Below are 112,998 nucleotides of genomic sequence, written 5' to 3'. Positions count from 1 at the left end.
ACCTGGCCGGCGTGGCGAAAGCCGAAGTAGAGAAGAAGGTCAGCGAAGCGGCGCGCATCCTCGAACTGGGGCCGATGCTGGAGCGCAAACCCAAGCAACTGTCCGGCGGCCAGCGCCAGCGCGTGGCGATTGGCCGGGCCATCGTGCGTAACCCGAAAATCTTCCTGTTCGACGAACCGTTGTCCAACCTCGATGCCGCCCTGCGGGTGCAGATGCGCCTGGAACTGTTGCGCCTGCACAAAGAACTGCAAGCCACGATGATCTACGTGACTCACGATCAGGTCGAAGCGATGACCATGGCCGACAAAGTGGTCGTACTCAATGGCGGCAAGATCGAGCAGGTCGGCTCGCCGCTGGATCTCTATCACCAGCCAGCCAATCTGTTCGTCGCCGGTTTCCTCGGCACACCGAAAATGGGCTTGCTCAAGGGCAAGATCACCCGCGTCGACAGCCAGGGCTGTGAAGTGCAACTCGACGCCGGAACCCGCGTCAGCCTGCCCTTGGGCGGCAGGCATCTGAGCGTCGGGAGTGCGGTGACGCTGGGTATTCGCCCAGAGCACCTGGAACTGGCCAAACCCGGCGACTGCGCCTTGCAGGTCACCGCCGATGTCAGCGAGCGCCTGGGCAGCGACACCTTCTGCCACGTCCGGACGGCATCCGGCGAAGCCCTGACCATGCGCGTTCGCGGCGATCTGGCCAGCCGCTACGGTGAAACCCTGAGCCTGCATCTGGATGCGCAACACTGCCATTTATTCGATGCCGACGGCGTGGCGTTGACCCGCCCGTTGCGCGTCGCTGCCTGATTTCAGAGAGCCTGCGATGAAATTGAACCAACTCAACCTCAACCGCCTCGCCCCTGAAGTGGTCCTGCCCGCCTACGCTCTGGGCGAGACCCGCCAAGGTATCGCGCACATCGGGGTCGGCGGTTTCCACCGTGCCCATCAGGCGTACTACACCGACGCCTTGATGAATACCGGCGAAGGCCTGGACTGGGCCATCTGCGGTGTCGGCCTGCGCGCTGAAGACCGTCGCGCCCGTGACGATCTCAAGGATCAGGATTATCTGTTCACCCTGTTCGAACTCGGCGATAGCGACGACACCGAAGTGCGGGTGATCGGCGCCCTTCGTGACATGCTGCTGGCCGAGGACAGTGCCCAGGCATTGATCGACAAACTGGCCAGCCCCGAGATCCGCATCGTCTCGCTGACCATCACCGAAGGCGGATACTGCATCGACGACAGCACCGGCGAGTTCATGGCGCACTTGCCGCAGATCCAGCATGACCTGGCGCACCCTGGCGCACCGAAAACCGTGTTCGGCTTCCTGTGTGCCGCACTGGCCAAGCGCCGCGCAGCTGGCACAGCGGCCTTCACCCTGATGTCCTGCGATAACCTGCCGCACAACGGCGCCGTCACCCGCAAGGCCCTGCTGGCCTTTGCCGCCTTGCACGACAGCCAGTTGCGCGACTGGATCGACGCCAACGTCAGTTTCCCCAACGCCATGGTCGACCGCATTACACCGATGACCAGCACCCTCCATCGCCTGCAACTGGCGGACCGGCATGGCGTGGACGATGCCTGGCCGGTGGTCTGCGAACCCTTCGCGCAATGGGTGCTGGAAGACAGGTTCGTCAACGGTCGCCCGGCCTGGGAAAAAGTCGGCGTGCAATTCACCGACGACGTCACGCCCTACGAAGAAATGAAGATCAAGCTGCTCAACGGCAGTCATCTGGCGCTGACGTACCTGGGATTCCTGAAGGGTTACCGCTTCGTCCACGAAACCATGAACGACCCGCTGTTCGTGCGCTACATGCGCGCCTACATGGACCTGGACGTGACGCCACAGCTGCCGGCGGTGCCGGGAATCGACCTGGCCGAGTACAAGAACACCCTGGTGGCGCGGTTCTCCAATCAGGCGATTGCCGATCAGCTTGAACGGGTGTGTTCGGACGGTTCGTCGAAGTTTCCGAAATTCACCGTACCGACCATCAACCGTTTGATCGCCGATGGCTGCGATACCCGGCGCGCGGCGTTGGTGGTGGCGGCGTGGGCGCTGTATCTCAAAGGCGTGGATGAACAGGGCGAGACCTACACGATTGCGGATCCACGGGCGGCGTTCTGCCAGGCGCTGGTGGCCGATGATGTGCTGATTACCCAGCGCTTGCTGGCGGTCGAGGAGATTTTTGGTACGGCCATTGCGCGCTCACCGGAGTTTGTCGCGGCGTTTGAGTGGTGCTGCAACAGTTTGCGCGAGGTTGGGGTGTCTCGGACGTTGGAACGGGTGCTGGCGTAAGTCCTGCGGTGGACCTGCTGCCGCCTTCGCGAGCAAGCCCGCTCCCACAAGGAATTTTGTGAGCAACACCAAACCCTGTGGGAGCGAGCTTGCTCGCGAAGGCGGCCTGACAGGCACCGGGAATGGGGAATCCAGACTTGTATCTAGCTGACGACCAGGAATACTGCATGACAACCCGACAACTCTTCCTCGGCATCGACTGCGGAACCCAAGGCACCAAAGCCATCATCCTCGACACGGCCAATGGTGAAGTGCTCGGCCAGGGAACCGCCAGCCACAGCCTGATCAGCGGCCCCAATGGCCGCCGCGAACAGGACACCCAGCAGTGGCTGGAAGCCTTCGCCACCGCCACTCGCCGCGCATTGCTCGCGGCCAAAGCCGATGGCCAGTCGATCCTCGGCATTGGCGTGTCCGGCCAGCAACACGGCCTGGTGCTGCTCGACGATCAGGGCAAGGTGTTGCGTGCGGCTAAACTCTGGTGCGACACCGAAACCACCCCGGAGAATGACCGACTGCTGGCCCACCTGGGTGGCGAAAAGGGTTCGCTGAAACGCCTTGGCGTCGTCATCGCGCCGGGCTACACCCTGTCCAAGCTGTTATGGACCAAAGAGCAGCATCCCGACGTGTTCTCCCGGATCGCCCGCATCTTGCTGCCCCACGACTACCTCAACCATTGGCTCACTGGCCGCAGTTGCAGCGAATACGGCGATGCCTCGGGCACCGGGTATTTCAATGTGCGTACGCGCCAGTGGGATTCGCAATTGTTGCGTGACATCGACCCCAGCGGGCGCCTGCAAGCGGCGCTGCCGGAGCTGATCGCCCCCCATCAGGCGGTCGGCACGATTCTGCCAGCCATCGCCGAACACCTGGGCATCAACCCTAAGGCCCTGGTCTCCAGTGGCGGTGGCGACAACATGATGGGCGCCATCGGCACCGGCAACATCCAGCCTGGTGCAATCACCATGAGCCTCGGCTCGTCAGGCACGGTGTACGCCTACGCCGATCAGCCGAACGTCGCCACGGATGCCGCGGTTGCCACGTTCTGTTCCTCCAGTGGCGGCTGGCTGCCTTTGATCTGCACCATGAACCTGACCAATGCCACCAGCCTGATTCGCGAGCTGCTGGACCTCGACATCGATCAATTCAACGACCTCGTTGCCCAGGCGCCAATCGGTGCCGACGGTGTGTGCATGCTGCCGTTCTTCAATGGCGAACGTGTGCCCGCCCTGCCCCATGCCAGCGCCAGCCTGTCGGGCCTGACCATGACCAACCTGACCCGGGCCAACCTGTGCCGCGCGGTGGTCGAAGGCACGACGTTCGGTTTGCGTTACGGACTGGACCTGCTACGCCGCAATGGCTTACAAAGCCGCAGCATTCGGCTGATTGGGGGTGGGTCAAAAAGTGCGGTCTGGCGGCAAATCGTCGCCGACACCATGAATACACCGGTGATCTGCACCGAACAAAGCGAGGCCGCAGCCTTGGGTGCGGCGATTCAGGCGGCCTGGTGCGTATCCCGGGCGAACGGGCATGAAGACAGCCTGGCGCAATTGTGCGAGCGCTGCGTAAAACTCGACCCGGCCAGTGAAACCCTGCCGGTCGCCGACAATGTGCAAGCCTGTCAGCAGGCGTATGAACGCTATCAACAGCATGTCGCAACCCTTTGAAGAGTGAACAACTATGTACCTGGTGTGTGGCGAAGCGCTGTTCGATTTTTTCAGTGAAAACGACGCCAGTGGGCTGGCGTCCAAAGTGAACTTCAAGGCCATTGCCGGCGGCTCGCCATTCAACGTGGCGGTGGGTTTGCGCCGCTTGGGCGTGGACGCGGCGCTGTTGGCCGGGTTGTCCACCGACTATTTGGGCCGGCGCCTGCTGCAAGTGCTGCAAGATGAGGGCGTGTGCCTGGACTACCTGCTGGAGTTTGCCGCGCCGACCACCCTGGCAATGGTCGCCGTGGGGGCCAATGGCTCGCCGCAGTACAGCTTCCGTGGCGAAGGTTGCGCGGATCGACAATTGCAACCGGAGCACCTGCCGACACTCGGGCCTGAGGTACGCGGCCTGCATATCGGCTCGTTTTCCCTGGTGGTGCAGCCGATTGCCGACACGCTATTGGCATTGGTTCGCCGGGAAAGCGGCAAGCGCCTGATCAGCCTCGATCCGAACGTGCGCCTGAACCCGGAGCCGGACATCGACCTGTGGCGTAAACGAGTCGCGACACTGGTGGAACTGGCCGACCTGATCAAGGTCAGCGACGAGGACCTGCATCTGCTGTATCCCGACCAGGACCCGGCGCAGGTGATCGAGGGCTGGTTGCAGCACCGCTGTCAGCTGGTATTCCTGACCCGGGGCGGCGAAGGCGCGACCGTGTTCAGTCGGGCACATGGTTCGTGGTCGGCCCCCGCCTGTTCGGTAAAAATCGCCGACACCGTGGGCGCCGGCGATACCTTTCAGGCGGCGCTGATTACCTGGCTGACCGAACAGCAACTGGATTCAGTGGAGGGCTTGAAGCAACTGGGCCGCGAGCAGATCGACCGCATGCTGAAGTTCGCGGTGCGGGCGGCGGCGCTGACGTGCGGCAAGACCGGGCCGGATTTGCCTTATCGCAAGCAACTGGATTTGCGCTGAATTCGAGGGCCTCTTTGCGAGCAGGCTCGCTCCTACAGGGTTGCGGGTCGTTCACAACATTTGTGTCGACGCTCGGGCATTGTGGGAGCTTGCTCGCGATGACTTTCTATCAGGCGCCCGATGGTCTTAACTGATACACAGGATCGCGCATCCGCGACAGGCGGTGTTCAGCCGGGTTAACCCTCGCTTAACCGTGCGATCCAACACTTCACTGGACCGCACGCCCTCAGACTGTTCTGACGCCCAGTGCGGCAAGTTCGACAAGCGACACATCGAACTGACATTCCGTCCGCACCGGAGATCGCTGATGAACACTCGCACCCTGCTGGTTACCGCGGCCCTCACCTGCACCGCGTTTGCCGGCCTGGCTCAGGCCAATGACACCACGACCTCTCAAGCCGTGCCCTATCACTACGGCATGCCATTGCATGTCAGCAAAGTGATTTCACTGACCGAGCCGGACACCCTGGAGTGCAAGGTGGTGAAGGCCGAGATGAAGTACATCGATGACACGGGAAAAACCGCAGAAATTTCCTACCGTAAACTTTCCGACGCTTGCGAGAACCAGGGCTGACCGAAAAATCTGATTTGGTACTTGGCAGTATTCCTTTGAGGGTTGCGGCGCTATGCTCTAGCGCCTCCCTCTCTGCCCGCAAGGATTCGCCATGCAGTTGTCGTTTCGCACGCTGTCGTTGTTTTGCGCCGCCCTATGTCTTTTGCTCAGTCTGGTCTGGGGTCTGACACCGCAATGGTTATTGTCGTTCTGGGATATCGAGTTTTCATTCGCGGTGGGGTTGGTCGCGCGACGCACCGCCGTGCTGTTTGGGGCGTTGAGCGTGTTCTCTTTTCTGGTTCGCAACGCCCCTCCTTGCGCAACCCGCAATGCGCTGAGCCTCGGCTTCGTCGTCGGCTGCTGGGGATTGGCCGTGCTGGGTTTTGCCGAATGGCTCAACGGCCATGTCGGACCGGGCATTTTACTGGCGCTCGGGTTTGAACTGGCGCTGGGCCTGGCGTTCTTCCAGACCCGGCGCGTGTCCCTGGAACCCGAAACAGCAGACTAGAGTGCTTTGCCCAGCATAGAGTGCGGTTCGACTTCGATGTGATGCTGTCTGGAACGCAGTTGGGCAATCAAGTCGTTTATTTCCCGACAACCATTGAGCCCGGAGGCATCGATGCCAGTGACCAATAGATCGAGCTGATCGGTTTGCCCGTCTGCATAGATCTTGACGGTCATCGACAGATCCGGTGACAGCGTGCACTGGCAGCGCTGGGGCAGAAAACTGCTTTCGATGATATTGCGAACTTCCAAGGCAGAAAGAAACATGGCGACTCCCTCCTTTGTGAGACTGCCGGACGATCAATGCTCGCTCATTTGCAATCCCGGCAAGCTTCAAGGGCACCTACAGCATAAAACATACCCTGAATTTCGTAGTGCAGTTCATCGGCACTTCAAGGATTTAGACGAATCACCTTTAAACCTGCCATGCGGTTTGCAATAAGCGCCCCTGGCGACCCTGCAATTTGCACGCGGGGGATCCCGGGTTTGCATTCACTGCACACGACAGTGAAAATGCCGCCCTTCACTTCAAGCAAGGAGGCATCATGAATTCTTTGACTGTTAACGCTTGCACAGCGCTGTTCGCACTGGGGCTTGCCGGCGTTGCTCACGCCGCCAAACTCGAAAACACCGCACCCTATCCGAAGGCCGAAAGCGGATTTACCCGCCAGGTGATTCACCTCGCGCCACAGACCCGGGAAAGCGACTTCCAGGTCGAGATCCTGGCCGGCAAGACGATGACCGTCGACTGCAACAACCCGCGCCTGGGCGGTATTCTCGAGGAGAAGAACCTCGAGGGTTGGGGCTATCCGTTCTATCGCCTGGAAAAAGTCATTGGTCCGATGAGCACGCTAATGGCCTGCCCGGGCGGCACGAGCAAACAGGGTTTTGTACCGGTGGTCGGTGACGGCTTCCTGCTGCGTTACAACAGCAAGCTGCCGCTCGTGCTGTACGTACCCAAGGACATCGAAGTGCGCTATCGGATCTGGTCGGCGTCGACCAAGGTCGAGAAAGCCATTCAGGAATAACCCGGCCATCCGGCGGCCCCTCGCGGCGCCCGTTTGCGGCGTCCGCTGTCGACCTGCCCAGGCATCATGCCGGGGCGCCACTCAACGCGGCGCGCTCGGCCACGTGCCCCAGACTATCGAAATTGATGTTGGCACCCGAGTCGATCGCCACCAGGGTCTGCCCCAATGCACCGGTCTGCGCGACGTACCTCTTGATCCCGGCCACGGCCAGCGCACCGGAAGGTTCGGTGATCGAGCGGGTATCATCGTAGATATTCTTGATTGCGGCGCAAAGTTCATCGTTACTGACCGTCACCACGTCATCGACGCAAAACCGGCAGACCTCAAAACCGTAAGCGCCGATCTGCGCCACCGCCACCCCATCGGCGAAGGTGCCGACGCTCGGCAACACGACCCGTTCGCCGGCATGCATCGCCGCTTGCAGACACGCGGAATGTTCCGACTCGACGCCAATGACGCGAACTTCCGGCCGCAAGTATTTGACGTAGGCGGCGATACCCGCGATCAGCCCCCCGCCACCCACCGGCACGAAGATCGCGTCCAGAGGCCCCTGATGCTGACGCAGGATTTCCATCGCTACCGTGCCTTGCCCAGCGATCACCTCCGGGTCGTCGAAGGGCGAAACAAAGGTGCGACCGGTTTCCCGGGCCAAGTCCAGCGCAAAGGCCAGTGCGAACGGAAAGCTTTCGCCGTGCAACACCGCATCGGCGCCCCGACTGCGCACGCCGATGACCTTCAACTGCGGCGTCGTGCAGGGCATGACGATGGTGGCGTTGATCCCCAACTCCCGCGCCGCCAGTGCCACGCCCTGCGCATGATTGCCCGCAGAAGCCGTGACCACGCCGCGGGCCTTTTGCACCTCGCTCAGTTGTACCAGCTTGTTGTAGGCACCGCGGATCTTGAAAGAAAAGGTCGGCTGCAAGTCTTCGCGCTTGAGCAGGATCTGGTTGCCCGAGGCTTCGGACAAGGCCGGTGCCGGTTGCAAAGGCGTGCGCACGGCCAGCTCATAGACCGGCGCGGCAAGGATTTTTTTCACGTAGCCTTCAAGCAAGGCCTGTTGATCGGTTGTGAAACTCATCGTCGTCTCCTGACATTGATCGGGGCCCGGGAGACAGAAAGTAAAAACCCGCCTCGAGGGCGGGTTGGGTGCTGCAGTCGTGAGCTAGCCCGCCAAATGAGGAATGGCGGTAATAATGCTTGGCTGGCAGCGCAATACGGTGGAAGTCATGGCTCGAAATTAGCCGGACGTTGATGGCAAGTCAATGGCAAGTTTGCGGTGGTCGCTATAGGCTACCGGTTCTATTCATTGCCCAAGGAAGGAAAACATGAAGGCCATTACCCTGCCCCTTATCGCCTTGATCGCTTTTGCCGGCTATACGGTTTCAGTGATGCTCCAGGCCGAACAATCGCTGATCGATTTCGGCATCAGCCTGATGTCACGCCCGGATACTGCGCAAGTGGTGATCGATCTTTACCTGCTGGCGACGCTGGCAGCAATCTGGATGTACCAGGATGCGCGAAAGCGCGGGCAGTCGGCGGTTTCGGTGGTGCCATATCTACTGATTACCGCTGTGTTCGTGTCGATTGGGCCATTGTTGTATCTGGTGGTACGTGGGTTTCAGAATCGAAAGAGTTCAGTTGCCGCGACTCGACAGATCTGACCGACCTCCCGTAATGAGGTTTAAATTGCAATCGCGAGCAGGCTCGCTCCTACACAAGATTTGAAAAACCGATGCCCTGAAACTCAATACCCGTTCTGCAGCCGCTCACTATGGCGGCTGCAGGACAAGCCCACGGCTGGTTACTTCAAACCCACCTTGTACAACCCGCCGTTCTCCTCATCGGTCAAAACATACAAGTATCCGTCCGGCCCCTGCCGTACGTCGCGAATGCGTTTTTTCAGCTCCCCGAGCAAGCGCTCCTCGTGGATCACCTTGTCGCCATCGAACTCCAGGCGGATCAGTTCCTGGCTGATCAGCGCGCCGACAAACACGTTGCGCTGCCAGACCTTGAAACGATCGGCATCGTAGAACGCCATGCCACTCAGGCCCGGGGACTTTTCCCAGACATGATTCGGGACAAGGGTGCCTTCGGCGATTTCACCCTTGGCTTCGGGAATCGGTTGACCGGAGTAGTTGATGCCATGGGTCGCCAGCGGCCAGCCGTAATTCTTGCCGCGCTCGATGATGTTGATTTCATCGCCGCCCTGAGGGCCGTGTTCGTTTTCCCACAGCGTGCCGTTCCACGGGTTGAGCGCGGCGCCTTGCGGGTTACGCTGCCCGTAGGACCAGATCTCCGGGCGCACGTTGGCCTGGCCGACAAAGGGGTTGTCCTTGGGCACAGTGCCATCCGGGTAGATTCGCACCACTTTGCCTTGCAGCTTGTCGAGGTCCTGGGCGGTCGGGCGGTCGTTGTTTTCCCCCAGGGTCACGAACAGATAGCCGTCGCGATCAAACACCAGCCGCGAGCCAAAATGGTTGCCCACCGAGAGCTTGGGTTCCTGACGCAGGATCACCTGGAAATCCTTGAGCGCTGTCATATCGTCGGAGAGCCGGCCGCGGCCCACCGCCGTGCCGGCCTTGCCGCCCTGACCGCCACCTTCGGCATAGGACAGATAGACCATCCGGTCCTGCTTGAAGTCGGGCGACAGCGCCACGTCGAGCAATCCACCCTGCCCCTTGGCCCAGACCGTGGGTACGCCATTGAGCGGTGCGGACAACTTGCCTTCGGCGGTCACCAGTCGCAGGTTGCCGGGCCGTTCGGTCACCAGCATGCCTTTGCTATCCGGCAGGAATGCCAGGGCCCAGGGGTGCTCCAGCCCCGTCACGATGGGGGTGACCTCAAGGGTGCCATCTTCGCTTTTCATCGTCTGGGCCGGTGCGGCAACGGCGCTGATCAATACGCCGGCACAGAGGGTTGCCAACAGGCTTTTACGCAACATGCAGGATTCCTTTTCTGACGGAAATGAGGCTTGGTGAAAAGTAGCGGGTAGACGTCATGCCCGCCACTCAACGGTTGCTGCTACCGGTGTCTCGAGGCGGTGGATTGGGAATAAATTTCGGTGGGCTGGCGGGCGCTGTCCGGTCGGGGTAGCGATTACCAATGCCACCGTTGTCCAGTGTCGGCGGGCGCGGGACCGGCACGGTATTGGGTCCTCGTATGGCCGGGGTGCCGGGTTGGGTGCCTTGCATGCTGTTGGGATTGGCCCGGCGAATCGGACTGTTGTAAGGGTTGTTGTTGGTGCTGCCCGGCAGGTTCTGGGCCAACTGCAACGAAGCAGAGACGTCGGCCTGGACCAAGGAGCCAAGTACGCCACTCAAGGCCAGTGCAATGGCGCCAAACACGTATCGGTTCATGGGGGTGCCTCTCTGCGTCCGCGTGGGTAAGGACTTCGATACCACGCTACGCCCGAGGTTCGGATTTGTTAACCAAAAACTCCCCGGCACGGTCTGGCACCCGGTTGATCCGGCGAGGGAACCGGTGCGCAGACCACAGAAACTTTTGCCCTGGACCGCAGGTCACCTGAACATCACTCGCGAGTAGACGACCATGGCACGGGCAATCTGGAAAGGCGCAATCAGCTTCGGACTGGTGCACATCCCCGTGGCGCTGGTCTCGGCAACGTCCTCCCGAGGCGTCGATTTCGACTGGCTCGACAGCCGCAGCATGGACCCGGTGGGCTACAAGCGTGTCAACAAGGTGACGGGCAAGGAAGTCACCAAGGAGCACATCGTCAAGGGCGTGCAATACGAAAAGGGCCGGTACGTGGTGCTCAGTGAAGAGGAGATCCGTTCCGCTCATCCGCTCTCGACCCAGACCATCGACATTTTCTCCTTTGTCGACGGCAAGCAGATTCCCTTGCAGAACATCGACACGCCTTACTACCTGGCTCCCGACAAACGCGGCGGAAAGGTCTATGCGCTGCTGCGCGAAACCCTGAGCAAAACCGGCAAGGTCGCCCTCGCCCGCGTGGTCTTGCATACCCGCCAGCACCTGGCCGCATTGATGCCGCTGGAATCGGCACTGGTCCTGGTGATGCTGCGCTGGCCGGCCGAGGTGCGAAGTCTCGATGAACTGGCGCTGGGCAGCGAAGTGACCAACCCCGAACTGGCCAAGGGCGAACGGGACATGGCCAAACGCCTGGTGGAGGACATGAGTGCCGAGTGGACGCCGGACGACTATCGGGACGGCTTCGAAGACAAGATCATGGCCCTGGTGGACAAGAAGGCCCGTGAAGGCAAGATCGAAGACGTCGAAACCGCTTCTGGTGAAGAGGAGCGCAAAACGGCGGATGTCATTGACCTGACCGAACTGCTCAAGCGCAGCCTCGGCAGCGGTAAAGCAGCGTCCAGGCCGAAGGCGGGAAGCAAACCGGTTGCCAGGAAGAAAGTCAGTAAGTGATCCGTTGGATGTCCCGGACTGCTCGCGAAGCCTTGGTACGCTACACCGAAAAAATCAGATCAGAATGAAGACCGCCAGCAACCCGGCAAAGATCGACCATTTTTGGAGGTAGTAAAGCTTGCGGTTGCGCTTTTTCAGTTCCTTGGCGCGCAGGCGAACCTTGTAGACCTTGCTGAACAGCCGGTTGATCCCACCGGTGCGGTCTCCGTCCTCGTTCGGTGCACCTGCCGCCGACATGACAGTGCGGCTGAACCAGCGATTGAATGCCGCTGCCCACCGATACTTCATCGGCCGCTCGACGTCGCAGAACAGGATGATGCGGTTGCGTGGCGTGGTGTTCTCTGCGTAATGAATGAAGGTCTCATCGAACATCACCGCTTCGCCATCGCGCCAATGGTAGTTCTGGCCATCGACATTGATGTAGCAACCTTCAGCGTTGGGTGTGTCCAGTCCGAGGTGATAACGGTACGAACCGGCATACGGGTCGCGGTGGCGCACCAGTCTGGAGCCCGGTGGCAACTCGGCGAACATCGCCGCCTTGATCGAGCCAATGCCCTGTACCAGTTCGGTGGTACGCGGGCAGAGCTTCATGGCCGACGGGTGGCTATCGCCATACCACTTGAGATAGAAGCGCTTCCAGCCGGTCTTGAAAAATGAGTTGAAACCGACGTCATCGTATTGGTTCGAACGTTTGATCTCGCCGGCGTGAAGCAAATTCTGGCCTTCGGCACGAATTTCTTCCCAATGCGCCTGCAGCGGGCTCAGGTCGGGAAAATCAGCCGGATCGAGATACGGTTTGTTGGGGATTTTCGAAAACAGATAAAGAAAGCAATTGATCGGCGCCAGGAATGTCGAGTGATCACTCAACTGGCGCCCCAGCTTGTGGCGCACTCGACCACGCAGGTGAACGTACGCAATAGAGACAACGTAGATAACGGCAATGATCAGTTTCACGGAAATCGTCACAGGTTGGAAATAAACAAACTGCGCCCTTTACCGGCATGCCGGCCCCCGGGTCTTGTGCAGCGACTGAATGCGAAACAGCGGCCCCTTGGTGCCATCGAACCACGCCGATGGTCGGCCTTCAGCTGATGGATGGCATTTTAGCCACAGTTTGTAACCAATAGTTAACCCGCAACTGTGAAAATGTGTCCGCAAAAACCGCCAAAGCGTTGCAGAGGCCTCATCGCCCTATCGTTTAAAGAGCCAGACCAGTACAATCGCCGCCAAACTTTACGCGCCCCCAGGTTGAGAGCGGGAAAATCCCCTTTCAGCGCACGTTGTCTCGGGCCAGGCGCGCCACATGCTGCTGTCCACTTGATGCCAGATGGATCTTCCACTGCCGATCGGGATGAATGTCCCGGGGGCCCAACAGTGGAAACAGGTACTGAACCGGTACTGCCGCAACCCTAGCTACTCTGAATGCTTCGCAGGAAAAACCTTTGATTTCTACAGCTAACATCACGATGCGATCTTAACGGCGCTGTGGAGTAGCTTCAAGCGTAGGAAAATCAAGGGGTTGAGCTGCACTGGATCGCATCAAAACACGCAAGAAAACGTCGATTGGTATCAAAATTGGTATCAGAGACACACTCCTCAGAGCCGGTGTGACGACGTCCACTTTTCCTCGGCTGAAAGACTGCTATCAGCTAGTAGGGCACCTTCAACGCAGTGCCCATAGCCAGCCCGAGCTACGCTCAACAGATTGCGCAGCCCTTGACGATTCTAGAGGGGGGCGCTAGGGCCACCAAGTAGCGCCTTGCCTAATGTCCTCCATCAACGCTTGTGTCAAGGAGACCGTTCCGACTTCCGCAAGTGCCGGCGCGACTAGCCGCAGCGCCGTCATTACCGTATCTCTCGACACAGACGGAAAGGCGGTCATGAGATCGAAGGCCCGCCATCTCTCTTCCGTTGTCCTGCATGTCGAGACGATTTGCGCTGCCAGGGGTATTCGCTGGTCAGCCTTTTCAGCAGCACAGGCTGCCAACGCAGCTTCCAGCAGCTCAGCCCTTTCCAACGGAGTCTTGGTCACTAGCGACAGGCGTGCGAGGGATTGACTGGTCTCCAATGCGCTTCCTGCACGTGCTTTAAGCTTCGGCCAAGCGATAGCCTGATCCTTAGGATCTAGCAGTTCGAAGCCGTCTATGAGTGAGCTGATGCATGGCTTTTCTGAGGCCATCGAGAGGAACCAATACTGACGCAGCAGATCTCGGCGCGGATCACCTGATGGCAAGAGCTTTAGACTCCGAACCATGTAGCGCACGCCATTGTTGGGGTCCTCTTGCGCTGCAATTTCCTCAAAGGCCTCGTCAAAGATATCGTACATCCCGAGTTGTATCGCGACCGGTAGCAAGTCGATTAATACGTGCACACGGATATCCCGCGTGACATTTACCAGACTTCTGCGCGCTACTTCGAGCTCCTTGGTTGTCCAGAATTCTGTTGCATACTTGGCGGCCATACCGAAGTGGAAGCAGGACAAACGGTCCGGTCTGTCCAGGATCCTTTGCCAACACTGCTGGAAGACGACCTTTCGTTTGTGCTGTGGAACCCTTGGCATCTCCCGGAGCATGGTGCTCACGCTATTGCCGGTATCCTGCACACATAAGATTGCTTGAAGCCCCTTGTCCGCAAGACCAGCTGTCGCCGGGAGTTGGTTCGATAGCTGCAGCAGCAATTCTCCGAAGTGCAACGCATAGTTAACCTTCTGGATATCGCCTAACAACACGCTAAACTCTCGCTCTTTCTCCGCCAAAGGCAATGTCGAGAAGAGCGAAACGAGCGTCAGGGCGCGCGCATAGTCGTCTTCGATGCAACGCGCATTGAGAAGTGCATCTCCGATTATCGACTGTCGCATAGTCGGTAGCGCTACGCGGGCCACTTCCATCAATGCGTGTGTGCGATTGTTCGCCGACGGTAGGTTCAACGCAAGCTGATGAACTAAGGAAACTAACTGCTGCCGCGCGTCGATCCGCACAATAGGTAGGATGTTCACCAGCGTGTCCACCTTCCAGTAGTCTGGAACGAGTAGAGGGGCCAAAACGGTCATTAGGCTCGTCTTGTAAGACTCTGTCGGCAAGCGGTGAATCGCCAAAATAGCAAGTGTTACCGAGGCTCTAGTGAATTGCTCCTGCCGAAAATGTGCTTCGATGTCCCATGGAGTATCCGTCACGTGATCCGCTTGAATCACCTTGATCTGCTGCGCTAGGCGAGCAATCCGCTCCTCCAGCCGATCCACACCGACCCAGTGGATAAGCAATCCCAAGGCCGTCACCATTTGGTACAAATCAGAGGAGGCGTCGACCAATCGCAGACACTCGTTGATGATGCATTCCGCGAGGCCAGGCTTATCTAATCGATGCAAAGTCTCGATAGTAGAAACCAGCGACATGATCTCGGAAGTCGCATTCTGCCCCCCCAGCGCTTTCGACATCGTTTCTGTTAGCACGGTGTCGAGCTGCACATCATCCAACACCGGGGCGAGCGCCACGATGATGCCTATGCGCGATAGACCATCAGCCTGCGCAAGCAGCCAGCTTAGGACTTTGTCTACGACTTCTCCTCGGCGCGGTTCAGGAAGATGTGGTGCCAGGCAAGCTAACTGATTATTGCGAGATTCGACGTCCACCGTCTGAAGTACATCCGATAGCAGCTGTTCCAAGTGTGTATCGGGCAAGCTTGGCGCGAGGGCCATCAAGTAACCAAATCGGTTCTCAGGTTGCTGGAGTTCGACAACATTAAGCGCCTGGCGCAGGGTAACCAATTGGTCTTGAAGTGCCATGGCGAGCAGTTCGCTCGGGACGTTGATGCCTTGCGATTTCACGCTGCCCACCAACACCGCGATCTTGATCCTCAATCGCAGCGCCCGGGTCGCTTCGTCGCGATAAGTGGCGCAGGGTTGAATGGCTCCAGAAGCGGCAAGCAGCGAGTCCGCATAGCCGGCGTAGTCTTTGTCAATTTGAAACCATGCTTGTCTCCAGCCTTCGGTCAGTAGAAGCTCGACGTCGTCCAGGGAGGCAGCTCCCGCGCGACGCAGGTGATCCACGTGGTGCTGCAGAACGTAAGTCGGCGCAGGCGCATTGGGGTCTGCGCCGAGGCCTTTGGCCACGCCCCGCCCCCATTCCAGGAAGGCATGCTCAACAGACTGCCGTGTGATCGAGTCGAATCGCTCCTCCAGAAGGTACTCGCCAAACTTCGGGTGGTTCAGCACATAGCCATGATCGGCACGTCCATCCCCCGCGATGAACCGCTTGAGCGGTTTGATGAATCGGTCCGAAGCAGTGGGTCGAGATAAGCCGCAAAGCCTACAGGTTAGATCGGTCAAGTGCGGACCTTCAATCGGCCCTAGAGCCATCGCGAGAACGGCCAAAGTCGTGTCCACCGCCTCCTGCCCCCCGTGCTCACCTAAACTCTGGGAATCGAATGCACGCGAAAAGTAGGCCGTGAAACCAGGAGACAGGCCGTCCAGGACATCCACGTAAATTCGCACTCCACTTCTTGCGATGGCGCTTAAATCCTCCGCATACAGTGCAAGTAGTAATGGCTCTCCTGCCGAGAGCACCATCAGTCGATCGATCAATGCATCGCACACCACTTCCTTGGCAATCCCAACACTTTCGAGGATGGGAGCGACCGCCTTCCGGTCGAGGACCGAGAGACCTCCCGAAACAGCCACGTCACCTTGCCAACCCAACCGCTTTAACCAGCCCTCGGGGCCTCGGTCACCAGCTTGTTCGCGGGCGCTGACCAGAATTCTGATGGTCGGTGGCAGCGACGGTGGGAGGAACGTAGGGTTGAAGCCAGCGCCCTGAGCCTCATCCAAACCGTCCACAACGATTAGCAAGTGTCGGGATTCTTTCACCGCCTGGTTCAGCAGTGCGGCCGATTTTCCCTGATAGTAGGTGTCCACGTCGGTAAAGGGCGGTGCCAACTCGATCTGCATCACACGTGCTAGTTGCGTTGCCAACAGAGCATAGAAGACTGACGGCCGATCGGTGCTGAACCGAAGGCTAATCGGCACGAACACAACTGCCCACGTAGCATCCGATACAAGACGTTCAGTCCACTGGACTAACAGAGCACTCTTGCCACGTGCAGTGGGAGCAGATATCAGATTCCGGCTAGGCGCAGCTGTGTTGAAGAGCCATGCGTCTAGTCGCTGGCATTCCGCATCGCGGCCACCGAACGGCTGCGCGGCCATCTGATCTGAAACAAGATAGTGTTGCCGAAAGGTTTGGATGAACCCACGGTATTGAGAAGCCTCGTCCAAATACTCCCACGCCCAGCCGGAGATCGCCGATAGTGGACCCTCGTTAGGCGTGGTTCGTAGTTCAACACAAGCCGTCTTCAAGACACCGGACAACTCATTAGCAGTCCATCGACCTTGACGTTCGATCAGGCCGTGCGCGGAAAGCTCAATTGCTGTCCATGCGATTTCGGCGGCGCGTTCATCAGCGCACAGGCGCAGGAGTTCGGCCTTGGCCGCCAATACCGAAGCGTCATCACGATTAGCACAGTGCACGACGATAATTCGCAACCTGCCGCAAACTGCCTGCACCGGTAACCCTGCGCTCTCCAGGCGATGCTTGAACTGACTCGTAATTTCGTCAAGTAAGTCTGCACGACCTTCGCCTAGCCGCACTATGCCTCGTGCCAACCCTCGGCGGATAGTTGTACTTGCGTCTGTGTCGATGACTAGGACACCGTAGGCAATCGTCCCCATGTGGATTCCATTTGCCAGCGACTCGAGCGCCCTCCACAGATCCTCGCCCCGCTTCAGCCCCTTCTTGGCTTGCGCCTCCACCACCAGATTGTTCGCAAGGACAAACCGCAGATCGTCACCTGGTCCGTTGGTCTCACACCAAATTTCAACCGGGATATCGACCTCCATCTCCTTGAGCCAGCCGAGCCGTCGGTGCCCCAGTAGATGCACCGCAGCAACTGCAGCCACTCGGGCGTGCAGATTCATCCCTCCGGCTGCAGCACTGCCGCCTGAGGCATTCGCGCGCTCTTCCGCACCAGCCGTTTGCTGTTGTGGCAATGGGTGTTCTACTGAGTTGGTCACCGCGGGTTTTGGCATTTTGCATTGGCTTCTTTATAGGCTTACTTCAATCAGTACTGATCGCATAACTGAAGAGACTCGTGAAAAGCAACACTGTCCTCTTCATAGCGTGACAAGTACTCCAATTTCCGGCAGGTTGGCGTGCGATTTGCCCCATTTTTGCCCCATAAAATTTTAGCGAGCTGCGCGGAACAACCCCCATAAAATCCTCGTATCGCGTTGAAGCCACCTCTGTACCACGCTTCAACGAGCCCCCCCCGGAAATTCTTCTCACTTCGATGTTGCGCTTAATTTCAACAACCGGCTTCTTGCAGAACTAGTTTTCAAAACCCACCATAACACCAACCTGGTCAAAGGTTGAGTTACTAAAGGTTAACCCCCCAATGGAAAGCTCCGACATTCCGCCATATACGTTAAACCCGATGGATCTTAGATCTAACTCGGTAACCACAGCTTGATCATCACCAGTCTGCTCAACCTTTAAAACTGTGCCACCATTTATTTTGACTATAAGCTGCCTCCCCATCTCTTCAACTCGAACAAGTGGATGACGAGAAATAGAGGAGTCCACCAGTAATATGTATTTTTTACTTTGGGGGGACTGAAGCGCTTGCAGCCAGATCTGTGGCTTTGACCCCTTACCAATTAACAATGGCAATACATTTTTCACTGCAATAATCTTGGTGCCACCCAACAATTTATTACCGCACAAAGACAATGTTCCATATGGCACATAACCTTTTGGAAGCTTATCAAGCTTGATCATACTAATTCCTTACCGGGTGACGGGTTTTAGGAGCGTTCTTAAAGTGCTCACTCATGGCTTTCATGACTTTTTTCTTGTCACTCGGTAAGCACAAGCCTAATAAGCAAAGCACTAGCACCACAACTACACCGCCCCCAAGAGTAACCCACTCCCCTTTACTTACAACATCATCGCCGCCAATAAAGCTTGAATACATTTTCGGAAAAATACTTAACGCGTATCCAAAAATGGCAAAACCAATATTTAGCGCCCATCCATAAGCAGAAACCCAGCCATTTTTCAACTGCATATAGTCAACCGCACTCAAAGTATAGTCTACCTGAATAGTTGCAAATGCTATTCCACTGTAAATATCATCCGTGACAATCGTTTGAGTTAAAGTCTCATTTTTAAAATTCGTCTTTGCCATCGGTGATCCATCATCCCGAACCGTAAAGGGCAGAAGTATTCGCTGCCTAACCTAAGTGATATCGAAAAGATACCACTAGCACTCACTAATTGCATCTGAAGACCAAGAACCACCAAAAATTGCATCAGAAGTACCTATCCGTCCTGCTTTTTGGACGAGTTAAAAAAGGCCCTCAAGGACCGTGGGCACCCAATTCATGATCACCAACTCACCGCTGATCTCTGCTTTCCCCTGCCGCTGATTCGTCGTGCTGTAACGGATGTCCACCGTCTCAAAATGGAAGCCCTCAAACACCCGCCGTATGTCCGGGTGATCGTTAATGCTGACCATCACCCTCCCTTTGCAGCGGCGCATGAAGTCAGCCATCCGCTCGTAGTTCTCAAACGGGAAGTCGACCCCATAGCCGGCGGTCTGCCAATAAGGCGGGTCCATGTAGTGGAAAGTATGAGCGCGATCGTAGCGCTCGGCGCATTCGAGCCAGGGTAAGTTTTCGACGTAGGTGCCCGACAGACGCTGCCAGGCGGCCGAGAGGTTTTCCTCGATCCGCAGCAGGTTGATGGCCGGGCCTGTGGTCGCCGTGCCAAACGTCTGCCCGGTCACTTTGCCCGCGAAGGCATGGTGCTGCAGATAGAAAAATCGGGCGGCGCGCTGGATGTCGGTGAGGGTTTCGGGGCGGGTCATCTTCTGCCACTCGAAAACCTGGCGCGAGCTCAGAGCCCATTTGAACTGGCGCACGAACTCTTCGAGGTGGTTCTGCACGACGCGGTACAGCGTGACCAGGTCGCCATTGATGTCGTTGAGGACTTCAACGGGCGCTGCCTGGGGTCGCATGAAGTAAAGCGCGGCACCGCCGGCAAAGACTTCGACGTAGCATTCGTGGGGCGGAAAAAGTGGAATGAGGCGATCGGCCAGGCGGCGTTTGCCGCCCATCCAAGGGATGATGGGAGAGGACATAGATAGCAAGACCTTTACTGTATATACAAACAGGTGCTAGGCTCGCCGCGCTTTGTGCACGGAGCAAGAGCCTTGGCTGGACTTGCAGGGACAATCTGCAGGGACGGCGGCCAGGCTGGGTGTTGACGCACCCAGCTCGGTCGCTCTTTTTTAACTTCAGTGTTGAGGCCACGAAGCCGGTATGGCCCAGCAGTTCGTCACCTTGATCTCGCCTAATCGTCACACCTCAACTACTGTATATAAAACCAGCATCTGTAAGGTGTGACCGTGGATCCGTACGAAATCGAAGACACCAGCGACTGGCTTGGCTGCCCGACGCCGCTCGATACCTGCCGGCATCAGCTTCGAATGCTCGAGAACGAAATTCAGGAACTGACTCTGCAACTGCGCCAAGCCCGGGAGAAAATCTTCAAGCTGGTTGAGATGCACGCCGAAGCTGCCAATGAGCGCGATACGCTTCGCTCTCAATTGGCCAACGCCAAAGCTGAAGCGGCAGATGCTCACAGGCTCGCAACTGAGATCGAAACCCGGAGCAACTGGCAGTTAATGGCCAAGGACAAGCACATCAGCGAGCTCACCGCAAAGCTACGTGCCCTCACGTGCAAAGATCAGCCCGTCGGGTTACCGGGCGACAGGTAAATCCGGCATCGGTGATGGCGACAATTCTTTGAGCTCGCGCCAGTCCCTCCTTAGTTACTCAGCTTGGGCTGCAGGATCACCCGAGCCAGCATCACCAGGATGCCCAGCACGCCATAGGCCACAGGCGGCAGTACCGCCTGCAACTGAGGCAGCAGCTGCTCAGCAATACCCAGTGCGGCAATCGCACCGCCAGCCTGAACGCTAGACATCTTCAACGCATCTTTCCAATTACTAATCAGCTGCATATTTTGTTGCCTCGGTTGGTTGGGAAACATTCAGGCCAGCGCTTTCAACGCGACCTGGAAAAACAAAAAACTTCAGTGCCACGGAGCTCACGGCACATCCTTAAAGAAAATGTGACGCCCGAGCTTCAGCGTCTGCTTGGCATCCTTAATCCACACGGGTGGTTTGGGCATGGAGGTCGCGTAGTAATGGGTCGCCCCGCCGGTTGGATCTGAAACCTTGTCCGCCATCACCTGGTCGGCAGCGATCTGCGCTCGAGCAAACTCGCGAAACGGAATCGGCTTGGCGCCACTCAGGTAGGCGTAATTCGGATCGTTCCTGTTCCAGCAGCTGAACTGGTACGGCTTCTGGCACACACCGGCATAGCCCTCGCCCCACCACGACTTGGCCTTGCCGTCGTTCACGCGGTTGCGGATGGTCCACGCCACGGCGATCTGGCCGGCCAGCGATTCGCCGCGAGCCTCCCCCCACAATGTGCGGGCGAGGATGTCGCGGTCTTTTTCGGTTTCAGTCATCACTATTCTCCAGACGAAAAAAAACCCGCCGGAGCGGGTCACAGTTATTGCTGCTGACTAGCAATCCACAGCACCGATGAATCCTGGAAGCGTCTTCAGGTGCGCATAGGCCTGCTCCAGCGGATTGCCGCCATCGATGTCATAGGGCGCTTCCTTGATTTCGCTTTGGAATACTTCGGCCTCAGGACTACTGCGGTACTGAACACCAAAGGTCATCATCCTGTTGCCCATGGCAATGGCTGGCATGACCGCCGTGATGTGGGCGTCTACGACGGTGATGCCTTTGAATTCGATGGTCTTCTTGATAGACATGCTCAATTCCTTAGTTAGGGATCCGGAGTGTTCGATAGCCGACACCTGCGGAGTCAGTAGGACCCAACTCAATGCGATCAAAAGAGGTCACACCGTTCTTGATCAGTTTGAGCGACAGCGCCGTTTTCCCTGAGGAAAGGCTCGAGTCATCAATCGATGCGACTGTCTCCAACGATTTGTTGCGCCAGCGGTATTTTCCGGAATCCCCCAAGTTGAAGGTGGTGTAGAACTGATCCGTTTGCTCGCTCGCGCCATTCGGCAGCACGCGATAAAACTGCTGATCGACAGTAACCACGAACTCTTTCCGCGTGGACACTTCGCTTGAGTAACCCGCCACAAAGTTACTGGAAAGCGTTCCAGCGCCGAACACTACCACCCCGGAGCTCACAAGCGCTTCGGGGTTAACGCCACCGGTGAGCACCCCGTAGTTATTCAGTCCGCCCTCGCCTGTAAATTCGAAAATAGCCTTGACCGTCGAGTAATAATTAACGCCTTCAGCGAAGCAGGCATTCGCCTTGCGGAAGAGATACAACGGATTAAGCACCGCAGCCACTGCGGAGAAATAGGGTCTCGGGTCAATCGATCGGCAATTGAGCGGCAGCAGTTGGCCGCTGGCCGTGCCGCCATGAAAAACAACTCCGGCCCCTTCGACATTCTCGAAGGTGGTGTTGTAATCCCAATTATCGCGCGACCACTCACCATACTGGATGACAGCGTTGAAATTGGCGGCATTGCCAAACTTGACCATGTTCGCACCCGCGCAGGTGTTGAGCTTGACCCCACGGGATTCGGTGTTCCTGCCGACTGCGAAGCCCACAGCGCTGTTCTCAGCCAGCGTGAAACCAAAGGCCTTGCAAAGATTGACCTCGCTTTCAAAGATACCGTCGAGCAAGAACACATCGGTTTTGATGCCATGTTGTGGCAGCGCAATCACCTGCTCGATTTTGACGCCTTGGCACATCTTGCCAGTCGCCACGCCTGTACCACCGCCGGCCTTGTTGGTTTTAAAGGCGGTACCGGAGAAGTTTTTGATATAGACGCGCTTTGCATAGCTCCCATCCCGGGCGCCAAACATGGCGACACCCGGAATATCGCGGCCACCCACATCGATCGTGAGCGCAGAAAGACCCAGATGGGTCGAGACTTCTGCAGCCGCAGTTGAGTCGCCCAACTCAACCACACAGTCACCGATGAACCCGGCACCTGGCCCACCCAGCGGGTCCAGGACAAGGCCGGCAGAGTCGATGCCGTCACCCACGAGCTGCGCGCCAGTCACTTTGGTCGTGATCTTGCGCTTGACCTTGAGGGGGTACGGAATCAGGACTTTCTTGCCCTTTTGCAGCGCCGCGTTGATTGCCGTGTCCCAATACCAGGTGGCCGGTTCGGCGGGGTCAATCTTGTCTGCCAGTGGGATGACATGGACGTGTTCCCAGACATTTAAGGTCTGAGCACTCAACATGCCGGCCACCGTATAAGCGCCCCGGCCGAAGACTCCACGCATGAATGCCACCATTCCTCCCCCTTTCCCCGGGTCAGTGGCATCACCAAGCTCGCTCATAATCATTTGCCCATCGGCATTTGGCGTAAGCCAAACAATGCCGGTGAAGACACGTTCGATGCCCATGGTGGTATTGAAATATCTATCCCCAGCCGACAGAGGCTGCCCCAGCGGATTGGCAGCGGGATCAGCCGCTAGAGGCCCGAAGTTTCGCCCTGCATAGGCTAAAGCGCCCTCAGCAAATGTTCTCGATGCTTCCGAAAATGCCTCTGCCGCATCCGCAGATTGCCGAGCCGAATTTTCCACCCGATCTAACAGATACCGGGTCGGAATTCTCTTTCCGGTATCAACAGCTGCCCCGTTAACATTCTGGTAAATCGCATAGGCGGCTTCATCTTCAGGGGCCACAACCTGAAAGATCTTGCCGTTAACAGTCGCAGCGAGCCCCTGTGCAACTGTGCGATAGACACCGTTGGTCAATGCAAGCACATCGTCGGGGTCCGTTATGACGATGTCTCGGATCAAAGGAGCCGAATACCCACCACGATGGATGTGCACATCGACTCGGTTAGTGCTTGTGTAGAAAAATACGCGGGCATTTTTGTCGGCAAGAAACGGATTACCAAGAGGTGTATTGCCTAATGAGTCCAAAAACAGCGCAGCACGTGCCTGCGTGCCACTCACAAACACATCTACCGTTGCGCCGGGCACCAGAGCGCCGTCCTCAGCCCGGGCGGCGAAGAATTGAATGGGTTGCATAATGGCTCTCTATTAGGTGTTAAAGGTGATCGCCGGAGCGAAGTTGAGCTGACTGCGCGTGCTACTCCAGGTATCGTAAGCAGCGGCACAGAGGAAATAGGTCGTGCCGGCAATCAAGCCGGTGATCTCCCCAGAACGGGACGCCCCCTGATAGCCAATCGTGCCGGCAAAGGTCGGATCGAAACCTGCGACAGTGGAATACACGAACATGTAACCGGCGGCGTCCGCTGCACTGCTGGCATCGCAGCTCACACCAGCCGTAGTGCCGCTGACCGCCGCCGCGGTGCCGGTCACCGCCTCCGGTGCCGTATTGGTGACCAACACTGAAGCCAACGGCGCGCTGCCGGCAGCGTTGCGCTCGATGATCTCCACGCGGTAACTGCGCAGCAGCGCGCCGTCGACCAAGGCGTCAGCCCGCTGGTAGGTGAAGGCCGTGCTGGTAGTCGATACCTGACGCAGCAACGCATTGCTGCCGGCGTTGCGGATCCGCACCAGCCGATCCTCCGCGCGAGCCCCGGCCGTCCAGCTGACGGTGAAGTACGGCGCTTCGAATGAGCCGACCAGCGCCAGGCTCTGCGCCGACGCAGGTACCACCCGCGCGGGCGACAAGGTGACGCTGTACGCCGTGACGTCCGCCAGATCCTCCAACGCCCGACCGTACACGTTGAACGAGCGAAACTTGACCCACACCGTTCTGCCGATCTGATCCCGGGCATAGCTGTATTTCCAGACCGCGTCGTCCAGGCGTACAAACGGTGCTCCGCTGGGATGACTGGCCACCGCCGAGCTCAGCCGCCCGCGTCGCAGGTAGCCCAACTGATAGGCCCCCACGCCAGTCAGCGTGGCATCGCGATAACTGAGCAGTTCTCCGTCCACCCAGCACAGGGTGGCGCCGCTATCCGCCTCGGCGGTCGTCGCGGCCGCCAGTTCGTCCGGTGCCGCCAGTTGCACGGACAGGGTATTGACCGTGTCCGGATCGTTGCCGTCCGCCAGGGCGGCTGAAAGCTGCCCCATACGCGCCCGACCATAGATGGTTTCAACCATCCGAAAGCTGTCACCGTCGGCACTGATCCAGATCTCACAGCCACCCCAGTTGGGGCTCGCACCGGCCACGGCACCCCACACTTGCAACTCACCGGCGAGCAACAGGCTTTCGGGTGGGTTGAACATGATCGGCGCCAGTACCGGACCGGGTGCGGCATTCTGATTACTTTGAAAACCACTTTTGCTTTGCACCGGGTAATTGGGCGCGCTGCCGACACCCAACAACGCGTCCTCGGCGACCACCGCCAACTTGCCCTCTTCGTCCTCCTCGACCGAGATCAAACGGACCAAGCGCTGCTGCAGGTTTAAGCCTGGTTCGGTGATGGTGACCAGATCCATCGGCTCCAGCAGCACATGTTGCCAACCGAGGGAAAACTGGTATTCATTGCGCACGTACAGCTTGCGCTGCACCAGCAACTGCGCGGCATGCGCGCCGATCGCCACCTCGCAGATCTCATAGGCCTTGATCGTCTCCATTGGCCGCGAACCGAACTGCTCGATGGCCGCCTGATCGGTGCCGCGCACCACATCGGTGTTGTACTCGTGAGCGCGATCGAGGATCTCCAGCGAGACTTCGTTGTAGCTGTCCGCCTGGCTCTTAATCTTGAGTGAGACCGGTGGCTCGCCCTCCTCGGCCAGAAAATCATCATCGGTCAGATCTGCCACTGGCGTGACATCCGGGTACCAGGTCACGCCGTTGCCGGTCACGACCTGATCGCCATAGGGAATGACCTTGAGCTGACCGGCCGACCAGACCAACTCGCTGTTGGTCAGTTGCAGCCAGCGAGCGATCGCTTCACTGGCCGGTGACTGCTCATCGAGCACCGGGCTCAACAACAGGTTTTCAGCCAAACAGTAATTGCGATAATTGCTCAGGTCGGCCACCCACCATGGGTTGAATCCAATGCCGTCCAAAGGATCGAGCAGTAAACCCGGCAAGAATTCCCCGGGATTGGCGTCCGGCAACCCCGGCACTTGATAGGGACCGTCCACCTCGAACGTGTGGTTCTGCACCCCGGCGCTATCGTTGAGCAGGTACCGACCGGCATACACATAGGCGGTGTCCGCGTAGGCGATGGCCTCGGCGGGATGCTTGGTTTGAAGAAAACCCCATACCGGTTGGTCCCGATCACCCCGGGCAAAGCTGAAACCCGCCTGAGCCAAGGCCGACTGAGTCACCCCGTTGATGACCTTTTCAGTAAACACTTCCTTGTCACGAAAAATGCGGTGAACCGCACCCAACGTCCCACGACCAATCGCGAGGATCAGCGCCGCGTAGTAGGTGTAGGTGGTGTCTTTTTGGGTCGCCCCGCCGCCGCCCTTGCCGCCCGATTTCTTCTTCGTGGTCTTCGCCACGGCTTCGAAGTCGGTGTAGTAAATCAGGTTGGGGCTGATGCGGTTTCGGCCGGCGATCCAGGCGATCGGCTTGCCGCTGGCACTGCTCTGAACTTGCAGTGCATTGATGCGCGTGGCGCTGGTGGTAATGGTACTACTGCTGCCCCCCATCGCTGACTCCATATAGATTGAGTGTGTAATAACGCACCAGCTGGCTGGCCAGCCGTTCCTCGCGCATGTCTGCGTATTCCACGCCGATATCGCGGTAGGCATGGATGACCCGGTGTTCATCGATCACCACGGCGCCGTGACTGTAGGTGCGGCCGAAACGCCACACCGCCATGTCTCCGAGTTGAGGCGTCTCCACGGGGTGGCCGTACCGATCGAGCCAGTCCAGATAACGTTCCTCACTGCGATGCAGGTGCCAGTCCTGGGCATAAGGTCCGGGGTCGATCAAGGGCATCAGCCCGACCGCGTTATAGACCTCAATCAGCAGCCAGGCGCAGTCGACACCGACACCCAGCAAGTGCTGACGGTGCTGGTACGGTGTGCGCAGCCAGCGTTCTGCCTCGGCCACCACGGCCGCCCGCTGCTGAGCTTCGAACGCGTTCATATCGACGTCTCCGCGACTGGGATGAAGGGCATGCCGCGATAACGCGCGCGGTTACCGAACTTGTTGGTGCAGGCATCCAGCGTGCGCGGGCAGCCCGGATAAATCAGGAACTGGTCGCCCGAGACGGGCACCGCGGGCACGCCGAGGATCATCGTGACCGCGCCGTCACCGGTCTGCCGACGCACCGTGCGGGCCACACCGGCGTTCGCCCCGTTGACGAAGCGAATCACTCCCTGGTCGAACCAGCCCTGCTCCGCCATCACGTTGGAGTTGATGCGCAGGGTGGTATTGCTGCCGGCCTGGACGGTGCCGGCTGTCTGGAACAACGCCCGATTCACCCCGCAATCGGCGCTGTACACCGTGCGCAAACACGACGGCTGATACACGCCCCGAGGGACTTTGGTATCCAGCAACTCCATCGGCGACTTGACTGTCACGGTTGCCTGCTCACGATCGACGGGATCGACCTCGGCCACCCGGCCGATGAAGCGCGTCACCGTTCCAATCACCGGCTTACCCCAGTCCGCCATGAAGGCACGGGCCAGATTTAACGTCGCGCCATCGAAGCCGCCGCCGGCAATGAAGGGCAGCACCGACTCCCCCAGCACCGTGTCGTTCAGGCCGGCGGTGAAGGTGACGTTCAGGGTATCCACCTCGATGCCGCGCACCGCACGAACCCCGGTGCGTTTGATCATTGGGCCGCTGGCCGAGTAATTCTGCCCGGCGTAGTAAATCTGTAGACCGGCATCGGTGTAGCGCAGCACTTGGCCGCTGGCCAAGGCAATCGTGTACAGATCGGCCATCACGAAACTGCGCGCCGTGGCCAGGAACTGCTTTAACTCTGGGCTGGCATCGATCATGGTTTGATACTCGTAAAGGCGACGTTTTTTATTTCCCAGATCGTCCGGAAAGGCTGTGCGCCATCCAGCGAGTCGGCATCGAAGGCACAGCGGAAATAGAAGGCGCCGCCCCACACCAGTGACGCCCCGTTGGGCGGTGGCACGGCAAAGGTGACCATACCCAGTTCATCGACGCTGTAGTCCAACGTCAGAACGCCATCCACCGTCAGTGCATCAATGTTGACAACGCCATACACCGGCTCGACCCAACCGCCGATAGCGCGGGAAAGCTGAAACCTGACGGTGGTACCGTCGCCGGTACCGAACTGTTGAAGTGTCACCAGGTGATCAGAGCGATCGAAGTACAGGAACTCGCCGAACTGCCCTTTGCGACTGTTGAAGAAGTCCACCAACCGCGACCATTCATCCAGCCCCGGCCGCTTGCGCACCGCGTTGTAACTGATCTGGAATGACCACAACGGTGCTGAGTAATACGCGGTGGTGCGACGTCGGCCGCTGGCCGCCTTTTGCACCCCCGTGCTCCACTCCGGTGCCTTTTTCGACAGCAGTGTTTGCCCCGGCATGCGCGGCAACACACCGCCGCTCACCTCACCCACGTCTGGATAACTGGCGATCCAGCGTGGTGGCCAGAACGGACCTAATGGCATGATTTCCCCCCCTATGCCTTGATGGCACCGTTACGCCGCATTTTCTGCATTTCCTCGGCAAATGCCCGGGCGTTGCGCCGGATGTCTGCCGGCGTCATCCGGCCGCTGTAATCGTTGTAGTGGTAGGTGCCACCGCCCCCCAGTTGCCCGTCGCCATTCGCCGCCTGGCGGATGACGTTGGCGTACTGTTTGGGCAGAACCATTTCCTGTTCGTGAAGCTGGGTCATTGGATTGGTACCCGCCGGAATGTCGTAGCCGCCTTCGGCCGACGCCACGTTTTTCACCATGCCAAACACGAAGGCGCCGGCCGCCGCAGCGGCAGCGACACCCAGCACGGGGCCGATGATGGGAATTGCCGACATGGCCGCGAAAGCGCCGGCCATGGCCTGCCAGGCGCTGGCGATAATGTTCTTCATCGTGGCCGCGCCCCAGATCGCCACGGACATCGCCGCACCACCCGCCTCCGCCGCAGTACGCACCCCGACGCCGGCCACGGTCGCTCCAGTCTTGGCGGTTTCCCCGAACATCCAGGCCATTACAGGGGCGGTGACCATGTTCTCGATGAACGCGTTACCGATGCTGCCAAATATCCCGTTGAGCAAACCTTGGGTGGACATAGTGCCGGTCAAAATGCCATTCAGGCCGCCAGTCCAACTGGAGCGAACACTGCCGACCATCCCGGTCCAGTTACTCTGAGACTCCATCGTTTGCTGACGGCCGATGACCGCCATGCTATTGCGGTGGGTCTGTTCCAGCGCAAGGATCTGTTGCTGCACCTGCTGCAGGGCGACCGGATTACGATCAGGATCCTGTTCCAGCAACTTCTTGCGCTGCTCCAGAGCAGCCGCTTCGATTGCGTATCGCTGTTGCTCGAACTCGGCCTGCGATTGCAGCAGCTGCCCCTGAGTGATCAGGTTCGCTTGCAGATCCAGTTGGGCCATCTGCTCGGCATGGGTAATGTCTGCGAGCCGCGCTTGTTGATCAGCCGCCAACTGTTGTTGCTTCATGTTGGTGATTTGCTGCTGCTTCTCACGCTCGATCGCAACCACTTCAGAGGCTGCCTGGCGATACTCTTCGCTGTCCTGTCCGTACAACTGACGGCTGCGATCAAGTACCTGCTGGGCGATCTGCAACCGGGCATCCATGTTGTTACGGTACATCTGAGCCTGCGCCTGCAGGTCTGCAAAAGCAGAACCTTCGTCCTGCTTACGCAAATTGGTCAGGGCGCCCAAATAATTGCGCTGCACGCTCAACCGCTCGGCAGCACTGAGATCGGTGCGCTGCAGAACTGCCTGCCAATAGTCGACTTCCTTCTGCAGGGAGAACTGCTGGAACGTCCCCTGCTCCGCCTGCTGCTGGGTGTGCGCAACCTTCTGCGCGTCCAAGACTTCCGCCCATTGACTGACCCGTGACTTGGAAGCGCCCCCAGCTGTTGGCGTGTCCGGCTTGGCTGGTGGTGGTGGCGTGCTCCCCTTCTCCAGCTCTTTACGGTGCTCAATGGCCGCCGCGTAAGCCGTTTCCAGCTTTGTCAGACGCATCACTTCCAGGCCGTAGGCCGTCGGGCGCTGCTGTGCCTGCTGCTGGGTAGAAAGACGGGTATCGCCCGTGGCCGCCATCTCGGCGACTTTACGTCGCTGCTCTTCGATTCGAGCCAATCGCGCCTTCATGCCGGCATCGACCTGATCGATCTTGTTGGAGGTCAACTGCATGGCTTCCAAGAGCAACCGCTCTTCCTGCAACGAGCCCTCCAACTGCGCTTTACCGCCGCCACCGCGCGCACCTTTGTTACCCAGATTTTCCAGCATGGCCTCAAGGCGCTTGACGTTCCCGGCGACTTCATCAACGGTGACACCGGCCCCTGTCAGCCCCTTCAATACACCGGTGAACCAACTCGCTGTCTCGGCCAAGGTTTTGTTCAGGCTGATAAACGCCGGCTCAAGAATGGTACCGAGGGTGACTTTGAGTTCGTTACTCTTGGTGTCCAGTTCGGCCTGACTGCCTGTCAACCCTTTGGATGCCTTGTCGGCATTACCCACCTGGGCTTCGGTCTCTTGGAGGATTCCGTTTATTTCGCCAAATCGTTTTTGAGCATCCGTTAATTTGTCGCGGGTGGTACCAATGGTTTTGGCGTATTCCTCCCACATTTTTGCAACGTTTTTCGTGACACCGGCATTGTCGACCAAGGCAGAGTTTTCATTCTTGAGACCTTCGGTAGCACCGACTACGGCCTCAGACATGCTGAGGTTCGCCTGCCGGTTAAATGCAGCTGCATCTTTCAGACGGCTGATCACTGCCACCGCCTGATCAATGCTGTAACCACGACTCAGCAGGTTCTGCAGCGACTTTGCCGCATCACTTACGCTGATCAATCCGTCAGCCGACAGCTTTTGCGCTTCGTCCATTGCCCGACCGATACCGACGCCAGCATGGTTGGCCACAGCCTCCAGGCCGCGATAGGCTGACTGCTGTTCGAGCAGCGCCGCCTTGCTGTCACTGACAAAATCCTTGATCGCAACCGCCGAAAACACCGCCGCCATTGAAGCGCCCAAAGCCAGCATGTCATCTTTGATTTTGGCTCCGACAAAGCCAAAGGCATCATTGGCCGCCGAACCCAACCGACTGATCTGGGTCTGGCTGCCCACCATATCGGTGTTGATTGCCCTCAACTCGCGATTGAAGGTACTTCGCGCATCACGCATGTTGCGCTCGATGCTTTCTACCGCACGATCAAAACCCTGAGTACCAGCAGTAAACTGGTACGCGATGTTCCTATCCATACCGGCACCCAAAATGCAGACAATAAAAAACTCCGCCATGGCGGAGTTTGTTGGACCAGCTTTAAATCACTTACTGCAAACTGCCTGATAAACACCTTCAAAGGTTGATGGCGAATCGGCTTTAAACCGAACACTGCTCCCGGTGCTGAAGAATTTTTCAAACCCAGCGTAACCGCCATAACCATTTTTAGAATTCACTTCACCGCAGATTATCGTGGCGCCGTTTTCCAATTTATGCGGTTCAAGTTTCTGAAACTTCGCAGCATCAGGATCCTTCAAGCGTGCACGCACCAGCTCGCGCGCTTTCTCCTTAAGCAAATACACTTCCGTGGTCTCGGCCTGGGCCGAGCCAGCAGCTAGCAACAACAAAAACAAAACTCCATTACGCATAGGTAGCCTCCCTGTTAAACGTCGGAGAAGGCTACCGGTAGCTGCTATCAGGGTCCAGTTTCTAACTCAATGGACAAAACGCATCCAAAGCACCGCGCAAGTGCTCTGGCAGTTCGCTACGCATATCCGCGGCGAATGCCGCCATGTTGGTAGCCAAGTCTGGGGCACCGGTGACCGACTGAGTCGGCTTGTACCCCAGGTACCCTGCCACCAGCACATGAACGGGCGGATGGTGATTCCAGTAGTCCGTCATGTGGCCCACCATGACCATGTCCCAATCACGCCGAAGCGTGACCGGACTCTGGCCTGTGCAGGCGATCAGGTGTGCGTAGAGCTGGCCCCAGTCGAGGGGGCCAGAGCTTCCCCCGACTCGTTCACTGGTTGCGCCTCCATCCCTGAGGCGCTCATGACCGCGTCCAAGGCGGCACGCATATTCTTCAGGTCCAGAAGGCTCGCCACTTCAGAACGATCCATGTCCGGATAGTTGCGCCGTAAGGCGGCATGCGTGGCGTCAATGACGGTGGCGATGCTGTCCTTGTCCATTCGACCGGACATGACGTTATTGATGCGCTCTAACAGCTGCTCCAGGTCCCCCAGCGCCATGGGTGGGATCACCAGTGTTTTGCCCGGAAACGGGAACTCAACACCAGGTACGTTGACGGGCGTCATTCGCTGGCACTCCAGTAAACGACCTCACCGAACTCATCGGCGTAACCGGTGAATTCGAAGTCGGGGATGGTGTAGTCATCCTGCTTGGTCGCAATCCCCAGCTTGTTGCTGACGAAGTTCGGAACCCGGACATAAATCGATTTACCCTTGTACTTCAGGTACAGCTCGCCCTGAAACACCGGCATATCGCCCATCGGCAGGTTACGCACGGACAGACTTTTGCCGGTGGCCACCGAGTAGCGATAGTCGATAAACACCGGGGTATTGGCGTCCGCCACCGCAAAGCCGTACTCGCCGGTCGTGGCGTCGTAGGTGTACTGGCCTGTGACTGGCGCAGTCAGGACGCGTTGAAAAGCCACCGCCCCACCGCCGCGAACACCCAGGTCACCGGCCAACAAACCGCCCGCCGGTGGATCGACAATGATTTTGCCCCCTACGGGGATAGGCGTCGGTGTGGTTGCGTGATGCACCAACACTTGACCGGGCTGCAACTGCTGACCAAACACCAGGGCATTCCATTGCGAAAGGCTGATCTGCGCCGCCTTGGCCTTGCCGGACAGCTTGCCCTGACCACGCGCCGCATCGACCGCGAACTGTTCGCCGCCGAACAACTCTTTCGAGTCGAAGGACAGGTCAATCGACGCTTCTTGCATGATGCCCAGCAGGATGGGGGTTGGTGCTGCCAACGCATTGCCATAGGCGTCCATCAGCGGGGTGGCATAAAACAGCCCGCTACCGAATGCAATTTGCATAGGAGGTATTCCTCAATAAATAGTGGGTCCCGACAACAAATCGCCGGTGTTGCACAGATAGGTGAAGCGGTAGCGCACCATGCAGTTGCCCGCGGTGTTGTCGCCGTCGTCCTCGATCCAGTCGATGTAGAAACGTTGAATGCGGTCAGCCTCGGGAAAGGCGTCCTCCTCCATCAGGACCGCGTGCACAGCAACCTTGACCAGATCCGCGACCTGGTCCCAGGCATCGCCCGTGGTGGTGTCCTCGCGAGCGAGGATTTCCACCGACAGCTCAAACTGGTTGCGGTCCACCGACTGGCTTTCGCGTTCGGTGGTTTCCAGGTTCGGACGAATCACAATGGCCGGCGACATGTCCCGGGTGATTGCTTCCGTACGACTGCGAAACACCCGGTCGCCGGCCAACGTACCGGCGCCAAGAATCAGCACCTTCGCCCGATCGACGATGCGCTCTTGAATGGAAGGCATAGGGTTAGACCTTGGTGAGTGAAGCGAGACTGAACGCCCCGTCATCGATCATCAGCCGGTCGCGTACCCTGTAGGACACGCCACCCACGCTGATCAACTTGCCGTTGACGATGCCCAGGCGCTCAGCCTCGGCGGTGATGATCAGGATTTCGTAGTAGGTCGACTGACTGTTGATACCGGCCATGGCGCGGATCTCATCCGGCATGTCCCGCACCGCCAGGAAGGGCTGGCCGTCGACTAGGCCACCCACATTGAAATCCTCGAGGAAGGCCGAAAGGTCCTCCTCAAACATCGCCTTCAGCCTTGGCCGGACCGGCTTTTTTGGTCGACTCGGCGGGGGAAACTTCGCTCAGCTGGTTACGGAAACGCTCCGCAACGTCGACCGGCAACTCGATCGTCCCACCGACTTCGACCAACTCGTCGTTGGGCTTGCGGAATGAACCGCTGAGCACTCGGTAGGATTTATTCGCCATTGCCGCCCCCTGCATCCTTTTCGACCTTGGTGACCTTCTGAGCCAGCGCCTTGTCCGGCTCACCGGGGATGACAATCACCTCCCCCTTCTTGAACTGGACCGGGCTGATGATCTCGTAACGGCCTTTCTTGAGCTCCTGCAGGCAGTGCGCTCGCGCACCGGCCTGAGCAGCCGTCAGGATCAGTTCGCCACCGAACAAGGTGATGTTCTGATCGACTGTGTATTTCGGCATCGTGATGTCCTCGAATGAGGTGCAAGCCCGAAGGCTTACACCAGTTGGTTCAGGACGGCGTACTGCCAGCGCCCGAAACCGACGTTGCGCCAGGTGTCGACGCCGTATTGGTGCGCGTCGTTGTCGAACTCGTACTCCGAGCCTTCGGCCTTGGCCTTCATCACCACGTCGGTTTCCTGCTGACGAATGAACGACTTCAGGCGCCCATCGGTGCGGAAGGTCACGAACTTGTCGGTCCAGGCATTCAGGCGGACGTTACCAATCACCCGCACGTTGACATTGTCCGGCATGACGATCTCGCTGATGTTGGTACCGCGCGGTACTGTCAGCGCCGACTGGGCCACGCTCAGCAAACCGAAAGGCACCATCACCAGGAACTCGCGGGCCAGTTCGTTGATTGGCTCGCCCTGATCGTCCTTGAGGCTGGTCAGCTGGGTGACCGACTTAGCCACGGCCTGCTGAAACTCTTCAGGGCTTGGACGCGATGGGGTGCCGTGCAGCGTGGCTGCCAGCTCGCTGATGTCCGTGGTGATCTTGTTCGACTGCGGGCCGCTGTTGCCCTCTTCGTGATCGGTATCGAAGAAGTACTGGCCGTCGTAGCAGATCTGGCTTTCGCCGTTCAGCACCAGAGCCGACAGCAGACGGGCCCAGTGCGAGTTGGTGCGATCGGCCAGCTCACCGAGACGAATGCGCAGCTGCCCGGTTTTGTCGCGGCGCAGCTCCTTGACCAGGACCTCGATCGTCGCTTCGTAGTGCAGGTTTTCAATTTCGAGGTCAGCGCTCACAAAGCCCTTGGCGTGGCGACCGCCGATCCACTCACGCAGCGTCGGTACCGCGCCGATCCACGGATAAGTTTCCTTCGCCTGGTCGGAGTCAAAGAGGTTGGAGATCAGATCGATCCAGGTCGCCCCGGCGTTTTGTTCGAGCAGCTCGTAAAACGTGCCAATGACGGCACGGCTGGAAAGTACTTCAGCACCCATGGGTGTATCTCCTGATGAAAGACTTGGTAAATCGGCGTGTTACGCGACCGGGACGGCCTGCGCGGCGAACTTGACGATGCCCGCGCCACCGCTGACAAAGCGGTGCACATGGCCGATCCGGCTATTACCCGCAGCAGTGAGGACAAAGGTGCCGCTGTCACTGGCGTACACGGCCTTACCGATATCGGTGATGGCCAGGGCGGCGACCGGCAGTTGCACCTTGCCCGCTTCACGCAAGCGAACGCGTGCCGCGCCGGCAGCCCCGGTGCGGTTGTCTACGCCGCGGTCAGCGAAGCCGACGAACAGGTCAGCAGCCGTCAGCGGACGCGCCAGGCCATTCGCCGAATTGATGCCAACGGCCGAGCCTTCGAAGATCTGCACGCCGGCAGCGACAGCCAGATCATTGATGTCGCCCGTCTCGTAAGCGCGGGGAGTGTCGAGAGTAAGAGGCATGAGGATCTCCAAAGCCTAAAGGGTGGTGGGTGTGGTCCGGGTTACTTCTTCAGGACTTTGATCAGGCCCTTGTCTTCGGCCTTGCGGTACGCGTGGTACGCACCGAAGTCGCCGAACTCAGCCCGCAATTCCTTGTTGCCGTCCCAGGTCGCCTTGGCCCGCTCCTCGAGCGGCGCCTCGGGATCTTCCTGATCAGCCGCGGCCGCCGGGGTGTCCGGTGCGACTGCGGCAGGGACTGGCTTGGTCGCCGTGCTGCGGATATCCGCCAGCGCGGCAGTGCGCTTGGACTTTTCGGCGCTGATCACCTGGCCGGCTGCTTCAGCCCCAGAGGTCTTGCCGTCGAACTTCAGGGAGGCGATCAACTCTTCATGACCGGGAAGGCCGGCAGCCTCGACCGCCTGAATACGTTCACACTCAGCTTTCGCACCGGCGGCGTGAGCGGAATGCTCCAGCGTCGCCAGCAACTCGGCGTGGTTGGCCGCCAGGTAAGCGCGATCGATGGTTGGCTTATCGGCAGCGGTCGTACTTGGCTGGGTTGCGGTGGTTGTAGTCATAGAACGATCTCCGGAGTTGCTGCCGTTGAGTTCGGCAATCAGGGTTTCAAGGGTGGATTCACGGTCGGCCATGCCCAGGGCCACAGCGTCTGAACCGATCCGCATGTCGCCCTGGCCAAAGTCGGAAAGGACGGTATCGACGTCAACACCGCGATAGTTCGCGACGTCCTCGACGAAGATGGTGGTCAAGCGATCGACATGGTTCTGGGCCAGCGCACGGCCCTGCTCTGTCGAAAAATCGGGACGCTTGTTTGGGCTCTGGCTGCTGACGATCTCGACGCTGCCGTCATCCTTGTTAGTGCGCACCGAGAGCACGGTGCCGATCGAGCCGACCGCGCCGGTGCGACTCATGACGATTTCGTGAGCTGCCGCCGCCATCCAGTAACCCGCGCTGGCGGCATTGCCCGACACGTAGGCGACCACCCGTTTCGGGGATGCCCGGATCATCTGGGCGAACTCGGCGATGCCGCTGGCCTGGCCGCCGGGCGTGTCCATCACCAGGATGATGCTGTCGGTGCGCGGGTCATCCACCGCCGCGGTGAACTCCTTCGCCAACACGTCAAGCGAAGTCGCGCCGGACATGGCGGTGAACAGGTTCGCGTAACGAAATACCGGCCCGGTGACCGGGACCAGCGCCACACTGCCGCGCTGGGTCACGTTGCGGGTGTTCTGAAGTGGCCGCCCCTGCCTGGCCTCTACAGCCTCGGGGCCATCGTTTTCACGACGGGCGATCGCCGCGATGGTGTGCAGCATGTCCGGGGTGATCGCCCAGGGCTCGCGCGACACCAGGTCGAACGCCGTCACCCGATGCGCCGGGGGAGCGTCGGTTGGTTTATCGGTCATGGTCAGGTCCGTTCGGGTAAGTCGGGGTTTTGCGGCAACTGGTCTTCAGGTTGAGAGGCCGGCGTGGCAGATAGGCCGTCTTCCATTCGACGTTTCACTTCCAGCGCGCGCTGTTCGTGGTTTTCTTCCCAGTCGCTGCCGTCGTAGAGCATCGATTCCTTGGCCAGCGTGCTGACGCCAAGATCGACACGCGCCTTGGCCGCGTTGATGTCCTTGAGCGGATCCACGGTGCCCGGACCATCGCCGACCCAAATCGAGCCGCAGTAGGCATACCGCAACAACGGATGGTCGAAAAAACCGGGGGCATCGACGTCACCTTGGGCAACGGCCTCCTCCAGCCAGTGCTCGTACACCGGCTGACAGAAATCGTTGCCCAGAAAATCACGACAGCCGCGGATGAACTGCCAGGCTTCCATTACGGCGGCACGCGCGGCGGTGTAGCTGGCGGTGAAGTGTTTGATCAGCACTTCATAGGGCAGCTCCAACGCCATGCCGATCTGGCGCAACATCGCCAATACAAACGGATCGAACGCCAGGTTCGGACGCCCGGGCGCGGCCGAATCTATCGATGCGCCTTGATCCAGCTCAGCGACAATGCCGCCGCTAAGCGTGCCATCCCAGCCACCGGCCGCACGATCTGCAGGACGATCACCGCCAACCGGCGTGTTGCCGGTCGCAGCGGAGGCCAACGGGCTGAGATCCCCGCCAGGCCCGGGCTTGATGAACACCGCGAAGAACGCCGACACCACGGCGGCTTCCAGCTCTGCATCGGTATAGCGATCAAGTTGCTTGAGCTTCTCGATCACCGGTGCCAGGTACGGTACTCCGCGAGGCTGACCGACACGTTTGCGCCGATACAAATGCAGCAGCGCCCGACCACCCCGTTCATTGAAGAAGGGGCGTTCATCCCACTTCCGCTCTCTCACACCCAGTGCCCCCGGGTGGCTGCGTAGAATGTGGGCCTTGATCGGCTCCCCATCGGCATCACGCTCGATGCCGGCGGTCAGCGTTTCGGTATCGGCCTTGTTGTCCGGGTTACACACCCGATCGCCTTCGATCAGCTGGATGCAGGCCGAGTAGTGCTGACCCGGGCGTTCTTTGTGGGTCAACAACGGAAAGACATCACCGCTGCTCAGCACCGAACGCCACGCCAGATCCTGCAAGCCGTAAAAGTTCTGTTCGCGGGTGATGTCGCACGCCGTGGTTTCGGCCCATGACTTGAACAGCGACTCGGTGTTGCGCTGCCAATCACGCGCGGTGTCCTCATCCCAACCGAGGATCTGACGGTTAACCACAGACTTCAGCGCCAGTCCGGTACCGACCGTTTTGGTCACCACCGTGTTGATCGCGCCGCCACCGATGGGGTTATTGCGCTCCAGGTCGCGGCATCGTTCCCGAAGAGTCGGCAGATCCGGCAGCAGATCTGCAGCTGCACTTCCGGCCGATGGATTCCAGGCACTAAGGGAGCGCTTACGTTTTGAGGCGCCGCTGTAACCCCCCATTGCCGTCATCGTCATACGCGCCTGCATACGCTTGGCGCCGCTCTCGGGGCTAAACCAACTGATTGCCCGATCCAGCAACGTGGGCTCGGGAGCCTTGAGCGAACGACTCATAACGGCGTGATCCCGCGCAAGACAATGCCGCGAGGGCGACCGCTGGCCAGTCGATCCACCTGGAGCTGCCAGTAATCGATCATCTTGGTGATCTCTGCCGCGTCGGCGTAGTTCAGCTGACGGGTGCCGATGCGGTAGCTCTGCTTCTGGCTGACCTTCATGCTTGCGTCGAGCCAGGCTTGAAGCTGGCTTTGCGCCTGTTCCAGGGTGATGGCCATAGATTAGTTCCTGCGTTGAGAGAGCACGCGCATAGCAGTGCGGCGCCCAGAAACAACTCTCCCGCCAGAAGGCGGGAGCTCGTTGGGTTCAGCGGATGGTTTCGGTACCGGGTTTTCCGGCGCCGGTGCGGGATCTGAATCCGGCTCGATGTCCGATTCCGGTGGTGGCGAATCAAACAAACCGCCTTGGCGGATCTGAGCATCCAGCGCCGCCCAGTCGTGTTCATTGAGTAGGTGCGTTTTCAGCGAGCGGGCCGCATGCAGCGCGTAGGTTTCGCAGTCCGTGGCTTCGTTCGGCTCGCCGGCCTTTTTCTGCCAGACCTTGCGATAATGGTGCCGCCGGCTGGGGGCTTTCACCTCGGCCGTAATCTGCCGGAAGTAATCGGGACGCACCGTCTTGTAGAAGTGCATCCGACCAGGACCATCGCCAGTCAGCGGCAGTCGGCCCTCGATCCAAAGATCCTTGGCCCGGGACGTACCGACGATGTAAGGGCGCAGACCGTACTTCGAGGCCTTTTGCTCCTTGTCGGTGTCCACCCCCTGCCGAGGCGCACTGAAGATTTCTTTTCGTTCATCATCCCGGCTGTTGCCTCGCTCGCTGGCACCCTTGATCGCCATCACGCCGCGTTGCTGATGCTTACGGCAAAACGCATAGGCCGCATCCTGGGTGACGGTGCCGTCCGAAGTGTCCAGCGAGACGGCCAAGACTTTCAGCTTCGCACCGCAGGCATGGGTGATCGGCGAGAACAGCAGCTTTTCCAGGTCCAGCCAAACACCCTGCCCTGGCAACACCACTTCGCCGTAGATCTCCCCCCAGTAGAGCAACCATGACTCCTCGCCACGGCCCCAGGCGCGAAGAACGACCGCCAGGCGATCGTGCTGCACGTCGACACCTGCGGTGATCACCAACCCACCCATGGGCACGAACATTTCCGGGTAATCCTCGGCCCGCTCCGCCAGCTTGTCGGCTTCGGGCAGATCCGATTTGTACTCGTAGGCGCGACCCTGTTTCTGGTTGACGAACTTGATCAGCAGCGACAGGTTGCCCATGGCGGCCTGGTGCTCGGCGTTGAGCTGCTCGCGCACGATGTTCGCCAGGCTAGTACCAGGCAGGCACGCATAGAGTTCGTTAAGTTCGATGAACCCAGCACGCCCGGCAAAGGGTTTGGTCGCTACCCAACCGCAGAATGGATCACCCGCCTCGACGGCGTTGAACACCGTGTTGCGGATGTTCTCTTTGCGCTGGTAGTCGTCCCAGATTTCTCCACAATGTGGGCAGGCGTAGCCGGCTGTGTCGGGATCCGCACGGCCATAGATTTCGTGCGGATCGACCCCTTCATTGATGTCCAGATATTTGATATGGGCGAAGTCCAGCACATGAGCCTGGCCGCAGGTATGACAGATAATCGGCAGCACTCGGCAATCGGTCTGTGCGAGGCGCGCCTCGGTCTTGCTCGCGCCTTTGATCGCTGGGGTTCCACCGACCAGCATTTTCGAACCCGGGTAGCGTTTCCCACGTTCTTCCAGCAGGGCGATCGCATCGCCCTGCCCCTTCACGTCATCACTGGTATCGTCCGGCTCTTCGACCACCGACAGTCCCACGGATGAGGTCGACTTCACGTTGCCTGGGGAATTCGACGCCACCAATTTGAGGAAGCCGCCCGGGAAGCTCTTATGGTCCCAGCGGTTGCCGGAAGACCGGCTGGTGTCGACCGGCATCAACCGATTGACCTCGCTGTTCGCCATCACGCCGTGCTTTAGCTTCTCATCGTGGAAGTTCTTCCCGTCCTTTTCCTTGGCAAACAGGATCATGATCGGCCGGGGCAGGAACTGGACAAACTTGAACAGGTACCCGATCAGGAACCAGGTCCAGCCGATCTGCGCGGCTTTCATCAGGTCCACTTCGCTGACGCGCGGATCATCCAGCGCCGCGGCAACTCCGAGAAAGTAAGGCGTGTAGTGGAAGTCGTACAGGCCGTGCAGCACACCGCTTTCGGCGGGCAAGTAAAACTCCGTGCTCAAGTACTCCGCCGTGGGCACATCACGCGGCGGGTTGAATTTCCCCGCTGCTGCCAACAAGCTCTGCGCCAAGTTTTCGCGCGTAGCCTGCAATTCGCTCGGTTGTAGGTCCAGCAACTTTGGCCACCACAGATCGATCAACCGTGAGTTTCTGCACGTTCTCGATTTCCTGAATTAATCGTTCAACGCCGCCCAGGTATTCCCGGTTGGCAAAGGCTGACCAGTCGGACAGCACTCGCTCCGCTTCCATGCTGGGGATCAGCGACCGCAATTTCTCGTGATACAGCAGACGCCCGTTCGCCGCCTTGACCCGCCCTTCGTCAATCCGCACGGCGTTGAGTTCTTCCAACTGGCTGCCTCCGCGCCCCGCCGCCTTGTTGCGCAGGTCGCGGATGTACGCTGTCCGGATCTCGTCCAGGCTGGCGGCCTGCCAGTCACTGATGCCCAACCCCTTCAACACATCGCGGGCATTGCGCTCACTCATGTCCAGGTGATCGGCTATCTCGCGCTGTGTTGGCATGGTCATCTCCTAGGACTGGACAGGAAGCGGAACCCCCTATGTCGGGTTGAATCTGCAAAAAGATCGGGGTTCGAATTACCCCAATCTCTCAGGTCGCCGGAAGGACCCATTGAAAAAGGGCATGAGGCCTCGATCCATGTCCGCTTCGCCCCAAAATCTGGCGAAAACGCCGAAAAATCGACGAAGGCCTCAGTCCCGAGCCATCTCGCGGACCAATGCCCGGCGGAACAACGGTTCGAACTCGGCAGCGGCGACGCGGTTGGCCACACCGTAGAAGTCGAAGCGACGACGATAGGTCGGACGCTTAACGAAGATCAGGATGGGGCGCGCACCGTTGCCAATGCGTTGCCAGATACCCAACGGACCAGTGCCATTGCCTGGGCGACCCGCGAAGTAGTCAGGGGCATTGCGATTGCGGCGTTTACTGCGAGCCGTGCGATTGGCCATGAAGCCTGACACACGTTCGGCAGCGCCAAGGGCAGACAGTATCTGTACGATCTGGCCCCGGCTGATGTTGCCGTAGCCATCCATTCGAGCCCGTCGACCTGGTACCGCGTACATGTCGGCAGGCATCAGGCCATAGTGGATCAGCGCCTTTTCGAACCGCTTGTGCGGACGATTGCCGCCATCCATATGCACCGGCAGGTACTTCGAGGCCACAACGCCCGAGCTGGCTTCATCCTTGACCCATACGCGGGCGAACAACCGGGTAGCTGTGGCACTTCGCTTATAGATCGAGTTCAAGGTCCAGCGGGTGGGACGATCAAACACGCGGGCAATCTCGGCTTTCTCCGCGATCTGCACCCGCTCGGCGGTGAAGGTCAACGCCTTGGCCGCAGCAGTTGGCACCTTGTTGCGGCTGAGCCCTCGCATGCTCTTCACGATCTTGTCGATGTTGTCGCGCATCTCAAGCCGCATCATTGCCCTGGTTCGCCGTCAGTCGCCGATGACTCGTTGACGCCCAGGCGCTTGGCGGCCCAGCGCTCGTACAGCCCGATGGCGACATCGGCACCGGCCATGGCGGTCAGGCAACCCAAGGCCCCCGCTGTCCATATGGTCATACCGGCACCGATCATCAGCATCATGGCCGACACGCCGCAGACGATACAGGCACCGGACCGAAGGGCCAGGCGTCGTAACAACACCCAGCCTCGTGCCCCATCCTTGTCCGCCCGCCACATCTCGCCCGACACGCCGCCGACCAGAGCCAGGACGATCACTAACCAGATGGGCATCTCTGCCAGCGCTTGCTGCTCGTTCGTCATCGCCCTACTCCATAAACGCAAAAACCCGGCGCAAGGGCCGGGTTTGGTGTGTGGTGCCAGCCGCTCTCTGCGGTCGCACCTATCGAAGATGGGTACTTTTTACAGGTGGATTCTCATGGCAGCAACCCTACTTTAATGCCACCCGGTGAATAAGTGGGTAACGCAGGGTGAACGCCTAGCGAATGTCGGTGAATACATCACCTCGGCTATCGCTTCTACTGCCCTGTCCTACCTGTCCCACCATTCAAAATCGAAGTAGGACAGCTACAGGCGCCTAGAATCGAGGCTCTGGCCTACTGGCCTACCTTATTTAACTTTTCCTTGTGTATATAGAGAAAGCTAAAAGCACGCGTTCGCGCCATGGGCGCGACTACGTGCCCGCTGTGCTTACGTGTGCATGGTGCGGACAAAGGTTGGACAGTAGGACAGCACAGCAACGGCGCGGCCTGCACTTGTCCGACTACCTTAAACGGCAGTCGGACAAGGCCGGACAGTAGGACAATGACATGCGGAGTGACGCCAAGGGTCATGCAGCCTTCCCCATCAGCAAGCCATCGATGCTCACATGGGCATCATGTAGCCGGCGGTAATAGGTCGGCGCGCTACAACCGCAGTGCAACATCTTCTGTGAGAGAAAGCTTTCGTGGTTGCAGTAGTGTTCCATCACCACCAGGGCAAGCTCTGGCGCCAGGTGCTTGTTGACGATCAGCTCGATATCCGCCGACTCATCCAACAGCACCCGACTACCCCGCGTGCCACGTATCAGCTCCCCCTTGCACTCCATCAGCATGGCAATCATGTTGCCTCCACTCGCTCCGCCATAGGTTTCAGGAATCGGCGAGTGCAGATCCTGCGCCCAGAGCTTGAGCATCTCATCGATTCGCTTAATCAAAGCAAGGCTCCTCTACCACCGTCTGCTGCAATGCAGACACACGCCCCCACGTTTCGGGCTTCTGATAGGCCCACTGACGGACACCGCTTTTTGCCAACGCCGGCATACGCTTCTTACGCCAGCCCAGCCGGTGCATGATCGCGCCGACTCGCATTTGTTCAGGCTTGCCCCAGTGGCCGAAATCGAGCTTGAGAGCCTGGGTCAGAATCTCGTTGCCGGTAGCGGTTTCGCCGAGCTGCGACTCCTCCAACCAGGTCAGGATTGGCCCTTCCCACTCATCCACAACAAAGCGCTCGTCCTGCGCCTCGGCGAACATCCATGACTCATCCTTCGTCACCCACCAGATATCGCCAGCCTCGAAGCAAAATACTGCCTCAGCCCACAGCTGATCGCGGATCTCGCGCAACTTGTCCAGATCAACTTTGTTGCAGAACACCGGCCAATAACGCCGGTTGCCGGTGGCGTCCTTGAGGTATTCCTCTTGGTTGGTGGTACCAACGAAAACACACTGGCGTGGCACGTCGTTCGTTCTGCGGCCGTAGCTTTCGCGGTAGGTGTCGGTGGACGCAGAGAAGAACTGCTTGGCCTTGGTGCTCTCAGCCTTGTTGAAACTGTCCAGCTCCCCCAGCTCGACAATCCACTTGCCGCGAATTGCCTGAAAACTGTCCTTGTCGCCGAGGGCAAAAGGCGTGTCCATAAACCACTCGCCACCGAGAATCCCCATGGCCGTGGACTTACCTTCACCCTGCCCACCTTCGAGGATCATCACCGAGTCAGCCTTACAACCCGGGCGCATCACCCGAGCCACAGCCGAGATCGGCCAGCGCTTGCCAACTTTGGCAGAATACTCACTGGCCTGGACGCCCAATACATCGGTCAACCAGCTTTCCAGCCGAGGCACGCGATCCCACTCAAGCTTCTCCAGGTACTCGCGCACCGGATGAAATGAATGGTCGTGGGCAACAACGCTGACCGCCTCGATAACATGGGACGCCTTGACCCGCAGGTTGTACTGCTGAGCGAGCCACTTCATCACCCGCATGTCATCGATGTCGGCCCAATCGCCGGCACCGCCGCCAAAGGGTGCGGATCGCAGTTTGACGATTTTGGAGCTGAACACGCTGTAACCGATCACACCGGCCCAGCGCTCGTCATTGCCCAGGATCAGCTCGACATTCTGCATGTGCGCGATCAGGGAGCCGTTTTCGGTACGGGCCAGTTGATCCTTCCAACCACCAGCTGCAGGAGGCTTGACCACCGCCAACACCTGGCGGCGAACAGCCTCCAATCCTTCGGCAATGTGCAGGTCGTTGAAGTCGGTCCACTTAACCTCACGCTCGCCCGAGAAGACAGGTGCGACCACCTGGCCACCGACGATCAACGCGGCGTTGTTAGCTTTTTCTTCACCAGGATTCCAAGGCTCACCATTGGGGCGTTTGGTTTTCCAGTCATCGTCCCGACAGAGAATCAGCGGACAACCGGGGAAACGCTCCCGCATGGCCTTGGAGACCGGTAGCAGGTTGCCCGCATCGAACGCGATAGCGACCGTCAGCGACGTCGCCATGTGCAGACTGGCACCCGTGGCATAGCCCTCACACACCAGTACAGGCTCACCTGGTTCAGGATGCGGGCCAATCAGATGGAAGGCGCCCTCTTTGGACATGCCGTAGGGCCAGTAGGCCTTGTCGCGCCCAGTGTCTTCTTGCTTTGCCGGAAAGATCACCTGCAAGCCGACGATTTGATCCCGCACGTTGCACATAGGCACTAAAAATGCGCCAGTACGTGGCGCATAGCGAACCTTGAATCCAACGATCTGCTTTCGATCCAGATACGCGCTCTTGCCCTTCTCAGGCATGCGCTTGAACAGACCTGCAGCACGGTTGGCCGCACGCCGCGCAGCATTGGCCGCGATCTCAGTAGCCTTGCGCTTTGCCTCTTCCTGACGAGCGCGCATAACTTCGCGCTCTTCGGGGCTCATACGCCCGGCCTTGACCTTAATTTTCTGCGTCTCCCCGGAACGCCAGTCACCGAAGCTGCCGAAGATCAGCGTTTCGTTTTTTTCGGTCCGGTGCTCATGGACGACATACCAGCCGTTCTTTTCCTTGCCCTTGTCCTGGGCAGCCTTGCATCGGGTGAGCTTGCCGAAAATCAGTGGCTGCTCAGGCTCAAGGCCATAGTCTGCGAATTGACCCAACACCTCATCGAGCATGGCGTGCCTCCCGCGACTCAACAACGGACTGGCAACCGACACACAGATCGCAACCATGCAGGGCTATTCGGCGGGCCTCTGGGATCGGATCGTCGCAGCTTACGCAAAACAGGAAAGAATGCGCCGCCAATACGGGCTTGGCGGCGTTGCGTGCAGCGAGGGCTTGATCAAGACGCTCTTGCACTAGGTCATTCGCAAAATCAGCGATATCAGCCAAGGTCGGTACTCCGCGATTTCTGATTGACGTACGCGGCGCGGTTGAACATTCCAAGAAGTCCTTGGATGCCGCGAAACACTTGCTGACGTATCTCGGCTAACTCACCGTCATCCACCTTGCCGTCACCAATGCTTTTGGCCCAAACGACTGTCAGATCGGCCACTTGACGAAGATAAACAGCGATGCCGGTGGTCAAGGTCTCGGGCATGTCATCGGTATAGGCTTCGGCCAGCTCCTGCCAGACCGTGTCGCCGACCAGCGCATGCACGGCATCGAGAATGCGGCGGTCCTTGGTCAGTTCCAGGATCTCGCCGAACTCCTGGATGTTCACAGAGTGACTGGGATGGGTGGGAGAGAGTTTGTGTTGCAGCGTGGTGGGGTTCCTGCCGGTGGTGGCGGCGATGGCAGCGGCGCCACCCGGGTAATCCCTTGCGGCATGGTAAAGCGCGAGGTCGAGCGGCAGAACTTCTCGCTGCGCCCGCTCAACAGAACTCAGAGCGATACGGCTCATGGCATTAATCCTTATAAGTTGCCAGTGCCGCGCGGCATGCAGTGGTGATACATTTGCCGCGTGGCTTGAAGAGGCCCAAACGCCGGCTAGATCTTCAGGATCAACACCGGCACCGTGCCGGGGCGAACAATCCGTTGTTCACCCCTGGCGCAACAGCTGCCCTATCTGTGGTGGAAAAGGCAGCAACCCGAGGCATCCGTGCCTTGGCAACGCAATAAAGGTTGGCGGTTTTGCATGTGGTGTGCCCGCCTACCTTTATTGCGACCCGACAGCACTGTGGTGGTGTGTGCCGGGAGGAACTGGGCGGCCCTTGGGTCGCCTTTTTTCTGACTATGCTGCTTTGTTTACTGGAGTTGTTTCGGTTATACCGAAATGCTCCAGAACCTCAGCGAGCGAGACACAACCTTCACTTTCACGGGTCAAGGACTTGATCAAAGAGACGCTTGGGTCCTTGCTCGCATATTTGACGTGAAGACGCAGATAGCTCACAGCAATCCGACAACGCACGGCATAAGCCGTGAGTGCCTCTGAATCCAAACCGTTGATGTAGTCGCGCAGCTTCATGTCGTGTACCTCCTGACGCGCAATTTAACCATTAAGGTTAATTTTCGCAATACCAATATGGACATTCACCTTAAAGGTTAATCCAGCCAGAATCGGCACATGAAAATCTCAGACACCCGCCTACAAAATTTCCGAAGAGTCCTGGCCGAGAAAAAACTCCGCCTGACTGACATCGCCGACCTTTTGGGTAAAGCACCTGCCCAAGTGAGTGCGTTCGGGGGCAAGAACCCTACGAAAGGCATCGGCGATCAGATTGCTAGAGAGATTGAGAAAGCGCTGGACCTTCACAGTGGCTATCTCGACATGCCCTATGGGCTTGGTGAGTTCAATAACGCCACAGTGCTAAGCCATACAGGACGTAAATTGCCAGTTGTAGGATCAATCGCTGCTGGAGCCTGGTGCGAATCTCACGGCAATTTTGACCCCAGAGAAGCAGAGGAATGGATTGATGCTCCCGGTCCTGTTGGCCCTCGCGCCTTCATTTTGCGAGTGGAAGGCGTAAGCATGGAGCCCAGATTCATAGAGGGAGACAAGATTGTCATTGACCCTTCACTTGAAGCGCTGCCAGGACACTTCGTGGCAGCTAAGAGAACGCGAGATCAAGCGGCAACTCTCAAACAACTAAAGCAAGAAGGTAGTGAACAGTATCTATACGCACTGAATCCTGACTGGCCGGATCGTATAATCCGTATGTCGGAGGAGTGGACTATATGTGGCCGGGCACGGTGGAAAATTTCCGACCTGTAGGCCCATCCATGAAGCAAAACGGATTTTATTATGACAGAAAAAGTGGGCCATATAAAAAACCCTCTGACAGTAATCTCGGTCTTTGCGGGTATAGCCGAGATAAGCGGGACCGCTGTGCTGCCATTCATTGATATTCAGAACCAAGCAACTTACATTTGGTTTCTAATGTTATTCCCACCATTTCTTGTGGGGACTTTTTTCGCTACGCTGAACTGGAATCATAAAACTTTATACGCACCTTCTGACTACAAAAACGAGGAGCACTTTGTTAATCCACTCGGCAAATCTACCTCGCAAGAACGCGTAACCAAATTGAAAGAAGAAGTCGAGGAGGTTGTCTCGGACACTCCGATTACTACAAAGCCTTACCCGTCCACTTCCACCATAACTACAGAGCCTTCCGCACCTCTTGAGACATCTCCCGCACTTGCACAAGGTGATGGAGCTCATGCTGTCACTTCAGAAAATTTACTAGCAACGCCAACCCATACCGAGCCAGAACCAATTGCGGATAAAACAATACCGAGTCAAACAGAGCCAAACTTGAGCTCACCGCAAATTAAGCACCACATCTCAGCCTCTGCGTCACCTTTTGAGCGCAATCGTTTAACAGCCGATATAAAACTAACTGAAGCCCTCGCAATAAAAAGAATCAGCAAATTAACCGGCCTGCAATTTTTTACAGGTGCAAAATTTTTAACCAGTAGTGGAACCCCTGTATTATTTGACGCAGCATCCGTCTCAAATAATCACCTAAACATACTAGAAGTTAAACTTTTTAGAAGCAATAGATTCAGCCCTAACCGAATATATAGAATACTCAAAGATTGCGAAGACATTGTTAGAGATAAAAACTTTAAGCTAAGAGGATTTACCCTCTATTTAGTAATCGTGACGGAGGTTGAAGGGATCGAACAACAAAATCTGCACGAAAAGATTCTGATGCAAGCACAAGAATTCGATATTAACGTTCATGTTCATGTCGTGAGCATGAACGAGCTAGAGTCAGAATTTGCTGAATAGTCTCTCTCAGCAAGAAATTAACCTTTTCGGTTATTTTTAGCTTGACCTGGTAACCTTTAGGGTTAATATTTGCCTCACTCTTCACCACAGAGCGAGGCAACACCATGCACACCACAGCTACCCTGCACGTCCATCCGGCCGCTGCTGACCCGTTCCGCATCTTCGAAATACGCCGCTTAGCCCGTGAATCTGGCTGCGCATTCATTGCCGCCAAACCCAAGCAAGTCCGCACCATTCCTACCCCCTTCGATCCTAACGACGGGGGACGGGCAGCATGAGCAAGTTCAAACTCGACAATCGCACCCTGCAACTGCTTAACGCCCAGGTCAATCTGAGCGAGACCTTCAATCACGCCCTTCGGTCGACACCACAGCGCGAAGCACTGGCGTTTCGCCTGAAGGTTGAGCGCAGCACAATTGACACCCTTTTCACCGTAGAACTGGGCAGCGAGCGTCATACGCTGACCTTGCAGAACGAAAAAAAGATGCACCTCAAGCTGGCGGACTTTATCGAAGAGATCGCCAACGGTCCTATCGACCCCAGCAACACCACCGACCCACTGAATCTCTCTCATGCAAGTCGCCAATATGCTCGGTTTGATATCGAGAACAGGCAGAGAATGTTCGAGCTTGTACGCACCGGCGGCTCGTTGAGCCTCGACATGGGTTTCGATCTTCCCATCCACGTTGCCATCCATCGGACACAAACCCGTCCAGGTGTCACCACCATCATGAGCATCGGCGTGAAACGTCCACGCACAAAGTGCTTCACCGTGTGCGGTAGCGATGCCGAGATCTACAAGCAAGTGGCCGAATCCATCAACCACCTGGCTGCCGTGGCGACTCCCGCTGCGCATGCAGCCTAGGAGGCCGAGATGGAACGTAGCCTGGAAAAAGCCGCCAAGTACTTCGGACTCACCCGCCCCAAACTGATCGCGCTCATGCGCGAGAAAGGCCTTCTCAACGACCGCAACCTGCCAGCATTCCCGGTTCGCGACCGCGAATACCTGCGGGTCAAAGACGGCACCTGGTATCACGAAACCGCCGGCATGCAGTACTGCCAGTCGACCAAGATTCGCCAAGCCGGCATGCGTTGGCTGGCCGAGCAACTAGGGCTCGAACTGCCCGCCATACCGGCTGACAACCGTGACGTGGCCTAGGGAGTACGCCCGCCAGATCGTCGCTATGCGCACACGCGATGAGCGCAACGCTGCGCTCATCGAAGTGCCGGAGCATCTGCGGGAGCTGACCAAGACGCATTGCCTGAACGCATGGAATCACCCCAAAAGGAGAAAACCACATGAACAGCAACCTGACTGAATTTGGCGGGACAGCAGAACAGGCACCTAAGGATCTTCACCCAGTAAAAGCGAACAAGGACGCGGCATGAAAGGCGCCAACCAAAATCCCTTGCGACTGATGCCGGCACCAGAATCGGTAACTGTAGAACTGCTCTACCGCATCTTCGGCGACGTGCTTATCCCACTTGAAAAAGTGCGCGAACAGTATTTCCGCAACCTCAACGAGCAATCGTTTGTGACCGAGATTAACAACGGCCGAATCCAACTACCGATTACCACGTTGGACAACAGCCGCAAGGCGCCGAAGTACGCACACATACGACACGTCGCCTCGCTGATCGACATCCGAGCCTACAAGGCCGACGAAGAAATGCTGCGACCGCAGGACGAAACAACCGAGTAACCCCCAAAACCGAATGACTGCCACCACCAGTCTATATGGGAGCACGTCGTGACCATAACCAAGAACTGCCGGCACTGCAGGACGGCCTTGCAAGCCGACGAAGAAGCATCACGGCTCTGTGGCGAATGCTGCTGGTTTGCCAAGGACTACCACCGTTACGACGTCTTACGGGAGGAAGGTTACATGCCATTCCACGCCAAGCTGATGTGTGGCCTGGCTGATCCACCCGATCCTGACGACGAATAAACAACCACCAAACGGCTGCCACCACCGGCCAAGCAAAACCACTAGGAGCACACCACATGACCACAATTCAGATTTGCGCATTGATCGCTTTCACCCTTCTCGTCGGCCTCACCTACTGGGCAGGCTATCGCGGCGGCTTGATCGATGGACGCATTGAGGGGATCGACGAAGGCAAAGATATTCAGAACTCTGAAAACTCGGAGACGATCAAAAAACTGAAGCTCTCACTTGACCAGGCTCGCGATTACCACAAGCAACTGCACGCCCACTACGAGCGCGCGTTCGTCGCCTCGAAACTGGGGGAACCAGCACGCCAAACCCTGCTGGATATCGCAGAAAAACTGCGAATCGCCGCAGAGACATTCAGCGCATTTCGCACTGGCAAAAAACTCGATCGAGACACTCGTGCACTTCGCAATCAAGCGCTCGCCATGGCAGCCCTTCTGGAGCCGGCAGCTCAGGAGGATGCGGCATGAATCGAGTTAGCCCAATGCTACGTCTTAACCCACAAGCTGCCGGCGCACTGCAACAGCAATGCTCTAAAGCCACCACTGAGCTGCAGGAGCTGACTCGCTTTCGTAAAGAGTTCGACCTGCAGCTGGCTGAGCTGATTGGTAAGGACGCTCTGCGCAAATTGCACAAGGCAACCCACAACGCCCTGCTGTTGGCCGATCTCGTGAAGGAGGCCGCATGAACTGCATCCTCACCCATACCGGCAATCGCTTTGACCTGTTCGAGCCCGACGCCGACATGATCGACCCACGAGACATCACCCACTCGCTCGCACACCTGTGCCGCTTCAATGGCCACACCCGCGAGTTCTACAGCGTCGCCCAACACAGCTGCATCGTCGCCGAGTTGGTGCCGGAAGAACACAAACTCGCCGCGCTGCTGCACGACGCCACCGAAGCCTACCTCGGCGACATGACCCGACCACTCAAGAAATGGATGCACGCTTATCAGGATTTTGAGGACTGGATCTGGCAGCGCGTCTGCATGCGCTTCGATATCTCCCCCGAATTGCCGGCTTGCGTGCACCAGGCCGACATGATTGCTCTCGCCACCGAGCGCCGCGATCTCATGCCAGCCGATCCGGTCATCTGGGATTGTCTGATCGCCATCGAACCTATGGCTGAAACCATCCGCCCGTGGCCAACCACCGAAGCACGGCTCACGTTCCACCAGCGCCTGATGGATCAACTCGCTATCGAACATCGGAGGAAAGCGGCATGACGCACTCACAGGACCGAATGCAAGTGCAGGCCGCTTTACTCCGCTTCGACAATGGGATCGACACGCCTGTAAAAAACAGTCTCTGCTGCGCAGCAGCAGGCATTACTGCTTTTACCTGGGCCCCTACCGGGGCACTTATACCCCACGAAAAGCTGCGCGGGGCAGCACCCCCAGAAGCAACGCTAAACGCTCAGTCTCGCCCGCTCGCGCAGCCTGTCTTGGGGTACAAGCCCCCGACTCGCTCAGTAAAGTTCGTCATGTACCTCAGGGAGGTGCTTTGGAATCTTGATCAAAGGACGACCCTCAAGCTTACGAAGTTCATTTTCAGCGTTAATTTTGACTCTTTTAAGGTCCGGCAAGTGACGCTCAACGCGACTGTACAAATGACCAATTGCCGGGGATTTTTCGCCTCCAAAATATTTCATCCAATCGTGAAGCTCAAATCTCAGTTTGAGACCAATCTCCATTCTTTCTGGATTCAGCTCACCTTTCTGAATATCTGTAAGGCGTGCCAATTGATCCGAAAGAATAGTTCTACGCATTTCGTTCGTCACATGAAAGTCAGCATAAGCCTCTTCCTCTGGCCCAAGATCGATGAACCGGTAAGCCTCCGTGCACATACAAAGCAATTGCTGAGATCGCGCAACCTCAAGCCTTTTCATATCTTCGGCTCTGACCGATCGCTCATGAAACTTTTGATACATCGGAACAGCGACCGCTATAGCAATCGCCAAAACAGCACCAATCGCTTGCACCCAGCCGGCCGCGTCCGGTGGCAGCCATCCATGTTTCACCCAGTATGCAACCGATCCGACGAGAAGCCACAGAACCGCACCACCCATGAGCAGAAACCACAATACCCAAAGTGTACGTTCAACCATTTTTTCGAAGATATGCGAGCGAGTCATGCCTCATGGGTCCTAGCCATTAAATCGTTCCGAAGACTGCACCATTTTCACAAGCAATTCCAAGGGGAGTTCGCATGAGTATCGCCCGCCGCGCAATGGAGAAACTGTGATGGCCAGCACCGAACTGGGGACTATGCCGCACCCCGAGGTAGACAAAGTATCGGAAGAGGTCATGGCCCATATCCTGGGCATTTCATTTAGAGCACTCGCGACCCGGCGCGCCCGCAAGCAGATCCCCGAAGGCGTCTGGAACAAACTGGGGAATCGCATCATGTACAGCAAAAAGAGATATTACGAATGGGAAGAAGCACAATGGATTTGCCCGATGGAGTTGAACTCTTCCGCAAATCCCTCAGGATTCGTTTTACTTGGAACGGTACCCGCCGAAGCGAAACACTCCCCTTCCCCACGACGCAGAAAGGCATTAAAGCTGCATCCCAATTACGCGATCAAGTAGACAACCTGATCAAGCTCGGCCTCTTGGATGACGCCAAGTACGCCGAGCTGTTCCCTAACTCGACCGTATCGCTCGGCGGCATCCCGACTTTTCATGAGTACGCCCAGTTATGGCTTGATGGCCGAGTCATCGCCCAGGGCACGCGGAACAATTATAAGGGCGCGCTCAACCTGTATTGGATTCCGCCGCTGGCACTGGTACGTATCGACCTGATCACGACCACCCTCCTACGCCGCATCATTGCAGCCACGGAGTGGACGTCACCAGGTGTCCGGCGCAACGCGCTGGTCAAGCTCTCAACAATCTTGGAGGCGGCCGTTGCTGAAGAGCTGATCAAGAAAAATCCGGCCAAGATGATCGATCTCCCAAAACGGGGGCGCAAGGAGATCAACCCATTTTCCCTGGACGAAGCCAACCGAATCATCAATCACCTGTACCAGACACAACATTGGCCCAGTGGAATTTATGCCGCATTCTTTGAGTTCGCATTCTTCACCGGGCTTCGCCTGTCTGAAGTCGCCGCGCTCCGCTGGGATGCCGTTGACCAGGTGAAACGTCAGGTTCATGTCTGCCGCACTGTGGCGTTGGGTGTTGTAGAAGAGCGCACAAAAACCGGAAAGGATCGGTTCGTGCTGCTAAACGAGCGAGCGCTGCACGCGCTGGAGTTCGCCCGCCAGTACGCCGAGCGCCGCGCCAAAGGCATTGGCAAGGTGAAGACCACGCCCTACGTGTTCCCACCGTCGAAGAACAGCGAGTACGTGAAACAGACCTCCGATCTGCACAAACAGTGGTGGCCGGCACTGAAAGCGCTGTCGGTGTTATATCGACCGCCGTACAACTGCCGTCATACTTATGCGACAATATGCTTAATGTCCAACATGAACCCCGCATTCATCGCTCAGCAGCTTGGCCACAGCGTCCAAATGTTGCTGACGACGTATGCGCGTTGGCTCAACTCAAGCTCAGACTGGGCGGAGCTGGAAAAGCTCCAGATTGGTATCAAATCGGTATCAGGCAAAAAAGACCAGCTCTAACCCATTGATAGGTAAGGTAATTGATCTCCACAGCTAACATCACGATGCAGTTCGGCGCCAAGCCGCTCTTCGAAAACGTTTCGGTCAAGTTCAACGGTGGCAACCGTTACGGTTTGATCGGCGCCAACGGTTGCGGCAAGTCGACCTTCATGAAGATTCTCGGCGGTGACCTCGAGCCGTCCGGCGGCCAGGTCATGCTGGAACCGAACGTGCGTCTGGGTAAATTGCGCCAGGACCAGTTCGCCTACGAAGAATTCACCGTGATCGACACCGTGATCATGGGTCACGAAGAGCTGTGGAAGGTCAAGGCCGAGCGCGATCGCATCTATTCGCTGCCGGAAATGAGCGAAGCAGACGGCATGGCCGTGGCCGAGCTGGAAACCGAATTCGCCGAAATGGACGGCTACACCGCCGAATCCCGTGCCGGCGAACTGCTGCTGGGCCTGGGTATTCCCCTGGAACAGCATTTCGGCCCGATGTCCGAAGTGGCTCCAGGCTGGAAACTGCGGGTATTGCTGGCCCAGGCATTGTTCTCCGATCCGGAAGTGCTGTTGCTCGACGAACCGACCAACCACCTGGACATCAACACCATTCGCTGGCTGGAATCGATTCTCACCGTGCGTAACAGCACCATGATCATCATTTCCCACGACCGTCACTTCCTCAACAGCGTCTGCACCCACATGGCCGACCTGGACTATGGTGAGCTGCGCCTGTTCCCGGGCAACTACGACGAGTACATGACTGCGGCGACCCAGTCCCGCGAGCAACTGCTGTCGGACAACGCCAAGAAGAAAGCCCAGATCGCCGAACTGCAAACGTTCGTCAGCCGCTTCTCGGCCAACGCCTCGAAAGCCAAGCAGGCCACTTCCCGCGCCAAGCAGATCGACAAGATCCAGCTGGCCGAAGTCAAGCCATCGAGCCGCGTGAGCCCGTTCATCCGCTTCGAACAGACCAAGAAGCTGCACCGCCAGGCCGTGACCATCGAGCAGATGTCCAAGGGCTTCGACGGCAAGACCCTGTTCAAGAACTTCAGCTTCACCGTAGAAGCCGGCGAGCGCGTGGCGATCATCGGCCCGAACGGTATCGGCAAGACCACCCTGCTGCGCACCCTGATGGGCGAGCTGACCCCGGACGCCGGTTCCGTGAAGTGGACCGAAAGCGCGGAGCTGGGCTACTACGCCCAGGACCACGCCCACGACTTCGAAGACGACGTCAGCCTGTTCGACTGGATGGGCCAGTGGACTCAGGGCGAGCAGATCATTCGCGGCACTTTGGGCCGCATGCTGTTCTCCAACGACGAGATCCTCAAGTCGGTCAAGGTCATCTCCGGTGGTGAGCAAGGCCGCATGCTGTTCGGCAAGCTGATCCTGCAAAAGCCGAACGTACTGGTGATGGACGAACCGACCAACCACCTGGACATGGAATCGATCGAAGCGCTGAACCTGGCGCTGGAGAACTACCCGGGCACGCTGATCTTCGTCAGCCACGACCGTGAGTTCGTATCGTCCCTGGCCACCCGCATCATCGAGCTGAGCCCTAACGGCGTGACCGACTTCAGCGGCACCTACGACGATTACCTGCGTAGCCAGGGTGTGGTGTTCTAAAGGTAGCTACAAGCCTTTAGCTACAAGCTTCAAGTGAAAAGCCCTGTCCTGGTGACGGGGCTTTTTGCATTCCGGGCCAAGGTTTCTTGTTGGTGCATAATTCATCGCGAGCAAGCTCGCTCCCACAGGGGAATGCATTTCAAAATGTGGGAGCGAGCTTGCTCGCGATGAGGCCATGAGGAACAACGATAATGTCACGGCAAAAGTAGTTAGCCTGCTTTCTTTTATCCCAACGCCGCGCCATGATGCAGGTCTCCCACCGCCGCCCGCGAACGAGCCCTCATGTCTGTGCAGCAAGTTGCTCCGCAAAGCTCATTGGCGATCACCCTGCAGATCGTCTCCATCGTTTTCTATACCTTCATTGCCTTCCTCTGCATCGGTTTGCCGATTGCGGTATTGCCGGGTTATGTCCACGAACAACTCGGGTTCAGCGCCATCGTGGCCGGGCTGACCATCGGCTCGCAATACCTCGCCACCCTGCTCAGCCGGCCCATGGCCGGGCGGATGTCGGACAGCGTTGGTACCAAGCGCGCAATCATCTATGGCTTGGCGGGGATTGTGCTCAGCGGCGTGCTGACCTTGCTGTCGACCCTGTTGCAAGGCTTTCCCTTGCTCAGCCTGCTGATCCTGATCGCCGGGCGCCTGCTACTGGGGATCGCCCAAGGGTTGATCGGTGTCGGCACCATCAGTTGGTGCATGGGCCAGGTGGGCGCCGAGCATACCGCGCGGTCGATTTCCTGGAACGGCATCGCGTCCTATGGAGCGATTGCCATTGGCGCACCGCTGGGTGTGGTCATGGTGCAACAACTGGGCTTCGCCAGCCTGGGTATCGCCCTGTCGCTGCTGGCCCTGGCCGCACTGTTGCTGATTCGCAACAAGCCTTCGGTGCCGGTGGTGCGCGGTGAACGTTTGCCGTTCCGGACCGTGTTCGGACGCATTGCGCCGTTTGGCGCGAGCTTGAGCCTGGCGTCCATTGGCTACGGCACCCTGACGACCTTTATCACTCTGTACTACGTCAATCGTGGCTGGACCGGCGCGGCCTACTGCCTGACCGTGTTCGGCGTCTGTTTCATTCTGTCGCGGCTGCTGTTCATATCCGCCATCGGTCGGTTTGGCGGGTTCACGTCGGCCATTGCCTGCATGTGCATTGAGACGGTTGGCCTGGTGCTGTTGTGGCTGGCCCCTTCGACCGGGTATGCGCTCATTGGCGCCGGCCTGACTGGATTTGGCCTGTCTCTGGTGTATCCGGCGTTGGGTGTCGAGGCCATCAAACAGGTGCCCAACTCCAGCCGGGGGGCGGGCTTGAGTGCTTATGCGGTGTTTTTCGATCTGGCGCTGGCGATTGCCGGCCCCTTGATGGGCGCAGTGGCGTTGAACCTGGGATATGCGTGGATTTTCTTCAGTGCTGCGTTGTTGTCGGTGACGGGTTTGGGGCTGACGCTGCTGCTCAAGAGTCGTTCGATGACGTAAGCCTTGGCGCTGACCCTGTGGGAGCGAGCTTGCTCGCGATGGGTCCCTCACATCCAGGATTGATGTCGTCTGACACGCCGCTATCGCGAGCAAGCTCGCTCCCACAGGGTTGTATGCAAATTACTGATCGGCGGTCTGCATCCCCGCCCGGGTCGGCCTGCCCAGGGTGCGCGTGAAGAAGCGTCCGGCTTCGGAGATCAGATTGCGATGAATGTCCTGCCGGTCGACGCCATCGGCATCGGTGCACAGCGCAGGCATGATTACGATCTGCTCGTCATTGCACGGCGCCATGAAGACGAAGTGCCCTGCCCCGGCCAGTAACTTGAAGTCGGGCGCGGTCGGCAGTTTGCGCGCCAGCGCCGCGGCGTTCTTGTCGACAGCCACCAGCTTGTCGCCATCGCCGCTGTAAAGCAGCACCGGCACATGCACATCGGCCAGGGTGTGGCGACCGAACTTCAGGCTCAACGGTGCCATCAGCATCAAGGCGTGGACGCGTGGATCGGCCACCGGTTGCAGGTCATCGCGGTCGACAATCAATTCGCCCTGGGTGTTACAGGCATCGCGGTCATCCGGGCGCTCCTGGCAGTAACGGCGCAGGCGATCCAGGTCCGGGGTCGCGCCGGACAGAATCAATGCGGTCTCGCCACCGGCCGAATAGCCAATGACCCCCACCTGATCGGCATTGACGAACGGCGACAGCATACGATCGCCCAAGGTCGCGGTAATGGCTTCGGAAATCTGGATCGGCCGGCCGTACAGGTTACTCAAAGTACCGAGTCGGCTGTGGTCCCTGGAGTTGTCACCGGGGTGAATCACCGCCACCACGACAAAGCCTTTGCGCGCCAGCGACGTGGCAAGGTCGTGCAGGGCCAGCGGGGTACCGGTATTTCCGTGGGACAGCATCAGCATCGGGAACCGGCCGATGGCGACCTTGGTGTCCTCCCCGGCTTCGACGGTGTAACCCTCGAGCTTGCTGGTGTGCTCCCGATCACTGGAAGGATAGAAGGCAATGGCGCGCATCGGCTGCAAGTCCAGCGGGTCGAGAAAAGTCATCTCGTGGAAGCCGACGCTCCAGTGAGGATGGGGTGCAGGCGCGGCGTGCACTGTATTCAAGCTGCTGAGCAGGCAAATCAGTAAAGTTGCACAAAGACGCATCATGGATGCCCCGCCTTGTTACCGGACTTGAGACGTACGCCCTGGACTGCATGAGTCGGGCCACAATCTGAAACGACCAGAAACAAAAAACTCCGTAACTGGTACTTGCGTAGCCAGAATACAGAGTTTTTTGGGCTTTACCTGAACGGTTGCTTACGTTTACCCAAGCCTTACGCAGCGGCGAACAACTGCTCGCTGATTTGTGCGTGGGCGGCGCTCATGGCCTTGGTGCGCACGTCGTCACCGTAAGCCAGGCCTTCGGCACGGACGATTTCGATGTCGGTGATACCGATGAAACCGAACAGCAACTTCAAATACTCTTCGTGGGCAACACCGGTTGCCTGACCGGCGTGCATGCCGCCGGAAGTCGAAACGATCACGACTTTCTTGCCTCCGCACAGGCCTTCAGGGCCGGCTTCGGTGTAGCGGAAGGTCTGGCCGGCCACCGCGATGCGGTCGATCCAGGCTTTGAGTTGAGTCGGGATGGTGAAGTTGTACATCGGTGCGGCAATCACCACGGCATCGGCAGCCAGGAATTCGGCCAGGGTCGAGGCGCTCAGTTCGGCTTCGTGCTGTTGTGCGGCGTTGCGCAGTTCAGCGGTGGTGCCGGCGGCGACCAGGGTGGTGGCGGAGAAATGGCTGATGGCGTCGGCGGCCAGGTCGCGGTAAGTCACCACGGCGGTTGGCTCGGCGGCTTGCCAGGCTTTGACGACTTCACCGCTCAACTGACGGGAAGCCGAGTTGTCGCCCAGGATGCTCGAATCGATATGCAGCAGTTTCATGTGGGATCTCCAAGTGAGGATCGCCCACAAGGGCGATCTGATGGGACTAATCCTACACACGAAACCAATAGCTGATTAGACGGTAACAATGCGATAGTTCGTCCCACAGATAGGACAATTGGATTCACATCATGCAAGACCTCAACGACCTGTACTACTTCGCCAAAGTCGTGGAAGCCGGGGGGTTCGCCGCGGCCGGACGTTTGCTGGGCATCCCCAAGTCCCGATTGTCACGGCGCATCGCCGAACTGGAAGAGCGCCTCGGCGCAAGACTGCTGCAACGCACCACCCGACAACTGAAACTGACTGCCGTCGGTGAGCGTTACCTCAGGCACTGTCAGGCGATGCTGTTGGAGGCGGAAATGGCCGACGAGGCCGTGGCCAGCATGTCCAGCGAGCCCCGCGGGCGTTTGCGGGTGTCCTGCCCGGTTGGGCTGGCCCATGAAATATTGCCGGGGGTGATCAGCGACTTTCTGGAAAGGTTTCCACAAGTCCAGCTGGAGGTCATGCTGCTCAACCGCCGGGTCGACCTGGTGAACGAAGGCATTGACGTGGCCCTGCGAGTGCGGGAGCTGGGCGACGAAGACCCGCTGCTGGTGACCCGCCGCCTGCGTCAGGCGCAGATGCTGATGGTCGCCAGTCCCGGCTTCCTCGTTGGCCGAGAGATCAACCATCCCGACGATCTGAAAAACCTGCCGGTGCTCGGCGCCCTCGAGGCCGACCGCATGGTGCACATCCGCATGCTGGATCAAAAAGGCAAAAGTTGTGAACTGGCGCTCGAGGCCCGGCTGGGCATCGATGACTTTATCGTGCGCAAGGCCAGCACCCTCTCTGGCCTGGGCTTTACGATGCTGCCCATGATGTATTGCGAGCAGGAACTGGAAAACGGCGCACTGGTGCAGTTGTTGCCCGACTGGTCGTTGCCCGGTGGCTGGCTGCAAGCGGTCTATCCTCATCGACGCGGGGTCATGCCGGCGGTACGCGCCTGGATTGACCATCTGGTCGAGTCATTCAATGCCTGTGGGGAACGATTGTTATGAAAGCCGGACGGATGAGCGAAGAGGATGTCGCGAAATTCTGCCTTACCCTGCCCGGAGTGCGGGAAGACTATAAATGGGGTGGCGTGCGGGTGTTTTCGATTGCCGGGAACAAGATGTTCGCCTTGCAGGGCCTGCGGGGTGATTCTCTGGCCTTCAAGGTCGACAAGGATCTGTTTCTCGGTCATTGCGACCGCCCGGGGATTCACCCGGCGCCTTATCTGGCGCGCGCCCAGTGGATCATCATGGAAACGCCCTACCCGCTCGCCAGCGAAGAACTACAACGCTTGTTGCAGCGCTCCCACCAGTTGGTGGTGAGCAAACTGCCCAAACGCACTCAAGTCGGCTTGTTGCTCTAGGGCCTTGTCGATCAGAACAAGGCGAACAGGTGTGCGCCGAGGAACAGGTGGTCGATCCAGAACACCTGGTGCATGAGCACGATGATCCAGAACACCAACTGGTAGGAGATTTTGCGGGTTTTGTGCCGGAACGCTTGCTGCGCCAGCAAGGCACCGGGCCAGCCGCCGGCGAGCTCCAGCGCATGCAGGACATTCTCCGGCGTACGCCATTGCTCGGCGCGGGCCTTGCGCTTGTCGCTCCAGTACAGGAAAAACGTCACGATGCTGACGATGCCGTAGGCTGCCAAGGGAATCAGCGACACCCCGTGCAGCCATGAAGACACCGACCCCGACAGCGGCAACGCACACAGGATTGCAAACACCAGCCACTTCAGCCGTGGATGACGGATCTGTCCCCCGGGCTGGCGCCCGGGGTTATTGCGCGAGCTTGAGTCACTCACGGCTTGACCGCGCTCCAGTCGACCCAGCCGAACTGCCAGGTCGCCAGGATGATCAGGCCGAACACAATGCGATACCAGGCAAACGCCGCATAGCTGTGGTTGGCGATGAACTTGAGCAGCCCGCGGACCGCGATCATCGCGAAGACGAACGCGGTGACGAAGCCGATCGCGAACACCGGGAAATCGGACGGGACAAACAGGTGACGGTATTTATAGCCCGAGTACACCGCTGCGCCGACCATGGTTGGCATCGCCAGGAAGAACGAAAACTCGGTAGCGGTCTTGCGCGACAGGCCGAACAGTAACCCGCCGATGATCGTCGAGCCCGAACGCGAAGTGCCCGGAATCATCGCCAGGCATTGGGCGAAGCCGACTTTCAGGGCATCTTTCCAGGTCATGTCATCCACCGTTTCGGCGTGGACTTCATGCTGCCGGCGCTCGGCCCACAACATGACGAACCCGCCCACGACCAGCGCCGCTGCCACGGTGATCGGATTGAACAGGTACTCGTGGATCATGTCGGCGAAGATCACGCCCAGCACCACGGCCGGGAAGAACGCAATCAACAGGTTCGCGGTAAACCGCCGAGCGCTCGGCTGGGTCGGCAGGCCGATGACCACATCGAAGATCTTGCGTCGAAACTCCCATACCACCGCCAGGATGGCACCCAGCTGGATAATGATGTTGAACGCCATCGCCCGCTCGCCCCCGAAGCCGAGCATGTCGGCCACGATGATCTGGTGGCCGGTGCTGGAAATGGGCAGGAACTCGGTCAGTCCTTCTACAACCCCAAGTATCAATGCCTGAAAGGCGGTCCAAAGATCCATCAATCCCCCAAAAGGCTATGCGCGCCGGCATGCCCCGTTAATATTTTTCCAAAGCTTGAATTGCGATCAGCCTAGCTGAAGCCCCGCGCATCAAGGATCACCACGGAACCGTCAAAATCCTGTGAAAAAACAATCCTGATCCGGGTTTACCCGCGCGGGGCCGGAATCCTATCAGACAAGTCCGATTGGCGCTGCCGCGTTATCGCGCACCAACGAAGCACACCCTGCTCCACGGGATTCCCGACGCCAATCCGGTTACAATCGGCCCCTCTTCGATTTCACCAAGGAACCTCCATGTCGGGGCTTGAACTGTTTGCCGCCACCCTCGGTGTCATTGCCGTCTGGCTGACGGTCAAACAGAACACCTGGTGCTGGCCCATCGGTCTGGTCATGGTGCTGCTCTATAGCTGGATCTTTTTTGAGGTGAAGCTGTATTCGGACATGTTGCTGCAAGTCGTCTATGCCGCCTTGCAGCTTTACGGCTGGTGGCAGTGGACACGGGCTGGCGAAACGAGCCATGGCCGCGAAGTCAGTTGGCTCGATTCCCGTTCCGTGGCGTTGAGCCTGGCCATCGGCGCACTCGGCAGCCTGTTGCTGGGGGCGGCCATGGCCCACTGGACCGACGCCGCGCAACCCTGGCTCGATGCGGCGCTGACCGGATTCAGCCTGGTGGCGCAGGTCTGGATGGCGCAAAAACGTGTCCAGTGCTGGCCGCTATGGATCGCCCTGGATGTGATTTTCGTCGGACTGTTCATCTATAAGGACCTGTACCTGACCGCCACCCTGTACGGGCTGTTCGCCGTTATCGCCGTGCAGGGCTGGCGCCAATGGCGCGCCGATCCGGCGTTGCGCGCATGAAAGTCCTGGTACTCACAGGCCCTGAATCCAGCGGTAAAAGCTGGCTGGCGGCCGAGTTGCAACAGCGTTTCGGCGGGATCCTGGTGGACGAGTATGTGCGCTGGTTCATCGAGCACAATCCCCGGGACACTACCTTGGCCGACATTCCGGACATCGCCCGCGGTCAATTGGCATGGGAAGACGAAGCCCGTGCGCAACAACCGTCTTTGCTCATCCTCGACACGCACCTGCTGAGCAATATCCTCTGGAGCCAAACCCTGTTTGGCGACTGCCCCGCCTGGCTCGAACAAGCGCTACTGGCCCGGCATTACGACTTGCACTTGCTGCTGTCGCCGGAACACGTCGAATGGACGGATGATGGCCAGCGTTGCCAACCCCGATTGTGTGAGCGCCAGGCATTTTTCGAGCAGACCTTGGCCTGGCTTGAGCGCCACGCCCAACCGGTTCAAGTACTGCGCGGAGATTGGGCAGAACGCCGATTCCAGGCACTGAACGCCGTGACCCGATTGCTCGGCGCCTGACCGGCCTTTTGGGGCAATTTCCCCACTATCCCCCCCTGTCCCGGGGGAAAAGTGTCCGGTCCTGAAACACCCTTCCCGCCTCAAACCGCCTGTTTAAGCGCTCTTCACCGCTGGATCATCGGATTTGTTAAGTCATTGATACAGCACTGCTGAACCCCTTGTTCCAGAGCGATTTATCCACAAATAAGGGCTGCCTGCGCAGGGTTTCGTCTCACCTTTGAAACATTCTCGGCAAAGGCTATCCGGACAATATCCATAAGCCATTGAATCAACGAGATATTCAAAAACCGGCACAGCTTTCGCTCTCTCCTTCAAAAAGCCGACCAGAGCCAGCCCACATGAGAAGGAAAGACCGTCGTGGGGATACTCGATAAACATGCCTTGACGTGCCTGCTGCTGATCGCGAGCGCTGCAGGCGCGGTTTTCAGTTTTGACGTTCAAGCCGAAGGCAACGGCGTCATCGTGCTTGATCGAACCATTCACCCGACGCCCATCGGTCGCAGCGGCGGCAGGGATCCAAACCCCAACACCCTCAATGCCAACCCATCGGCCCGCGTCACCGGCGAACTCAGTGACGCCGACATCGCCGGGGTCACCACCGGAACCGCCCTTCGCCACAACAACGGGCAAAGCCTGGGTGGCCTGCAAGGCCTCAACGCCGTCACCAACCCCAACGGTATGCCCGGCATGTCTGTCGGTCACGGTGGTGGCAGTGGCAGCGCCATTTCCGGAACCATCAACCGCGCCATGAGCAGCGGCCTCGGCTCACTGGGCAGAATGGCGGGAGGCCAATGAGATGTGTCGATCCCTGCTGTTATTTGCCCTGCTCGGCTGCACCAGTGTGATGGCCGACTCGGGCGTCAGTTCGGTGAACAACGCCACCCTCCAGGATTCGGGTACTCAATACCGCGGCAACTTCAACGTCAACCAGGCGGCTGGCGATCAACAACAGCAGGCCAACGTCCGCGCGATCGCCATTGGCACCCAAGCCGGTGCGATCACCAGCGTCCGGCAGAAAATCACTACGCCCGCCAATCCGTCGATGGACGCGACGGCCACTATCGGCGGCTCCTCCTTCAGTAATGGCAACGGCGTACTGGGCGTCAACCAGAGCGCCGGGGCGAACAACCAGATGGCCAACGCCATGCGCATCAGCATCAGCGCCGCACCGCAAGCCATCGACGATAGTGCCCTTTCTCAACAGAGCGTGGCGTTGTTACCGAACTCGGGAGCAACTGGCGCCCCAAATGGCAGTCGCCAGGTCGTGACAAGCGACCAGGCCTTCACCGGCAGCCGGGGAGTGATCCAGGTAAACCAGAGTGCCGGGGTGGGGAACCGAATGGCTAACACCCTGAGTATCCGGGTCGCTGACTGACCCGAAACAGTGCGATTAGGGAAGCACCAACACCTGACCAACTAATGAGCACGGAGAAACACCATGAACCCGACAACTGCTCTCAAACCTCTGGCTTTCGCTCTGGCAGCAGTGATGGCATTTGCAGCACAAGCAGGCAGCCTTGATGATGATCAAGGCAGCGGCCAGAGCGATGGCCAGAGCAACAACCATCAGCCTAAAGGCCCGACGCTGGAACAAATTCTGCAGATTACAGCAGGCGCCGGGGCCGCCGTGCTGGACTCGCAGGAAAGCAGTGACAGCAGCGTATTGAGCCGGGACACCAGGAACGACGCTAGGGTCGATAACTCCCTGAACAACTCCAACGGCAACATGGGCGCCAACGTTGCAGCCGGTAACGGCAACCAGCAAGACAACGCCGCCGCCCTTGCCACGGCTGACGAAAGCTTCATCTTCGGCACCGCGGTCGCCGCCTCCAGCGCGACTCAGAAGAGCACCGGCAACACCGCCAGGAAACACTCCAGCACCAACAACACAACGCTCAACAACGCAGGCAACAGCGGTTCCGGCAACATCGGCATCAACGTGACCACCGGCGACTTCAACCAACAGAAAAACAACCTGGCGATTGCCGTTTCGGGCGGTCGTGTAGCGCAAGCGGCGGCGGCGGCCAACCAAAGCACGTCCGGGCTGAACGTCACCAACAACGCCAACCATGACGACAGCACCCAGACTGATTTCGCTACCGTGGGTGTACTCGGTCTGGCGGGTGTAACCACTCAACAAGTGATCACGCCAGAGGGCTGGAAAGCCCCTGTAACCAACAATGCGTCGATAACGGGCTCGATGAACAACTTCTCCGGCAACGGCGGAGCCAACGTATCGTCTGGTGTGGGCAACCAGCAAAGCAACTCGCTGTCCATCGCCGCGGGCTGCAAGTCCTGTCTGTAATCGCGATTGCAATGAAAGCCCCGGCGACGGGGATTTTCCACAGTCCCAAGGCGTATCGATCATGCGTAAGACTGTCCTTTTCGCCCTGCTCTGCCTGTCTGGCCTGACCCAGGCTGCACAGATGCCGGTTGCCGCCCTGCCGGGCGGCGTGCTGGTGTACAAGCACGTACAGAGTTTGCGCGAGCGCAAGTTCAGCGACATCGTCGAACAAAAAACCGATTTCAGCTGTGGCGCCGCCGCGCTGGCAACGATACTGCGCCAGGCCTATTGGCTCGACGTCGATGAGGAGCACATCATCAAGGGCATGCTGGTCACCGCAGACCAGGACCTTGTGCGTACCCAGGGTTTTTCAATGCTGGACATGAAGCGCTACATAGAGCGCATCGGCATGCGCGCCCGGGGCTACAGGATCCCGCCGGAAAGACTCGAATCCGTGACGATTCCGGTGGTGGTATTGATGGAAATTCGCGGCTACAAGCACTTCGTGGTGTTGCAGCGGGCGGACAAGAACTGGGTGTATATCGGCGATCCGGTACTCGGTCACAAACGCTACTCCCATGATGACTTTGTCAAAGGCTGGAATGGCATTATTTTCGCTATCGTCGGTCCCGGTTACGACAAGACCAATGCGTTACGCAGTCCACCGGAACCGCTGACAGCCAAGAACAAGATGGATAACTTCAACCCGGTCAAAGATGCCGAATTGATGGATTTTGGTTTCATACAGAGCGACTTCTTTTAATCGCCAACAAGATGATAGGGGGCAGGATGCTCCGGGAGCAGCAAATGAAAACCTCGTATTGGGTGGTCGCTGTCTGTCTGGCAGCGAACACTTCAGGTTTTGCTGATGAGTTCAGACCCATCGAAATCAAGGACCAGGAACTGGCCGAGTTGCGTGGCCGATATGTGATGCCGGGGCGGGTCATCAGCTTCGGTGTCGTCATGAGCAGTACCTGGCGCAATGCCAGTGGTGACCTGATCGGAGCCTCCACCTCGATGCAGCTTCAAGCCGCAACGGTCAAGCCCGAGTTCTATGTTTCGACCATCAAGCAATCGGGTCATGGCGGTACGTCCAGGTCAGGCAGCGGTCACGTGTCGGGGGGCGCAGCCCTGAGCACTTCCCGGGGGATAACCCAGGTCACACGGGCCGCAGGTGATGGCAACAGCGCAAACAACAACATCGCCATCAACGTCAAAGAGGCCAGCACGGCCCCGGCACTGGTGGCGGGCCAGGGCCAGGCGCTGATAGCCGGTCAAACCATCACCGGCAGCAATGCCGCAGGCAGTGTCGCGGTATCCGCGACCAGCGGCGGCGTTCAGATGGCCATTACCGCCAACAACAACCAGGGCACCAGCCTGCAACAAGTCGCCCAGGGCGGGTTGCTGCAAAACACCCGGTTGCTGGGCAGCAGCAATGTGGTCGACAACATGACTCAACTCAACGTAGTGCTCAACAATAATGGCCCGAGTGCGGGGGCATTGGACTGCAACCTCAACCAACTCGCTGCATTACGGACCATGGGCTATTGAACTACGCTGAGTCTGGACCATTGGGCACAAATGGACGGCATATTTCATGTACCGATCAGTATCACTGCGTGCAGTTGCATGCTTGAGTGCTCTACTCCCGGCGGCGATGTTGCAGGCAGCACCTGACCCGGAACTGGAGGCTCTCAAACAAGAGCTCCTGGAGTTGAAACAACGATACGAAGTACAGCAAAAAGCCCTGGCGGTTCTCGAACAACGGGTCCGCCAGGTCGAAGAGCAGCCCGCCTCGCCCGCTCCCAAACGCCTGGCCAAGTCGCCAGCGGATCTCAAGGGCAATCCAGGCGTCGGCACCGGCGCCGCAGCCGCCTCGGGGGGGAGCGGCAGTTCTTATGGACAATCGCTGGCCAATGACTCGCAACCGGCGCAAAGCGTTTCGAACCTGTATGACGAGGCCAGCGGGTTTTTCGGCGGTGGCAAGTTCAGCGTCGAAACCGGGATAACCTACTCCCGCTACGATTCCCGCCAACTGGTCCTCAACGGTTTTCTAGCCCTGGACTCGATCTTCCTGGGCGCTATCAACCTGGACCGGATCAAGGCCGACACCTGGACGCTTGACCTCACCGGTCGCTACAACTTCAACAATCGCTGGCAGTTCGACCTGAACGTGCCGGTGGTCTACCGTGAGTCCACGTACCAGTCCGGTGGCGGCAATAGCGGCGCCGCAAACGTCACGACCGAAGACACCGTCAAGGAAGACCCGACCATAGGTGACGTCAACTTCGGTGTTGCCTACAAATTCCTCGACGAATCGGCCAACACGCCGGATGCCGTGGTGACCTTGCGCGTCAAGGCGCCTACCGGCAAAGACCCATTCGGCATCAAGCTGGTTCGGGTGGCCGATAACTCAAACCTGGCCGTGCCTGAATCCTTGCCTACCGGTAACGGCGTCTGGTCGATTACGCCGGGGATCTCCCTGGTCAAGACGTTCGACCCGGCGGTGCTGTTCGGCAGCCTGTCCTACACGTACAACATGGAAGAGTCTTTCGACGACATCAGCTCCAACCCGGCGGTCGAGACACCGGGCAAAGTCCGCATTGGCGACAGCTTCCAGATCGGCGCCGGCATTGCGTTCGCCTTGAACGAAAAGATGAGTATGTCGTTCTCGGTCTCTGACCTGGTGCAACGCAAAAGCAAGCTCAAGGAAGATGGCGGGGATTGGCAAGCGGTGGTCTCCAGCGATGCCAACGCCGGTTACTTCAACATCGGCATGACCATTGCGGCCACCGACAGCCTGACCATCGTGCCCAACCTGTCCATCGGCATGACGGACGATGCCCCGGACTTCCAGTTCAGCCTGAAACTCCCCTACTACTTCTGACCCGAACAAAAACCCCGCTGCAACTGCAATCGCAGCGGGGTTTTGGTTTGCGGCCGGGGTTCAGCGAATCTGGTGCTTGTGCAACAACCGGTAGAAGGTCGGTCGCGACACACCCAATACTTTGGCGGCGACACTCAGGTTATCGCTGTGGCGACTCAATACATCGCACAACGCCTGGCGTTCGGCCCGGGACTTGTATTCTTCGAGGGTGCCCATCGGCGCTGCGAGCGTATGCTGACTGATTAACCCCAGGTCACGGGCCTCGATCTGCCGGCCTTCGGCCAACACCAGCCCGCGACGAACGCGGTTGGCCAGTTCGCGAACATTGCCTGGCCAGTCGTGTTTGCCCATGGCAATCAACGCGTCTTCGCTGAAACTGCGTGGGCGGCGCCCGGTTTCATGGCTATAGAAATGGGAGAAATGGTTGGCCAACACCGCCAGGTCGCCATGGCGCTCGCGCAGCGGAACAGTCGCCACTTGCAGTACGTTCAAGCGGTAATACAAATCTTCGCGAAAGCGCTTCCTCTCGATGGCGGCTTCAAGGTCGGTATGCGTTGCCGCCAGAACCCGCACATCCACCGGAATCAGCTGACTGCCACCGACCCGCTCGATGTGTTTTTCCTGGAGGAACCGCAACAGGTTGGCCTGCAACTCCAGTGGCAGGTCACCGATCTCGTCGAGAAACAGGGTGCCACCGTTGGCGGCTTCTATCCGTCCGACCTTGCGTTGGTGCGCGCCGGTAAATGCGCCTTTCTCATGGCCGAACAACTCGGACTGGATCAAATGCTCGGGAATCGCACCACAATTGATCGCAATGAAGGGTTTGTTGTGACGCTGGGACTGACGATGCAGGGTTCGTGCGACCAGTTCCTTGCCAGTGCCGCTTTCACCGCGAATCAACACCGGAGATTCGGTCGGAGCCAGTTTGCTCAACAGCTTTCGCAGCTCACGAATAGGTTTGCTGTCGCCCAGCAATTCGTGCTCGGGCTGGTCGACATAGACCGTGCCCTGCCCGCGCAAACGCGCCATGCCAAACGCCCGGCCCAGTGTTACCTGAACCCGGGACACATCGAACGGCAAGGTATGAAAGTCAAAAAACCACTCACAGACGAAGTCGCCGACATTTTGCAACCGCAGTACTTCCTGGTTGAGTACGGCTATCCACTCGGTGCCGCTGCGGCTGATCAGCTCTTTGACGGCCTCCGGGTGCTCAAGGTGATAAGGCTGCAAGCGCAGCAAGCCCACGTCACAGGTTCGGTCAACGGCGTTCTCCAGCGTGCAGCTGTCAACGTCCCAACCGATGGCGCGCAATCCAGGGACCAGGCGATAGCAATCGTCACAGGGGTCCACCACTAACAAACGTCGTAAGGCAGGCGCATCACTCATGACTGATCCTTGGCGCCAAATTTATGAAAATTTAATAAAAACAGTCATTTGGCAGACCTGGCTGTAACATTAGCAAGAATTTGACAGGGCCTTGTACTGTTTGACTATAGGGATGTCACAAAACCAGTTATAAGTTGCGATTACGTTAGTTGCCTAACGACTCTTTCCTTTCATTCAGCTTTCAATGTCAGGCTCTTCCTTGAATCTGTGAAATAAAGTGGAAATTTCTTTTGATTGTGTGTGACCCGAACCCCGGTTGCGGGCATCAGTACAAGTAACCAGCTGAACGGTAAGCCCAACCGTCGGCCTATCACTTGATTGGGCATACAGAGAGAAGACCCTATGAACGCCCCGCTCCGTATCAACGAAGCACTTCTGATTGCCGACCGCGCATTTAAACCATTCAAATGCGTGGCCTGGGCCCCACAAGACGGCAATGGCGAACTCAGCCTGACCGTTATCGACCGCACCAGCACCCGCATTGGCCGCAAGCAGATCCCAAGCAGCGCCTATTCCGATCCCGCGCAACTCGAACTGCTGCTGGAACAGGCTCGCGCCGAATTGAGCGAGGAAGGTTACACACTGCAGTCGTGGTCGATGCCGCACTAATCGTTTTGCGGATTACTCCGGGGTAATCCGCGCCTTTTTCCTGTCTTTAGTTCGCAGTTTTTTCTGGCCGCGCACACTACGTGACACTGTTTAATTCGAACTTCACATACGCCTGATACTTTGCAGGCTCGCCATTGGTTCGAAAAGACACTGTTGTGGCACACAGCGACCCTCCGTCTGTTAGTTCTTACCGTTGTGCATCCCTTCATTCAGGGATTGAATAATCTTCCTATCAAGTCGCCACCCAAACCTCTGGATCAGGACGACTCGCAAGGAGATGCGGTGCATGTCAAGCCAGTCCGCTTTTGCCTACTCCGCAGCCCGGAAAAACGCCGGGGCCCTCGATACGACGTTTGCCGCCAACGGCAAAACCCAGGTCTATTTCGCCGACAGCCTTTTCAGCTTGGCCAATGACGTTGCGATCGATGCGCAAGGTCGCTTGCTGGTAGCCGCAAAAGTCGGCATGGCCGATGGCACCCGCTTTGGCCTGGCCCGCTTGCTGGCGGATGGTTGCGCAGACCTGACGTTCGGCAAACAAGGCAGTGTCATCGGGCAATTCGAACCGGGGTTCGAAGCCATGGGCACCAAGGTCCTGATCCTGCCCGACGGCAACATCCTGTTGGCTGGCCTGCAATACGTAAACGCGCACCGCACGCTCCCGGCCCTGGCATTGCTGGATCAGGATGGCCGCCTGGTGCAAGGCTTTGGCGATAATGGCCGCCGTGTCGTGCGATTGCCTGGCGATCTGTCCCTGGGCATGCGCGATATCCGGCTGCCTCTGGGTGTGCCGGGTGCAGAAGCCTGCGATGTGGCCATACAGCAAGACGGCCGGATCCTGATCCTGGCCAACCATCACTACGAACTGGCCGATCACGTCGGCATGTTGATACGCCTGGATGTCGAAGGCTCGCTGGACTGCTCGTTCAACGACCGCGGCTTCGTGATGGTCAGGCACCTGCTGATGAATACCTGGCTCAGCAGCCTGACGGTACAACGTGATGGCCGAATCCTGGTCGGTGGATCGATCAATTTTCCCGAGGAAGGCTTGCTGGCACGCTATCACCCGGACGGGCGCCTCGACGACCGATTTGCCGTGGATGGATTCATGACCTTCAAGGCGCAAGGGCATGGCGCCCGGGTCAGCCGGGTGGTCCAGCAAAACGAAGGCGAAATCCTGTGTTTTGGCAGCAGTCGCGAGCCGATGCACTGCCTGACATTTAAAATGCACAGCAACGGGCGCCCCGACAGTCATTGCAACGGAGGACATCCGCAGCGGCGGGAAATCGGTTACAGCGGATGCCAGTGGACCGCCGCACAGTTACAACCTGATGGCAGTGTGCTCACGGCGGGCGCCACCATCGGCGGCGTCGAAGCAGACTTCATTCTCGGGCGATACCTGCCCAACGGCCTTCCCGATCGCCGTTTTGGCAAAGGCAGCGGCTATACACGTACGCGCCTGGGCCCCAGCCTGGATACCGCCACCTGTGTCGCCGCGCACGCCGATGGAAACATTGTAGTGGGAGGCTATTCGCTGCACGGAAACTACAAGGCGGTCATCGCTCGTTTCCAGGGATAAACACCGGCATTTTTCCTGCGCTTGATCTTCTCGCGCGCTTGCGGCAACTTGCGCGCTTCTCAAGACAAGGAGCAGCCGATGTCCGGTTCAATGGCCCAGGCGTTCGCGCACAACTTTCTCGGGCACTCGCCCCGTTGGTACAAGGCCTGCATCGTCGGCTTTCTCATCCTCAATGCCCTGGTGCTTTGGACCGCAGGCCCGGTGGTTGCCGGCTGGCTACTGGTGCTGGAGTTCATCTTCACCCTGGCCATGGCACTCAAATGCTATCCGTTGATGCCCGGCGGCCTGCTGTTGATTGAAGCCCTGCTGCTGAAGATGACCACGCCCCAGGCGCTGTACGACGAGTTGCTGCACAACTTCCCGGTGATCCTGCTGCTGATGTTCATGGTGGCGGGTATCTATTTCATGAAGGACCTGTTGCTTTACCTGTTCTCGCGCCTGCTGCTCGGGGTCCGCTCCAAAGCCCTGCTGTCCCTGATGTTCTGCTTTCTGTCGGCCTTTCTGTCGGCGTTCCTCGATGCCTTGACTGTGACCGCCGTGATCATCAGTGCCGCCGTAGGTTTTTACTCGGTGTATCACCGCGTCGCCTCGGGCAACGATCCGCGCCAGGACAGCGAGTTCAGCGACGACCAACATCTGCCCACCCTGCATCACGGTGATCTGGAACAGTTCCGCGCCTTCCTGCGCAGCCTGCTGATGCACGGCGCCGTAGGCACCGCGCTGGGCGGTGTCTGTACGCTGGTCGGTGAACCGCAGAACCTGCTGATCGGCCATGAAATGGGCTGGCACTTCGCTGAGTTCTTCACCCGGGTTGCGCCGGTATCCCTGCCGGTACTGGTTGCCGGGCTGGTAACCTGCGTCCTCCTGGAAAAGCTGCGCTGGTTCGGATACGGCACGCTGCTGCCGGATAACGTTCGTGCGGTGCTGGCCAACTACGCCGCCGAAGACAATGCCGAGCGCACCACGCGCCAAGGTGCAGCGCTACTGGTGCAAGGCTTTGCCGCATTGATTCTGATTGCCGGGCTGGCGTTCCACATCGCCGAAGTGGGTTTGATCGGTTTGATGGTGATCGTGTTGATTACCGCCTTTACCGGCATCACCGACGAACACCGCCTGGGCACAGCGTTCAAGGACGCCATGCCGTTCACCTCATTGTTGGTGGTGTTTTTCGCCGTGGTCGCGGTGATTCACGACCAGCAACTGTTCGCCCCACTGATCCACTGGGTGCTGACGCTCCCGGCAGACCAACAACCGGGCATGCTGTTCATTGCCAACGGCCTGCTGTCCGCCATCAGCGACAACGTGTTCGTGGCAACCATTTACATCACCGAAGTGAAGCGCGCGTTCATGGCGGGAGAGATGACCCGTGAGCATTTCGAAACCCTGGCGATTGCGATCAATACCGGTACCAACCTGCCGAGCGTGGCGACGCCCAACGGTCAGGCGGCGTTTCTGTTCCTGCTGACCTCGGCAATTGCACCGCTGGTGCGTCTGTCGTACGGGCGGATGGTCTGGATGGCGCTGCCGTACACCGTGGTGATGGGGACATTGGGCTGGTATGCGGTGAGTTACTGGCTCTGACACCGCCGAGCCTTTGTGGCGAGGGGGCTTGCCCCCGTTGGCTGCGCAGCGGCCCCAAAACCTACTACTACGCTGTAGCAGGTACACCGAGTGATGAAATGGCGACTGCTTCGCAGCCGAACGGGGGCAAGCCCCCTCGCCACAAAAGCTCGCTCCCACTGGAGATAGGTGCTATCCGAGGCGGTGCCAGACGCGACCGTCACGGGTGAGCAGTTCTTCGCCGGCCTTGGGACCGTTTTCCCCGGCAGCGTAGCTCTGCACGCTGGAATCCTGCTGCCAGGCATCCAGGAACGGCTGAACGGCGCGCCAGCCGTTTTCGATGTTATCGGCGCGCTGGAACAGCGTCTGGTCACCCGTCAGGCAATCGTAGATCAGGGTTTCGTAGCCGGTGGAAGGCTGCATCTCGAAGAAGTCCTTGTAGGCGAACCCCAGCTCGATGTTGTCCATTTTCAAGGCCTGGCCGGGACGCTTGGCCAGCAGGTCGAACCACATGCCTTCGTTCGGCTGGATCTGAATGCGCAAATAGGTCGGCTGCAGCTCATCGACCTCGGTATCGCGGAACTGCGCATAGGGCGCCGGCTTGAAACAGATCACGATCTCGGTGTCACGCACACTCATGCGCTTGCCTGTTCGCAGATAGAACGGCACGCCGACCCATCGCCAGTTATCGATCATAACCTTGAGGGCCACATAGGTTTCGGTATTGCTGTCGGGTGCGACGTTGTTTTCCTGGCGATAGCCCGGCAGTGCCTTGTCGTCGATCTCACCGGAGGTGTATTGGCCGCGTACCGAGTTGGCGCGGGCTTCCTCCACCGTCCAGGGCCTGATCGCGCCAACGACCTTGGCTTTCTCGCCGCGCACCGCATCGGCGCCGAACGCGGCGGGCGGTTCCATCGCCACCATCGCCAGCAACTGGAACAGGTGATTGGGCACCATGTCCCGCAGCGCGCCGGTGTGCTCATAGAAACTGCCACGGGTTTCCACGCCCACGGTTTCGGCGGCGGTGATCTGCACGTGGTCGATGTAGTGATTGTTCCAGAACGCTTCGAACAGGCTGTTGGAGAACCGGCTGACCAGGATGTTCTGTACGGTCTCCTTGCCCAGGTAATGGTCGATGCGGTAGATCTGCTTTTCCGTCATCACCTTGAGCAGGCAAGCGTTCAAGGCTTCGGCTGTATGCAGGTCGGAACCGAAGGGTTTTTCGACCACCACCCTTCTGAAGGCCTCGGGGTTTTCTTCCAGCAAGCCGGCCGAGCCAAGACGGCGCACCACTTCACTGAAGAAACGCGGCGCGGTGGCCAGATAGAACACCGCATTGCCGGTACCGCTGTCGGCGATTTTTGCCGCCAGCGCTTGATAAGTGCTGTCGTCCAGGAAATCGCCCTGAACGTAGCTGATGCCTTTGGCGAGTTTGGCCCACAGCGCCGGGTCAAGGGCTTGATCGCCCTTGCCGGTCCTGGTGGCCACCTCGTTGCGGATGAAGTCTTCGAGTTTTTGTGCGAAGCCTTCATCGCTGATGGCGTTGTGGTCAACGCCGATGATCCGCAGTCCATTCCCGAGTAAACCGTCACGGCTGAGATTGTACAGCGCCGGCATCAGCAGGCGCTTGACCAGATCGCCGTGGGCGCCGAACAGGAACAGCGTGGTCGGTGGCGCGGGTTCAGCCTTGGACTTTCTGCGGATCGCGTGGGTCATTTTTTCGAGGTCTCCACATGGCCGCCGAAGCCGAAGCGCTGGGCCGAGAGAATCTTGTCGCCAAAGGTGCCTTGCCCACGGGAACGGTAGCGCGAGAACAGCGAGTTCGACAGCACCGGCACCGGCACCGCTTGTTCCATGGCAGCTTCGATGGTCCATTGACCTTCACCGCTGTCGGCCACGGACCCGGAGAAACCGTCGAGTTTCGGATCGCTGGCCAGGGCGTCGGCAGTCAGGTCCAGCAACCACGAGGACACCACGCTGCCACGGCGCCACACTTCGGCGATATCGGCGACGTTCAGGTCGAAACGCTGGTCTTGCGGCAGGCTCTCGCTGTTTTTGGTCTTGAGGATGTCGAAGCCTTCTGCGAACGCCTGCATCATTCCGTATTCGATGCCGTTGTGGATCATCTTCACGAAGTGCCCGGAACCGGCCGGACCTGCATGAATGTAACCACGCTCGGCACGATCGTCTTCGGACTTGCGGTCCTTGGTGCGCGGGATGTCGCCCAGGCCAGGGGCCAGGGTGGCGAACAGCGGGTCGAGGCGCTTAACAGTCTCGGCATCGCCGCCGATCATCATGCAGTAACCGCGCTCCAGGCCCCAGACACCGCCGGAGGTACCGACGTCGATGTAGTGCAGGCCTTTTTCCGACAGGGTCTTCGCCCGGCGGATATCGTCTTTATAGAAGGTGTTGCCGCCGTCGATGATGGTATCGCCGGCGTCGAGCAAGGTGCTCAGGGTGTCGATGGTTTCTTCGGTCGGCGCGCCAGCTGGCAGCATGACCCAGACCGCACGCGGCCTGGCCAGGCCGGCGACCAGCGCCGGCAGATCGGTGACGCCCGTGGAGCCCTCTGTAGCCAAGGCTTCGACAAAGGCGGTATTGCGATCGTAAACAACGGTGGTGTGCCCGTTGAGCATCAGGCGCCGCGCAATATTGCCGCCCATGCGGCCCAGTCCAATAATCCCGAGTTGCATGTGCTGATGCTCCCTACTACAAATTAAAGTGTGTCAAAGGTTATAGCCCAACGCGACTCATGAGGTTAGTCCAGAGCGTTGGCACGAAGTTTCCGGGCATTGTGCCCGATCCTGATGGATAACGTCGGGAATCAAACCGAAGACACAACGACCATGAAAAATAAAAAAGTTCCCTTCTGGGGCAAAAGAAATCAAAATTGGCGCCGATAGTAGGTCAGCCCCGGATTTCGAGGTGTACCTACAGTTGAGACACGCCATTTGCGAGGTGAGCAATGGGCACAGTACATACCGCACTGCCAGCACAAACCCTTTACGTCACAATCCGTCGTGACGAATTGCGCCAGTTGAAAGACGAACGCGATCAGTTGAAGCAGGAACTGGCGCAGTTGCGGCTGCTGCTGCAAACCAATCAAGTGCAGCCCCTGGCTGTGGTGCAACACACCCCATTCGCCTGACCCCCTCCTTTGAAGCGGGAGCAGTCTGCACTGCTTCCGCACCGGCTCACGCCCTGCCACCCCTGGCAACTCACAAAATTTTCACAATTGTTACACGACAATTACTCGTTTAGGTCGCCCGATTCCGCGCGGCCCTCGTTCGTCGTCCGTGATATCCAAGTCTCGGCGGTGGTAGTGAACTCTCGGCTGGAGCGCTGAATGTCTTTGTTTAAACGCAGCAACACGACTGCGGCAGGTTTTGATTGGGCCGGATTTGTCTGGCTGTTTGTATTCTTCTGGTACTTTTCCGGCATCACCCAACTACTGATCCAGTTGACTGGCACCTCCGGCTTTAGCGGATTCCGCCAGGCCTTCGTCATGAGCGCCTTCTGGCTGGCGCCGATGTTGCTGTTCCCCCGGCAAACCCGCGTCATGGCTGCCGTGATCGGCGTCGTACTGTGGGCGTGTTCCATGGCGAGCCTGGGTTACTTCTTCATCTATCAGCAGGAGTTTTCCCAGAGCGTCATCTTCATCATGTTTGAGTCGAACGTGGCTGAAGCCGGCGAATACATGACCCAGTACTTTGCCTGGTGGATGGTGCCGGCGTTCCTGGCACACACCGCTTTTTCCTGGTTCCTGTGGACACGCCTGCGCCCGGTGTACCTTCCCCGCGGCAAGGCAATCGTGGCCGCGGTGGCCATTGTCGTGGCGGTCGTCGGTTATCCGCTGATCAAGCAAACCTCACGCACCGGCAGTTTCGCCGAAGGCTTCGACAAGTTCGAAACCCGCATCGAGCCGGCGGTGCCATGGCAGATGGCCGTGGCCTATCACCGCTACCTGGAAACCCTGGCCGGCATGCAAGACATGCTCAATAGCGCGAGCAAGATTCCACCGCTGCACAACCTGAAGGACGCAATGGCCAACACGCCTGCGACCCTGGTGCTGGTGATCGGTGAGTCCACCAACCGTCAGCGCATGAGCCTGTACGGCTACCCCCGGGCAACCACGCCGGAACTGGACAAGCTCAAGGATCAACTGGACGTTTTCGACAACGTCATTACGCCGCGCCCCTACACCATTGAGGCGCTGCAGCAGGTCCTGACCTTCGCCGACGAAGAAAACCCCGACCTGTACCTGTCGACGCCATCGCTGGTCAGCATGATGAAACAGGCAGGTTACAAGACCTTCTGGATCACCAACCAGCAGACCATGACCAAGCGCAACACCATGCTCACGACCTTTTCCGAACAGGCCGATGAACAGGTGTACCTGAACAACAACCGCAACCAGAACGCCGCCCAGTACGATGGCGACGTGATCGAGCCCTTCAACAAGGCCCTGGCCGACGGTGCACCGCGCAAACTCATCGTCGTGCATTTGCTCGGCACGCACATGAGCTACCAGTACCGCTACCCGTCGACCTTCGACAGGTTCCAGGACCGTGAGGGCGTGCCTGCCGGCATTCGCGATGACCAGTTGCCGACGTACAACAGCTACGACAATGCCGTGCTGTACAACGACTTCGTGGTGTCCAGCCTGATCAAGGACTACGCCAGGACCGATCCGAACGGCTTCCTGCTGTACCTGTCCGACCATGGCGAGGACGTGTTCGATTCCGTGGGCCACAACACCTTGGGGCGCAACGAGAACAAGCCGACAGCACCGATGTACACCATTCCGTTCATGGCCTGGGCATCGCCGAAATGGCGCGCAACCCATGACTGGAACCTCGTGGGTGATCTCTCGCGCCCTTACAGCAGCTCGCACCTGATTCACACTTGGGCCGACCTGGCGGGCCTGAGCTTCGACGAACTCGATCGCAGCAAAAGCCTGGTCAGTGACAGCTTCAAGGCCCGGCCATTGATGATCGGCAACCCGTATGAGCGTCAGCAGCGTGCGCTGATCGACTTCAGCTTGATGAAGCCCAAAACGCCACCGACTGTCGTTCAGCAGTAATCCTTTCAGGGGCCAGTTCCGGCCCCTTTTTTATGCTCCCGTTGCAGCCATGCAGGTCGTTGGTGAAGTTGATTCCCAATTAACCGAATCGGCGGATAATGCCATTTCGACACTGCTTCATTGATTCATGGACGAAAGGCATCCGACATCTGTAGTGGGAGGCAAACCATGAAACGCACCGCAATGATTCTCGCCGGCCTGATGGCCTTGGGCTCAACCAGTGCTTTTGCCGAAGGTGGGGCCGAACGCATGCGCTATTACTACGAAAGCCTGCGACTGGCCCAGCAAGAAGCCCTGGGCCACCCCATCCAAAGCATTGAACTGCGGGTTCCGGACGATCAAACCGCACAAATGACTGAAACCTACAGAGCGAAATGATCCATGGCCGTCTGATTGCAGTTCTAGGTAGAAGACTGTCGGGCGTCCTGATGGACGCCCTTTTTTTGCCTGTTGAATCAGAGGCTCTTGGTCCAGAACAGCATCCGTCCATGGGCCGGGTCGAACATGCCGGCGGCGAAACCGGCTTTTTCATAGGAACCCTGGGCCACGGCATTGCCTTCCAGCACTTCCAGGGTGAGCTTGCAGCAGCCACGCTGACGGGCGATGTCTTCGACCTTTTGCAGCATCTTCTGGCTCAAGCCCAGGCCGCGAAATTTTTTCACCACCGACACATCATGCACATTGACCAGCGGCCGACAGGCAAACGTCGAGAACCCCTCGAAGCAATTGACCAGCCCGGCCGGCTCGCCACCGACAAAGGCCAGCACACTGAAGGCGTGGGGGCGCCGGGCAAGTTCGCCCGGGAGCTGCTCCAGTACATTGGCCGGCAACGGCTGGCCGCCCCCCATCGGGTCCTCGGCGTAGTGGTTCAGCACCAGGCAAATAGCCTCGGCATGCACCGGATTGGTGTAACTGGCCTGAAGCACAAGAATTTCTGCGGAGTCCATTTCCATCCTCGATCACACATGAAGTAGCCCCCAGCATGTACTCACGCTGAAGTGCCCGCAGACCATAGCGCGAGCAACGTGCCAACGACAATCGCAACCGAGAAAATCTTTGGCCTCAAGCGCCCCAGATCAAGGCTTCCGTCCACCCCAGTTCGGCAAAATCCTCAGCCCGCAAGTGCGACTCACCGGCGCAGAAAAACTCGTCGAGTTGCGGTGGCTGGACCGAGGTGCCGCTGAGCATGGCGTGAATCTGGCCGCGGTGATGGATCTGGTGTTCAAACAAATGGGACAGCAGGCGCAAGCGACTGTCGTGTTGCGGGGTATCGCGGGCGATGGTCACGATTTTGCCCAGGTCGGCGTCGCGCATCTGCTCGCAGTAGGCGATCAGCCGGCGGTCGACGTGGGCCTGTTCGCCAACCAGGTCCGTTGCCACGAGGCAGGGTTCGTCCTCCTTGAAAAACACCCGGCAATCGGGATGCGGGTCGTCGCCGCGCAGTTCGCGCTCCAGGGCGTCCACATAAAACCAGTCACAGGTGAGGATGTGGTTGAGGGTGGCGCGGATCGAGGGGAAGAAGCTGACCCGGGATGCGCTCAGTTCCTGCGGGCTCAACTGACGCCAGGCCTTGGCCAGTCGGTGATTGGCCCAGGCGTTCTGATAGGCCATGGTCAGCAAATGGTGTGACAGGGGCTGATTCATGTTCGCTGCTCCCGTTCAAAACCCGATCAAACTTCGGCAAACCGCTGCAGTTGCATTTCCTGCAATCGACTGAGGGTGCGGCGGAACGGAAATTCCAGATAACCCTCGGTGTAAAGCGATGCCATTGGCACTTGCGCTTCAAGGTACAGCGGCACCTTGCGGTCGTAGCACTCGTCCACCAGGGCAATGAACCGTCGCACACCATCGTCATGCACCGATAACTGCGGCAACTCGCGATCTCCCGCCTCCACCCGCTCGACACCGTCCTCGGTGCCGCGGGCAATGCGCCCTGCGCGTTTCTGTGCGCTGAGGTTGGGCACGTCACTCAACAGGATAGCGCCGTAGGTATCGCACAGGGCGATGAAATCCATGGCCGCGAAGGGTTGCTCGCACAGCGCGGCGTAACGGGTCCAGAGCACCGTCGGGCTGGCCTTGACCACCTCAAGGCAACGGTGACCGACCTTGACCGGCTCGCTCGATACTGACTGGCCGACGCTCAACAACTGGAACACTTCACCCAGCGCGCAGGGGTTACCGGGCTCGGCCACCCAATAACGTTGCAAACCGGCCCCCGGATGCAGGCGATGGTCTTCCCCGCCATCCACCGCAATCACCTGCATGTGCTGCTTGATCGCCGTGATGGCAGGCATGAAACGATCGCGATTGAAGCCATCGGCGTACAACTGGTCCGGCGGTAGATTGGACGTGCAGACCACCACCACGCCCTGTTCGAACATCACCTGGAACAGGCGCCCGAGAATGATCGCGTCGCCGATGTCATTGACGAACAGTTCGTCGAAACACAGCACGCGAACCTCTTCAGCCAATTCACGGGCCAACGCCTTGAGCGGATCGGCAGTGCCGGTCAGTTGAAACGAGCGTTGGTGCACCCAGCCCATGAAGTGGTGAAAGTGCTGGCGCCGCGCCGGTACTCGCAGGCTTTGGTAGAACTGGTCCATCAACCAGGTCTTGCCCCGCCCCACCGGCCCCCACAGGTACACGCCGGAAATGGGCGCGCGGCCTGCGTGCAACGCTTCGTGGCATTTTTGCAGCGCCCACACCGCATGTTCCTGGGCCTCGTCCTGGACGAAGCCCTTTTGTTCGATGGCATGCTGCCAGGCGCTTAAGGGGGAATCGATAGTCATGGGCGGCAGTATGCCATTGCCCATGGATAACGCGACCGGTGATCGGCAGTTTTGTGCTGACAGGAAAAGCACCTTGACGCTTTAGATTACCAGCATCATATTTAATAGATGCTTTAGATAATTTATTAAACCTTGTCGCCATCCCTCTGGAGTCATCCCATGCATTACAAAGTTTTCGGTCGTAAAACCGGCTTGCGTGTTTCCGAACTGGCGCTGGGCGCGGGTAATTTCGGTACCGGTTGGGGCCATGGCGCCGAGCGTGACGAAGCCAGACGGATTTTTGATGGTTATCTGGAAGCCGGTGGCAATTTCATCGATACCGCCAATGGCTATCAGGGCGGGCAGTCCGAGGCCATGCTCAGCGAATTCATCGCCGCAGAACGGGATCGCCTGGTCATCGCCACCAAATACACCCTCGGGACTACACCGGCAGCCGGCATTTCCCACACTGGCAACAGCCGCAAGAACATGGTGCGCGCCGTCGAAGAAAGCCTGAAACGGCTGAAGACCGAGCATATCGACCTGTTCTGGGCGCACATGAGCGACGGCGTCACGCCCATGGAAGAGATCCTGCGCGGCTTCGACGATCTGGTCAGTGCCGGCAAGATTCATTACGCCGGGCTTTCGAACTTCCCCGCCTGGCGCATCGCCCGCGCCGACCTGCTGGCCGAGGTACGCGGTTTTGCGCCGATTGCCGCGATCCAGGTCGAGTACAGCCTTGCCGAACGCACCGCCGAGCGTGAACAACTACCAATGGCCGAAGCCCTGGGCCTGGCCGCGACCTTGTGGTCGCCGCTGGGTGGCGGCTTCCTGACCGGTAAGTACCGCAACAGTGAGGGCGACAACCGTGCGAACAAGCTCGGCGTGCTGATCCACGCCGAAAAAAGCGCCCGCGAAACCGCCCTGCTCGACACCTTGATCGATGTCGCCGCAGAACTGGACGCCAGCCCGACCCACGTGGCCATCGCCTGGCTGCGGGAAAAAGCCAGACGCTCGACCACGGCGCTGATTCCGATCCTCGGTTCCCGGACCCGTGAGCAGCTGGATGCGACGTTGGGCGCGCTGAATGTGCAATTGAGCAGCGAACAACTGGCACGACTGGATGGCGTCAGTGACGTGGCCAAAGGCGTGCCGCACGAATCCATTTCCGGTTCGTTCGCACGGTTCAGCGGTGGTCAGATCCTCGACCTGCCAATCATTCCAGTGGCCTGACACAAATCAAAACTGTGGGAGCGAGCTTGCTCGCAATGAGGGCGGAACATTCAACATCCATGTCGGCTGATCGACCGCCATCGCGAGCAAGCTCGCTCCCACAGGGTCAGGCGTATTACTTATCGACCTTATGCCTTGCCGCATACAGACACAGCATCTCCATCGCCAGCGTCGCCGCCGCCAGTGAGGTGATCTCCGCGCTGTCATAGGCCGGTGCCACTTCCACCACGTCCATGCCCACCAGATTGATCCCGCGCAAACCGCCGAGAATCTCCAGCGCCTGCACCGTGCTCAAGCCGCCACACACCGGTGTTCCAGTGCCCGGAGCGAATGCCGGATCGAGGCAGTCGATGTCGAAGGTCAGGTACACCGGGTTGTCGCCGACCCGGGCGCGAATCGCCTCGACGATCGCCTCGCAGCCACGGCGGTGCACCTGCCGTGCGTCGAGCACCTGAAAGCCCTGATGATCATCGTTGGTGGTGCGCAAGCCGATTTGTACCGAGCGCGACGGGTCCACCAGCCCTTCCCTGGCCGCGTGCCAGAACATGGTGCCATGGTCGATGCGCTTGCCCTCTTCGTCCGGCCAGGTGTCGCTGTGGGCGTCGAAGTGGATCAGCGACAATGCCCCGTGCTTGCGCGCATGGGCCTTGAGCAGCGGGTAAGTAATGAAGTGATCGCCGCCAAAGGTCAGCATCGCGCTGCCCGCATTGAGGATGTGCTCGGCGTGGGCTTCGATCATTTCGGGCGTCGATTGCGGCGAACCGTAGTCGAAATCGCAATCGCCGTAGTCGATGACTGCCAGATGATCAAACGGGTCAAACGTCCACGGCCAGTGCCGTTCCCAGGCGATCCCGGCCGAGGCGGCGCGAATGCCCCGGGGCCCGAAGCGTGCGCCGGGGCGGTTGCTGGTGGCCGTGTCGAACGGCACGCCACTGACGGCCACATCAACGCCACGCAAGTCACGACTGTAACGGCGACGCATGAAACTGGTGATACCGGCGTAGGTACTTTCAGCGGCCGTGCCGTAAAGGCTGTCACGGGTAAGGGCTTGATCGTTCTGCATCGGGACGTCCATTGAAGGCTCCTTCTTTTATAGTTATTGGCGGCTACGGAAAGTGGTCCACAAGCGCGTGCGCAGGCGCATGTCCTTGAGGTTCATGCTGCGGTCGGCGTACAGCCGTTCGCGCACGTCGGCCAGCGGGTAGATGTCCGGATCGGTGCGCACCGCTTCATCCACCAGCGGCGTGGCGGCCTGGTTCGCCGTGGCGAAGAACAAGGTGTTGGTCAGTGCCGCAACGGACTCGGGGCGCAACATGAATTCGATAAAGGCGCGGGCGGCTTCGGGGTGCGGCGCGTCCTTGGGAATCGCCAGGTTGTCCTGCCACACGAGGGTGCCTTCCCTGGGAATCCGGTAGGCAATTTCATAGGGCTTATTGGCTTTGCGTGCCTGGTCGGCAGCCATGCTCGCGTCACCGTTGTAGGTCAACGCCAGGCACACGCTGCCATTGGCCAGGTCGCTGATCTGCCGCCCGGTGGCGACGTACAGCACGTTCGGCTGTAGCTGATGCAGCAACGCCTCGGCGGCTGACAGATCATTCTTGTCCGTGCTGTAGGGATCTTTACCCAGGTAATGCAGCGCCAGTCCGATCACCTCCTGGGGCGAGTCGAGAATGGCGATGCCGCAGTCCTTCAACTTGCTCGCGTACTCGGGTTTGAACAGCAGGTCCAGGCTATTGAGCGGCACGTCCGGCAAGCGCTGCTTGATCGCCTCGACGTTCATGCCCAATCCCAGCGTGCCCCAGGTATAAGGCACGCCATAGCGGTTGCCGGGATCGACAGCGGCGAGTTTTTCCAGCAAGTCCGGATCGAGGTTGGCGTAACCCTTGAGTCCTTCGCGGGGAATCGGTTTCAACGCCCCGGCTGCAAGCCCCCGGGCCAGCACACTGGAGGACGGCACCACCACGTCATAACCGCTGCCGCCGGTGAGCAGCTTGGTCTCCAGTACTTCCGAAGAATCGAAGGTGTCGTAGCGCACATGGATGCCGGTTTCCTGCTCGAACCGCTGCAGGGTTTCGGGGGCCACGTAATCGGCCCAACTGTACAGATTGACCACCTTGTCTTCGGCCTGGGCCGAAACAGCCACGGCGAGCAACAGCGCGGGTAAACACAGCTTGAACATGGGAGCCATGACGAACACCTGACCAGAGGAAGTGGTTGCAGGATGCGTCGTCGGATACATTGGTAAAATATCAAGTTAATTAACCTGACTTTATGACGGAGTAATGTTTGATGCTCGGCCAACTCCATGATCTGGACCTGCAATTGCTGCGTCTGTTTGTCAGCGTGGTGGAGTGCGGCGGTTTCAGTGCCGCACAGGGTGAGCTGGGGTTGAGCCAGTCGAGCATCAGCCAGCAAATGGCCAAGCTGGAAACCCGCCTTGGCTATCGCCTGTGCAGCCGCGGCAAGGGCGGATTCAAGGTCACCGCCAAGGGCGAACAACTCCTCAGCGCCACACGCACCCTGTTCGAATCCATCGAAGCCTTCCGTCATCAATCCAACGGCGTGGCCGGGCGCTTGATCGGTGAAGTGCGCCTGGGTCTGTCCGAAGCCCTGGATCAATCGGTGCTGCAACGGGTGGCCGAGGCGATCCGGCGCTTCCGTGAGCGGGACGAGTCCGTGCGCATCGAACTGATCAGCGCCATGCCCGGCGAAATGGAGCGCTTGCTACTGCAACAGCGGCTGGACCTGGCCATCGGCTATTTCTCGCAAGTGCAAAGCGCGTTTGACTACCGCCAATTGTTCATTGAAACCCAGCATCTGTATTGCGCCCCCGGCCATCCGCTGTTCACCAACCCGGCCCCCTGCGATCAGGATCTGCAGGCCAGCGACCGGGTCGATCACCCCTACCGTTTCCTGCGCAGTGACGAACCCTTCCAGGGCAAGCTGTGTTCGGCGCGCTCGGAACAAGTCGAAGGCACCCTCGCCTTTATCCTTTCCGGCAAGCATGTCGGTTATTTGCCCAGCCACTTCGCCCATGCCTGGGAAAACAAGGGTTTGCTCAGGGCCGTGCGTCGAGGCGACATGAGTTTCGATGTCGCGTTTCATCTGGCCCGGCACCGGGCGCAAGTGGCCGGCGATGCACAAAAGGCATTCGAAGAGGATCTGCTCGCGGCGTTTGCCTGACTACGTCGTGGTCTACGCTGTAACAATGCCGGACACTGTCATGCAAAAATGCACAGATAACCTGCACTTATCCGGGTTGTACAAGGCAAATTTGCACTGATACGATCCGCCATCGCTCGCGCGCGAGCATCTTGATAAAGAACAATAAAAGCAGGGAGTTAGTGATGACTGCTCAGGTTTTTTCTCCCGGGACTCAGTCCATGGATGCCATGCAAAACGAAGTGCTGGCCGAGGTTCGCAACCACATTGGTCACCTGACCCTCAACCGCCCCGCCGGCCTCAATGCCCTCACCCTGGACATGGTGCGCAACCTGCACCGCCAGCTCGACGCCTGGGCCCAGGATTCGCAAGTCCATGCCGTGGTCTTGCGCGGTGCCGGGGAAAAAGCCTTCTGCGCCGGCGGCGACATTCGCTCGCTGCATGACAGCTTCAAAAGCGGAGACACCCTGCACGAAGATTTCTTTGTCGAGGAATACGCCCTCGACCTCGCGATCCACCACTACCGCAAACCGGTGCTGGCCCTGATGGACGGTTTTGTCCTCGGCGGCGGCATGGGACTGGTGCAAGGCGCAGACCTGCGCGTGGTCACAGAGAAAAGCCGCCTGGCAATGCCGGAAGTCGGCATCGGTTATTTCCCGGACGTCGGCGGCAGTTACTTCCTGTCGCGCATCCCCGGTGAACTGGGGATTTACCTCGGCGTCAGCGGCGTGCAGATTCGCGCCGCCGATGCGCTGTATTGCGGCCTGGCCGACTGGTACCTGGAAAGCGACAAGCTTGGCGTCCTGGACGAAAAACTCGACCAGCTCGAATGGCACGATACGCCGCTCAAGGACCTGCAAGGCCTGCTGGCGAAATTCGCCGTGCAGCAACTGCCCGATGCGCCACTGGCGACTTTGCGCCCGGCCATCGACCACTTCTTCGCCCAACCCGATGTGCCGAGTATTGTGGAACAACTACGCCAGGTAACGGTCGCCGACAGCCATGAGTGGGCCGTCACCACCGCCGACCTGCTGGAAACCCGCTCGCCGCTGGCCATGGCCGTGACCCTGGAAATGCTCCGTCGCGGACGCGAGCTGCCCCTTGAACAATGTTTCGCCCTTGAGCTGCACCTGGACCGTCAGTGGTTCGAGCGCGGCGACCTGATCGAAGGCGTGCGCGCCTTGCTGATCGACAAAGACAAGACACCACGCTGGAACCCGCCCACCCTCCAGGCACTGGACGCCGAACACGTGGCGAGCTTCTTCAGCGAGTTTGACCGGAGCGAGAGCTGAGCCATGCACGATATCGAATTGAGTGAAGAACAAGTCATGATCCGCGACATGGCCCGGGATTTTGCCCGCGGCGAAATCGCGCCCCATGCCCAGGCCTGGGAAAAGGCCGGCTGGATCGATGACGGTCTGGTGGCGAAAATGGGCGAACTGGGCTTGCTGGGCATGGTGGTCCCAGAGGAATGGGGCGGCACCTATGTCGACTATGTGGCCTATGCATTGGCGGTAGAAGAAATTTCCGCCGGCGACGGTGCTACCGGCGCCTTCATGAGCATCCACAACTCCGTGGGCTGCGGGCCGGTGCTCAACTACGGCAGCGAAGAACAGAAGCAGACCTGGCTGGCGGACCTTGCCAGCGGCCAGGTCATCGGCTGTTTCTGCCTGACCGAACCCCAGGCCGGTTCCGAGGCGCACAACCTGCGCACCCGCGCCGAACTGCGCGACGGCCAGTGGGTGATCAATGGCGCCAAACAATTCGTCAGCAACGGCAAGCGCGCCAAACTGGCGATTGTGTTTGCCGTGACCGATCCGGACCTGGGCAAACGTGGCATCTCGGCGTTCCTGGTACCGACCGACACCGCCGGTTTTATCGTCGACCGCACCGAACACAAGATGGGCATCCGTGCTTCCGACACCTGCGCGGTGACCCTGAACAACTGCACCATCCCCGAAGCCAATTTGCTGGGCGAGCGCGGCAAGGGCCTGGCCATCGCCTTGTCCAACCTCGAAGGCGGCCGCATCGGCATCGCCGCCCAGGCACTGGGCATCGCCCGCGCAGCGTTTGAGGCTGCACTGGCTTATTCCCGTGATCGTGTGCAGTTTGGCAAAACGATCAATGAACACCAGAGCATCGCCAACCTGCTGGCCGACATGCACATGCAGTTGAACGCCGCGCGATTGATGATCCTGCATGCCGCACGCCTGCGCACGGCCGGCAAGCCCTGTCTGTCGGAGGCGTCACAAGCCAAGCTGTTTGCGTCGGAAATGGCTGAAAAGGTCTGCTCGTCCGCGATTCAGATTCATGGCGGCTACGGGTATCTGGAAGACTATCCGGTGGAGAAGTACTACCGGGATGCGCGGATCACGCAGATCTACGAAGGGTCGAGCGAAATTCAGCGGATGGTGATTGCCCGCGAGCTGAAGAACTACCTGGTGTAATGCCCTGTAGGAGCGAGCTCGCTCGCGATGGAGGTCAACGATAACGCGGGGCGCCTGAATCAACCCGGTGCCCTTGGGTTTTTCGCGAGCAGGCTCGCTCCTACAAGGGATCTCATAAACGCTGAGATCCAATGTGGGAGCGAGCCTGCTCGCGATGAGGCCCGCAAGACCGCTACATTACTTGCCTTGGAACTCAGCCTCACGCTTGGCAATGAACGCCGCCATCCCTTCCTTCTGATCCTGCGTCGCAAACGCCGCATGGAACACCCGACGCTCAAAGCGCACGCCTTCGGCCAGGCTCACTTCAAAGGCACGGTTGACGCTTTCCTTGACCATCATCGCAATCGGCAACGATTTTTTAGCGATCAATGCCGCGACTTTCAGCGCTTCATCCAGCAGCTCATCGCTCGGCACGATACGCGCCACGATGCCGCAACGTTCCGCTTCCACGGCATCGATCAAGCGGCCGCTCAGGCACATTTCCATGGCCTTGGCCTTGCCCACGGCGCGGGTCAGGCGCTGGGTGCCGCCCATGCCCGGCAACACGCCGAGGTTGATTTCCGGCTGGCCGAATCTGGCGTTGTCACCGGCCAGGATGAAATCGCACATCAACGCCAGCTCACAGCCGCCGCCCAGGGCGAAGCCGTTGACCGCCGCGATGATCGGCTTGCGGCGGTTGGCCACACGATCGCTGTCGCTGAACAGGTCGTCGATGTAGATCTGCGGATAGGTCAGCTCCGCCATTTCCTTGATGTCGGCACCGGCGGCAAAGGCTTTTTTCGAACCGGTCAGGACGATACAGCCGATGTTCGAGTCAGCCTCGAAACCATCAAGGGCCTGGTTCAGTTCGCTGACGATCTGCGCATTCAGCGCATTCAGCGCTTGTGGACGGTTGAGGGTGATCAGGCCAACGCGGCCGTGGGTTTCCAGCAAAATCGTTTCGTAGCTCACAGGGGACTCCTTCTTATAAATTGCGCGAAATGACCATGCGTTGAATATCGCTGGTGCCTTCGTAGATCTGGCAGACCCGTACGTCGCGGTAGATCCGCTCCACCGGGAAATCGTTGAGGTAACCGTAACCGCCCAGGGTTTGCAGCGCCGAGGAGCATACCTTCTCGGCCATTTCCGAGGCGAACAACTTGGCCATCGACGCTTCGACCAGGGCCGGTTTGCCACTGTCACGCAGAGCGGCGGCGTAGTGCACCATTTGCCGCGCCACGGCGATCTGGGTCGCCATGTCCGCCAGGCGGAAGGCCACGGCCTGGTGCTCGATGATCGGCTTGCCGAAGCTCTCGCGCTCACGGGCGTAATCGCGCGCCGCTTCGAACGCGGCACGGGCCATGCCCACCGATTGCGAAGCGATGCCGACGCGGCCGCCTTCAAGGTTGGCCAGGGCAATTCTGTAGCCTTCGCCCTCCTCGCCCAAGCGATTGGCCAGCGGCACCTTCACGTCTTCGAAGAGGATCTGGCAGGTGTCGGACGCATGCTGGCCGAGCTTGTCTTCGACCCGCGCGACTTTGTAGCCCGGCGAATCGGTCGGCACTATAAAGGCGCTGATGCCACGTTTGCCGGCACTCGGATCGGTCACCGCAAACACGATCACCACCCCGGCATTCTGCCCGGAGGTGATGAACTGCTTGCAGCCGTTGAGCACATAATGATCGCCTTCCAGGCGTGCACGGGTTTTCAGGCCGCTGGCGTCGGAACCGGCCTGGGGCTCGGTCAGCGCAAAGGCACCGAGCATCGCACCGCTGGCCAATGGTTTGAGGAAGCGCTCTTTCTGCTCATCGGTGCCGTAGTTGAGGATCGGTACGCAACCCACGGAGTTGTGCACGCTCATGATGGTCGAGCAGGCACCATCGCCGGCGGCGATTTCTTCCAGCGCCATGGCATAGGCCAGGTAACCGGTGTCGCATCCGCCCCACTGCTCCGGCACCAGCATGCCGAAGAAGCCCAGCCCGGCCATTTCGCCGATGGCTTCCTTGGGAAAACGGTGCTCGCGGTCCCACTCGGCAGCGAAGGGCTTCAGCCGTTCCTGGGCAAAGTCCCGGGCCATGTCGCGGATCTGTTGTTGGTCGTCATTGGGGATCATGGTGAATCCTTAAATCAAGCTAAATGCGAAACCCTGTGGGAGCGAGCTTGCTCGCGATGGGGCCGTGTCAGTCAACTTTATTGCTATCTGACCCACCGCTATCGCGAGCAAGCTCGCTCCCACAGGGATTGGTGTTGGCCTCAGTAGAGGCATTCCACGGCCATCGCCGTCGCTTCACCGCCGCCAATGCAGATCGCCGCAACACCACGTTTGAGGCCTTTCTGGCGCAGGGCCGAAAGCAGGGTCACCAGAATCCGCGCACCGGACGCACCGATCGGGTGCCCGAGGGCGCACGCGCCGCCGTGCACGTTGAGTTTCTCGTGAGGGATTTCCAGATGAGTCATCGCGGCCATGCCGACCACGGCGAAGGCTTCGTTGACTTCCACCAGATCCACGTCATTGAGCGACCAGCCGGTTTTCTTCATCAACTTCTTGATTGCACCAATCGGTGCCACCGGGAACAGGCCCGGGGTGTCGGCGAACGCAGCGTGGCCATGAATCACCGCCAAGGGTTTCAGGCCTTGTTTCTGTGCCTGGGACTGGCGCATCAGCACCAGCGCGGCGGCACCGTCGGAGATCGAACTGGAGTTGGCCGCCGTCACCGTACCGCCTTCGCGGAACGCCGGCTTCAGCGAAGCAATCTTGTCCAGCCTGGCCTTTGGCGGCTGCTCGTCGTTGCTGATCACCACCTGCTCTTTGCCGACCGTCACGGTCAGCGGCACGATTTCGGCCTTGAAGCTGCCGTCCTTGATCGCCTGTTGCGCGCGAGTGGTCGAGGCAATGGCAAACGCGTCCTGGGCTTCACGGCTGAAGCCGTTGGTTTCGGCGCACTCTTCGGCGAAGGTGCCCATCAGGCGGCCCTTGTCGTAGGCGTCTTCGAGGCCGTCCAGGAACATCGAGTCCTGCACCCGACCATGGCCCATGCGGTATCCGGCACGGGCGCGATCCAGCAGGTAAGGCGCGTTGGACATGCTTTCCATGCCACCGGCAACCACCACGTCGGCGCTGCCCGCCAGCAGCATGTCATGGGCCAGAATCGCCGCTTCCATGCCGGAGCCGCACATCTTGTTCAGGGTGGTGCAGCGGGTCGATTTATCCAGCCCCGCGCCCAGCGCCGCCTGACGCGCAGGGGCCTGGCCAAGGCCTGCCGGCAGCACGCAACCGAACAGCACTTCGTCGACGCTATCACTGGCAACACCGGCACGTTCGACGGCGGCCTTGATGGCGGCCGCACCGAGTTGCGGTGCGGTCAGGCTTTTCAGTTCGCCCTGGAAACCGCCCATCGGGGTGCGGACGGCGCTGACGATAACAATTGGATCGTTGGACATTGTCATGACAAATCCTCCTTACTTGGCGGCCATGCGCAAGGCACCGTCGAGACGGATCACCTCGCCATTGAGCATGCTGTTTTCAATAATATGCTTGACCAGCCCGGCATACTCGCTCGGTTTGCCCAAACGCGGCGGGAATGGCACGCCAGCGGCCAGGGAATCGCGGACTTCCTGGGTCATGCCGGCCATCATCGGCGTCTCGAAGATGCCGGGGGCGATCGTCATGACACGGATGCCGAAGCGCGCCAGCTCACGGGCCGCCGGCAAGGTCAGGCTGACAATCGCGCCCTTGGACGCCGAGTAAGCCGCCTGGCCGATCTGGCCGTCGTAAGCCGCGGCAGACGCCGTGTTGATGATCACGCCGCGCTCGCCATCGGCATCCGCTTCGGTCTCGGCAATCGCCGCAGCCGCAAGGCGCAGCATGTTGAAGCTGCCGATCAGGTTGACGTTGATCACCTGGCTGAAACTGGCCAGCGCATGCGGACCTGTCTTGCCGAGAATCTTCTCGCCACGCACGATGCCGGCGCAGTTCACCAGGCCATTGAGGCCGCCAAAGGCCTTGACCGTTGCCTGCACGGCTGCTTCGGCCGCGGCTTCGTTGCTGATGTCCGCCACCACGCTTTGTGCACCAAGGCGCTGGGCCTGGGCTGCAACGGCTTCGGCGTTCATGTCCACCAGCATCACTTTGGCACCGGCGGCGACCAGCACCTCGGCGGTGGCGGCACCGAGGCCGGAAGCGCCACCGGTGACGATAAAAATCTTGTTCTGGATCTGCATCATTATTTCCCTGGATTCAAGCTGGAAGGTTCTTCGCCGCGGCCTCTTGAGCCTTGGCGATTTCCTGGTTGCGCAAGATAAAGCGCTGCAATTTGCCGCTGGGGGTTTTCGGCAATTCGCTGACAAATTCGATTTCACGGGGGTACGAGTGCGCCGCCAGACGCTTGCGCACGTGCTGGCGCAGCTCTTCGGCCAACTCGGAGGCGGCACGGTATTGCGGGCTGAGCACGACGAACGCCTTGACCAGTTCGGTGCGCTCCGGATCGGGCTTGCCGACCACGGCGGCCTCGACCACGGCCGGGTGTTCGATCAGCGCACTTTCCACGTCGAAGGGACCTACCCGGTAGCCGGAGGTGGTGATCACGTCATCACTGCGACCGACGAAGCTGATGCTGCCGTCCGGGTTCCACTCCACGGTGTCGCCACTCAAGTAGTAGTTGCCGACAAAGGCCTTGGTCGGCCCGCCTTCGTAGCCGGCGAACCAGCACATCGGCGACTGGCTGCGGTCGATAGCCAGGATGCCCGGCTGCCCAACGCCGAGTTCCTTGTACTCGTCATCCAGCACCACAATGCGGTGGCCCGGCGAGGCAAAACCGGCGGCGCCCATGTGAATCGGGTGCTCCAGGCCGTGGTGGTTGCACAGCACCATGCCCAGTTCGGTCTGGCCGTAGTGGTCGTGGATGACCACGTCGAGGTTATCGGCGAACCATCGGATCACTTCCGGGTTCAGCGGCTCGCCGGCGCTGCTGACGATACGCAGCTTGCCCTTGATCGACTTGGCGAATTCATCGCCGCCGGCAATCAGCAAGCGGTAGGCCGTGGGCGAACCGGTGAGGTTGGTGATCCCGTATTTGTTGATCACCCGGCAGGTGCTTTCGAGGGTGAACGGGCCATCGTAAAAGGTGATCGGATGGCCCATGGACATTGGCCCCGTGACACCGAAATAAATGCCGTAGGCCCAGCCCGGGTCGGCGACGTTCCAGAAGGCGTCTTCCGGGCGCAGATCCACGGCATCGCGGGTGTAGCTCTGGAACGCTACGATGGCCTTGAGTGGCACCGACAGCGCTTTCGACGGGCCGGTGGTGCCCGAGGTGAACATCAGCAGGAACGGATCTTCGCCGGTCAGCAGCACCGGTTCACAGTCGGCGGAATAGTTGGCCAGTTCGGCCCAGAAACTGAAATCGCCATGCACCAGGCCCTGCCCTTTGGCACCGGTGACAGTCACGATGGCCGGGCAATCGGCGACTTCGGCGAGTTTCGGCCGGTTCACTGCATCGGTCACCACCACTTTGGCGCCAGAGCTGCCCAGGCGGTGCTCGATGGCCTTGGGGCCGAATGCGGTAAACAGCGGTTGATACACTGCGCCGATGCGCCAGGTGGCGAACACGGCGATCAACAGTTCGATATTGCGGGGCAACAGGCCGGCGACCTTGTCGCCTTTCTTCACGCCCTGGGCCAGCAGGTAGTTGGCGAAACGCGCGGCCTTGTCCTGCAAGTCGGTGAAGGTGTACGAAGCACCAGCGCCATCGCGTCCTTCCCAGAACAGCGCGATGCGACCCGGCAAGGCATGCCGGTCACAGCATTCGACACAGGCGTTGAGGGCCGTCAAGTCGCCCGCGAGCGCGGCATCGACGGTGTGCTGATAATTGAACTGAGAAGTAGCAGACAAGTAATCGCGCATTGCCAGAATCCCACTGTGTTTTTTATTAGGTTGGGGGGAACCGTAATCAACAGGGAAATACTCGCTCTGCGCGGGTTACCGGGCAATGGTCAAAGCTATCAAGTTGTCTGACTGCTTTGGCCAAAGCCCGCTGGGCATCAGGAGGTGAAGCGCACCCCGGGCCTGGCGCGTTCGTCCACGGTCAGTTCGAACACATCCGGCCGCGCGTAGTGGCCGACCACGTCATAGTCGTAGCGGGCGCGCACCAGGTCGTCGGTGTCGATTTGCGCAGTGAGCAGCCCGGCACTGTCGCGCAATGGTCCGGCGAGGATGTCGCCCATGGGACCTACGATCACACTGCCACCGGCAATCAACGGTCGATCCGCCGGCCAGTTGGCGATGTCCAGGCCCAGGGCCTGGGGCGATGCCTGGACCTGGCAGGCGCTGACCACGAAACAGCGCCCCTCATGGGCAATGTGGCGCATGCTGACTTGCCACATCTCCCGTTCGTCCACGGTCGGCGCGCACCATACCTCCACGCCTTTGGCGTACATCGCCGTGCGCAGCAGCGGCATCATGTTTTCCCAGCACACCAGCGCACCGACACGCCCGACCTGACTGTCGATCACCGGCAAGGTCGAGCCATCGCCCTTGCCCCAGATCAGCCGCTCGGTGCCGGTGGGCATCAGTTTGCGGTGTTTGGCCACCAGCCCGGCCTGCGGATCGAAATACAGCGCGGTGCAGTACAAGGTGCTGCCGGCGCGCTCGATCACGCCGATCACCAGATTGGCCCCGGTGCGTGCGGACAGTGCCGCCAGCGCCTCGGTTTCCGCGCCGGGTACATCGATGGCATTGGCAAAATAGCGGGCAAAGGCTTCGCGCCCTTGCGGCAGGCGATAGCCCAATTGCGTACCAAAGCCTTCGCCTTTGGGATAACCGCCCAGCAGCGCTTCCGGCATCACCACCAACCCGGCGCCGGATTCGATGATTGCGTTTTCATAGGACAGGATCTGTTCCAGGGTTTCAGCCTTGCCGCCGGGCAAGGCGCCGATCTGCAGGGCCGCGACAATTGATTTGGGCATCTTGGAAACTCCATTCGCATCAGGTGTTGCTCATTCTCCGGCGTCAGGCAATCATCAATAAAGACCGATTCACTGCTGAATGATATGAACCAGATGAATATCACCGACGTCGACCTCAACCTGCTCAAAGTCTTCGAAGCGCTGCACGAAGAGTCCAGCGCCAGCCGTGCCGCGCTGCGCCTGGGCGTGACGCAATCGGCCGTCAGCGCGGCCTTGCGTCGCTTGCGCGAGCTGTATGGCGATCAGCTGTTCGTGCGCACCGGACGCGGCCTGGCCCCCTCGCTCAAGGCCAATCAGCTCAAACCGGTGGTCAGCGATGCCCTGAACAAATGCCGGCAGAGCCTGGCGATGGTCGATCCGGCTGCGCAACAGTACGAAGGTCGCTCGGTCACGGTCGGCATGTCGGATGATTTCGAGATTGCCTACGGCCGGCGGCTGATCGAAGAAATCGCCCGTTGCGCGCCGAAACTGCGGCTGATTTTCCGCCAGACCCACAGCCAGATCGTCGCCCAGGCGTTGATGGAGCGCAGTATTGACCTGGCGATTGCCGCGGGCGGGTTTGCCGAGCGGTTGCTCAGCCGTCAGGTGCTGGGGGAAGGTGGCTATCTGTGCCTGGTGGACCCGTCGAGCCTGGTCGAGGGCCAGCAGAGCATCGGTCTCGAGGAGTTTGTGGCCCGCGAACACATTCTGGTGTCGTCCGGCGGTTTTATCGGGATTACCGATGAGGGATTGGCGGCGCTGGGGCTGAGCCGGAGGGTGTGCGCCTCGACCACGCATTTTGCCGCGTTGCCGCACTTGCTAAAAGGCAGTCGGGCGGTGGCGACCATTCCGGCCCATGCCGCCCAAAGCATCGCAACGCTCAGCGGGCTGGCGCTGCTGCCCTGCCCCCTGGCGTTGCCGCGCTACCCGATCGAACTGGGCTGGCGGACCAGCACCCAACTCGACCCGGTGCTCTTGAAAGTGCGCGAGGCAATCGTCGCGAGTTTCGCCTGACAGCCGTTGTTACTTGTTGGCCGCCATCAGGCGATTGACTTCACTGCGCACCATGTTGGCGTATTCCGGCGGCGACATGCCGTCCAGTTCGGCGCGCACCCATTCGGCCCATTTGCCTTTGCGCTTGGCCCGTTCGCCGAACAACCGCGCAGCCTCACCCTTGGCCTTGCCCAGGTTGTTTTGCCAGAGTTCGAACAGACGGGATTTCTCGTCTTCAAGCGCTGCGCGCTCGGCGAGGGGTTTGTCGGCCAGATTGAAGCTCATGGGAATTTCCTGCTGCGTAAAATAGGCGACATCTTACACTGTAGGACGAAAGGTCCTGCGCCGGTTTTTCAGCAAGATGGCCTCCCCGGGCAAAATAGCTGCAACTTTTCCGACGACGGCAGACTCCATTGTTCACTGTCCACTTACCTGCAAGGAGTACTTCAATGGCCCGCAAAACCGCCGTGCAAGCCGCCGAAGATCAAATCAAGGATCAAGCCTTCAGCGAACTTCAAACGCTGATCGAAGAATCGGAAAAGCTGCTGAAAAGCAGCGCCTCGCTGGTCGGGGAAGAAGCAGAGACCCTTCGTGGACAAATAGCCCTGAAACTCCGACAGGCAGGGGATTCGGTGAGCAGCGTACGCGACCGCACCCTGCCCGCGGTCGAGGCCACTGAAACCTATATCGGCGGGCATCCATGGCAAACCGTGGCGATTTCCGCCGGGTTCGGCCTGGTGGTGGGGTTGCTGCTGGGTCGTCGCTAAGCACGCGATCTGTCAGCCATGAATCCCCCCTGTGGGAGCGAGCTTGCTCCCACAGGGGTTGCGCAAAACTTTTCCTTTAGAGACCCGCCAGCTCCCGCAAGTTCGCCAGCGTCCGGGCATCCAGCTCAATGCCGTTGGCCAGCGACCTAGCGCGCTGATGATGACGCCGGTCACCCGGCAAACGCTTCAGGCCGACACCGTGCATTTGCCGCACCAGTTCCTGGCTGCGCTCGGCAAAGCTTTGCCCCGCTGCCTTGTCCGGATCGATCACGATAAGCAACTGGCCAGTCCAGGGGGTCTTGGCGCCAGGGTGGTTCTTCCAGTCGAACTCGAAGGAAAAGTTGCCGCCGGTCAGTGCCGCCGCGAGCAACTCGACCATCATCGACAACGCCGAGCCCTTGTGCCCGCCGAAAGGCAGCAACGCGCCGCCCTCGAGAATCGCCTTCGGGTCCGTGGTCGGCTGGCCGAGGCTGTCTACGCCCATCCCTTCCGGCAAGCGTTCACCTTCGCGGGCGGCAATTTGCACATCGCCATGGGCAATGGCGCTGGTGGCCAGGTCGAAGACAATCGGCCCGCCCTCGGCCCGCGGTGCAGCGAAGGCAATCGGGTTGGTGCCGAACAGCGGCCGGTCGGCACCGTGGGGCACCACGCAGGTCATGCTGTTGACCACGCTCAATGCCACAAGGCCCTCTTCAGCGAAGGGTTCGACATCCGGCCACAAGGCCGCGAAATGGTGCGAGTTACGGATCGCCAGCACCGCGATGCCGGCACTTCGGGCCTTCTGCACCAGTAACTCGCGTGCCGCCGCCAGGGCCGGCTGCGCAAAACCGTTATTGGCGTCGACCCGCACAAACCCTGAAGCCACATCTTCGACCAGCGGAACGGCCTGGCCATTGACCCAGCCGCTTTGCAGCGTCGAAACATAACCAGGAATGCGGAATACCCCGTGACTGTGCGCGCCGTCGCGCTCGGCACTGGCGCAGTTTTGCGCCAGCACCCGGGCAACCTCGGCCGACGTGCCGTGACGCAGAAAAATCTTCTCCAGCAAAGCGCTCAGCGCTTCGAGTGACAGGTGTGACGGGACCGCGGTAGAGGCGTGATCGTGTGGCGCAGACATCTGAAGCTCCAGACTAATTATTGGAGGGGGCAACAGCGTACAAAGACCCGCCGATTAACAACGCGCGGCGTGCGAACTGTCAACCTTTCGCTCAGGGTCGATGAGGTATATCCCTGTCACAAACGCCCGCGACCCGTGCGTTATCTATTTACCACCCACGTCAACGCACCGGCTTTTAGTCTCGATGCTCAATCCACAGGCGCCTTTGAGTGGCACCTAGAACGAGACTCGACGATGTCTACACCATTAACTCCGCTGTTTTTCCCCGAGGCGCTGACGTTGCGCGGTCTCTGGAGAGAACTTGGCCAAACCCACGGGCTGACGCGAAGGGACTTCGAATGGTTCAGCCATATCGAACTGGCCACCCAGGCACTGCGCGACGAGCAGACGCCGCCCATGCTGGCGAAGAAAATCCTGCTGAAAATCCCTGGACTGGAACCCGTGGCGCTGGCCGGCAGTTTTTTGCTGACTGCGACGCCCGATGACAATGGCGTGATTCTCTACACTCCGTACGCGGGAATAAAAAAGTTCGCTGACCGTACGGCCCTGACCGAACAGCTGATGACGCAACTCAAAGCGGCCGGTGAAGACGACGACCTGCTGGCCTTCATGGCGCTGTCTCAACGCAAGGCCGTGGTGGGCGCCACCGACATCGAACTGGACTTTCAAACCATCGACGGGGACGTGTTCGAAGACCAGCGCAACACCCTCTCCACCCAGCAGCAACTTAACGACCAGGCCCTGCTCGACGAATTGAAAGCGCTGCCGTCCCTGACCTCTCTGCTCGACACATTGCTGAGTCAACGTCTGGCGGCGTCGTTTCCCGGTCTAGATCAGAGCCGGACCCAAGTGAACTTCTACCTGGCTACAACGCCAGAAAATGCGGGCGTAAGCCATCCGGCGCGACGCTGGGTCAACACCCTTTCCCTGAGTGACGCGGTACTCCTGCACTATCGCCATCAGCGTTGGCCATCCGGGCAGTCCCATGAATTTTCCCATCCGGGAAAGTCCCCGGCAAAAGCCGACCAGCCACTCTGGGAAACAGCCGTCACGACAATCTCGCGCCAACTGATCGGCCTGCTGATCGGGCAGCTCGAAGGTTACTGGGCTGCGGCGAGCACCGAAGGTGCATCGCGTCGCCAGTTCTTCGGCCAGGCCATCGCCGACCAGGCGAGGGTACAACTGCTGCTCAAGCGCGAAGCCGGGATCATCACCCCTGAGCAAAGCCAGGACTTGCACGCGTTGATCTCGACGGCCAGCCGGACGAACAAAGCTATGACGGTCGAAACCGTGCGTCTGTGGGAGTACCAGGCCAACTATGTAGAGTTGGCCGGCTCACTGATGGTCAGCGCCGGCAATGCGTTTCTCTACACGCCCACCGCAGGCCTGCAGGTGCTCGAGAACTATCAGGACTTGAGCGATACGGTGCTGAGCAAGTTCAGTGCGGCCGGTCATGAGGATGAACTCTATGGTCTGCTGAGCCTGGATGAACGCCAGCGTTTCATTGGTTTTGACCGGCCGAAGGTGACCGGGGAAGTGATTGGCGGCGCGATCTTCCCCAAGCTCTTCGACGGGATCATCAGCAAGCAACGGCAGAACATGGAATATGCCCTGCAGGTGTTCCGTCACAGTGACGGCAACGTGGACATCCACGCCCTGTTCGACAAGGCGCTGGATATCCGCTCGATGATCAGCGAGCGACTGCTGACGCTGGATGCCGGCGGACGCTGGAGCACACGCCCCGTGTTATCCGGCAATCAGCATCCCTCCACCGTGCTGGCCGATACAGCGGCAGCTTTCGTCAAAACCTTCCGCGACATCGAAACTCTGATCAACGCGGATTTTGCAGCACAACCGGTTGCGTCTCTGGCCTTGCAACGGGTCTATCTGGAAAACATGAAACCCCGCCTGGCCCATGCACTTGCCGTTGGCCTGCGTGGCGAGGCCAGCCTGCGGGTGCTTGGCGCAACACTGCGGGATGCGGATCGGGCCATTGTCGAAACAGTCTTCAACCCGGACCAGCCCGACCGACAAAACCGCCTGTCACTCAAGGGTTTCCGCCCCGATGCCTACTCGTTGACGCTGGAGCGCTCCGGCCAGCAGGATGTCCTGCCCCTGGCCCATTGTCTACTCGTGACCGAGCGTGGCGGACTCGATCCCTCGCATTCCGGCCGGACGATCCTGTGGACGCCCGCCGAGGGCCTGGAAGTCTTTGACACCATCAGTCGTGCACGGCTGGAACTGAACCGCCGCCTGCTCGAGCCGCAGCAACGCCTGGCGCTGTTGGAAAACCTGACCCCGGCCCAGCGCGTCTTTCACCAACGCTACTCACTGGGACCGTTGCGGCTGATTGAAGGGTCTGTGTTGGAACGGGTCGCGCAATCGTCCATCGAGCACTTTTTGGCTCGCTGCGAACACGTACGTACTTTCGACCTGAGCGACACGAAGCAGAAAAAAGCCCTTGAAGACCTGACCACAACGGTCCTCAACACCAACCTGGGAAGAGCCACGTCGATTGCCCGGGCGATCAGCCAGCAGCAGTCCCTGCCCGCCTGGCTGGGAATGGCCCCGCTGCAAGAGCAGCGACTGCACCTTGAACTGCTGGAGCAATACCGCCACAGCGTTGTTGAGGACAAAGACTATTTACACGGGACCAAACCCCTCAAGTCGTATGTGCAGGAAACACTGAAATCGTTGCTCGCCAGCCGCTTCCCCGCAACAGCGCTGGACCCTGACAATATCGAAATCACCCCGGACCTGGCCCTGGTCGGCCCCGCCCGGAGCCTCACCGAGTTCGCCTTGCAGCACATCAACATTGCGCAAGGCACAGGGTTCAAGGTCGGGTCGGCGACCACTCAAACGCTGCCCCGGAATCTGGATCAGGCGGCTGTCCGCCAACTGTTGCGATCACTGGACATCGCGCAAAACTACGCCAAACAGGTCACGGACAGCTTGTCGAATCAAGCGGCCGACGTCGAAAGCAAGATGTTGCGCTTCGTCAAGCAACTGCCCTGGCAACTGCTGCAACACGCACACGAACTGAAACTGCAGCAACGGCTTTCCGACAGCGCTTTCGATTTGCTTCGGCAAGTATTCGACATGCCGGACGCCATCGCCCGGGCGACCGTAGAAGGTGCTCACGCCATTGCCCGACCATTGGAACTGATCAAGACAACCGGTGCCGCCGCCGTCAAGGCGCTGGGTCTGTACCTGATTGGTCCAGGCTCGGGCAAGGCAGGCCCACAAATCCTCTATGCCCCTTACCACCCGGGCGGTTCACCCTTCGTTGAATTCAACAATGAGGCCAGCGTTGTTTCGGCACTCAACACACCGGGGCCATTGCAGGACATGTTGATACGTCGCCTGCCGGACAGTGAGCAAACGGTGTTTCGCAACCTGTTGGAGTCCACCGTCGGCCAGTCAAGCGAAATCACCCTTGCGTCCAACCCCATCGGCGGCAACCTGCTCACCCATTTGTTCCATGACAACACCCAACTGTTGGTGAAGATGCTCGCCAGCCAGTCACACGCTAGCGGTCAGTCGGACTGGGAGGCCGTTAAACACCTGTTCGGTGCCGGCATCGAGCGCATTTCAAGCCTGCTGCCGGGCAAACTCGCATACGTGCAGTTTCTTTGGAAAGCCTACAAGGATGCCCTCAATTCGGCCGAAGCCTTGCAGGACCATCACTGGATGACCGCGTTGCGCGAGTTTATTGCCGGGGCGGCGCAAATCCTGTCATTGGGCCGGCTGTCACTTGAAGGATGGGGCGAAAGCGCCCAGGAAACCGGCGAAGCCGTTGCTACACCGGTTGTCACCCCCGTGATCGCTCAACCCTGGTCGAAGATTCGGTCGACAGCAGCAATGCGCACCCGGCTGCAACCGTTCGAAACCACGGTTGAACTCAAGGACCTGGCGAAAAACAGCACTGACGGCACCTATGTGGACGCGGGCAGCAAGAAAACCTATGCCGCCATTGCCGGAAAGGTGTACGGCGTGAACAAGACCGGAGCGGTCTGGAGAACGATCAAAGGCAAGGAAGAAGGCCCCGTGTTAACGACTACTCCTGACAAACAATTGGTCATCGACCCGGATTTCCACACCGTTCACTTCGGCAAAGTCGTCTCGAAAATGCACAATCAGTATGCCAACGCCTATGTTGCGCGGGCGGTCCTGAACATCGAGGCCCGGGGGATGGACGAAATCCGGGCAAAGCATCCCGCTAAAGCCCGCATGATCGTGCAGGCCATCGACATGGCTCGTTATTATGCGTTCAACAGCCTGCACAATCTGGTGCAACTCAGGAAACTCCTCCCGGGCACACGGCTCGATACCTTCCTCAAACAGTTCTTTGATGTTGGTCAGGTCGACAAAGCACTGCTCGAAAAAATCAAACAGGCCATCGTCCCCGTCTGCAACGCGCTGGTCGATCCCGATGAAGACTGGATGAACTCGCAACGCTTTATCGTGGGTTCAAGTCGGGACCCGAAGGACAACCTCATCGCGTTTGTCGTGGACAAGGATCTACAGCGCAATGTCCATTTCACGGAAAAATTCTTCAATCAACAACTCGACTGGTACAAATCCAGCCTGACACAGCCCTTCGATGTCGACGGCCACAGCCAGGCCGCGACCCTGATACACGAATTCGCTCATTTGTTTTCCGGGGCCGTTGACATTGCATACCTTGAGGCCAGGCTGCCGTTCAGCGATCTGGTAGCGTCGGTCACCGGCTATGGCGCGGCAAAGAAACAGTCTCAGCTGGATTTCCAGCGAGAAGCCTTATCGATGAAAACGCCGAAAGAGGAACTGTTCGCACGCTGGAACAGTGGCCTGCAATCCTGGATCAGCCTGGATTCGATTCCGGATTCTTATCACATTGGCAAGGCCATTCTACGGCTGACGGGCAGCCAGACCATGGATAAGGCACGGGAAGCTTTTTTAAACAGGCAGGAATCGAAGTTCCGAACCGACGTCATTTTGCACAATGCCGACTCGATCGCCTTTTTGATCTGCGAAATGGGCCGGCAACTGGACCCGGTGCCGGTCACTCCGACCGCTGAAACCTGACCGCGGCGTAACAACGCGCAGATCCCCGGGTCTGCGCAGCACAACGGTGTTTGACTTGATGTTTTTTTCACGCACCCTATGGATACTGTTTATTCGACAACAGATGTTCCAAAGGCGATGCGTTGAAAAAAAAACAACACATTGATGGTTAAATGCCATGACTGATGTTCTCGCAGACTTCCCCCAAGGTTAGAATGCAGGAAATCAGGAAGGGCCAATGACCGACCACACACTTTCGGAAGCCGAATACGACGCTATCACCGATGCTGCCGCGCATTGGTGCATGCGTCTGCACGCCAGTGACTGCACCGAGCAAGAGCGCCAGGCGTTCGAGCAATGGCGTGATGCACATCCGCTCCATGCCTTCGAGTACGAAGCGATGCTGGAGATCTGGGATGTCGCCGGCGAGTTGCCTCGTCCCGAACCCGTCGTGCCGCTGGTTCGCCACCAACCCGAAACCCCGTGGCGCCGCCTGGCCATTGCCGTGGCGGTATGTGCCCTGGCACTGCCTTTGGCCGGTTATGGCGGCTGGCACCTGGGGTGGGTACCGAATGCGTACCAGCATTTCGAAGCGACCGACAATGTGCGTACCGTCACCTTGAAAGACGGCAGCCAGGTGGAGCTGAACCTGGGCAGCGAGCTAACGTACAGCAACTACAAGGATCAGCGGCAAGTCACGCTGGATAAAGGCGAAGCCTTCTTCAGGGTCAGCCATGACACCCGCCACCCCTTCGTGGTCAAGGCCGCCGAAGGCCGGATTCGCGTGACCGGCACCCAATTCAACGTCTGGATGTATGAAGACCAGGTCAAGGTCAACCTGATCGAAGGTTCGGTACTGGTCAGCAGCAACGCCGACCTGCAAGGCGACGGTTTGCGCCTTGGCCCGGCGATGCAGGCCAGTTATCGCCGCGGCGACTTCATTCCCCGCATCAGCCAGACCTATGACAATGACAGTTCGCTGGCCTGGCGCCAGGGCAAGCTGGTGCTCGACGATCTGGCCTTGAGCGATGCGCTGCCGTTGATCAATCGCTACCTGGACAAACCGTTGATGGTGGCTGACCACAGCACCGGCTCGATCCATATCGGCGGCATCTACAACATCAAAGAGATCAACGGCCTGGTAAAGTCCTTGCCGCGGGTCCTGCCGGTCTACCTGACCCGTAACCAGAACGGCAATCTGGTGGTCAACGCGATTCCGCAAATCTCCCCGAAAAGCTGAAAAGGCCGCCACCCTTGCGGATGCGGCCTTCAGCGTTCATGCAAAAACCCCACTACCTTACTGCGCGGCCACTTTGGCATCCTGCCGGCGGATCGTCTGCACCTGATAGTCCGGATCGGACAGGATCTGTTGCTCGGTGAAAGGCAGCACGCTCCATTGCTTCCTGGAAAAGGCCTGCGTCTGGTCCCGTGAATACTTCGAGGCCGGGTCGCTGGACAACGAGAATGCCAGCAGCCCTTTGGCCTGCGGTCCGTTTTCGTCAAAGGTCACCACTTGCAGATAGCTCGTGCCGCTGACCACTTCGCGCTTGCCATCGCTGCGCGGTACGCTCTGGATGGCATTGTAGACCCCTAACGTTCCCGGCCCGCCGTGGATCGGTGTCTGTTGTCCGCCGCTGCTGACCACCTGGATATCGCCCCAGCGACTGTCCGGCTTGAGTCCTGCCGCCTTGACCTGTTCAGCCGAAGCCAGCATCGCTGCCCGTAGCGCCTTCGCCACCTGCGGGTGATCGACTGCCAGACCCCGTGGGGTATGTTGCGGATCCCGCGGATCGAATGCCACACGCCATACGTCCGGCACCGGCTCCAACGCCTCCATGACATTCTGGAAGTGTACAAAGCCCAGACCGCTGCCCAGGTTGGCGTTGCGGTCCCAGGCCTTGAGGCTGGCGCACAGTGGCGCGAGCGTTTTGGCATCGGTACCGAGATCCGCCGCGCAGAATTGCAGGAGGTCCGGCATCACTAGACTGGCTTGATAAACCCGATCATCCATGACCATGTGTTGCAAGTCCGCTGCCTCGATCTTGCCGGCCTGGGCCAGCGCGCTCAAACGGTCCAGGGCAAAGCGCGATCGCAGCCCCAGTGGCTGACTGTCCTGACTGATCAACGGCGAATAGCCGGTCAGCGGTTGCGCCGGGTTGGCCATCCATGCCGAGTCGTTGGAGTGCTGGACAAAGTCCTTGCGTAGCAATTGCGGCAACTTGTCCGCTGCATAGATACCCTGTTGTGCAGCCTGCGGGTCGATGTCCCAGGCACAGGCGCTGTTGGAGCCGTCGAGAATGATCATCTGCAAGCCAGCGCGCGGATCACTGCATTGCGCCAGCTTGTCGACACTGACGTTGGGCACCACCGAGAGGTTCATGTACAGCGTCTGCCCCTGATCGTCCGCTGCCAGCGTATTGACCCACGGAATGCCCTGGATCTCGTGCACCGAAGCCTGGAAATCCTTGAGGTTTTCAGCGCGGTTCATTGCATACCACTGCTGCAGAACCCGGTCGTTGTCCAGATTGGCGTCGCGCAGGCTGTAGGCATATTGATGATCCCAATCCAGTTTTCCCGGCCATTGCACCACCGGACCGAATTTCGAGCTGTAGACCTCGTGGGAAATTGCCCGGACCTGCCCGTCCGCCTGCCTGACGTTGACGGTCACGGTCTGCTTGTCCATAGGCAAGGACTGGCCGTCGAGCAGGTAACGAGTCGAATCCTTGGGATCGAGCTGCAGGCGATACAGCGTGAAATGCCTGGACGAATCTACGGTGTGGGTCCAGGCCAGATGTTGATTGAAACCGATGTTGATCACCGGCAGGCCGGGCAACGCCGCGCCCATCACGTCCAGTTTGCCGGGAATGGTCAGGTGCATCTGATAAAAACGCATGCCGCCCACCCACGGAAAGTGCGGATTGGCCAGCAACATGCCGCGTCCGTTGAAAGAGCGCTCGCTGCCGACCGCAACGGCGTTGCTGCCACGGTCCAGGGCAAAACGCTGCATCCGCGTAGCGGCCACCTGGAACGCTGCCTGTGCGCTCGACGCCCGGGCCACGGCCTGGGGCGGCGTGGCACCAGCCAGGGCTTCGGCAAACTGGCCGACGCCACCTTCGACCAACAGGCGCCGGGTCAGCTTGACCAGATCCGACGTGGTAATGTCGCGCACCCAATCTCCCTGGCACTGCGGCGGCAATCCCTGGACGCGACGCTCGCTCAAGGAGCGGTTGTACCCCGCCACATAGCCTTCGACCAACTCACGCACTGGCGGGGTCTGGGCCTGCCAGAAACCGGCGACGGCTTGCGGAGTGTTCAGCCAGGTGAAAAATACATCGCTGGCCAGGTTCTCGCGCTCTTCGACGGTGAACTGATCCGGCCCGAAGTACCGCGAACGTTCACCGTTGACCGTAGTGATTACGTTGGCCAACAGGCACAGGTTGTCCTGGGCGTAGGCATAGCCGATGCCGTAGCCGAGCCCTCGCTCGTTGTCGGCGCGGATGTGCGGCACGCCGAAACCGGTGCGGCGGATCTCGGCGCTCGTTTGCGCAGGCGTATCGCTCGCGCTCGCCGCAAGGCTCAGCCCCAGGCTCAACCCCAGAGTCACACCCACCAGGCTCAACCTGGTTAACTGGCTGGAAATAATCACGCTCGCTCCTGATCGAAAAAACGATGGTCACGGCTGCGCATACCCACGCGCACCGGGCCTCCCTGTAGGGACGAAGCTCACTACAAAAATTTTAGAGATTACTGCGCAACGCCCCATGGTCTGACAGGTTGATCACGCGATGGCGACAAAATTTCTACATTCGAGCCTTCATGATTCTGGCTGCTCATACGTCTAATGTTGTAAGAGCGCCCATTTTTTCCTGATCAGGCTCTGAAAGGAGTTTTGCAATGTACAACTCGCAACTGCCAACGGACGGTAGCAACGCGCCAAAGGGTACTTCCATGGGAGTCGGCGTATTCGAGCCGCGTACCGATCGCCACGGCAACGAGCGGATCAGGATCCTGCTCAAAAGCTTTGGCCTTCGAACCAGTCTGATCCGTCTGAAAGTCATCGATGCCCTGCTGACGGCCGCCGAAAACGACCGCAGCCTTGGCGTGCGTGGCGTGCACAGCCAATTGCTGGACCTGGATATTCCCCTGTCCTTTCTCAGCGTGCGTGAAGTGCTGAAGCGCTTGTGCAGCGAAGGCGTGATTGTCCTCAACCCCGACAAGAGCTACAGCCTGCATCCCCAAGCTGCTGCCATTTTGCGTAACCGATGATCGAATGATCAGGCTTTGACCTTGCGGCGCATCACGCCATTGATGACCACCACGACCACCGCCACGCCAATGGCGATGTACTGGAACAGTTTTTCGCTGATGACGCCGGTGTTCTGCAACCAGGAAAGGCCAAACATGATCCCCAGCACCACCAGGGAGATCAGAATCGAGTATTTCAAACGTTGCGACTGAGTCATTGCGGGTTCCTGAATCTGAAAATGTATCCGGTTTGTATCGACGCGCATGCCAAGCGCTTACCCTGTTTCGGGGATAAGCGGCTACAAGCGGGGTCTCATGTTACAGCCGATGAAGAGTTTTGGCTTCATTACGGCGATAACCATGAGGACTTTCAAATGTTGCGTCGAATCACATTGCTGATTCCCCTGCTTGCCATCCTGACCCTGAGCGGATGCATTGTTTTCCCCCACGGGGGCTGGCATCACGATCACTATGCCAACCATGGCGGACCAGGTTACTACCCACATCGTTAACAGTGGCTCAACGGCCTGAATCCTTTCGGTAAAAGTCATTGCCCGGCTGGGCGCACAGTCCCACCAACCAATCGACGAACACACGCACCCGCCGGGATAACTGGCGGTGCGGCGGATAAAGCGCCGTCATCGGCATGCCCGGTGGCGGCACTTCCCTCAGCACTTCACACAAACGCCCCTCCTCCAGTTGCCGGATTTCTACACCACCGGCACCGACGCCCGCGAAGCCACGGCCACCCTGCATCGCGCGCTGGAACTGGGCGTCAACCTGCTCGATACCGCCGATATGTACGGCCCGCACACCAATGAAGAGCTGATCGGCAAGGCCATTGCCGGCAAGCGCGATCAGGTGTTCCTGGCCAGCAAGTTCGGGATCGTCCGCGATCCGGCCAACCCCACCGCCCGTGGCGTCAACGGTCGGCCGCAATACATTCGCCAGTCCATCGACGGCACGTTGAAGCGCCTGGGCGTGGACACCCTCGACCTGTATTACCAACACCGAATCGACCCGCAGGTGGCCATCGAAGAAACCGTCGGTGCCATGGCCGAACTGGTCAGTGCCGGCAAGGTACGTTATCTGGGCTTGAGCGAGGCCTCGGCGGCGACCTTGGAACGAGCGCACAAGGTTCATCCGATCAGTGCGTTGCAAAGCGAGTACTCGTTGTGGAGCCGCGATCAGGAAGAAAACGGTTGCCTGGCGGCCTGCCAACGCCTGGGCGTCGCCTTTGTGCCTTATAGCCCATTGGGCCGAGGGTTTCTGACCGGCGCGTTGAAAAGCCCGGATGATTTCGCGGCCGACGATTACCGTCGTTTCAGCCCGCGCTTTCAGGGCGAAAACTTCGTGAAAAACCTGCTGCTGGTGCAACAGGTACAAGCGCTGGCGGCAGAAAAAGGCGTGACGGCGGGCCAACTGGCGCTGGCGTGGGTACTGGCCCAGGGTGATTACCTGATTCCGATTCCGGGCACCAAGCAACGTAAATACCTGGAAGAAAACGTGGCCGCTCTGGAGGTGACGCTGAGCACCGAAGAACTGCACACGCTGGAAGCGGTCTTTGCGGCGAATGCCACCGCTGGCCTGCGTTATCCGGAAGAAGTCATGAAGCTGCTCGACCGCTAAGGGTCGCCGGCCCGCTCAATGAACCGGGCGGGCCGGGCAACAGGGCGTCAGGCTTCGTCCGAGAGAACAGTGCCCGGCCTCACCATGGGGCCGTTGCTTTTGCCATAAGTTTCCAGGTTTTGCAGCACGTAGATCGCTTTCTTGAACTCGGGAACCAAGTAATTGGCGTACTTGTTACCCTTCAAATTGTTGTTCTGGATGTTCTCCAGTTGCGTCGCGAAATATTCCAGCGCATTGAACTTCGCATCAGGGTCCTTGATGCCAAACCGGTCGAACTTGTCACCGGCATTACTCAGCGTGACGGCCGTCACATCACTGATCAGGCCGCGTTCTTTCAGTAAGACACTGAGACTGCCCATGGACTTGACTGAAATATTAGTGGGATCAAAACCCTTCATCTGCTTGCGCAATTTCATCTTGTCCATCTTGACTGTATCCAGTTCAACTGGATTGTTGCCCACCAGGTCAAGCATCTGCCTGACCTTGACGCTCTGGGGAACAGGCTTTGATCTGCTGGCGGTATCTCGAACCAACAGGCCCGCCTTCGGGGTCCAGGCGCCGGTATAACCGATAGTCATTGAAAACTCCTTCTTTTTGATCAAGTTAGAGGCTCAGAAGTATCGGCCGGAGCACTAACGCCACCAAACTTTAATTCAGCACTTTAACAATTTTCGTACAATTCAGATACATGCTGTAAAACTTCATGTTTATTGGACTTCGGAAGATTGATGAATAGTCTTTCAGACTTTTCGTACAGGGCGGATAGTTGGTTTATATCAACACCAATACTTACCCTCGACATTTCAAGCTGACAATTTTGTAATGTCCCCCTTATCTCCCTGACAGCGTTGATCTACCATCATTGAATGGCCTATCTTGTAGCAACTGGAAACACTCCTTGAATGCCTGACCCATAAAAATGGTCAGAATGCGTTTTTTGCCCGTTAGCCGAGACGAATCCCATGCGAAACCCTCTGCGTCTGATCGCCCTGAGTGCCCTGTTCATGTCTTCCCTGGTCCAGGCCGCCGACCTCATTCCGATCGAGGTTCATCGCGACGCCAATTGTGGTTGCTGCAAAAAATGGATCACCCACCTGGAGGCCAATGGCTTCAAGGTCGATGACCACGTAGAAGCCAGCATGAGCGAATTCAAGCAACAGCACGGCGTGCCGCCACGCCTGGCGTCGTGCCACACCGCATTGATCAATGGCAAATTCGTTGAAGGCCATGTCCCGGCCGATCAGGTCCTGGCCTTGAGCAAACGCGACGATCTGCTGGGCGTCGCGGCCCCCGGCATGCCCATGGGTTCGCCCGGCATGGAAATGGACGGCATGAGCGATGCCTATCAGGTCATCGGCCTGAAAAAGGACGGCACTGACGTGGTGGTTGCGGACTACCCCGCCCATTGATGTCCGGCGCGTACTTCGGATTGTTTTTCGCGGCATTCGGTGCCGCCACGCTGCTGCCGTTGCAATCCGAAGCCGTGCTGGTCGGACTGCTGCTCAGCGATCGCTATTGGCTCTGGGCACTGCTGGCGGTGGCAACGTTCGGCAACGTTCTGGGCTCGCTAATCAACTGGTGGCTGGGGCGCGGGATCGAGCGGTTCCGCGACCGACGCTGGTTTCCGGTGAGCCCCCGGCATCTGGAAAAGGCCCGGCTTCATTACCAACGCTACGGCCATTGGTCATTGCTGCTCAGTTGGCTGCCGGTGATCGGCGATCCGCTGACGCTGGTCGCCGGGGTCATGCGCGAGCCGCTGGGGCGCTTCCTGCTGATCGTCACCCTGGCCAAAGGCGCCCGCTACAGCGTGCTGGCGTTGGCGACTTTGGGCTGGATGGGTTGAACCTTCAAGGGCGGCGATTGCCTGTGATTAATGCCGCCCTAATCGTGTCGATCCAACATAGGCGGATTTTCCATGGAGCTCTCCCATGTCGCGCCCCTTCTCCCGCTGGTTACCCAGCCTGTTGCTGACCGCCGTCCTGCCCGTCATCGCCCACGCCGAAGGGCCACAATACGGCCCCGAGTTGCAAGGTTTCGACTACCCCTACACGCTCAAGCACTTCGCCTTTGATTCCCAGGGCCAATCCCTGCAAATGGGTTACATGGACGTCGCCGCCAACGGCAAGGCCAATGGCCGCAGCGTGGTGCTGATGCACGGCAAGAATTTCTGCGGCGCCACCTGGGACAGTTCGATCAAAGCCCTCAGCGACGCCGGCTATCGGGTCATCGCCCCGGACCAGATCGGCTTCTGCACCTCCAGCAAGCCGGCGCACTATCAGTACAGCTTCCAGCAACTGGCGACGAACACCCAGCAATTGCTCAAGGCGCTGGGCATCCAGAAAGCCACCCTGCTGGGGCATTCCACCGGCGGCATGCTCGCCACTCGCTACGCCTTGCAATACCCCGAACAGGTCGAGCAACTGGCGCTGGTCAACCCCATCGGCCTGGAAGACTGGAAAGCCCTCGGTGTGCCCTATCGCACGGTTGATCAATGGTACGAGCGCGAACTCAAACTCAGTGCCGAGGGTATCCGCAACTACGAACGCACCACCTATTACGGCGGTCGCTGGAAGCCGGAGTTCGATCGTTGGGTCGACATGCTCGCCGGTCTGAACAAAGGCCCGGGACATACGCAAGTCGCGTGGAACTCGGCACTGATCTACGACATGATCTTCACGCAACCGGTGTTTTACGAATTCCAGAACCTGAAGATGCCGACCCTGCTGTTGATCGGAACATCCGACACCACCGCCATCGGCAGTGACATCGCCCCACCCGAGGTCAAGGCGAAGATCGGGCACTACGACGTCCTCGGCAAACAGGTAGCCGGGCTGATTCCCCAGTCCACGCTGGTCGAATTCCCCGGTATGGGCCACGCGCCACAAATGGAAGAACCGGCCCGATTCCACCAGGCCCTGCTCGCCTGGCTGAACAAGACCAACCCCGTGCGTTGAAGAGGAAAGGCTTATGCCTGTGCAGATTGCAGTGATCGATGATTGGCAGGATGTGGCGCGCAATGCAGTGGACTGGTCGGCACTGGACAGCGTCGGTGAGGTAAGTTTTCTCCATGATTACCCCACCGATACCTCATCCCTGGCCGAGCGCCTGGACGGGTTCGAGGTGATCTGCGTGATGCGCGAGCGCACCCGCTTCGATGAAGACCTGCTGAGGCGCCTGCCCAAGCTCAAGCTGCTGGTGACAGGCGGTATGCGCAACGCGGCCCTGGACCTGAAAACCGCTGCCGCGCTGGGCATTCAGGTCAGCGGTACCGACAGCTACAAACACGCCGCGCCGGAACTGACCTGGGCGCTGATCATGGCCGCAACCCGCAACCTGGTGGTCGAGGCCAATGCCCTGCGCGCCGGGCAATGGCAACAAGGCCTGGGTGGCGACTTGCATGGCAAGACACTGGCCATCCTCGGTCTGGGCAGCATCGGCCAGCGAGTCGCGCAGTTCGGTCAAGTGTTCGGCATGCGTGTCATCGCCTGGAGTGAAAACCTCACCGCCGAACGCGCGGCGCAGGTCGGTGTGACCCGTGTCAGCAAACAGGAACTGTTCGAACAGGCCGACGTGCTGTCGGTGCACCTGGTGCTCAGCGAGCGCAGCCGCGGTCTGGTGGACACACAAGCCCTTGGCTGGATGAAGCCCTCGGCGCTGCTGGTGAACACCGCGCGTGGCCCCATTGTCGATGAAGCGGCGCTGATCAAGGCGCTGCAGAAACAACGACTGGCCGGTGCCGCCCTGGACGTCTTCGAGCAGGAACCGCTGCCCGCCCACCATCCGTTCCGGACCCTGGACAATGTACTGGCGACGCCCCATGTCGGGTACGTGAGCCAACAGAACTACCGGCTGTTTTTCTCGCAAATGATCGAGGACATTCAGGCCTGGTCGGCGGGTGCTCCGATTCGTTTGCTGGGTTGATACCGCGTCATCGTTCATCGCGAGCAAGCTCGCTCCCACAGGGCTACATTGGCGAACGCAGTAATTGTGCCCGGCACAAATCCTCTGTGGGAGCGAGCTTGAACTGGTCAAGTAATCCCGGACACCGGTTACGGTGTTTATGCCGCTTTTTGCTCCATGGCTATTGGCGACAGATAGTTGTTGTAGCTGTGGAGCCTGGTGCGGTTGTAGTACATGAAGAAGCGCACCATATCGGTTTTGGCTTCCTCGATCTTGCTGTAGCCACTACGAGGCACCCATTCTGATT

The 112,998-nt window shown here is 59.1% G+C and carries 114 protein-coding genes and 2 pseudogenes (1 of these 116 only partly in view); 52 read left to right on the top strand and 64 right to left on the bottom strand.

Annotation, left to right across the window (positions count from 1 at the left end; genetic code table 11):
* The 6 genes from KW840_RS14075 to KW840_RS14050 form a co-directional block, all read left to right on the top strand.
* Positions 1-803, top strand: the 3' portion of a protein-coding gene (locus tag KW840_RS14075) for an ABC transporter ATP-binding protein (RefSeq protein ID WP_218495722.1). The gene continues 301 nt to the left of window position 1, outside the view; 803 of the gene's 1,104 nt are visible here — the last part of the coding sequence; the start codon falls outside the window, past its left edge; it ends in the stop codon at positions 801-803.
* Between the two features lie 16 nt (positions 804-819).
* Positions 820-2,292 carry a mannitol dehydrogenase family protein gene (locus tag KW840_RS14070; protein WP_218495720.1) on the top strand — a complete coding sequence of 491 codons (1,473 nt, stop codon included), beginning with the start codon at positions 820-822 and terminating at the stop codon, positions 2,290-2,292.
* A gap of 167 nt (positions 2,293-2,459) precedes the next feature.
* Positions 2,460-3,956, top strand: coding sequence for a xylulokinase (gene xylB, locus KW840_RS14065; RefSeq protein ID WP_218495718.1), 1,497 nt, complete (start codon positions 2,460-2,462; stop codon positions 3,954-3,956).
* 13 nt (positions 3,957-3,969) lie between these two features.
* Positions 3,970-4,914 carry a carbohydrate kinase gene (locus KW840_RS14060; protein ID WP_218495715.1) on the top strand — a complete coding sequence of 315 codons (945 nt, stop codon included), beginning with the start codon at positions 3,970-3,972 and terminating at the stop codon, positions 4,912-4,914.
* 307 nt (positions 4,915-5,221) lie between these two features.
* Positions 5,222-5,488 carry a DUF2790 domain-containing protein gene (locus KW840_RS14055; protein ID WP_218495713.1) on the top strand — a complete coding sequence of 89 codons (267 nt, stop codon included), beginning with the start codon at positions 5,222-5,224 and terminating at the stop codon, positions 5,486-5,488.
* A gap of 91 nt (positions 5,489-5,579) precedes the next feature.
* Positions 5,580-5,975 (top strand): hypothetical protein, encoded by a 396-nt coding sequence (locus KW840_RS14050; protein WP_218495711.1) that lies wholly within the window; start codon positions 5,580-5,582, stop codon positions 5,973-5,975.
* Here KW840_RS14050 and KW840_RS14045 read toward each other — a convergent pair.
* Complete coding sequence (locus tag KW840_RS14045) at positions 5,972-6,238, bottom strand: DUF1652 domain-containing protein (protein WP_218495709.1); 267 nt, start codon at positions 6,236-6,238, stop codon at positions 5,972-5,974. The genes KW840_RS14050 and KW840_RS14045 overlap by 4 nt on opposite strands.
* A gap of 278 nt (positions 6,239-6,516) precedes the next feature.
* On the opposite strand from KW840_RS14045, the gene eco reads away from it, so the two are divergent.
* Positions 6,517-6,999 carry a serine protease inhibitor ecotin gene (eco, locus tag KW840_RS14040; protein WP_218495703.1) on the top strand — a complete coding sequence of 161 codons (483 nt, stop codon included), beginning with the start codon at positions 6,517-6,519 and terminating at the stop codon, positions 6,997-6,999.
* Positions 7,000-7,063: 64 nt separating this feature from the next.
* On the opposite strand, the gene ilvA is transcribed toward eco, so the two are convergent.
* Positions 7,064-8,077, bottom strand: coding sequence for a threonine ammonia-lyase, biosynthetic (gene ilvA / locus KW840_RS14035; protein WP_218495700.1), 1,014 nt, complete (start codon positions 8,075-8,077; stop codon positions 7,064-7,066).
* A gap of 247 nt (positions 8,078-8,324) precedes the next feature.
* Here ilvA and KW840_RS14030 point away from each other — a divergent pair, with 247 nt between their 5' ends.
* Positions 8,325-8,660, top strand: coding sequence for a DUF2834 domain-containing protein (locus KW840_RS14030; RefSeq protein WP_090455328.1), 336 nt, complete (start codon positions 8,325-8,327; stop codon positions 8,658-8,660).
* Between the two features lie 140 nt (positions 8,661-8,800).
* Here KW840_RS14030 and KW840_RS14025 read toward each other — a convergent pair whose 3' ends face one another.
* Positions 8,801-9,940: a PQQ-dependent sugar dehydrogenase gene (locus tag KW840_RS14025; protein ID WP_218495697.1), complete on the bottom strand. Its 1,140-nt coding sequence runs from the start codon at positions 9,938-9,940 to the stop codon at positions 8,801-8,803.
* Positions 9,941-10,007: 67 nt separating this feature from the next.
* Positions 10,008-10,355 carry a hypothetical protein gene (locus KW840_RS14020; RefSeq protein WP_090455332.1) on the bottom strand — a complete coding sequence of 116 codons (348 nt, stop codon included), beginning with the start codon at positions 10,353-10,355 and terminating at the stop codon, positions 10,008-10,010.
* Between the two features lie 193 nt (positions 10,356-10,548).
* Between KW840_RS14020 and KW840_RS14015 the strand changes: the two genes are divergently transcribed.
* Complete coding sequence (locus KW840_RS14015; RefSeq protein WP_218495692.1) at positions 10,549-11,400, top strand: Ku protein; 852 nt, start codon at positions 10,549-10,551, stop codon at positions 11,398-11,400.
* Positions 11,401-11,454: 54 nt separating this feature from the next.
* Here KW840_RS14015 and lpxO read toward each other — a convergent pair whose 3' ends face one another.
* The 5 genes from lpxO to KW840_RS13990 form a co-directional block, all read right to left on the bottom strand.
* Entirely contained in the window at positions 11,455-12,354 is a 900-nt protein-coding gene (gene lpxO, locus KW840_RS14010; protein WP_090455335.1) for a lipid A hydroxylase LpxO, read from the bottom strand.
* A gap of 784 nt (positions 12,355-13,138) precedes the next feature.
* The gene (locus tag KW840_RS14005) at positions 13,139-17,368 is read right to left on the bottom strand and encodes a hypothetical protein (RefSeq protein ID WP_218495686.1); all 4,230 of its coding nucleotides are present in this window, start codon (positions 17,366-17,368) and stop codon (positions 13,139-13,141) included.
* A 409-nt stretch (positions 17,369-17,777) separates the two neighbouring features.
* Entirely contained in the window at positions 17,778-18,227 is a 450-nt protein-coding gene (locus tag KW840_RS14000) for a hypothetical protein (RefSeq protein ID WP_218495683.1), read from the bottom strand.
* 1 nt (position 18,228) lies between these two features.
* Positions 18,229-18,636 (bottom strand): hypothetical protein, encoded by a 408-nt coding sequence (locus KW840_RS13995; RefSeq protein ID WP_218495680.1) that lies wholly within the window; start codon positions 18,634-18,636, stop codon positions 18,229-18,231.
* Between the two features lie 159 nt (positions 18,637-18,795).
* Positions 18,796-19,590: a DNA adenine methylase gene (locus tag KW840_RS13990; protein ID WP_218495677.1), complete on the bottom strand. Its 795-nt coding sequence runs from the start codon at positions 19,588-19,590 to the stop codon at positions 18,796-18,798.
* Positions 19,591-19,857: 267 nt separating this feature from the next.
* On the opposite strand from KW840_RS13990, the gene KW840_RS13985 reads away from it, so the two are divergent.
* Positions 19,858-20,229 carry a hypothetical protein gene (locus tag KW840_RS13985; RefSeq protein WP_256353319.1) on the top strand — a complete coding sequence of 124 codons (372 nt, stop codon included), beginning with the start codon at positions 19,858-19,860 and terminating at the stop codon, positions 20,227-20,229.
* A 50-nt stretch (positions 20,230-20,279) separates the two neighbouring features.
* On the opposite strand, the gene KW840_RS13980 is transcribed toward KW840_RS13985, so the two are convergent.
* From KW840_RS13980 to KW840_RS13835, 30 genes are all read right to left on the bottom strand, one after another.
* Complete coding sequence (locus tag KW840_RS13980; RefSeq protein ID WP_256353318.1) at positions 20,280-20,438, bottom strand: hypothetical protein; 159 nt, start codon at positions 20,436-20,438, stop codon at positions 20,280-20,282.
* A 123-nt stretch (positions 20,439-20,561) separates the two neighbouring features.
* Complete coding sequence (locus KW840_RS13975; protein ID WP_218495671.1) at positions 20,562-20,987, bottom strand: cell wall hydrolase; 426 nt, start codon at positions 20,985-20,987, stop codon at positions 20,562-20,564.
* A 57-nt stretch (positions 20,988-21,044) separates the two neighbouring features.
* The gene (locus tag KW840_RS13970; protein WP_218495668.1) at positions 21,045-21,299 is read right to left on the bottom strand and encodes a hypothetical protein; all 255 of its coding nucleotides are present in this window, start codon (positions 21,297-21,299) and stop codon (positions 21,045-21,047) included.
* 10 nt (positions 21,300-21,309) lie between these two features.
* On the bottom strand, positions 21,310-23,556 hold the full coding sequence (locus KW840_RS13965) for a hypothetical protein (RefSeq protein ID WP_218495666.1): 2,247 nt from the start codon (positions 23,554-23,556) through the stop codon (positions 21,310-21,312).
* Between the two features lie 12 nt (positions 23,557-23,568).
* A complete protein-coding gene (locus KW840_RS13960; RefSeq protein ID WP_218495664.1) occupies positions 23,569-26,106 on the bottom strand; it encodes a phage tail protein in 2,538 nt (845 codons plus the stop codon).
* Entirely contained in the window at positions 26,090-26,548 is a 459-nt protein-coding gene (locus tag KW840_RS13955; protein WP_218495663.1) for a hypothetical protein, read from the bottom strand. The genes KW840_RS13960 and KW840_RS13955 overlap by 17 nt, the downstream gene beginning before the upstream one ends.
* Positions 26,545-27,408, bottom strand: a complete 864-nt coding sequence (locus tag KW840_RS13950) for a DUF2163 domain-containing protein (RefSeq protein ID WP_218495662.1) — start codon at positions 27,406-27,408, stop codon at positions 26,545-26,547. The genes KW840_RS13955 and KW840_RS13950 overlap by 4 nt, the downstream gene beginning before the upstream one ends.
* A complete protein-coding gene (locus KW840_RS13945; RefSeq protein WP_218495661.1) occupies positions 27,405-28,055 on the bottom strand; it encodes a DUF2460 domain-containing protein in 651 nt (216 codons plus the stop codon). The genes KW840_RS13950 and KW840_RS13945 overlap by 4 nt, the downstream gene beginning before the upstream one ends.
* 11 nt (positions 28,056-28,066) lie before the next feature.
* Complete coding sequence (locus tag KW840_RS13940) at positions 28,067-30,871, bottom strand: hypothetical protein (protein WP_218495655.1); 2,805 nt, start codon at positions 30,869-30,871, stop codon at positions 28,067-28,069.
* Positions 30,872-30,898: 27 nt separating this feature from the next.
* A complete protein-coding gene (locus tag KW840_RS13935; protein ID WP_218495650.1) occupies positions 30,899-31,222 on the bottom strand; it encodes a hypothetical protein in 324 nt (107 codons plus the stop codon).
* A gap of 318 nt (positions 31,223-31,540) precedes the next feature.
* On the bottom strand, positions 31,541-31,891 hold the full coding sequence (locus KW840_RS13930) for a hypothetical protein (RefSeq protein ID WP_218495649.1): 351 nt from the start codon (positions 31,889-31,891) through the stop codon (positions 31,541-31,543).
* On the bottom strand, positions 31,888-32,643 hold the full coding sequence (locus KW840_RS13925) for a hypothetical protein (protein ID WP_218495648.1): 756 nt from the start codon (positions 32,641-32,643) through the stop codon (positions 31,888-31,890). The genes KW840_RS13930 and KW840_RS13925 overlap by 4 nt, the downstream gene beginning before the upstream one ends.
* Before the next feature lie 12 nt (positions 32,644-32,655).
* Positions 32,656-33,108: a hypothetical protein gene (locus tag KW840_RS13920; protein WP_218495647.1), complete on the bottom strand. Its 453-nt coding sequence runs from the start codon at positions 33,106-33,108 to the stop codon at positions 32,656-32,658.
* A gap of 4 nt (positions 33,109-33,112) precedes the next feature.
* Complete coding sequence (locus tag KW840_RS13915) at positions 33,113-33,358, bottom strand: hypothetical protein (protein ID WP_218495646.1); 246 nt, start codon at positions 33,356-33,358, stop codon at positions 33,113-33,115.
* A gap of 34 nt (positions 33,359-33,392) precedes the next feature.
* Positions 33,393-33,581: a hypothetical protein gene (locus KW840_RS13910; RefSeq protein WP_218495645.1), complete on the bottom strand. Its 189-nt coding sequence runs from the start codon at positions 33,579-33,581 to the stop codon at positions 33,393-33,395.
* Entirely contained in the window at positions 33,571-33,813 is a 243-nt protein-coding gene (locus KW840_RS13905; protein ID WP_218495644.1) for a hypothetical protein, read from the bottom strand. Before KW840_RS13905 ends, KW840_RS13910 begins: the two co-directional genes overlap by 11 nt.
* Before the next feature lie 35 nt (positions 33,814-33,848).
* Complete coding sequence (locus KW840_RS13900; RefSeq protein WP_103393070.1) at positions 33,849-34,793, bottom strand: Mu-like prophage major head subunit gpT family protein; 945 nt, start codon at positions 34,791-34,793, stop codon at positions 33,849-33,851.
* 39 nt (positions 34,794-34,832) lie between these two features.
* Positions 34,833-35,246: a hypothetical protein gene (locus tag KW840_RS13895; RefSeq protein WP_218495643.1), complete on the bottom strand. Its 414-nt coding sequence runs from the start codon at positions 35,244-35,246 to the stop codon at positions 34,833-34,835.
* A gap of 41 nt (positions 35,247-35,287) precedes the next feature.
* Positions 35,288-36,643, bottom strand: a complete 1,356-nt coding sequence (locus tag KW840_RS13890) for a S49 family peptidase (protein ID WP_218495642.1) — start codon at positions 36,641-36,643, stop codon at positions 35,288-35,290.
* A 2-nt stretch (positions 36,644-36,645) separates the two neighbouring features.
* Positions 36,646-38,256 carry a phage portal protein gene (locus KW840_RS13885; RefSeq protein WP_218495641.1) on the bottom strand — a complete coding sequence of 537 codons (1,611 nt, stop codon included), beginning with the start codon at positions 38,254-38,256 and terminating at the stop codon, positions 36,646-36,648.
* Positions 38,253-38,474, bottom strand: a complete 222-nt coding sequence (locus KW840_RS13880; RefSeq protein ID WP_103393066.1) for a DUF6148 family protein — start codon at positions 38,472-38,474, stop codon at positions 38,253-38,255. The genes KW840_RS13885 and KW840_RS13880 overlap by 4 nt, the downstream gene beginning before the upstream one ends.
* A 3-nt stretch (positions 38,475-38,477) precedes the next feature.
* Positions 38,478-40,478, bottom strand: coding sequence for a phage terminase large subunit family protein (locus KW840_RS13875; RefSeq protein ID WP_218495640.1), 2,001 nt, complete (start codon positions 40,476-40,478; stop codon positions 38,478-38,480).
* Positions 40,479-40,515: 37 nt separating this feature from the next.
* Complete coding sequence (locus KW840_RS13870; RefSeq protein WP_103393064.1) at positions 40,516-41,013, bottom strand: hypothetical protein; 498 nt, start codon at positions 41,011-41,013, stop codon at positions 40,516-40,518.
* Between the two features lie 189 nt (positions 41,014-41,202).
* Positions 41,203-41,934, bottom strand: coding sequence for a hypothetical protein (locus tag KW840_RS13865; protein ID WP_218495635.1), 732 nt, complete (start codon positions 41,932-41,934; stop codon positions 41,203-41,205).
* Complete coding sequence (locus KW840_RS13860; protein WP_218495634.1) at positions 41,931-42,278, bottom strand: phage holin family protein; 348 nt, start codon at positions 42,276-42,278, stop codon at positions 41,931-41,933. The genes KW840_RS13865 and KW840_RS13860 overlap by 4 nt, the downstream gene beginning before the upstream one ends.
* A gap of 526 nt (positions 42,279-42,804) precedes the next feature.
* Positions 42,805-43,170, bottom strand: a complete 366-nt coding sequence (locus KW840_RS13855; protein ID WP_218495633.1) for a hypothetical protein — start codon at positions 43,168-43,170, stop codon at positions 42,805-42,807.
* Positions 43,163-45,379 (bottom strand): VapE domain-containing protein, encoded by a 2,217-nt coding sequence (locus KW840_RS13850; RefSeq protein ID WP_218495631.1) that lies wholly within the window; start codon positions 45,377-45,379, stop codon positions 43,163-43,165. The genes KW840_RS13855 and KW840_RS13850 overlap by 8 nt, the downstream gene beginning before the upstream one ends.
* Complete coding sequence (locus KW840_RS13845) at positions 45,369-45,596, bottom strand: TraR/DksA family transcriptional regulator (protein WP_218495629.1); 228 nt, start codon at positions 45,594-45,596, stop codon at positions 45,369-45,371. The genes KW840_RS13850 and KW840_RS13845 overlap by 11 nt, the downstream gene beginning before the upstream one ends.
* Positions 45,589-46,107: a phage regulatory CII family protein gene (locus KW840_RS13840; protein ID WP_218495627.1), complete on the bottom strand. Its 519-nt coding sequence runs from the start codon at positions 46,105-46,107 to the stop codon at positions 45,589-45,591. Before KW840_RS13840 ends, KW840_RS13845 begins: the two co-directional genes overlap by 8 nt.
* Positions 46,108-46,437: 330 nt before the next feature.
* The gene (locus tag KW840_RS13835) at positions 46,438-46,671 is read right to left on the bottom strand and encodes a hypothetical protein (RefSeq protein WP_218495625.1); all 234 of its coding nucleotides are present in this window, start codon (positions 46,669-46,671) and stop codon (positions 46,438-46,440) included.
* A gap of 99 nt (positions 46,672-46,770) precedes the next feature.
* Here KW840_RS13835 and KW840_RS13830 point away from each other — a divergent pair, with 99 nt between their 5' ends.
* The 9 genes from KW840_RS13830 to KW840_RS13790 all read left to right on the top strand — a co-directional run bounded on the left by KW840_RS13830 (position 46,771) and on the right by KW840_RS13790 (position 51,623).
* Entirely contained in the window at positions 46,771-47,418 is a 648-nt protein-coding gene (locus tag KW840_RS13830; RefSeq protein ID WP_218495623.1) for a LexA family transcriptional regulator, read from the top strand.
* Between the two features lie 30 nt (positions 47,419-47,448).
* The gene (locus KW840_RS13825) at positions 47,449-48,441 is read left to right on the top strand and encodes a hypothetical protein (protein ID WP_218495618.1); all 993 of its coding nucleotides are present in this window, start codon (positions 47,449-47,451) and stop codon (positions 48,439-48,441) included.
* 274 nt (positions 48,442-48,715) lie between these two features.
* Complete coding sequence (locus KW840_RS13820) at positions 48,716-49,306, top strand: hypothetical protein (protein WP_218495616.1); 591 nt, start codon at positions 48,716-48,718, stop codon at positions 49,304-49,306.
* A gap of 9 nt (positions 49,307-49,315) precedes the next feature.
* On the top strand, positions 49,316-49,600 hold the full coding sequence (locus tag KW840_RS13815; protein WP_218495614.1) for a phage antirepressor KilAC domain-containing protein: 285 nt from the start codon (positions 49,316-49,318) through the stop codon (positions 49,598-49,600).
* 226 nt (positions 49,601-49,826) lie between these two features.
* Entirely contained in the window at positions 49,827-50,144 is a 318-nt protein-coding gene (locus tag KW840_RS13810; RefSeq protein WP_218495612.1) for a pyocin activator PrtN family protein, read from the top strand.
* A 48-nt stretch (positions 50,145-50,192) separates the two neighbouring features.
* Positions 50,193-50,390 carry a hypothetical protein gene (locus KW840_RS13805; protein ID WP_218495610.1) on the top strand — a complete coding sequence of 66 codons (198 nt, stop codon included), beginning with the start codon at positions 50,193-50,195 and terminating at the stop codon, positions 50,388-50,390.
* A 56-nt stretch (positions 50,391-50,446) separates the two neighbouring features.
* The gene (locus KW840_RS13800; protein ID WP_218495608.1) at positions 50,447-50,866 is read left to right on the top strand and encodes a hypothetical protein; all 420 of its coding nucleotides are present in this window, start codon (positions 50,447-50,449) and stop codon (positions 50,864-50,866) included.
* A complete protein-coding gene (locus KW840_RS13795) occupies positions 50,863-51,084 on the top strand; it encodes a hypothetical protein (RefSeq protein WP_218495607.1) in 222 nt (73 codons plus the stop codon). Before KW840_RS13800 ends, KW840_RS13795 begins: the two co-directional genes overlap by 4 nt.
* Positions 51,081-51,623, top strand: a complete 543-nt coding sequence (locus KW840_RS13790; RefSeq protein WP_218495606.1) for a phosphohydrolase — start codon at positions 51,081-51,083, stop codon at positions 51,621-51,623. Before KW840_RS13795 ends, KW840_RS13790 begins: the two co-directional genes overlap by 4 nt.
* A 242-nt stretch (positions 51,624-51,865) precedes the next feature.
* On the opposite strand, the gene KW840_RS13785 is transcribed toward KW840_RS13790, so the two are convergent.
* Positions 51,866-52,531 (bottom strand): hypothetical protein, encoded by a 666-nt coding sequence (locus KW840_RS13785; RefSeq protein ID WP_218495605.1) that lies wholly within the window; start codon positions 52,529-52,531, stop codon positions 51,866-51,868.
* 297 nt (positions 52,532-52,828) lie between these two features.
* Between KW840_RS13785 and KW840_RS13780 the strand changes: the two genes are divergently transcribed.
* The 3 genes from KW840_RS13780 to KW840_RS13770 all read left to right on the top strand — a co-directional run bounded on the left by KW840_RS13780 (position 52,829) and on the right by KW840_RS13770 (position 57,099).
* Positions 52,829-54,022, top strand: coding sequence for a tyrosine-type recombinase/integrase (locus KW840_RS13780; RefSeq protein ID WP_218495604.1), 1,194 nt, complete (start codon positions 52,829-52,831; stop codon positions 54,020-54,022).
* A gap of 20 nt (positions 54,023-54,042) precedes the next feature.
* Positions 54,043-55,629 carry an ABC-F family ATPase gene (locus KW840_RS13775; RefSeq protein WP_033052720.1) on the top strand — a complete coding sequence of 529 codons (1,587 nt, stop codon included), beginning with the start codon at positions 54,043-54,045 and terminating at the stop codon, positions 55,627-55,629.
* A 282-nt stretch (positions 55,630-55,911) separates the two neighbouring features.
* A complete protein-coding gene (locus KW840_RS13770; RefSeq protein WP_218495603.1) occupies positions 55,912-57,099 on the top strand; it encodes an MFS transporter in 1,188 nt (395 codons plus the stop codon).
* Between the two features lie 120 nt (positions 57,100-57,219).
* Here KW840_RS13770 and KW840_RS13765 read toward each other — a convergent pair whose 3' ends face one another.
* Entirely contained in the window at positions 57,220-58,257 is a 1,038-nt protein-coding gene (locus KW840_RS13765) for a dienelactone hydrolase (RefSeq protein WP_090455340.1), read from the bottom strand.
* Positions 58,258-58,424: 167 nt separating this feature from the next.
* On the bottom strand, positions 58,425-59,036 hold the full coding sequence (locus KW840_RS13760; protein ID WP_218495602.1) for an FMN-dependent NADH-azoreductase: 612 nt from the start codon (positions 59,034-59,036) through the stop codon (positions 58,425-58,427).
* 131 nt (positions 59,037-59,167) lie between these two features.
* Here KW840_RS13760 and KW840_RS13755 point away from each other — a divergent pair, with 131 nt between their 5' ends.
* Positions 59,168-60,076, top strand: coding sequence for a LysR substrate-binding domain-containing protein (locus KW840_RS13755; RefSeq protein WP_090455344.1), 909 nt, complete (start codon positions 59,168-59,170; stop codon positions 60,074-60,076).
* Positions 60,073-60,432 (top strand): MmcQ/YjbR family DNA-binding protein, encoded by a 360-nt coding sequence (locus KW840_RS13750; RefSeq protein WP_218495598.1) that lies wholly within the window; start codon positions 60,073-60,075, stop codon positions 60,430-60,432. Before KW840_RS13755 ends, KW840_RS13750 begins: the two co-directional genes overlap by 4 nt.
* Before the next feature lie 11 nt (positions 60,433-60,443).
* Here the strand turns inward: KW840_RS13750 and KW840_RS13745 are convergent, their stop codons facing one another.
* Together KW840_RS13745 and KW840_RS13740 are read right to left on the bottom strand one after the other, a co-directional pair.
* On the bottom strand, positions 60,444-60,872 hold the full coding sequence (locus KW840_RS13745; RefSeq protein ID WP_218495596.1) for a DUF1294 domain-containing protein: 429 nt from the start codon (positions 60,870-60,872) through the stop codon (positions 60,444-60,446).
* On the bottom strand, positions 60,869-61,699 hold the full coding sequence (locus tag KW840_RS13740; protein WP_057714745.1) for an undecaprenyl-diphosphate phosphatase: 831 nt from the start codon (positions 61,697-61,699) through the stop codon (positions 60,869-60,871). Before KW840_RS13740 ends, KW840_RS13745 begins: the two co-directional genes overlap by 4 nt.
* 294 nt (positions 61,700-61,993) lie before the next feature.
* Between KW840_RS13740 and pnuC the strand changes: the two genes are divergently transcribed.
* The 8 genes from pnuC (at position 61,994) to KW840_RS13700 (ending at position 68,249) form a co-directional block, all read left to right on the top strand.
* Positions 61,994-62,557 carry a nicotinamide riboside transporter PnuC gene (gene pnuC, locus KW840_RS13735; protein WP_218495593.1) on the top strand — a complete coding sequence of 188 codons (564 nt, stop codon included), beginning with the start codon at positions 61,994-61,996 and terminating at the stop codon, positions 62,555-62,557.
* On the top strand, positions 62,554-63,078 hold the full coding sequence (locus KW840_RS13730) for an AAA family ATPase (RefSeq protein ID WP_218495592.1): 525 nt from the start codon (positions 62,554-62,556) through the stop codon (positions 63,076-63,078). Before pnuC ends, KW840_RS13730 begins: the two co-directional genes overlap by 4 nt.
* Before the next feature lie 357 nt (positions 63,079-63,435).
* Positions 63,436-63,873 (top strand): hypothetical protein, encoded by a 438-nt coding sequence (locus KW840_RS13725; protein WP_218495590.1) that lies wholly within the window; start codon positions 63,436-63,438, stop codon positions 63,871-63,873.
* A gap of 1 nt (position 63,874) precedes the next feature.
* Positions 63,875-64,453, top strand: a complete 579-nt coding sequence (locus KW840_RS13720; RefSeq protein ID WP_218495587.1) for an adhesin — start codon at positions 63,875-63,877, stop codon at positions 64,451-64,453.
* Positions 64,454-64,516: 63 nt separating this feature from the next.
* Positions 64,517-65,383, top strand: coding sequence for a heme utilization protein (locus KW840_RS13715; RefSeq protein WP_090455352.1), 867 nt, complete (start codon positions 64,517-64,519; stop codon positions 65,381-65,383).
* A 61-nt stretch (positions 65,384-65,444) separates the two neighbouring features.
* Positions 65,445-66,125 carry a C39 family peptidase gene (locus tag KW840_RS13710; protein WP_057714739.1) on the top strand — a complete coding sequence of 227 codons (681 nt, stop codon included), beginning with the start codon at positions 65,445-65,447 and terminating at the stop codon, positions 66,123-66,125.
* Positions 66,126-66,151: 26 nt separating this feature from the next.
* On the top strand, positions 66,152-66,913 hold the full coding sequence (locus KW840_RS13705) for a hypothetical protein (protein WP_079246748.1): 762 nt from the start codon (positions 66,152-66,154) through the stop codon (positions 66,911-66,913).
* 46 nt (positions 66,914-66,959) lie between these two features.
* A complete protein-coding gene (locus KW840_RS13700) occupies positions 66,960-68,249 on the top strand; it encodes a hypothetical protein (protein WP_057714737.1) in 1,290 nt (429 codons plus the stop codon).
* Positions 68,250-68,309: 60 nt separating this feature from the next.
* Here KW840_RS13700 and KW840_RS13695 read toward each other — a convergent pair whose 3' ends face one another.
* Positions 68,310-69,635 (bottom strand): sigma-54 dependent transcriptional regulator, encoded by a 1,326-nt coding sequence (locus KW840_RS13695; RefSeq protein WP_218495585.1) that lies wholly within the window; start codon positions 69,633-69,635, stop codon positions 68,310-68,312.
* A gap of 342 nt (positions 69,636-69,977) precedes the next feature.
* Here KW840_RS13695 and KW840_RS13690 point away from each other — a divergent pair, with 342 nt between their 5' ends.
* The 3 genes from KW840_RS13690 to nhaB all read left to right on the top strand — a co-directional run bounded on the left by KW840_RS13690 (position 69,978) and on the right by nhaB (position 73,401).
* Positions 69,978-70,244, top strand: a complete 267-nt coding sequence (locus tag KW840_RS13690; protein WP_057714735.1) for a hypothetical protein — start codon at positions 69,978-69,980, stop codon at positions 70,242-70,244.
* Between the two features lie 286 nt (positions 70,245-70,530).
* Positions 70,531-71,820, top strand: coding sequence for a hypothetical protein (locus KW840_RS13685; RefSeq protein WP_218495584.1), 1,290 nt, complete (start codon positions 70,531-70,533; stop codon positions 71,818-71,820).
* Positions 71,821-71,898: 78 nt separating this feature from the next.
* Positions 71,899-73,401 carry a sodium/proton antiporter NhaB gene (gene nhaB, locus KW840_RS13680; RefSeq protein WP_218495582.1) on the top strand — a complete coding sequence of 501 codons (1,503 nt, stop codon included), beginning with the start codon at positions 71,899-71,901 and terminating at the stop codon, positions 73,399-73,401.
* 171 nt (positions 73,402-73,572) lie between these two features.
* On the opposite strand, the gene zwf is transcribed toward nhaB, so the two are convergent.
* Together zwf and gnd are read right to left on the bottom strand one after the other, a co-directional pair.
* Complete coding sequence (zwf, locus tag KW840_RS13675) at positions 73,573-75,096, bottom strand: glucose-6-phosphate dehydrogenase (RefSeq protein ID WP_218495580.1); 1,524 nt, start codon at positions 75,094-75,096, stop codon at positions 73,573-73,575.
* Positions 75,093-76,073: a phosphogluconate dehydrogenase (NAD(+)-dependent, decarboxylating) gene (gene gnd, locus KW840_RS13670; protein WP_218495579.1), complete on the bottom strand. Its 981-nt coding sequence runs from the start codon at positions 76,071-76,073 to the stop codon at positions 75,093-75,095. Before gnd ends, zwf begins: the two co-directional genes overlap by 4 nt.
* A gap of 272 nt (positions 76,074-76,345) precedes the next feature.
* Between gnd and KW840_RS13665 the strand changes: the two genes are divergently transcribed.
* The 3 genes from KW840_RS13665 (at position 76,346) to KW840_RS13655 (ending at position 78,841) form a co-directional block, all read left to right on the top strand.
* Positions 76,346-76,528, top strand: coding sequence for a DUF6026 family protein (locus KW840_RS13665; RefSeq protein WP_057714730.1), 183 nt, complete (start codon positions 76,346-76,348; stop codon positions 76,526-76,528).
* A gap of 198 nt (positions 76,529-76,726) precedes the next feature.
* On the top strand, positions 76,727-78,463 hold the full coding sequence (locus KW840_RS13660) for a phosphoethanolamine transferase CptA (RefSeq protein ID WP_218495578.1): 1,737 nt from the start codon (positions 76,727-76,729) through the stop codon (positions 78,461-78,463).
* A gap of 168 nt (positions 78,464-78,631) precedes the next feature.
* Positions 78,632-78,841, top strand: a complete 210-nt coding sequence (locus KW840_RS13655) for a hypothetical protein (RefSeq protein ID WP_218495575.1) — start codon at positions 78,632-78,634, stop codon at positions 78,839-78,841.
* Positions 78,842-78,918: 77 nt separating this feature from the next.
* On the opposite strand, the gene KW840_RS13650 is transcribed toward KW840_RS13655, so the two are convergent.
* The 3 genes from KW840_RS13650 to zapE all read right to left on the bottom strand — a co-directional run bounded on the left by KW840_RS13650 (position 78,919) and on the right by zapE (position 81,252).
* Positions 78,919-79,410 carry a GNAT family N-acetyltransferase gene (locus tag KW840_RS13650; RefSeq protein WP_154859879.1) on the bottom strand — a complete coding sequence of 164 codons (492 nt, stop codon included), beginning with the start codon at positions 79,408-79,410 and terminating at the stop codon, positions 78,919-78,921.
* A gap of 115 nt (positions 79,411-79,525) precedes the next feature.
* Positions 79,526-80,107 carry a DinB family protein gene (locus KW840_RS13645; RefSeq protein WP_154909112.1) on the bottom strand — a complete coding sequence of 194 codons (582 nt, stop codon included), beginning with the start codon at positions 80,105-80,107 and terminating at the stop codon, positions 79,526-79,528.
* A 26-nt stretch (positions 80,108-80,133) separates the two neighbouring features.
* Entirely contained in the window at positions 80,134-81,252 is a 1,119-nt protein-coding gene (gene zapE / locus KW840_RS13640; protein WP_218495573.1) for a cell division protein ZapE, read from the bottom strand.
* Between the two features lie 159 nt (positions 81,253-81,411).
* Here zapE and KW840_RS13635 point away from each other — a divergent pair, with 159 nt between their 5' ends.
* Entirely contained in the window at positions 81,412-82,464 is a 1,053-nt protein-coding gene (locus KW840_RS13635; RefSeq protein WP_218495570.1) for an aldo/keto reductase, read from the top strand.
* 115 nt (positions 82,465-82,579) lie between these two features.
* On the opposite strand, the gene speB is transcribed toward KW840_RS13635, so the two are convergent.
* Both speB and KW840_RS13625 read right to left on the bottom strand, forming a co-directional pair.
* On the bottom strand, positions 82,580-83,539 hold the full coding sequence (speB, locus tag KW840_RS13630) for an agmatinase (protein WP_090455377.1): 960 nt from the start codon (positions 83,537-83,539) through the stop codon (positions 82,580-82,582).
* A 21-nt stretch (positions 83,540-83,560) separates the two neighbouring features.
* Positions 83,561-84,652 carry a polyamine ABC transporter substrate-binding protein gene (locus tag KW840_RS13625; RefSeq protein WP_218495567.1) on the bottom strand — a complete coding sequence of 364 codons (1,092 nt, stop codon included), beginning with the start codon at positions 84,650-84,652 and terminating at the stop codon, positions 83,561-83,563.
* A 101-nt stretch (positions 84,653-84,753) separates the two neighbouring features.
* Between KW840_RS13625 and KW840_RS13620 the strand changes: the two genes are divergently transcribed.
* From KW840_RS13620 to KW840_RS13610, 3 genes are all read left to right on the top strand, one after another.
* Positions 84,754-85,647, top strand: a complete 894-nt coding sequence (locus tag KW840_RS13620) for a LysR family transcriptional regulator (RefSeq protein ID WP_090455380.1) — start codon at positions 84,754-84,756, stop codon at positions 85,645-85,647.
* 164 nt (positions 85,648-85,811) lie between these two features.
* Entirely contained in the window at positions 85,812-86,918 is a 1,107-nt protein-coding gene (locus KW840_RS13615; RefSeq protein WP_218495565.1) for an enoyl-CoA hydratase/isomerase family protein, read from the top strand.
* A 3-nt stretch (positions 86,919-86,921) separates the two neighbouring features.
* Positions 86,922-88,073: an acyl-CoA dehydrogenase family protein gene (locus KW840_RS13610; RefSeq protein WP_218495564.1), complete on the top strand. Its 1,152-nt coding sequence runs from the start codon at positions 86,922-86,924 to the stop codon at positions 88,071-88,073.
* A gap of 177 nt (positions 88,074-88,250) precedes the next feature.
* Here the strand turns inward: KW840_RS13610 and KW840_RS13605 are convergent, their stop codons facing one another.
* The 6 genes from KW840_RS13605 to KW840_RS13580 all read right to left on the bottom strand — a co-directional run bounded on the left by KW840_RS13605 (position 88,251) and on the right by KW840_RS13580 (position 95,015).
* Positions 88,251-89,024, bottom strand: a complete 774-nt coding sequence (locus KW840_RS13605) for an enoyl-CoA hydratase (RefSeq protein ID WP_057714717.1) — start codon at positions 89,022-89,024, stop codon at positions 88,251-88,253.
* A gap of 13 nt (positions 89,025-89,037) precedes the next feature.
* Positions 89,038-90,165: an acyl-CoA dehydrogenase gene (locus KW840_RS13600; protein ID WP_057714716.1), complete on the bottom strand. Its 1,128-nt coding sequence runs from the start codon at positions 90,163-90,165 to the stop codon at positions 89,038-89,040.
* A 140-nt stretch (positions 90,166-90,305) separates the two neighbouring features.
* Positions 90,306-91,499: an acetyl-CoA C-acyltransferase gene (locus tag KW840_RS13595; RefSeq protein ID WP_218495563.1), complete on the bottom strand. Its 1,194-nt coding sequence runs from the start codon at positions 91,497-91,499 to the stop codon at positions 90,306-90,308.
* Positions 91,500-91,511: 12 nt separating this feature from the next.
* Positions 91,512-92,273: an SDR family NAD(P)-dependent oxidoreductase gene (locus KW840_RS13590; RefSeq protein ID WP_057714714.1), complete on the bottom strand. Its 762-nt coding sequence runs from the start codon at positions 92,271-92,273 to the stop codon at positions 91,512-91,514.
* A 16-nt stretch (positions 92,274-92,289) separates the two neighbouring features.
* A complete protein-coding gene (locus KW840_RS13585; protein WP_218495562.1) occupies positions 92,290-93,954 on the bottom strand; it encodes an AMP-binding protein in 1,665 nt (554 codons plus the stop codon).
* Between the two features lie 137 nt (positions 93,955-94,091).
* Positions 94,092-95,015, bottom strand: a complete 924-nt coding sequence (locus KW840_RS13580; protein WP_218495561.1) for a carbon-nitrogen hydrolase family protein — start codon at positions 95,013-95,015, stop codon at positions 94,092-94,094.
* 84 nt (positions 95,016-95,099) lie between these two features.
* Here KW840_RS13580 and KW840_RS13575 point away from each other — a divergent pair, with 84 nt between their 5' ends.
* Positions 95,100-96,008, top strand: a complete 909-nt coding sequence (locus KW840_RS13575; RefSeq protein ID WP_057714711.1) for a LysR family transcriptional regulator — start codon at positions 95,100-95,102, stop codon at positions 96,006-96,008.
* Positions 96,009-96,017: 9 nt separating this feature from the next.
* Here the strand turns inward: KW840_RS13575 and KW840_RS13570 are convergent, their stop codons facing one another.
* Positions 96,018-96,272 carry a hypothetical protein gene (locus KW840_RS13570; protein WP_007970091.1) on the bottom strand — a complete coding sequence of 85 codons (255 nt, stop codon included), beginning with the start codon at positions 96,270-96,272 and terminating at the stop codon, positions 96,018-96,020.
* A gap of 164 nt (positions 96,273-96,436) precedes the next feature.
* Here KW840_RS13570 and KW840_RS13565 point away from each other — a divergent pair, with 164 nt between their 5' ends.
* The gene (locus KW840_RS13565; RefSeq protein ID WP_090455397.1) at positions 96,437-96,754 is read left to right on the top strand and encodes a YqjD family protein; all 318 of its coding nucleotides are present in this window, start codon (positions 96,437-96,439) and stop codon (positions 96,752-96,754) included.
* 76 nt (positions 96,755-96,830) lie between these two features.
* Here KW840_RS13565 and KW840_RS13560 read toward each other — a convergent pair whose 3' ends face one another.
* Entirely contained in the window at positions 96,831-97,871 is a 1,041-nt protein-coding gene (locus tag KW840_RS13560; protein ID WP_218495560.1) for an Ldh family oxidoreductase, read from the bottom strand.
* A gap of 234 nt (positions 97,872-98,105) precedes the next feature.
* On the opposite strand from KW840_RS13560, the gene KW840_RS13555 reads away from it, so the two are divergent.
* Positions 98,106-102,938 carry a dermonecrotic toxin domain-containing protein gene (locus tag KW840_RS13555; protein WP_218495558.1) on the top strand — a complete coding sequence of 1,611 codons (4,833 nt, stop codon included), beginning with the start codon at positions 98,106-98,108 and terminating at the stop codon, positions 102,936-102,938.
* Between the two features lie 217 nt (positions 102,939-103,155).
* Complete coding sequence (locus KW840_RS13550) at positions 103,156-104,157, top strand: FecR family protein (RefSeq protein WP_218495556.1); 1,002 nt, start codon at positions 103,156-103,158, stop codon at positions 104,155-104,157.
* Between the two features lie 57 nt (positions 104,158-104,214).
* Here the strand turns inward: KW840_RS13550 and KW840_RS13545 are convergent, their stop codons facing one another.
* On the bottom strand, positions 104,215-106,563 hold the full coding sequence (locus KW840_RS13545; protein ID WP_218495555.1) for an acylase: 2,349 nt from the start codon (positions 106,561-106,563) through the stop codon (positions 104,215-104,217).
* 248 nt (positions 106,564-106,811) lie between these two features.
* Here KW840_RS13545 and KW840_RS13540 point away from each other — a divergent pair, with 248 nt between their 5' ends.
* Entirely contained in the window at positions 106,812-107,183 is a 372-nt protein-coding gene (locus KW840_RS13540; RefSeq protein ID WP_056724565.1) for a hypothetical protein, read from the top strand.
* Between the two features lie 8 nt (positions 107,184-107,191).
* Here KW840_RS13540 and KW840_RS13535 read toward each other — a convergent pair whose 3' ends face one another.
* Both KW840_RS13535 and KW840_RS13530 read right to left on the bottom strand, forming a co-directional pair.
* A complete protein-coding gene (locus tag KW840_RS13535) occupies positions 107,192-107,380 on the bottom strand; it encodes a hypothetical protein (RefSeq protein WP_090455405.1) in 189 nt (62 codons plus the stop codon).
* Positions 107,381-107,681: 301 nt separating this feature from the next.
* Positions 107,682-107,867 (bottom strand): annotated as a pseudogene (locus KW840_RS13530) (LysR family transcriptional regulator); the annotation flags it as partial.
* Between KW840_RS13530 and KW840_RS13525 the strand changes: the two are divergent.
* Positions 107,862-108,791, top strand: a pseudogene (locus tag KW840_RS13525) (aldo/keto reductase); the annotation flags it as partial. The pseudogenes KW840_RS13530 and KW840_RS13525 sit on opposite strands and share 6 nt — an antisense overlap.
* Positions 108,792-108,838: 47 nt before the next feature.
* Here KW840_RS13525 and KW840_RS13520 read toward each other — a convergent pair.
* On the bottom strand, positions 108,839-109,369 hold the full coding sequence (locus KW840_RS13520) for a hypothetical protein (RefSeq protein ID WP_057714702.1): 531 nt from the start codon (positions 109,367-109,369) through the stop codon (positions 108,839-108,841).
* Positions 109,370-109,753: 384 nt separating this feature from the next.
* Between KW840_RS13520 and KW840_RS13515 the strand changes: the two genes are divergently transcribed.
* The 4 genes from KW840_RS13515 to KW840_RS13500 all read left to right on the top strand — a co-directional run bounded on the left by KW840_RS13515 (position 109,754) and on the right by KW840_RS13500 (position 112,712).
* On the top strand, positions 109,754-110,200 hold the full coding sequence (locus KW840_RS13515) for a DUF411 domain-containing protein (RefSeq protein ID WP_057714701.1): 447 nt from the start codon (positions 109,754-109,756) through the stop codon (positions 110,198-110,200).
* A complete protein-coding gene (locus tag KW840_RS13510) occupies positions 110,200-110,634 on the top strand; it encodes a YqaA family protein (protein ID WP_057714700.1) in 435 nt (144 codons plus the stop codon). The genes KW840_RS13515 and KW840_RS13510 overlap by 1 nt, the downstream gene beginning before the upstream one ends.
* 85 nt (positions 110,635-110,719) lie before the next feature.
* On the top strand, positions 110,720-111,745 hold the full coding sequence (locus tag KW840_RS13505) for an alpha/beta fold hydrolase (protein WP_218495553.1): 1,026 nt from the start codon (positions 110,720-110,722) through the stop codon (positions 111,743-111,745).
* 13 nt (positions 111,746-111,758) lie between these two features.
* Positions 111,759-112,712, top strand: coding sequence for a D-2-hydroxyacid dehydrogenase family protein (locus KW840_RS13500; protein WP_218495551.1), 954 nt, complete (start codon positions 111,759-111,761; stop codon positions 112,710-112,712).
* Positions 112,713-112,998 lie beyond the last annotated feature (286 nt).

Origin of the sequence: Pseudomonas sp. PDM30 (genome assembly GCF_019218985.1) — a bacterium.
Classification (GTDB): domain Bacteria; phylum Pseudomonadota; class Gammaproteobacteria; order Pseudomonadales; family Pseudomonadaceae; genus Aquipseudomonas; species Aquipseudomonas jessenii.
This window is presented reverse-complemented; position numbering and strand designations above follow the sequence as displayed.

What these genes read in the sequence shown, in the direction of transcription:
- KW840_RS14070 (WP_218495720.1), top strand. Translation starts at nt 820, where the DNA reads ATGAAATTGAACCAACTCAACCTCAACCGCCTCGCCCCTGAAGTGGTC.
- xylB (WP_218495718.1), top strand. Translation starts at nt 2,460, where the DNA reads ATGACAACCCGACAACTCTTCCTCGGCATCGACTGCGGAACCCAAGGC.
- KW840_RS14060 (WP_218495715.1), top strand. Translation starts at nt 3,970, where the DNA reads ATGTACCTGGTGTGTGGCGAAGCGCTGTTCGATTTTTTCAGTGAAAAC.
- KW840_RS14055 (WP_218495713.1), top strand. Translation starts at nt 5,222, where the DNA reads ATGAACACTCGCACCCTGCTGGTTACCGCGGCCCTCACCTGCACCGCG.
- KW840_RS14050 (WP_218495711.1), top strand. Translation starts at nt 5,580, where the DNA reads ATGCAGTTGTCGTTTCGCACGCTGTCGTTGTTTTGCGCCGCCCTATGT.
- KW840_RS14045 (WP_218495709.1), bottom strand. Translation starts at nt 6,238, where the DNA reads ATGTTTCTTTCTGCCTTGGAAGTTCGCAATATCATCGAAAGCAGTTTT.
- eco (WP_218495703.1), top strand. Translation starts at nt 6,517, where the DNA reads ATGAATTCTTTGACTGTTAACGCTTGCACAGCGCTGTTCGCACTGGGG.
- ilvA (WP_218495700.1), bottom strand. Translation starts at nt 8,077, where the DNA reads ATGAGTTTCACAACCGATCAACAGGCCTTGCTTGAAGGCTACGTGAAA.
- KW840_RS14030 (WP_090455328.1), top strand. Translation starts at nt 8,325, where the DNA reads ATGAAGGCCATTACCCTGCCCCTTATCGCCTTGATCGCTTTTGCCGGC.
- KW840_RS14025 (WP_218495697.1), bottom strand. Translation starts at nt 9,940, where the DNA reads ATGTTGCGTAAAAGCCTGTTGGCAACCCTCTGTGCCGGCGTATTGATC.
- KW840_RS14020 (WP_090455332.1), bottom strand. Translation starts at nt 10,355, where the DNA reads ATGAACCGATACGTGTTTGGCGCCATTGCACTGGCCTTGAGTGGCGTA.
- KW840_RS14015 (WP_218495692.1), top strand. Translation starts at nt 10,549, where the DNA reads ATGGCACGGGCAATCTGGAAAGGCGCAATCAGCTTCGGACTGGTGCAC.
- KW840_RS14005 (WP_218495686.1), bottom strand. Translation starts at nt 17,368, where the DNA reads ATGAATCTGCACGCCCGAGTGGCTGCAGTTGCTGCGGTGCATCTACTG.
- KW840_RS14000 (WP_218495683.1), bottom strand. Translation starts at nt 18,227, where the DNA reads ATGATCAAGCTTGATAAGCTTCCAAAAGGTTATGTGCCATATGGAACA.
- KW840_RS13995 (WP_218495680.1), bottom strand. Translation starts at nt 18,636, where the DNA reads ATGGCAAAGACGAATTTTAAAAATGAGACTTTAACTCAAACGATTGTC.
- KW840_RS13990 (WP_218495677.1), bottom strand. Translation starts at nt 19,590, where the DNA reads ATGTCCTCTCCCATCATCCCTTGGATGGGCGGCAAACGCCGCCTGGCC.
- KW840_RS13980 (WP_256353318.1), bottom strand. Translation starts at nt 20,438, where the DNA reads ATGTCTAGCGTTCAGGCTGGCGGTGCGATTGCCGCACTGGGTATTGCT.
- KW840_RS13975 (WP_218495671.1), bottom strand. Translation starts at nt 20,987, where the DNA reads ATGACTGAAACCGAAAAAGACCGCGACATCCTCGCCCGCACATTGTGG.
- KW840_RS13970 (WP_218495668.1), bottom strand. Translation starts at nt 21,299, where the DNA reads ATGTCTATCAAGAAGACCATCGAATTCAAAGGCATCACCGTCGTAGAC.
- KW840_RS13965 (WP_218495666.1), bottom strand. Translation starts at nt 23,556, where the DNA reads ATGCAACCCATTCAATTCTTCGCCGCCCGGGCTGAGGACGGCGCTCTG.
- KW840_RS13960 (WP_218495664.1), bottom strand. Translation starts at nt 26,106, where the DNA reads ATGGGGGGCAGCAGTAGTACCATTACCACCAGCGCCACGCGCATCAAT.
- KW840_RS13955 (WP_218495663.1), bottom strand. Translation starts at nt 26,548, where the DNA reads ATGAACGCGTTCGAAGCTCAGCAGCGGGCGGCCGTGGTGGCCGAGGCA.
- KW840_RS13950 (WP_218495662.1), bottom strand. Translation starts at nt 27,408, where the DNA reads ATGATCGATGCCAGCCCAGAGTTAAAGCAGTTCCTGGCCACGGCGCGC.
- KW840_RS13945 (WP_218495661.1), bottom strand. Translation starts at nt 28,055, where the DNA reads ATGCCATTAGGTCCGTTCTGGCCACCACGCTGGATCGCCAGTTATCCA.
- KW840_RS13940 (WP_218495655.1), bottom strand. Translation starts at nt 30,871, where the DNA reads ATGGCGGAGTTTTTTATTGTCTGCATTTTGGGTGCCGGTATGGATAGG.
- KW840_RS13935 (WP_218495650.1), bottom strand. Translation starts at nt 31,222, where the DNA reads ATGCGTAATGGAGTTTTGTTTTTGTTGTTGCTAGCTGCTGGCTCGGCC.
- KW840_RS13930 (WP_218495649.1), bottom strand. Translation starts at nt 31,891, where the DNA reads ATGACGCCCGTCAACGTACCTGGTGTTGAGTTCCCGTTTCCGGGCAAA.
- KW840_RS13925 (WP_218495648.1), bottom strand. Translation starts at nt 32,643, where the DNA reads ATGCAAATTGCATTCGGTAGCGGGCTGTTTTATGCCACCCCGCTGATG.
- KW840_RS13920 (WP_218495647.1), bottom strand. Translation starts at nt 33,108, where the DNA reads ATGCCTTCCATTCAAGAGCGCATCGTCGATCGGGCGAAGGTGCTGATT.
- KW840_RS13910 (WP_218495645.1), bottom strand. Translation starts at nt 33,581, where the DNA reads ATGGCGAATAAATCCTACCGAGTGCTCAGCGGTTCATTCCGCAAGCCC.
- KW840_RS13905 (WP_218495644.1), bottom strand. Translation starts at nt 33,813, where the DNA reads ATGCCGAAATACACAGTCGATCAGAACATCACCTTGTTCGGTGGCGAA.
- KW840_RS13900 (WP_103393070.1), bottom strand. Translation starts at nt 34,793, where the DNA reads ATGGGTGCTGAAGTACTTTCCAGCCGTGCCGTCATTGGCACGTTTTAC.
- KW840_RS13895 (WP_218495643.1), bottom strand. Translation starts at nt 35,246, where the DNA reads ATGCCTCTTACTCTCGACACTCCCCGCGCTTACGAGACGGGCGACATC.
- KW840_RS13890 (WP_218495642.1), bottom strand. Translation starts at nt 36,643, where the DNA reads ATGACCGATAAACCAACCGACGCTCCCCCGGCGCATCGGGTGACGGCG.
- KW840_RS13885 (WP_218495641.1), bottom strand. Translation starts at nt 38,256, where the DNA reads ATGAGTCGTTCGCTCAAGGCTCCCGAGCCCACGTTGCTGGATCGGGCA.
- KW840_RS13880 (WP_103393066.1), bottom strand. Translation starts at nt 38,474, where the DNA reads ATGGCCATCACCCTGGAACAGGCGCAAAGCCAGCTTCAAGCCTGGCTC.
- KW840_RS13870 (WP_103393064.1), bottom strand. Translation starts at nt 41,013, where the DNA reads ATGCCAACACAGCGCGAGATAGCCGATCACCTGGACATGAGTGAGCGC.
- KW840_RS13865 (WP_218495635.1), bottom strand. Translation starts at nt 41,934, where the DNA reads ATGATGCGGCTTGAGATGCGCGACAACATCGACAAGATCGTGAAGAGC.
- KW840_RS13860 (WP_218495634.1), bottom strand. Translation starts at nt 42,278, where the DNA reads ATGACGAACGAGCAGCAAGCGCTGGCAGAGATGCCCATCTGGTTAGTG.
- KW840_RS13850 (WP_218495631.1), bottom strand. Translation starts at nt 45,379, where the DNA reads ATGCTCGATGAGGTGTTGGGTCAATTCGCAGACTATGGCCTTGAGCCT.
- KW840_RS13840 (WP_218495627.1), bottom strand. Translation starts at nt 46,107, where the DNA reads ATGAGCCGTATCGCTCTGAGTTCTGTTGAGCGGGCGCAGCGAGAAGTT.
- KW840_RS13835 (WP_218495625.1), bottom strand. Translation starts at nt 46,671, where the DNA reads ATGAAGCTGCGCGACTACATCAACGGTTTGGATTCAGAGGCACTCACG.
- KW840_RS13830 (WP_218495623.1), top strand. Translation starts at nt 46,771, where the DNA reads ATGAAAATCTCAGACACCCGCCTACAAAATTTCCGAAGAGTCCTGGCC.
- KW840_RS13825 (WP_218495618.1), top strand. Translation starts at nt 47,449, where the DNA reads ATGACAGAAAAAGTGGGCCATATAAAAAACCCTCTGACAGTAATCTCG.
- KW840_RS13820 (WP_218495616.1), top strand. Translation starts at nt 48,716, where the DNA reads ATGAGCAAGTTCAAACTCGACAATCGCACCCTGCAACTGCTTAACGCC.
- KW840_RS13815 (WP_218495614.1), top strand. Translation starts at nt 49,316, where the DNA reads ATGGAACGTAGCCTGGAAAAAGCCGCCAAGTACTTCGGACTCACCCGC.
- KW840_RS13810 (WP_218495612.1), top strand. Translation starts at nt 49,827, where the DNA reads ATGAAAGGCGCCAACCAAAATCCCTTGCGACTGATGCCGGCACCAGAA.
- KW840_RS13800 (WP_218495608.1), top strand. Translation starts at nt 50,447, where the DNA reads ATGACCACAATTCAGATTTGCGCATTGATCGCTTTCACCCTTCTCGTC.
- KW840_RS13795 (WP_218495607.1), top strand. Translation starts at nt 50,863, where the DNA reads ATGAATCGAGTTAGCCCAATGCTACGTCTTAACCCACAAGCTGCCGGC.
- KW840_RS13790 (WP_218495606.1), top strand. Translation starts at nt 51,081, where the DNA reads ATGAACTGCATCCTCACCCATACCGGCAATCGCTTTGACCTGTTCGAG.
- KW840_RS13785 (WP_218495605.1), bottom strand. Translation starts at nt 52,531, where the DNA reads ATGACTCGCTCGCATATCTTCGAAAAAATGGTTGAACGTACACTTTGG.
- KW840_RS13780 (WP_218495604.1), top strand. Translation starts at nt 52,829, where the DNA reads ATGGGAAGAAGCACAATGGATTTGCCCGATGGAGTTGAACTCTTCCGC.
- KW840_RS13770 (WP_218495603.1), top strand. Translation starts at nt 55,912, where the DNA reads ATGTCTGTGCAGCAAGTTGCTCCGCAAAGCTCATTGGCGATCACCCTG.
- KW840_RS13765 (WP_090455340.1), bottom strand. Translation starts at nt 58,257, where the DNA reads ATGATGCGTCTTTGTGCAACTTTACTGATTTGCCTGCTCAGCAGCTTG.
- KW840_RS13760 (WP_218495602.1), bottom strand. Translation starts at nt 59,036, where the DNA reads ATGAAACTGCTGCATATCGATTCGAGCATCCTGGGCGACAACTCGGCT.
- KW840_RS13755 (WP_090455344.1), top strand. Translation starts at nt 59,168, where the DNA reads ATGCAAGACCTCAACGACCTGTACTACTTCGCCAAAGTCGTGGAAGCC.
- KW840_RS13750 (WP_218495598.1), top strand. Translation starts at nt 60,073, where the DNA reads ATGAAAGCCGGACGGATGAGCGAAGAGGATGTCGCGAAATTCTGCCTT.
- KW840_RS13740 (WP_057714745.1), bottom strand. Translation starts at nt 61,699, where the DNA reads ATGGATCTTTGGACCGCCTTTCAGGCATTGATACTTGGGGTTGTAGAA.
- pnuC (WP_218495593.1), top strand. Translation starts at nt 61,994, where the DNA reads ATGTCGGGGCTTGAACTGTTTGCCGCCACCCTCGGTGTCATTGCCGTC.
- KW840_RS13730 (WP_218495592.1), top strand. Translation starts at nt 62,554, where the DNA reads ATGAAAGTCCTGGTACTCACAGGCCCTGAATCCAGCGGTAAAAGCTGG.
- KW840_RS13720 (WP_218495587.1), top strand. Translation starts at nt 63,875, where the DNA reads ATGTGTCGATCCCTGCTGTTATTTGCCCTGCTCGGCTGCACCAGTGTG.
- KW840_RS13715 (WP_090455352.1), top strand. Translation starts at nt 64,517, where the DNA reads ATGAACCCGACAACTGCTCTCAAACCTCTGGCTTTCGCTCTGGCAGCA.
- KW840_RS13710 (WP_057714739.1), top strand. Translation starts at nt 65,445, where the DNA reads ATGCGTAAGACTGTCCTTTTCGCCCTGCTCTGCCTGTCTGGCCTGACC.
- KW840_RS13705 (WP_079246748.1), top strand. Translation starts at nt 66,152, where the DNA reads ATGCTCCGGGAGCAGCAAATGAAAACCTCGTATTGGGTGGTCGCTGTC.
- KW840_RS13700 (WP_057714737.1), top strand. Translation starts at nt 66,960, where the DNA reads ATGTACCGATCAGTATCACTGCGTGCAGTTGCATGCTTGAGTGCTCTA.
- KW840_RS13695 (WP_218495585.1), bottom strand. Translation starts at nt 69,635, where the DNA reads ATGAGTGATGCGCCTGCCTTACGACGTTTGTTAGTGGTGGACCCCTGT.
- KW840_RS13690 (WP_057714735.1), top strand. Translation starts at nt 69,978, where the DNA reads ATGAACGCCCCGCTCCGTATCAACGAAGCACTTCTGATTGCCGACCGC.
- KW840_RS13685 (WP_218495584.1), top strand. Translation starts at nt 70,531, where the DNA reads ATGTCAAGCCAGTCCGCTTTTGCCTACTCCGCAGCCCGGAAAAACGCC.
- nhaB (WP_218495582.1), top strand. Translation starts at nt 71,899, where the DNA reads ATGTCCGGTTCAATGGCCCAGGCGTTCGCGCACAACTTTCTCGGGCAC.
- zwf (WP_218495580.1), bottom strand. Translation starts at nt 75,096, where the DNA reads ATGACCCACGCGATCCGCAGAAAGTCCAAGGCTGAACCCGCGCCACCG.
- gnd (WP_218495579.1), bottom strand. Translation starts at nt 76,073, where the DNA reads ATGCAACTCGGGATTATTGGACTGGGCCGCATGGGCGGCAATATTGCG.
- KW840_RS13665 (WP_057714730.1), top strand. Translation starts at nt 76,346, where the DNA reads ATGGGCACAGTACATACCGCACTGCCAGCACAAACCCTTTACGTCACA.
- KW840_RS13660 (WP_218495578.1), top strand. Translation starts at nt 76,727, where the DNA reads ATGTCTTTGTTTAAACGCAGCAACACGACTGCGGCAGGTTTTGATTGG.
- KW840_RS13655 (WP_218495575.1), top strand. Translation starts at nt 78,632, where the DNA reads ATGAAACGCACCGCAATGATTCTCGCCGGCCTGATGGCCTTGGGCTCA.
- KW840_RS13650 (WP_154859879.1), bottom strand. Translation starts at nt 79,410, where the DNA reads ATGGACTCCGCAGAAATTCTTGTGCTTCAGGCCAGTTACACCAATCCG.
- KW840_RS13645 (WP_154909112.1), bottom strand. Translation starts at nt 80,107, where the DNA reads ATGAATCAGCCCCTGTCACACCATTTGCTGACCATGGCCTATCAGAAC.
- zapE (WP_218495573.1), bottom strand. Translation starts at nt 81,252, where the DNA reads ATGACTATCGATTCCCCCTTAAGCGCCTGGCAGCATGCCATCGAACAA.
- KW840_RS13635 (WP_218495570.1), top strand. Translation starts at nt 81,412, where the DNA reads ATGCATTACAAAGTTTTCGGTCGTAAAACCGGCTTGCGTGTTTCCGAA.
- speB (WP_090455377.1), bottom strand. Translation starts at nt 83,539, where the DNA reads ATGGACGTCCCGATGCAGAACGATCAAGCCCTTACCCGTGACAGCCTT.
- KW840_RS13625 (WP_218495567.1), bottom strand. Translation starts at nt 84,652, where the DNA reads ATGGCTCCCATGTTCAAGCTGTGTTTACCCGCGCTGTTGCTCGCCGTG.
- KW840_RS13620 (WP_090455380.1), top strand. Translation starts at nt 84,754, where the DNA reads ATGCTCGGCCAACTCCATGATCTGGACCTGCAATTGCTGCGTCTGTTT.
- KW840_RS13615 (WP_218495565.1), top strand. Translation starts at nt 85,812, where the DNA reads ATGACTGCTCAGGTTTTTTCTCCCGGGACTCAGTCCATGGATGCCATG.
- KW840_RS13610 (WP_218495564.1), top strand. Translation starts at nt 86,922, where the DNA reads ATGCACGATATCGAATTGAGTGAAGAACAAGTCATGATCCGCGACATG.
- KW840_RS13600 (WP_057714716.1), bottom strand. Translation starts at nt 90,165, where the DNA reads ATGATCCCCAATGACGACCAACAACAGATCCGCGACATGGCCCGGGAC.
- KW840_RS13595 (WP_218495563.1), bottom strand. Translation starts at nt 91,499, where the DNA reads ATGACAATGTCCAACGATCCAATTGTTATCGTCAGCGCCGTCCGCACC.
- KW840_RS13590 (WP_057714714.1), bottom strand. Translation starts at nt 92,273, where the DNA reads ATGCAGATCCAGAACAAGATTTTTATCGTCACCGGTGGCGCTTCCGGC.
- KW840_RS13585 (WP_218495562.1), bottom strand. Translation starts at nt 93,954, where the DNA reads ATGCGCGATTACTTGTCTGCTACTTCTCAGTTCAATTATCAGCACACC.
- KW840_RS13580 (WP_218495561.1), bottom strand. Translation starts at nt 95,015, where the DNA reads ATGCCCAAATCAATTGTCGCGGCCCTGCAGATCGGCGCCTTGCCCGGC.
- KW840_RS13575 (WP_057714711.1), top strand. Translation starts at nt 95,100, where the DNA reads ATGAACCAGATGAATATCACCGACGTCGACCTCAACCTGCTCAAAGTC.
- KW840_RS13570 (WP_007970091.1), bottom strand. Translation starts at nt 96,272, where the DNA reads ATGAGCTTCAATCTGGCCGACAAACCCCTCGCCGAGCGCGCAGCGCTT.
- KW840_RS13565 (WP_090455397.1), top strand. Translation starts at nt 96,437, where the DNA reads ATGGCCCGCAAAACCGCCGTGCAAGCCGCCGAAGATCAAATCAAGGAT.
- KW840_RS13560 (WP_218495560.1), bottom strand. Translation starts at nt 97,871, where the DNA reads ATGTCTGCGCCACACGATCACGCCTCTACCGCGGTCCCGTCACACCTG.
- KW840_RS13555 (WP_218495558.1), top strand. Translation starts at nt 98,106, where the DNA reads ATGTCTACACCATTAACTCCGCTGTTTTTCCCCGAGGCGCTGACGTTG.
- KW840_RS13550 (WP_218495556.1), top strand. Translation starts at nt 103,156, where the DNA reads ATGACCGACCACACACTTTCGGAAGCCGAATACGACGCTATCACCGAT.
- KW840_RS13540 (WP_056724565.1), top strand. Translation starts at nt 106,812, where the DNA reads ATGTACAACTCGCAACTGCCAACGGACGGTAGCAACGCGCCAAAGGGT.
- KW840_RS13535 (WP_090455405.1), bottom strand. Translation starts at nt 107,380, where the DNA reads ATGACTCAGTCGCAACGTTTGAAATACTCGATTCTGATCTCCCTGGTG.
- KW840_RS13520 (WP_057714702.1), bottom strand. Translation starts at nt 109,369, where the DNA reads ATGACTATCGGTTATACCGGCGCCTGGACCCCGAAGGCGGGCCTGTTG.
- KW840_RS13515 (WP_057714701.1), top strand. Translation starts at nt 109,754, where the DNA reads ATGCGAAACCCTCTGCGTCTGATCGCCCTGAGTGCCCTGTTCATGTCT.
- KW840_RS13510 (WP_057714700.1), top strand. Translation starts at nt 110,200, where the DNA reads ATGTCCGGCGCGTACTTCGGATTGTTTTTCGCGGCATTCGGTGCCGCC.
- KW840_RS13505 (WP_218495553.1), top strand. Translation starts at nt 110,720, where the DNA reads ATGTCGCGCCCCTTCTCCCGCTGGTTACCCAGCCTGTTGCTGACCGCC.
- KW840_RS13500 (WP_218495551.1), top strand. Translation starts at nt 111,759, where the DNA reads ATGCCTGTGCAGATTGCAGTGATCGATGATTGGCAGGATGTGGCGCGC.